The sequence below is a fragment of the Nocardia brasiliensis ATCC 700358 genome, from assembly GCF_000250675.2.
Taxonomy (GTDB): Bacteria; Actinomycetota; Actinomycetes; order Mycobacteriales; family Mycobacteriaceae; genus Nocardia; species Nocardia brasiliensis_B.
In genome coordinates this window covers 5,971,478-6,086,820 of the sequence record NC_018681.1, presented here as the reverse complement: position 1 = coordinate 6,086,820, position 115,343 = coordinate 5,971,478, and the positions used below count along the sequence as shown (strand labels likewise).

The following is a 115,343-nucleotide window of genomic DNA, read 5'->3' as shown; positions in this document are numbered from 1 at the left end:
CACCACGCTGAAACTGCCGGTCTGGCATAGCGAAGAAGACTTGCCGCTGGTCGACAGCTACATCGAAGCCATCCGCAAAGTCACCGAACACCACACCGAGTTGAAGGGATGAAGTTTGATGATCGAGTCCACACTGCTGGAGACGCTGACCAGCGAAGCCGAGCGCGACAAGGTGCAACAACTTGTCGTCGGCGCGGTCGTCGCACACGACGGCAAGATCCTGCTGCTGCAACGACCAGCCAACGACTTCATGGGCGGAATTTGGGAATTGCCCAGCGGCAAGGTCGATCCAGGTGAAGCCCTCGACGACGCCCTGATCAGGGAGGTCAAAGAGGAAACCGGCCTCGACATCACCAATATCCGAAAGTACCTGGGCACGTTCGACTATCAGTCCGGAAGCGGCAAGAAAAGCCGGCAATTCAACTTCACCGTCGACGTGATCGATCCCGAACCGGTCGAGTTGACCGAACACGACGCCTACACCTGGACGAGCCTGGCCGACGAGCCTCCAGTCACCGATGCAGTGAAAGAAGTGCTGCACAGGCATCGGACTGTTTGACGCACCGCAGGAGTAGCTGCCGGTGGCCCGCTTCGCTGTCAGCATCAACGCGGTCGAAATCTTCGTATATAACCAGGTTGTCGGGGTGGCGCGCGGCGATAGGCCGGAGGCTGGATAGGGTGCTGAGCACCGTGCTCTCGGCAAGTGCCAGCTCCTGTATCGGCTCGGCGAAGGAGGACTGAACGGTGGCAACGATGCTCTACGCGTCGCGACCGAAAATGCCGGGGCGCTTCGAGAGCGGTGGTTCAGTCGATGCGGTAGCCGGATTCCGTGGCGATGATGTCGGTGACTTCGCCGCGGGGACGGCCGCAGCGGCGTTCGCAGCCGGACCAGTGTTGGCGGCCTGCGACGGTCACGTCGGCGGCGTTCAGCGAGAGGGGTTGGTGCGCGGGAGAATCGGTTGCGGTGCCGGGCGCGGGAGCATCGGCGTGGGCAGGCGGATCGGCGTGCGCGGGCACCGCGGCGGCAGACGCGTCGGCGGCGGGCGGATCGGCGGCGGGCGAATCGGCCTGGACCGCTGGGTCGCTCGCAGGCGCTAGTACTCGGCCGGACTCGATCGCGTCGGTGACGTCGGCGCGGACGTCGGTCAGTGCTTTGGCGCAACCGGGGCGGCCGGCGCAGGCGCTGACCTGTAGCCAGGGGGAGTTGGCGTCGAAGATGAGGCCCATGGGGGCGAGTACTCGGACGACCTGTTCGGCCGCCCATTCGTCGAGGTCGGCGATGACGAGGCTGCGCCACGGGGTGAGGAAGACGGGACGTTCTATCGCGGCGATGAATTCGGCGGTGCGGGCGGGCAGCGAACCCAGCCGCACTCCGGCGCCGAGGCTGACCGATCCGTTGTCCTGATCCAGCCAGCCGATCGGAATATCTTGGGCGGCACCGAATTCCAGGCGCTCGGCGCTGCGGTCGAGGCCGAGGTGCTCGGCCACCCGCTCGGCGCCGTCGGCGATGTCGTGCAGCCGCCACTGCCCGGCCTCGTCGCCGCGCAGGTCCAGGAAGGCGTGTGCCGCGGCGAGTACGACGTCCACCGCGTCGGCCGCGGAGATCCGGATGCCGGCGTCCGCGCCGGCCAGCACCAGCGCGAATTCGTCTGTGCCCGTGGCATGTACGCCGATGTCGCCGCTCAACGCGCTGACGTCGCCGCGCCCGTCGTCGAGCGTGAACAGCACTCGCCCGGGCAGATCGGCGAGCCGGGGTGCCGCGAGCAGCCCCGCGTCGAGCACCGGCACGAACCGGTGCACGTCGGAGGTTCCGCCGATGCGACCCGACAGCGGGGAGGCGACGATATTGCGCACCCTCTCGTGCGTCCGGCTCGGCAACAGCCCGGCCGCGTCGAGCCGTTCGGTCAGCGCCGCCGCGTCCCGGACCTGCCGCAACTGCAGATTCCCGCGCGAGGTGAGTTCGAGATTCCCGTCCGCGAGGTCGCGTGCCGCTTCCGCCAGCACTTGCAATTGCGCCGGTTCGATCCGCCCGCCGGGCACCCGGATGCGGGCCAGCGGCCCGTCCGCCGCCTCGTGCAGCCGCAGCACCCCAGGGCAGGAATCCGGAACCCGTCGCGTCATAGTCTCCCCAGCCTACGAAACCGCCCGGCACAGCGCGGCGGCACCGGCCGGCGCGTACGCCGCCCGGTGCCGCCGTGGCACTATTTCAACGCCACCCGGACCCCGCCGGAGAACATCGAATCGTGGAACTCGATCGCCGCCGGAGCGGTGCCTTTCGGCACATCGAACACGATCGTGACCGCCACCTTGTTGCCGGGATTGATCTCACCGATGAGCTGTGGATTCACCGCCAGTTCCGCAGCGGTGTCGTTGGTGAACGAGCGTCCCTGGTCGTCGATCAGTTTCTGGTTGTCGGCGAAGTAGGTCTGTGGTTCGCTGCCGATATTGCTGACGTCGACACGCACCAGGATGAATTCACCCTGCGCGTCCTCTTTCAGGAATTCGTTGTCACCGACGGTGGTGACCGGCGGATCGACCCCCGTGACCAAGAACGCGAACTTGCCGTCCCGAACTTCGGTGCCTGCCGGTTCGGTGGTGGTGCGCTTGTCGTCGACCTTCGATACTTCGTTGGAAACCAGTGCGATACAGCCCACGAAAAGCGCTGCGATCAGCACGAATACACCGAGCAATACCCACGGCCAGATGCGTCGCCGCCGCGGCGGCGCATAGCCCGGCTGTCCGTACGGCGGCGGTGTAGCCGGCCCTTGCCACGGCTGGGGTGTTTGTGGAGCAGTCAAAGCGGGTCCTTCCGAAATTGCCGCAGAGATGTCCCCCTGCGACAGCTGAATCTGGCTACGGTCGACGCGTAGCTGATTCATAGCGGTTGCACATTGCTGTGTTACAGCTCACAAATCCTCCGATTCGAAATCGGGTGCTGGCGGGCGCGGCTTCGGATTGGTTCGATCGGCGCAGTGGGCGGGGCGGTGGTTAGGTGGGGGTATGTCTGAGAGTGCGACGGTGGCCGATCGGGCCGCGATCATCGATGTGGTGACGCGGATGTTCGTTTTCACGGATCAGGGGAAATGGTCGGAGCTGGTGGACCGGGTGTTCACGGCGAAGGTGGATTTCGACGGGGGATTCGGCGGCGGGGTCGCGGAGCGGGCGGCGGTCGAGATCGTCGAAGACTGGCGGGTGGGTCTCGGCGAATTGGACGCGGTGCACCATCAGTCGGGAAATCATCTGGTCGATGTGCGCGGCGACGTCGCGGACGTGCACGCGGACGCGATCGCGGTGCACGTGAAAGAGTCGGCGACACAAGGCAAGACACGCACCTTTGTCGGCAGCTACGACATCGGGACGGTGCGCACACCGGACGGCTGGCGGGTCAGCCGCTTTCATTACCGCCTCAAGGTGATCGACGGCAACGCCGACCTCGCTTAGGCCCTGCCTCGAAGTCCCATCCGGTGCCGCCACGGTCCAGCTCGGCGCCTGGCCGCGTCGCCGAGACAACCCGGTATCGGCTCCTCCTCCGCCTTGCGAGGCGACGAGCTGACCGCGGAGGCATCCGGCCGGACTGCGCGACGAGGCCAGTGACGGGAAACGCGCAGACCCCGCACGTTTCGCAGCCCCGCCGATCCCGGCGAACACGGCCAACCTCGGTGCGTTGCGCCGCGACGCGCGGGGTAGCATCCCAAGGCTCGGCGGGTGACGAGGAAACCGGTGCAAATCCGGTGCGGTCGCGCCACTGTGAAAGCCAGACCCTCTGGGCTTGCCCACTCCGCCGGCTCCGCTGGCTGCCGACCCTCGGCAGCGAGCAGCGAACACCCGATGGGCGCGTCACCCGAGGAAGGCTGCCACCTGTGATCCTGCTGCTGTCCACGTCCGATACCGATTTGCTCAGTGCTCGTGCCAGCGGCGCCGACTACCGGTGGGGTAACCCCGCCCGGCTGCTGGTGGACGATCTGCCCGCGCTGCTCGACGGCGCCGATCTGGTGATCGTGCGCATCCTCGGCGGCAAGCGCGCCTGGGAGGACGGGCTCGCGGCGCTGCGCGACAGCGGGGTGCCGATGGTCGCGCTCGGCGGCGAGATCGCGCCGGACGCGGAACTGATGGAATGTTCGACGGTGCCCGGCGGTGTCGCCGCGGACGCGCACAACTATCTCGCGGCGGGCGGCGCGGCGAATCTGCGCCAGCTGCACAACTTCCTGTCCGATACGGTGCTGCTGACCGGCCACGGCTTCGAGCCGCCGGTGCAGTTGCCGAGTTGGGGTGTGCTGGAACGGACTCCGGGGGTGGCGGTTCCGGCGGACGCTCCGACGGTCGCGGTGATCTATTACCGCGCACAGCATCTGGCCGGTAACACCGGCTACATCGACGCCCTCTGCCAGGCGATCGAGAACACCGGCGCCCGCCCGCTCCCGCTGTACTGCGCGTCGCTGCGCACCGCTGAACCGGAACTGCTCGCGACCCTGCGGCAGGCCGACGCGCTGGTGGTGACGGTGCTGGCGGCGGGCGGTACCAAGCCCGCCACCGCCTCGGCCGGCGGCGAGGACGAAGCGTGGGACGTGGGTGCGCTCGCCGACCTGGATGTGCCCATCCTGCAAGGCTTGTGCCTCACCAGCGGACGCGAGCAGTGGGCGGCCAATGACGACGGGCTGTCCCCGCTGGATGTGGCCACCCAGGTCGCGGTGCCCGAGTTCGACGGACGGATCATCACGGTTCCGTTCTCGTTCAAGGAGTTCGACGCCGACGGCCTGTCGACCTACGTCCCCGATGCCGAGCGCGCGGCGCGCGTCGCCGGTATCGCGGTGCGTTACGCGCGGTTGCGCCACATCCCGGCCGCCCGTAAGCGCATCGCCCTGATGCTGTCCGCGTACCCGACCAAACATGCCCGCATCGGCAACGCGGTCGGCCTGGACACGCCGGCCAGCGCCATCCGTCTGCTCACCGAAATGCGTGAGACCGGTTACGATCTCGGCGCGCCCGGCGAGATCCCCGGTCTCGACGAACAGGACGGCGACGCCCTGATCCACGCGTTGATCGCGGCGGGCGGCCAGGACCCGGACTGGCTGACCGCAGAACAGCTCGAGGGCAACCCGATCCGGATCGGCGCCGCCACCTACGCGGCCTGGTTCGACACCCTGCCGGACGACTTGCGCGCGGCCGTGATCGAGGCGTGGGGCCCGCCGCCCGGCGAGCTGTACGTGGACCGCTCGGCCGACCCGAACGGTGAGATCGTCATCGCCGCATTGCGCTTCGGCAACGTGGCGCTGATGGTGCAGCCGCCGCGCGGTTTCGGCGAGAACCCCGTCGCCATCTATCACGATCCCGACCTGCCGCCGAGCCACCACTATCTCGCCGCCTACCAATGGCTGCGCGCGGCGGAGGGTTTCGGCGCCGACGCGATGGTGCATCTCGGCAAGCACGGCAACCTGGAGTGGCTGCCGGGTAAGACGCTCGGCATGTCCGCGTCCTGCGGCACCGACGCCGCGCTCGGCGATCTGCCGCTGATCTACCCGTTCCTGGTGAACGATCCCGGCGAGGGCACCCAGGCCAAGCGCCGGGCGCACGCGACGTTGGTCGACCACCTGATCCCGCCGATGGCACGGGCCGAAAGCTACGGCGATATCTCGCGTTTGGAGCAACTGCTCGACGAGCACGCCAACATCTCCACCCTCGACCCGGCCAAGCTGCCCGCCATCCGGCAGCAGATCTGGACGTTGATGCGCGCGGCGAAGATGGACCACGATCTGGGCCTGGCCGAACGCCCGGACGAGGACGTCTTCGACGACATGCTGCTGCACGTCGACGGTTGGCTGTGCGAGATCAAGGACGTGCAGATCCGCGACGGCCTGCACATCCTCGGCCAGGCGCCGGCGGGGGAGAGCGAGCTGGACCTGGTGCTGGCCATGCTGCGCGCCCGCCAGCTGTGGGGTGGTGAACGCAACGTGCCCGGCCTGCGGGAGGCGTTGGGGCTGGACGAGTCCGGCACCGAGGCCCGTGGCCGGGTCGATGTGGTGGAGGAGCAGGCGCGCGGTCTGGTCGCCGCGTTGCAGGCCGCCGACTGGTCCGTGGCCGCGGTCGACCGGATCGTCGACGAGTTCGCGGCGGCGGGCGCGACCGCAGACCGCGAGCTGACGGCGGTGCGCGCGGTATTGCGTTTCGCCGCAGCCGAAGTCGTGCCGCGCCTGCGGCAGACCGGGGTCGAGGTGGAGCGCGTCCTGCACGCGTTGAACGGCGGGTTCATTCCCGCGGGTCCCAGCGGGTCGCCGCTGCGCGGCCTGATCAACGTGCTGCCCACGGGTCGCAATTTCTACTCGGTCGACCCGAAGGCCGTCCCCTCGCGGCTGGCCTGGGAAACCGGTCAGGCCATGGCGGATTCGCTGCTGGCCCGCTACCTGGCCGATCACGGCGAGTACCCGCGCTCGGTGGGCTTGTCGGTGTGGGGCACCTCGGCGATGCGCACCTCCGGCGACGATATCGCCGAAGTCCTTGCCCTGCTGGGTGTCCGGCCGGTCTGGGACGAGGCGAGCCGCCGGGTCACCACGCTCGAGGTGATCTCGCTGGACGAATTGGCCCGTCCGCGTGTCGATGTCACGGTGCGCATCAGCGGCTTCTTCCGCGACGCCTTCCCGCACGTGCTGGCGCTGCTGGACGACGCGGTCCGGCTCGTCGCCGAGCTCGACGAGCCCGCCGAGTCCAATTACGTGCGCGCCCATGCCGCCGCGGATCTGGCCGAGCACGGTGACGCCCGCCGCGCCACCACCCGCATCTTCGGTTCCAAGCCGGGCACCTACGGCGCGGGCCTGCTGCAGCTGATCGATGCCAAGAGCTGGCGCACCGACGACGATCTCGCGCAGGTCTACACCACCTGGGGCGGCTACGCCTACGGCCGCGATCTCGACGGCGCGCCCGCGGCCGACGACATGCGCACCGCGTATCGCCGAATCGCGGTGGCCGCCAAGAACACCGACACCCGCGAGCACGATATCGCCGACTCCGACGACTATTTCCAGTTCCACGGCGGCATGGTCGCCACGGTCCGTGCGCTGACCGGGAAGAACCCCGAGGCCTATATCGGCGACAGCACCCGCCCCGACGCGGTGCGCACCCGGACGCTGTCCGAGGAGACCTCACGGGTGTTCCGTGCCCGGGTGGTCAATCCGCGCTGGTTGGAGGCGATGCGCAGGCACGGCTACAAGGGCGCGTTCGAGATGGCCGCCACCGTCGACTACCTGTTCGGCTACGACGCCACCACCAATGTGGTCGCCGACTGGATGTACGAGAAGCTCGCGGAGAGTTACGTTTTCGACGACGTGAACCGCAAGTTCATGGAGCAGTCCAACCCGTGGGCCCTGCACGGCATTGCCGAACGGCTGCTGGAGGCGGCCGAGCGGGACTTGTGGGAGCGGCCGGAGCAGGCGACACTGGATCGGTTGCGGCAGGTCTATTTGGAGACCGAGGGCGAATTGGAGTAGTCCGGAAAAGCAACCCCCCAATTATCGGGGGAATTTCGAAATCACTGATCTTCCAGGGCAATTCGATCTACCGAACGCTCTCGACAACATCATTGCCGAGAGCGCATGATCGATGGTGTTTCCACGGCCGTTTGCCGAGGAAACGCCAATCGAATCGGCTAGATGATTGGAAAGCCTTATGAATATCAGGAAATTCGTCGCGACCGCCGCCCTCACCATCGCCGCGACCGGTGTCGCCGCCGCCACCGCGCACGGTGAGGTACAGGTGGCCGACGCGATCAGCGGCGTCGATCAGGGGGTGGCCTACACCGCCTCCGTCGCACCGGATCACTCGAGCGCGACCGTCACGCTCGCCTCCGGCAAGTTCGTGCTCACGCCCGATCAGGGCATCTCCGTCGTGGCGCCGGACGGTTCGCTGGTCGCCACCGTGCCGACCACGATGCAGTCGGTGTCGGGGCAGCAGGTTCGGGTGGCGCCGCAGGTCGACGCCGCCGCAACCACTTTGACGCTGCAGCCGGTCGGGGCCGCGGTCCCGGAACTGGGCGCGCCGCAATTCATCGGTGACGCCGGCACCACCGTCGCGGGCGTATTGATAGGATGCGCGATCGGCTTCCTGATCGGGCTGATCTTCGCGATTATCGGGGCCATCCCCGGCTGCATCATCGGTGGCATCATCGGCGGTATCGCGGGCGCCAACCAGCCCTAGTAGGTAATCGCCGGACTAGCGAAACCCGGTCGCGATCGGTCCAATGTGCCGATCCGGTCGGGTTTCGCTATTTCATCGAATTGTGCTGCGTCGACGTTTCACTCGGCACCGGCCGCGCGCCGGAATCGCTCGGCGGTCGCCAGCAACTGCTCGACGAGTTCCGGACCGTCGAGCACCTCGAAATCGACGTCGGCCAATCCGAGATAATGCGCGAGCATCCGCGGGTTGTCCGAACCCGCTTGCACCACACAGTGATCCGGCCCGTCCGCGGTGACCGACACCGCGGGCGGCAGCTTCGCCCGGATCTCCGGCGCGGGCGCGGCCATGCGCACCGTCGCACGATAGCGCCAGGTCGCGGCCCCGACGCCGCGCTGCACCCGGTCAGCGATCTCGGCTTCGGACATCTCGCGCGGCGCGAACCGCGGACCGTTGGGCGTCTTGGGCACGATCCGGTCCACCCGGAAGGTGCGCCAGTCGGCGCGTCCCGGATCCCAGGCGACCAGATACCACCGCCCGCGGAAATGCACCATCCGGTGCGGCTCGACCGCGCGCCGCGACGGCGTCCCGGCGTGCGTCTCGTAGTCGAACCGCAACTGCTCGCTCGCCCGGATCGCGCCCGCCACGGCGGTGAGCACCGCGGCGTCGACGGTGGTGCGCTGGAATTCCGGTGCGTGCACGGTAGCCGAGGTGAGCGTGGCGACCCGGTGCCGCAGCCGTGCGGGCAGCACCTGTTGCAACTTCACCAGCGCGCGGACGGAGGTTTCCTCGATCCCGGTGACCGCGCCGTTCGCCGCGGTGGCCAGCCCGACCGCGACCGCGACGGCCTCGTCGTCGTCGAGCAGCAGCGGCGGCAGCGCGGAGCCCGCGCCGAGCCGGTAGCCACCCGCGACACCGGGCGTCGCGTGCACCGGATAGCCCAGGGTCCGCAGTCGCTCGATATCGGTGCGGATGGTACGGGTGGACACCTCGAGTCGTGCGGCGAGCGCGGGACCGGTCCAGTCCCGATGCAGCTGTAGCAGCGACAACAGCCGGAGCAATCGTGCGGAGGTCTCCAACATCGGTCGATCATCGCAGCAATCGCGGAAAACTTCCTTCCGCGATCAACTGCCGACCACCGCGTTCATGATCGTGCCCGCGCTCGTGGCGACCACCCCGCCGATCATCGCGTCCGCGATCATCTTCGGCGACTCCAACGCGCCGCCCTGCCACTTCTCCCAGGCGAATCGTCCACCGGCGAAGGTGATTCCGCAGACCCCGGACAGCAGCACCAGCCAGGTGAGGTAGCGGACCATCTGCAGGATCTTGTCCGAAACCGGCGGCGCTTCCGGTGTCGGGTTACCGATTTGGGCGAGGAGGGCGTCGTGCACAGCGATGATGACCATGAATACGCTCGCTTAGGGTCGATGTGACACCGGATGCGATGTCACGGGCGCGTTGTCTGGGAGATAGCCATGCTTGTCCCGGACAGTATGTGCGGCCCTGACGATTTCGTGGAGCGTACGGCGGAACCTGTCGGGAATGTCCGATCAGGGCGTTATGGTGCGCGCGACCCGGAAGCCGACATCGTCGAGGCGCAAACTCGGGTGACTGCGCCGGCGCACCCCCGCCCGGCAGCTCCAGTGTTCGTCGAACCAGCCGCCGCCGCGCAGCACCCGGTAGGAGCCGTAGACCTCGGCGTCGTAGATGTCCCAGCACCAGTCCCAGGTGTTGCCCAGCATGTCGAACAGGCCGAACGCGTTGGGCCGCTTACCGCCGACCTCGTGCATCCGGTCGCCGGAATTGCCTCGGTACCAGGCGATGTCGTCGAGCGGGCCGTAGCGCGGGCCGGTGCTGCCCGCGCGGCACGCGTACTCCCATTCGGCCTCGCTCGGCAGCCGGTAGCCGTCGGCGGTGGTGTCCCACTCGATGTCCTCGTCGGCTATGCGATACACGGGACGCAAGCCCTCCTGTTCGGACAGGGCATTGCAGCAGCGCACCGCGTCCCACCAGGAGACGCCGTCGACGGGCCTGCGCTCGCCCGGCGCACTGCTCGGCCGTTCCCCGGTGACCTGGGCATAGCGTTCCTGAGTGATCGGGACCGCGCCGATCCGGAAGGTCGCGATATCGACGGTCCACTGGCGTTGGGTGCGCCGATCCGCCAGCCGCACCGTGCCCGCGGGCACAGTGATCAGCGTGTGCGGGTCCACGCGCAGGTCAGGCACGCAGCTCGGGAATCGCCCCGTCGCGTTCCAGCTCGGGCTCGACCTGATGCGGGAACACGAATTTGCGCATGGCCCACCAGCGGAACACCGTGGCGAGCAGGGTGCCGATGATCGTCGCGCTGACGAAATCGGCGATGTTCTCGGTGACCACCGACACGTGCGGCGCGCGGAGCTGGAAGATGTAGCTCGACACCGCGAGCGGCAGCTGGTTGATCACCATGCCGATGCCCGCCACCACGAAGAACAGTGCCGCCTCGTGCCGCCGCTCGTGTCCGCCGCGTGCGGTGAACGCCCACTCGCGGTTCAGGACGTAGGACACGACCGTCGCGATCAGCACGGCGACCATGTTGGCGGTGACCGGCTTACCGTGCAGGACGGTCCATTTCAGTCCGAAGAACAGCACCGAGGTGGTGACGAAGGCGATCGCTCCGACGGTCAGAAACTTCAGCAGCTCCGCGTTGCGCACGAACGCCGACAGCATTCGGCTCGGCACGCGGGCAGCGACAATCTGGGCCAAGAACATCGGGCCAGGTTAGCCGAGTGCGGGCGGACCGCTGCCACCGCCGCCGGGTTCTCGATCGTTTCGCGAGTGCGTTTGCGGGAGAACGGATCTCGTGTTTCAAAGGGCACGATATGAAAACGATCATGCCGAGCCGTTATCTTTCCGTTATATTCACTCGGATAGCTCTCATCTATTTCCCCAGGTCAGAGCCGTGTGGGCCGACTGTACAGATGCACATGCGCCGCTGGTCACAGTTGCACTCGCGCTCGGTGCGCCGAACGCCCGGAAATGTGAGAGTGTTTTGTATCGAGGCCGGGGCCCAGAGAAAAGTGGCTCGGACACCGGTCGGTACAACCACGAGGGGCCTCAGCCGTCGGCTGCGGCCCTCGTTGTGGGCCCGGTGCGTTAAGCCGTTGGGCTGCGCCAGTATTCGGGATCGCGGCCGTAGTCGGGCGTGGTGTACGCGCGATCCCACGGCGCGTCCGGCGCGAGCAGTTCCCGCCACGGCGCCACCTCGACGTACAGCACCCGCATGGCGTCCAGGGAGGCGTAGTGCAGGGCGGGGCCGTCCGTGCTGACCGCGTCGTCGGGCACCGCGACGTCGAAATTGCGTTCCAGCGCGGCCCGCACGGTGGCCTCGACGCAGACATTGGTCTGCAAGCCCGCGACGACGAGGCGGTGCGCGCCGAGAGTGCGGAGCAGCGGCTCGAGTTCGGTGTAGGCGAAGAAACTGTGCCTGGTCTTGGTGAGCACCACGTCGCCGCGGCGCGGCGCGACGTCGTCCATGATGCGGGTCTTCCACTCGCGTTGCTCGGCAGACACTTTCGGGACCAGATGGCGGCGGTGCTGCAGATGTCTGCGCGGTCGCGGGCCGGTGCCGATCAAGCCGGACTGCCCGGCGATCATGCGGGAGTAGATGAGTGGGAAATGTTGCCGCCGCGCCTGTTCGGCCAACTCGGCACATTCGCGGACGACCGCGTCGAGGCGCCAGATCGGCGGCCAGCCCAGTGCGGCACGGACGCCGTCGTCGGCGATGTAGGTGTTCTGCAAGTCGATCATGAGCACTGCGGTCTCGACCATCGGCGTCCTCCCGTGCGCGTCGAGGAACCCTTGTCTCGAGGGTAGGACGGCAGGGCCGACGGCGTCGCGAAACGGCAGGCGCGGGTGCGGATTCCGGCCCGTCAGTCCGGTGTGACGGGTCCGTTGATCTCCACGATGGCGTCGTTCAGGTCGATGACCGCAGCGACGCGCTGCCCCCAGGGGCGGGTCGTCGGGACCAAAGCGCTGCGCGCGCCGGCCTCGACCGCCCGGCGATAGGCGTCGTCCACGTCGTCGGTTTCGAGCAGCACGCGAAAACCGTCGGCGTGCCGGGGTTCGGTGTAGTCCTCGATCTTGCGCCGGTGTTCGACACTGAGATAGGGCGCGGTGGGCCCCTCCGACCAGCCGCCGCGGCCGAGCACCACGAAGGTGCCGTCGCTGTCGGCGAACACCTGTCCGAGACCGAAGGCTGCCTCGTAGAACGCCACTGTCGCATCCACGTCGTCTACCAGCAACGCCATCCCGCCGAAGTGCATACCGACTCCTTGGATCCCCGCAGCCATTTGGAAAGGTAAATTACCGTATGGCGGCAATCGGCGCTGCCTCGATCTTTGTGAGATTGGCTACCGTGCGGCGAATGGGGCGGACGCCAGGTCGAGTGCCATCTCGACCTCGATCAGGGACTCGTCCCGGGGCATCGCTCGACGCCGCCCGGTCCGCTGGAAACCGTGCCGGAGATAGAGACGCTCGGCAGGTTCGTTGCCGTCCAGCACCCAGAGCAGGGTCCGCCGATGGCCCTGGCCGCGGGCCCACTCGAGCACCGTGCGCACCAGCGCGTCGCCGACGCCCAGACCGCGCGCCTGCGGGGCGACCCACATCGAGACCAGGGTGGACGTTTCCGGGTGCTCGCCGAGTTCACCGCCCGCGAGGCCGGCCGGTTCGTCGTCGACCGTCGTGATGAACAGCGTTCGTTCGGAAAGCTTGTGCCGCCAATCGGTTTCGGTGCGCTGGGTGGCCTGCGCGTGCGTCAGGTTCGCGGAGTAGGGGGCTTCGAGCAACCCGGCCAGCTGCACGTCCCGGAAGATCTGCCAGTCGTCGCCGGCGAGGCGTCGCGTGTTGATCATCGCTGCATGGTCGATCACCCGACGGGTGCCGCGCAACGCATTTGCCCCCGATGTCAGGTCCGGGCGGGCTCAATTACGTAACATGCTCTAACGTAATTGTGCGTAGGGTGCGGCGGTGAGGGAATGCGATGAAGGTCGATCTGAGGTTGGACGCAGGATTGACGCAGGTCGCGGACCGTGCGCGGGAACTCGTAGGCCTCGGGGCGGACGGTCTGTTCACCTTCGAAGGTCCCAACGACATCTTCGTGCCGCTGACGCTGGCCGCCGCGACTGTGCGGACCGACCTGATGTCCAATGTCGCGATCGCGCTGCCGCGCAGCCCCTTACATCTCGCGCACACCGCCTACGATCTGCAAACCCTGAGCGGCGGGCGATTCCGCCTCGGTCTCGGCTCGCAGGTGCGTCCGCATATCGAGAAGCGTTACGGCGCACAGTGGTCCGAACCCGTGGCGCGGATGCGCGAGATCGTGCTCGCGATCAAAGCGATCTTCGACGCCTGGGAAGGGCGGTCGCCGTTGCGCTTTCGGGGACGGTTCAGCACGCACACACTGATGCCGCCGATGTTCGATCCCGGACCGAACCCGTACGGCCCGCCCGAAGTCTGTCTCGGTGCGCTCGGCCCGCGGATGACACGGGCCGCGGCCGAGGTCGCCGACGGTCTGCTGGTGATGCCGTTCAACAGCGCCAGGCACTTTCGGGAACGGACACTGCCCGCCGTCGCCGACGGTCTGGCCCGCGCTGGACGGACGTCCGCGGATCTGCGGATCTACCCGCAGGTCATCGTCGGCGTCGGCCGCACCGACGAGGAGTTGGCCGCCGCGGCGACGGGGGTGCGGGAACTGCTGGCGTTCTACGGTTCCACGCCCGCCTATCGGCCCGTGCTGGAGGTCGAGGGGTGGGCGGATCTGCAACCCGAGCTGAATCTTCTGTCCAAGCAAGGTGCTCGGGCCACCATGGCGAGTCTGATCGATGACACGATGCTCACCACCCTCGCCGTGCACGGCACGCCTGAGGACTGCGCCGCGTCGATCCTGGACCGATTCGAGGCGGTCGCCGAGCGGGTGTGCTGCTACTTTCCCGGTTATCCCGTCTCGAATTCGCATGTCGCGGACCTGATTCGGGCCTTACAGGGCGGTGCCGCGTGAGCGAGGTCCTGCTCCGGGTCGAAGACGGCGTCGCGATACTCACGCTGCATCGACCCGAGCGCCGCAACGCGTTCACGAAGCAGATGGGAATCGCGTTGGGGGAGTACTACCGTGCCCTCGACGCCGATGACGCGGTGCGCGCCGTCGTGCTCACCGGCACACCACCGGCCTTCTGTGCCGGCGCGGACCTGTCCGGCGGCGCGGACACGTTCGCGGCCAGTGCTGACCCGAGTTTCAGTGCGTCACCGGTGGTGCCGCCCGCGTTCGATCTCGGCAAGCCGGTGATCGCGGCGATGAACGGCCACGCCATCGGCATCGGCTGCACCCTCGCGATGCAGGCCGATATCCGCATCGCCGCCACCGACGCGACCTACGCCGTGCCGCAGGTCCGTTTCGGTCTGGTACCGGATGCCCTGGCGCACTGGACGATTCCACAAATCGCCGGCGCCGCCGTCGCCGCCGAAATCCTGCTGACCGGCCGCAAACTCGACGGTCCCGAACTGGTACGCCTCGGCCTCGCGAGCCGTTCCCTGCCCGCCGCCGAAGTCCTGCCTGCCGCCCTCACCCTGGCACACGACATCGCCACCAACGTCTCCCCGACCTCCGCGGCCCTGTGCAAGAAACTGCTCTGGGACACCGCCCGGCACGGGTTCGGTCCAGAGCAGGTGGCAGAACTGGAAACCGAACTGCACCACCGGGTGATGGGCTCACCCGACGCTGTCGAAGGGGTGCGGGCGTATCTGGAGCGGCGGGAACCTCGTTGGGCGGTGCGGTTTTCGGCGGGGGAGTAGATGTGGGGGTCCTCGCTGTGGCGCGCGATACTCGTCGTGGGTGCGTGGGTGCGTGGGTGCGTGGGTGCGTGGGTGCGTGGGTGCGTGGGCTGGCGGCTGGTCGCGTGGGCTCGCAGCTCGCAGCTCGCAGCTCGCAGCTCGTGGCTCGGTGGTTCGTGGGACTTACTCGTGGGCTGGACAGCTCGCTGGCCCGTCGGCTTGGGGCTGATGGCTCGTTTGCTAGTTGGCTGTCGGCTCGTCAGCCGGGGTCTGTGAGCTCGGCGCCTCGTCAGGTTTCGCGTTGCGCGGCAATGACGTACAACGCTGCGGCGAGCGCGTCGGCGAATCCGTCCTGTTCATCACCGCCGCGCACGAGCGCGTGGAAAGTCGTCGTGCCGGAGAGGATTTCGAACAGGACATCCGGGTCTGCCCGCTCGGTCAGTTCGCCGCTGGTGAACGCGTGCTCGAGCAGTTCAGCGAAGGCCGCGCGCACCGGCGCGCCGATCGCGAGCAACCTGCGGCGCGCCTCCTCGGTCTGCGAATCCGCCAGCAATCCGGGCACCCCGGCGCGCGCCGCCGGACTCGCCGCTCGGGCGAGAAAGATCCGCACCCAGATCCCCAGGTCCGCACGCAAATCACCGGTGGGCACCGGCAGCGGATGCCCGCCGGGTCCGTGCACCGCTTCCTCCAGCAACGCCTCCCGGCTGGGCCAGCGTCGATAAATCGCCGGCGCACTCACCCCGGCCCGCCGCGCAATCGCCACCACCGTCGTCTGCTGATACCCCACCTCCGCCAGCAACCGCCGCGCCGCCCCCAACACAGCAAGATCCTTCTCAGCATCCCGAGGCCGCCCCGGCCGAGCCCGCGCATCCGAGGTCACCTCCGAATAATAGGCCCCCACCGCGCTTTACCGGCACATCGACGCGGCGGCCGATGCCAGCGGGCGGTCGCGTCGCGCCTACGGCGAAGCCCAGGTCAACGCCGCTCTATCCGCGGCGGCCGACCCGATGAGGAACCGCAGAAGGGGCAGCGCCCCCACCCACCAGTCCTGGTGCTCGCCCCACGGCCTCGGATTCAGGCAGCGCAGCAGATATCGGCGGTCCGACCGCGAACATCGACGAGACGAATGCGGCGATGGCCGCAGTCCTTCGGCCGGCGTGACGCCGCAGATGACCGGCATTGTCGCCGGGTTGCCCACCGAGAAGGCCTGAGCAGTCCTGACCGCGAGGGAGACACCGCATGGACCCAGGACGCCACCGCCGGAGGTGCCACCGGCTAGTGCGTGAGTTCTGAGCATCGCGCTCGACCGAGGAATCTGGAAGAAGGTTTGTATTGCGGAAGCAGGTCTTCCGCAATGGGGTGGAGGCTGGTGCCCATGACGAACACAGCGATTCATCCCTTCCGTATCGAGATCTCGCAGGGCGAGTTGGATGACCTGCACGCTCGGTTGAGCAGTGCGCGGGTGCCGGTGGTGGTGCCGGGGACCGAGGGGGATTGGGGGCGGGGGATCGCGCCGAGCTATCTCGCGGAGTTGGCGGCGTACTGGCGTGACGAATTCGATTGGCGGGCGCAGGAAGCGAAGCTGAATGCGTATGACCAGTTCACTACGGAGATCGACGGGCAGACGATTCATTTCATTCATGTGCGGTCGGCGGTGGCGGGGGCGGTGCCGCTGTTGATCACGCACGGGTATCCCGGGTCGGTGGTGGAGTTCGTTGATCTGATCGGACCGTTGACCGATCCGGCGGCGTACGGCGGTGACCCGGCGGACGCGTTCCACGTGGTGATTCCGTCGCTGCCGGGGTTCGGCTTCTCCACGCCGCTGGCCTCGACCGGGTGGGAGCTGGCCCGCACGACCGACGCGTTCGCCGAGCTGATGACCCGGCTCGGGTACGAGAAGTTCGTGGCGCAGGGCGGTGACATCGGCGCGGGCGTGACCTCGCGGCTGGCCGCCGTGTATCCGGAACGGGTGATCGCGACCCATGTGAACAGCGATCAGGGCACGCTCGGGCTGGTCGGCGAGCAGCTGCCGATCCCGGAGGGGCTCAGCGCGGACGACCTCGCCGCGATCGAGGAGGCGCGGGCGAGTTGGGCCGAACAGAAGGGGTACCTGGTGCTGCAATCCACGCAGCCGAACGCGATCGCGGCAGCGCTCACCGATTCGCCGATCGCGCAGCTGGCCTGGATCGCGGAGAAGTTCCAGGCGTGGACCGATCCGGGGCAGCCTGCCGGCGAACGGATCGACCGGGATGTGCTGCTGACGAACATCAGCATCTACTGGTTCACCCGCAGCGGCGCTTCGGCTGCTCAATTCCTTTGGGAGACCGCGCATTCGGGCATAGCGTGGGCGGCGCCGTCGGGTGTCCCGCAAGGGTGGGCGATCTTCAACACCAGCCCGCTGATGCGGCGGGTGATGAACCCCGGCGGCTACCTGGAGCATTTCACCGAGTACACCTCGGGCGGGCATTTCGCGGCCTTGGAACAGCCGACGTTGTTCCTCGACGATGTCCGCGCCTTCTTTCGCAAGTATCGCGGCTGAACCGGTCGGCGGGGCGCGTGGGTGCGCCCCGCCCCGCGTACGTCGCAGCGCGTACGTGCGGGCGAGTCGCCGAGCGGATGTCCGGGTGTGCCCGGCGACCTACGGTTTCCCTATGACTTGGAATGAGCTGGGCGCGAGCAAGTTCGCGTTATTGACCACTTACAAGAAGGACGGGACGCCCGTCGGCACGCCGGTGTGGGTCGCCTCGGACGGGGATCGCATCGTGGTGTGGACGAACCCGAAAACCTGGAAGGTCAAGCGTATTCGGCGCAATCCCGCAGTGACGCTACAGGTTTCGGATGCGCGGGGACGCCCGAAAGGCGACGAGGTGTTCGCCGGCACCGCCACGATCCTCGACGCCGACGGCACGCAGCGGGTACGCGACCTCGTCGCGCGCGAGTACGGACTGATCGGCACCCTGGTCATCAAGTTGCACAAGCTGTTTCGCGGCGCGGACGGTTCCGTCGGCCTCGCCATCGCGCAGACCCCGTGATGGACGGTCACAGGTGTCCTTCCCGCGGCGCCCCGCCACCGCCGATTGGTCGCACTGTTCACTGCTGATACTCGGTCGAGCCCATCACCGATACGGTGGCGGATTCGCGGAGTGATTCGCCGCATGGCCTACGATCGTCGCCAACCCGCGTCCGGCTCATCGCTGCTCACGCCCCGGGCTGGGGCGAAATGGGCACGCCCGTTGCGGACTCAGGCCGACTCGGCGAGGCCTGCTGCCCGCCAGGTGTCCGCGAGGTCTTGCAGGGGCAGGTCTAGGACCAGGCTCAGTGCGACGACGGTGCCGAAGGCGGGGGAGGGGAGGCGGCCGGTCTCGATCTTACGCAGGGTTTCCGGTGAAATGCCTGCTGTCCGAGCGACTTCGGTGAGGTCGCGCTCGGCGCGCGCGGCGCGTAGGGCGGCGCCGAGGCGGCGGCCTGCGTCGATCTGAGCCGGAGTCAATGGGAGACGGACCATGGGAAGCAGGCTAGTGTTGGTATTTAAATACCGCAAGTCCCCGGTGATTTGGTATTAAAATACCGTTCATGTTGGGTATTTTAATACCGAAGGGAAGCTCATGGTGGAGCTGAAGACGCCGGACGAGATCGCCCGGATGCGCGTGACCGGGCAGTTCGTCGCCGAGGTGCTCGCGGAGTTGCGCGTGCTGGCCGAGGTCGGGGTGAACCTACTCGAGCTGGAGGCGCACGTGCGCGAGCGGATCCGGCGGCGCGGCGCGCAATCCTGCTACTGGGACTACGCGCCCTCGTTCGGGCGCGGCCCCTTCCGGAACACCGTCTGCCTGTCGGTGAACGACGCTGTGCTGCACGGCCTTCCGTTCGATTACCGGCTGCGTGACGGGGATGTGCTGACCATGGACCTCGCGGTCGGCATCGACGGGTGGGTGGCCGACGCGGCGAGGACGATCGTGGTCGGCACCGCCGACGAGGCGGACCTGCGGCTGATCCAGGCCACCGAGGACGCGCTCGCGGCGGCGATCGCGGTCGCGGTGCCCGGCAAGCACATCGGCGACATCTCCGCCGCCATCTCCGGGGTCGCGCGCGACTACGGCTATCCCGTGAACACGGAATTCGGTGGTCACGGGCTCGGCCGCACCATGCACGAGGATCCGCACGTGGCCAATCACGGGCGTGCGGGTCGCGGCTACCGGTTGCGGCCCGGCCTGGTCATCGCCATCGAACCCTGGTTCGCCCGCACCACCGACCGCATTTTCACCGATCCCGACGGTTGGACCCTGCGCTCGGCCGACGGTTCGCGCACCGCCCACTCCGAACACACCGTCGCGATCACCGAGTCCGGTCCACAAGTGCTCACCGCCGCCTGAGTTCGCGAAAAGGCGAGTGGCGCAGAGCCACTCGCCCGCCAGCGACTACTCTGGCGCGTCGAGCCACCCCTCGAGATCGTCGGCGATCTTCAGGTGTGTCGCGATTTCCGCGCGTTCGTCGGGGGAGAGGTCGAGTGCGGCTATCTCCTTGCGTAGTACGTCGGCGCGAGCCGGATCTTCCATGGCCACTGCCAATTCGGTGAGTTCGGCCAGCGCGTGGGCCTTGTCCAGGGTCGACGCGGTCGCGCCGAACCGGCGCAGGCCGGCCTCGAGCGTCTTGCGCGCCGCCTCGTCGTCTTCCTTGGAGAAGCGCAGGATCCGGGCGTTGTCCAGAATCCGTTGCAGCCCTTGGAGTTCGCGCGAACCGCCGTACTCGAATTCGGGCTCGTCGCGTTGCAGGTAGGTCACGCTGTTGCCGCCGGGATCGATCGTGGTGAACCGGGTTTGGCCCGGGCGGAAGCGGCTGATCCGGGGCACCCCCTGCGCGGGGACCCGTCCGTAGCGTTCGCGCAGCGCGGTGCTGAAGGATGCGTGTAGCTCGGCCACCTCGTCGACCATGACCAGGCAGCCCATCTCGGCCTCGCCGACCTCCCGCTTGTCCTTCTTGTCGCGGTAGAAGTGCAGCTCGTAGTCGTTGCGCTGGACCGAGCAGTAGACATACGGGGTGTGTTGCTCCCAGGTGACCTGGTAGCCGAGCGTCCGATAGAACTCGAGCGTCTCGGTGGAGTTGCCGCCCCACATCACTGGCACAGCCGCGTCGCCCATCAGGCCTCCAAGCTTCGGTAATCAATTTTGACTACCCCAGGTTAGGGCCGTTTCGCTGCGGAAGTCAAACTTGACTACTATGGGAAATTCCTATCTGAAGGAGGTTCGCCATGTCGGCCGTGCGCCTGTTGGTGCTGGGGGTGATGCGGTTGCGTCAGCCCACCTACGGCTACGCGGTGCGCCGCGAATTACTGTCCTGGCGCGCCGAAACGTGGACGAACGTGAAACCCGGCTCGATCTATCACGCGCTGAAACAGCTGACGCAGGAAGGCAAGCTGAGCACGTTCGGCACCGAGGGCAGCAGCGAGGGCCCGGGTCGCACGCTGTTCCAGATGACCGAGGCGGGCGAGGCCGAATTCCGCAAGCTGATGGACGAGGCGCTGGTCAGCATCGACATGGAGGAACTCGGCGCGGGCATCGCGTTCATGGACGCGCTGCCGCGGGCGCACGTGCTGGCGAAGCTGCGCGAACAGCGCCGCCGCAGCGAGGAGGTCCGCACCGGACTGCTCGCGATGATCCCCGACTTTCCCACCCGCTACGAACAGCCGCACTCGACCGACCTGCTGGAACTGTGGAGCGGCGTGTTCGGGAACCTGGCGCAGTGGACCGACGGCCTGGTGGAAAGGATCGAGGCGGGCGAGTACCGAATGCCCGATTGAACCGGATCGGATTACGCTGCCCTTCATGACGAACACGCTGGGGGCGGTCGGCAAGGCCGAATACGTACTGCTGACCACGTACCGCAAAGACGGCACGCCCGTCGGCACCGCGGTGTGGGCGGTCGCCGACGGGGACAAACTCTATGTGTGGACGGTGACCGACAGCTGGAAAGTGAAGCGGCTCCGGCGTAATCCGGCGGTCACCGTGCAGCCGTGCAACGTCGCGGGAAAGACGCGCGGTGAGATCGTCGAAGGCACCGGACGCATCCTCGACCCCGCGGGCACCGAACGCGTCCGCAAACTCCTGATGCGCAAGTACTGGTTGATGGGCCCGATCACCATCCTCGGCAGCAACCTGCGCCGCGGAAAGAAGGGCACCATCGGGATCGAGATCACGTTCCCCTGAACGATCCCGGGCGCACGGAGCGGTTCAGCCCGGTCCGCTGCGCACCAGTTCTGATCTCCCGCACCGGTTCTGTCTCCTCGCACCCGCTGTGGCAGGCCGTCGGGGGTGCGAGGAGACGAAAGGGGTGCGGCTGTTGGTAACTCGCCGACCGGCGGTGCGGTGACGGTGGCCCTGTCGGCGGCGCGGCGACGGTGGCGGCTTGCCCTCGGCTGGGACTGTCCCCCGTGGGCGCAGCCCCTACGTCGCCTGGCTCACCGAGGACATGTGGAAATCGGGGATGCGCAAGGGCGGCATGGCGGTTCGGGTGAACCAGTCTTTCCACTCGCGAGGGAGGGTGATTTCACTGGTGCCTGCTTCGGTGACGCGGCGGAGCAGGTCCAGTGGACTCTCGTTGAAGCGGAAGTTGTTGACCGCGGCGGTGACCTCGCCGTTCTCCACGAGGTAGACGCCGTCCCGGGTGAGGCCGGTGAGCAGCAGGGTCGCGGGATCGACCTCGCGGATGTACCACAGGGTGGTGAGCAGCAGCCCGCGTTCGGTGCGCGCGATCATCTCGTCGAGGGTGGTCGCGGAACCGCCGGTGAGCAACAGGTTGCCGGCGGGAACGGTTGCGGTGGTGCCGAATTCGGCGGCCGTCGCGCGCGGATAGACCAGCGACTCGATGACACCGTCACGGATCCAGTCCACGCGTTCGGCGCTCAACCCGTTGTCGAACATCGACATCGCTTGCGACGATGCGGAAGTCGCGACGAACGGCCGATACTCGAGCCCTGCCGCCTGCGGATCGGAGTACAACGTCAGCGGAATATCGGTGAGCCGCTCGCCGATTCGCGTGCCTCCGGCGCGCGAGAACGCGGTATGTCCCTCGTGTGCGCCGCGCCCCTCCATCTGCCAGTGCAGATAGATCATCATGTCGGCGACCGTGGACGGCGGCATCAGCGTTTCGTAGCGCCCCGCGGGCAGCTCGACCTTGCGTCCGGCCCAGTCCAACCGGCGCGACAATTCCGCCAGCAGGCCGGGGACGTCGACATCGGTGAAATCCGCGGTACCCACACCGGCCCAGGCGCTGGCGAGATCCGTTCCCGCACCACGCTTTCCGTTGATCTCCACCGAGCCCGTCGGCTGCGTGAACCGGCGGCGCAACCCCGTCGAGGTGCCCAACCAGGTGGTGTGCACGGTGTGGTGCGCGAAGCCGTACAGGCGATCGCTGCCGTCGAAACCGGACGAGAGACCGCGGGCCAGGTCGGTGAACACCTCGATGCCGGTGCTGCCCGCGGGATCGGCCCAGTCCGCGGCCGGCCGGTCCGAATCCAGCAGCGGCATCGCGTCTTCGGCGGGTGCGGCGGCACGGGCCGCCTCCTCGCTGCGGCGCACCACCGCTTCGATCTCTGCCGGATCGACGCTGGTCGACCCGATGGTGCCGACCCTTGCGGAGCGCGGACCGTCGCGGAAAATCGAAATCACCGCCCAGTCACGGTAATTCGACGACCCGTTGGTGGTCATCGAATTACCGGCCCAGCGCAGCGACGCGTCGTGCGCGTCGGTGACGATCACCATGGCCTCGTCGGCGCGGGACAGGGCGAGCACACGCTCGACGACCTCGCCCGCGGCGATGATGGTCTGCTGGCTCACTGCCCTGCCTCCGTCCGGGTGTTGAGAATGTTGATGCCGCGCACCAGCACGGACGGGCAGCCGTGGCTGACCGCGGCGACCTGCCCGGGTTGGGCCTTGCCGCAGTTGAACGCGCCGCCGAGCCGCCAGGTGGACGGTCCGCCGACCGCCTCCATCGCGCCCCAGAAGTCGGTGGTGGTGGCCTGGTAGGCGACGTCGCGGAGCTGGCCGTCCAGCTTGCCGTCGCGAATGCGGAAGAACCGCTGACCGGTGAACTGGAAGTTGTAGCGCTGCATGTCGATCGACCACGACTTGTCGCCGACGATGTAGATGCCGTCGCGCACCCGGGAGATGAGTTCCTCGGTGCTGGTGTCGTTTTCGGGATCGGGCTGCAGCGAGACGTTCGCCATCCGCTGGATCGGCACGTGATGCGCCGAATCCGCGTAGGAGCAGCCGTTGGACCGGTCCAGGCCGAGGCGCGGCGCGAACACGCGGTCCAGTTGGTAGCCGACGAGCACGCCGTCGCGCACCAGGTCCCAGCGCTGCCCGGCTACGCCCTCGTCGTCGTAGCCGACGCTGGCCAGGCCGTGCGGCTCGGTGCGATCACCGGTGACGTGCATGATCGGGGTGCCGTACCGCAGGCTGCCGAGCTTGTCCGGGGTGGCGAACGAGGTTCCGGCGTAAGCGGATTCGTAGCCGATGGCGCGGTCGTACTCGGTGGCGTGGCCGATGGATTCGTGGATGGTCAGCCACAGGTTGGTGGGGTCGATCACCAGGTCGGTGGGGCCGGGGGTGACGGTCGGCGCCTTCACCTTCTCGGCGAGCCAAGACGGGATCCGGGCCAGTTCGTCCGACCAGTCCCAGGTTCCGTCGGCGCCGGTGACGTACTCCCAGCCGCGTCCGACCGGCGGCGCCAGTGTGCGCATGGTCTCGAACACGCCCGCCGCCGAATCGACCGTGGTCGCTTCGAACTGCGGATGCAGCCGGACGCGTTGCTGGGTGATCCTCGAGCCCGCGGTGTCGGTGTAGAACGTCTGCTCTTTCACCTGCAACACGTACGCCGTGACGTGGTCGACGCCGTCGGCGCCGGACAGGCGTTCCGAATAGTCCTGCAGCAGTGCGACCTTGTCGGCGGTCGGCACGGTGAACGGGTCCACGTCGTAGGCGGAGACCCAGTGCACGTCGTCGTAGCTCGGTTCGTCCGCGAGTTCGACTCGTTCGCGGTTCAGCGCGCGCAGGGTCGTCGCGACCGTCACCGCGGTGCGCGCCACCTCGGCGGCGGTCGCGGGGGTCAGTGCGGCATGCGAGGCGAAACCCCACGTACCGTCGACGATCACGCGGACCGCGAAACCGAGTTCGATGTGGTCGGTGATCGCCTCGACGCGCCCGTCGCGCAGTCGGATCGTCTGCGTCACCAGCCGGTGCGCGCGCAGGTCGGCATGCTCGGCGCCGGCTGCGCGCGCTGCCCCCAGCGCGGCGTCGGCGAGCGCGCTCAACGGCAGCTCGAGAAACTCTGCGTCCACATCCTTGGAAGTCGCGATGCTCACTCGACTCAACCTAGTCCTTGCCGCCCCACCACAACCGTCGCCACTCCGCGCAAACCTGCGCTCACTGCAAACGTGCACCCCACGCACCCCTGAAACCCCCGCCGGCACAGCACGACCGGCTCCCGCTCAGCCGAACGCCCACCCCCCGGCCGTGTCACCTGCGCCGCCCAAGATCCATACCAGCAGCGCCACAAACCCGCGCTGCCCGCGGCGTTTTTGCCCGCGCTGCCATCGCAACGTGTGGTTTCGTGCGAGCCGGCACAGCGTGGAACCGGCTGTGGTGTCAGGTGAGCTGTTGGCCGACATCGTTCGTCCGAACCCTGTGCTGTCGGGAGGTGGTCGTGCCGTCCACCGCAACGCGCGGTTGCGTGCGAGCCGGCACAGCGCTGAGCCGGCCACCGCTCCTGGCCATGGACACGCCACGGGCCGACGCCCTGCGGATCGCGGCAAATCAATCGCGTCCCCGCACCAGGCGCGCCGACGGCCGTTTACGCATCCCCGAACGTAAGCCCCCAGCTCCAGCCCCGGGCGGGGCGGGGTCAAAGGTGCAGGGGCGCAATGTCAAAGGTGGGGGAGTCGGAACGGCACGCGCGAAACCCGCGCATACCACGCCTGTCTCACGAAATGCCGTACTGTGCCCGCGTGCCGCCATCCGCCCTCCGTGACCGCAAACGCGAACGTACCCGCCGTGCTCTGCTCGAGGCAGCCGTAGACCTTTTCGAGTCCAGAGGCTACGACGAGACGACGGTGGCCGATATCGCGGCGGCGGCCGAGGTGGGCACGCGCACCTTCTTCAACTACTTCGCCAGTAAGGAAGAACTGCTCTTCCCGGAGACCGACGAGCGGGTGCGGGCCGCGGTGGCCGCGATCGGCAGCCGCCGGCCAGGGGAGCGTCCGGTCGAGGTGTTACTCCGGGCGTTACGCGCGGCCGGTGACAATCCCGGCGAACATCTCGTCGACGATCTCAGTGCCCGGATCGCCGCGTTGCGCGCGCAGGTGTCGCGCACGGTGCCGTCGGTGAGCGGCCGGGCCGCGCACGCGCAGTTGGTGGCGCAGCGCGAGATCGCGCGTCAGTTGCATGCCGCGTTCCCCGCCGAATTGGACGAGGTGGGGGCCGCCGCGCTGGTCGGTGCGGTCGTCGGCGCGGTGTCCGGCGCGCTCACCGTGCTGTTCCAGCAGCCGATCAACGGCGCGGACGACGGCGAGCGACTGCACCGCCAGATCCACGAGACCACCTCGCGGGTGCTGAAGCCCTGGCTCGCCTCGCAGGTCGAGCCGATCGGCTGATCAGCCGAACTGCTGCCAGCCCAAGCGGATCACCATCGCGATCACCACCACGAGCAGCACGACGCGGACGAATTTCGCGCCGTTGCGCAAGGCCATGTGCGAGCCGACGATCGCGCCCGCCACGTTGCCGACCGCCATCGCCGCACCGAGCAGGAACAGGATGTGGCCGGTGAGTCCGAAGAAGATCAGCGCGCCCACATTGGATCCGCAGTTGATCACCTTCGCCATCGCGGCGGCCCGCACGAACTCGGTGCCGAGCAGCGTCGCGAACGTGATGATGAGGAAGGTCCCGGTGCCGGGGCCGAGCAGGCCGTCGTAGAAGCCGACGAGTCCCGCGGCGAGCGCGATGGTCAGGATCACTTTGCGCCGGGTGGGCGCGTGCGTGGCGAGCGTGACCCCGATCGAGGGTCGCAGCGTGACGAACACCGCGACGCCGACCAGCACCACCATGACGATCGGAATGAACAGGTCGCGGTCGATCAATGAGACTGCGGCAGCACCGGTTCCGGCGGTCACCGCCGCGATCCCGGCCGCGGGCACGAGCACCCGCCACTGCATCGGCACCTTCCTGGCGAAGGTCAGCACCGACGCGGCGGTGCCCGCGACGGCGGCGAGCTTGTTCGTGCCGAGCGCGGTCTGCGGCGCGATGTTCGGTGCGACGAGAAACAACGTCGGCAGGATGATCAGCCCACCGCCGCCGACCACCGCGTCCACCCAACCCGCGGCCGTCGCCGCGGTTATCAACACCGCCCAATCACCGATCTGCACGGGGCAAGCCAACCAGGTGGTCGGATGCGGGCCAGTCAGCAGTCCAGTTCGTCCCACTCGGCGCGCGGGTGCGCCCCGGCGCGCCCGCCCCGACCTAGGGTGGACGGGTGCGCCGGTTCAGCCTGTGGCTTCGCGGGAAGCCCATCGTCTCGGATTCGATACTGGCGGCTGTCCTTTTACTGCTCGAGATCCTCGGTGTCGGGAACTCGGCGCACAAGGTCGCCTTTCTCGCGGTCGGGGTCTTTCTGCCGCTACCGATCGTGCTGCGCCGGGTGTACCCGCGCGCCATGGCGGCGATCGCGCTGGTGTCGTCGCTGGTCGCGACGGCGGTCGCCTACGTGGTGGGTGACGATGCCGATCACATCACGCTGTTCAGTCTCGGGATCATGCTGTACACGCTCGTCGCCTACGTGGGCAGGCGGGAGGGGCTGTGGTTCGGGCTCGGCGTGGTGCTCGATTCCGTGCTCTCCAATCTGGCGCTGGACAAGCCCGCGGGCGGCGAGGCCGTCTTCACCGTCATGTTCTTCGCGCTGTGCTGGACGCTCGCGGAGTTCATCGGCGCGCGGCACGCCTATGACACCGAGGTCGCGGCCCGGCTCGCGGTCGCGGACTACGACAAGGAACGCCGCGCGCACGACGCGGTGTCGGCCGAACGCACCCGCATCGCCCGCGAACTGCACGACGTGGTCGCGCACGCGGTGAGCGTGATCATCGTGCAGGCCGACGGCGCGAAGTACGCCCTTCGACGCGACCCCGACGCCGCCGAGCAGGCGCTCACCACCATCGCGGGGACCGGCCGCGAGGCGCTGCGCGAACTGCGCCGGACCGTCGCGCTGCTGCGGACCGAACACGCGCCCGACCAGTTACCCCAGCACGGCACCGCCGGACTCGCCCGGGTGGTGGACATGATGCGCGGCGCCGGCCTTGCCGTGGAACTCGAACTGACCGGGGAGCTGGATGATGTCGCGCCCGAGGTCAGTCTCGGCGTGCACCGCATCGTGCAGGAGTCGCTGACGAACACGCTGCGCCACGCCGGGCCGCATCCCAAGGCGTGGGTGCGGGTGCGCCGCCGCGACACCGACGTGACGATCGACATCTCCGATACCGGCGGCGTCCCGCTGGACGAACCCGCGGTCCGGATCAAAGGCGGCGGAATGGGTTTGGTCGGAATGCGCGAACGTATCGCCGTGCTCGGCGGCACGTTGGAGACCGGGCGGGCCGCGGACGGCGCGTGGCGGGTGCAGGCCACGATCCCGCTCGCGCCCGGCTTGCCGGAATAGGTTGGCAGGCCGGCGGCGGGCCCGCGCACGTTAGATTAGGTGCGTGCCGATCACCGTTCTCGTTGTCGACGACCAGGAACTCATGCGCATGGGGTTGAAGATGGTCCTCGGCGCGCACCCCGACATCGAGGTGATCGGGGAGGCGGCCAACGGGGCGGCGGCGGTGAGCCGCGCCGCGGAGCTGGTGCCCGACGTGGTGCTGATGGACGTGCGGATGCCCGTGGTCGACGGCGTCACCGCGACCGCGCGGATCGTCGAGGCGGGACACGGCTGCCGGGTGCTCGTGATGACCACTTTCGATCTCGACGAGCACGCGCTGGGCGCGTTGCGCGCGGGCGCGAGCGGCTTCCTGCTCAAGGACACCCCGCCGGAGGACCTGATCTCCGCGATCCGCAGCGTCGCCGCCGGTGACGCGGTCGTCTCGCCGAAGGTGACCAAGCGCCTGCTCGATCGGCTCATCGCCGAGGACCCCGCGCGGATGCGCGACCCGGGCGTGCTCGAGGTGCTCACCGCCCGCGAGCGCGAGGTGCTCGAACAGATCGCGGCGGGCCGGTCCAACGCCGAGATCGCCGAACAGCTGTATCTCTCCGAGGCCACCGTGAAGACGCACGTCGGTCGCGTGCTCACCAAACTCGGCCTGCGCGACCGCGTACAAGCCGTGGTGCTCGCCTACGAGACCGGCTTGGTCCGCCCGGGCGGTTAGTACCCGTCGCTTCTGAGGTGGCGGCCGACCGGGTCGACTTCGCCGACCTCGTGGCGGCGAAAGTGACTGTGCTGGAACACTTTCCGGCCGGGAGGAATACTCGGTGCCGTTCGACCGGCCGCTGCTGATCGGCTGCGCGCTTCGGAAGCCGCGGTCGCGAGCCGGGCGCTGCTGAGCGGTCCCGAGGCGGTCGATCGAACAGTTCACCCCCGGCCGGTGACTCACAAACGGCTGCGCAGCGTCGGCAGTCCTGGCCCGGTCAGATCATCGCAGTACGCGCTCCGGCCTGCCATCGCCATGACCAGCGCGGTGGTCGTCCCGCGCACCTCGGGACCGGTGCCGATCTCGAACGGGCCGTCGGTCGCCGTCATGCGCAGTCCCGCGATCGCGCTGTGGCCGGACACCGTGAAATCCCGGCTCGCGTAGAACCGGGCCACGGCGGTCGCGGCCGCGAGCGCGGGCTCGCGCGGCAACCCGAGCGGGCGCCGGATGTCCTGCGCGTGCACCACCACCTCGCCGAGCCAGGCCGCGGTATCGCCGAAGGTCGCGGTGGTGCTGGTGCCGACCGCCCGGAACCGGTCCAGCGTTTCGGCGGGTGTCGCGCCCCGATGCGCGGCCAGCAGCCGATCGTTGTGCAGCGCGAAATCGAACCGGGCACGCAGTGCGCTGCGCACCCAGCGGATCCGGCCGACGCTCGCCGCCGCGGTCAGGTGGGCGAGCACCTCCTCGACCGTCCACTCCCCGCACAGTGACGGGCTCGCCCATTGCGTCTGGTCCAATTCGGCCAGATCCTCGGCCAGCGCCGCGCGCTCGGCATGCGTCATCGCCCAGATCTCGGCACGCGACAGTTCGTTCGCCACCCGTCCTCCTTCGTCCGGCGTTGCCCGCCGTTGGCGTTGTTCCACTGCTACGGACGGCCTGAACGCCGTGAACTCATCGGCTGCGCGGGTCTCATGGGACTCTCAGGCGGATCCGGGAGAAAAATTGCGGGCCTGGACGTTGGACCGGGTAGATCGTCCGAAAGGAACGCCATGCCCGCCCTGGTATTCGTGCTCTATGTGATCACCGAGATCGCCGCCCTGGTCGCCGTCGGCCAGTGGCTCGGCGTGATACCGGCCATTCTGCTGCTCATCGCCGGATCGGCGGCGGGCATGCTGCTGGTCGGCTCGCAGGGACGGCGGGTGTTCGAGCAGTTCCGCCGCGTCGGCCGCGGCGAGATCGCGCCGGGGACCGCGGTCGCCGACGGCGCGCTGGTCGCGGCGGGCGGGTTCCTGATGTTCGTGCCCGGCCTCGTGACTTCGCTGATCGGCCTGTTCCTGTTGCTGCCGCCGACCCGATTCCTGGTGCGGCCGATGGCTGCCGCGTTCGCCGCGCGCCGGGTCGCCAAGTTCCAAGCCGCGATGCCGTATCGGGGCGTGGTGATCGACGGTGGCGAAGTCATCGACGGCACCGTCGTGCACCAGTACTACGACGACGGACAGGGCAACGCGCGCCGCGCCATCACCAACCCCTAGCCACCCGAATTGTCAAAGGGTGGTAGCGCCATTACCAACGAGTAGTAAAGACACGCCAGCGCGCTAGGGATCCCGCTGAAAAAGGGCTACGGTGACGCGATGGCCACCGAGCAACTCACCATCACGGTGAGCGAAGAGCTGGCCGCCGCGGTGAAACGCGCGGCGGCGGCTGCGGGACAATCGATTTCCGGGTTTGCGGCCGCCGCGTTGCGGCTGGAACTGATCGCCGTCGAGGCGGGTTGCCCGCCGGGTTCGCCGTACGGTCCCGGCGACGCGCCGCCGCGCTTCGCCGACGTGATGACGGTACTGGCCCACGCCGAGGACGTGCGGCAGCCCGTACTGAACGGCTGACCCGAAAGCCCGAATCGGGCATACGGCAGACTGAGTTCTCGTGAATACCCAGTTGCTCATCGGCGGGCGTATCTACAGCTCGAGTTCTCCGGACGCGACGGCGATGGCGGTGGCCGACGGCACCGTGGTGTGGCTCGGCGCGGAACAGCCCGGGCGGGCACTGCACCCGGACGCCGAGATCATCGATCTGGACGGTGCGTTCGTCGCGCCGGCGTTCGTGGACCCGCACGTGCACGTCACCGCGCTGGGACTGAAGCTCACCGGACTCGACCTGTCGAGTGCCCGTTCGCTGGAGCACTGCCTGAGCCTGCTGCGCGATTTCGCCGCGGCCCGGCCCGAGGGCGCGATCCTCGGTGACGGCTGGGACGAGACCACCTGGCCGGAAGGTCGGCCGCCCACGGTCGAGGAGATCGACAAGGCCGTCGGCGCCCGCCACGTCTACCTGTCCCGGGTGGACGCGCACTCGGCGGTGGTGTCGTCCGCGTTGCTCGACGCGCTGCCGCAGGTGCGCGCGGCCGACGGATTCACCCGCGGCGAGCCGGTCCGGGCGGCGGCGCACCACCTGGTGCGGACCACGGTGCTCGCGGAACTCGATCGCGCGCAACGGGATCGGGCGCGGGCGGCGGCGCTGGACCACGCGGCCGCGCACGGCATCGTCGCCGTGCACGAATGCGCGGGGCCGGAGATCTCCGGCCGCACCGACGTGCGCGAACTGCTCGAATTCCGGCACGGCGTCGAGGTGCGGGCGTACTGGGGCGAGGCGGTGCGCAGTGCCGAACAGGCGCGCGCCTTGGTCGCCGAACTCGGCGTGCACGCGCTCGGCGGCGACCTCTTCGTCGACGGTTCCTTCGGTTCGCACACCGCCTGGTTGCGCGAGGACTACGCCGACCAGCCCGGCACCGGCCGGTCCTATCTCGATGCCGAAGCGATCGCCGCGCACGTCCGCGCCTGCACCGAGGCGGGCATCCAAGCGGGCTTCCACGTGATCGGCGACGCCGCCATGGACGCGGTCGTCGCCGGATTCGACCGTGTCGTAGGCGAATTCGGCGGTCCGGCGGTCGCGGCGCTCGGGCATCGGGTGGAGCACGCCGAGCTGCTGGATGCGGCGCAGATCGGCAAACTCGCCGCGTGGGGCGTGATCGCCAGCGTGCAACCGGGATTCGACGCGGCGTGGGGCGGCGAGGACGGCATGTACGCGGCGCGACTCGGCGCGACCCGGGCCGCGGCGCTGAACCCGTTCGCCGCCATGGCCGCGGCCGGGATCGCACTGGCCGTCGGTTCGGACGCGCCGGTCACCCCGCTCGATCCCTGGTCGGCCGTGCGCGCCGCCGCCCATCACCGCACCCCCGGCCACGGACTTTCCCCGCGCGCCGCGTTCGCTGCCGCGACCAGGGGCGCGTGGCGCGCGGGCGGGGTCCGAGACGGGGTCGCGGGCACCCTGGTACCCGGCGCGCCCGCCTCCTACGCGGTCTGGGAAGCCGAGGAACTGGTGGTGGCCGCGGCGGCCGACTCGGTACAGCGCTGGTCCACCGACCCGCGCTCCCGCGTCCCCGGACTGCCACCCCTGCAACCAGGTTCGGCATTGCCGAGGTGCCTGCGCACCGTGCACCGCGGCGAAACGATCTATACGGCGTGAGGTCGGTCATCGAGCGCGTGTCCGGCTTGCCTGCTGCAGCCGGGCTCGGTGTTGTCGAGGTGCCTGTGCATCGCGCATTGCGGCGCGACGATGATTGCGACGTGAACTTGGGTGCTGATCATCGAGCGCGCGCCTGGAGTGCCACCCCTGCAGGCGGGTTCAGTGCCGCCGGAGTGTGTGCGGGCGGTGGGTGGCCGAGCAACGACTTATCCGGCTTGCGGTCGGCGGCGGATCAGCGAGGGCGCGCCGGGGTGCGCGGGAAGGTTACGCGGGGTGCGTGAGCGAATGATGGGTGTGCTGAGCCGGTTTCCGGTGTTGTCGCGGTCGGTGGGCGCGATCTGCGCCGGGCTGTTGATCTTCGGGAGTTTTCCGCCGCGGCCGTGGTGGTTCCTCGCGCCGCTCGGTGTCGCGGTGCTCACGCTGGTGGTGCGCGGCAGTGGGCGACTGCGGGCGGGGTTCGGGTACGGATTCCTGGCCGGTCTGGCGTTTTTCGTGCCGCTGCTGCCGTGGACCGGGATCTACGTGGGGCCGGTGCCGTGGTTGGCGCTGTCCACGGTGTGTGCCGTCTACATCGGCCTGTTCGGCTTGCTGGCACGAATGGTGGGACTACTCCCGGGCTGGCCGCTGTGGGTGGCGCTGGCGTGGGCGAGCGCCGAGTGGGCGCGCTCCAGTTTCCCGTTCGGTGGATTCCCTTGGGGCCGTTTGGCCTTCGGGCAAGCCGACGGCTGGTTCCTGCCCCTCGCCGCGCTCGGCGGCGCGCCCTTCGTGAGCTTCGCGGTGGCGCTGACCGGCGCGGGCGCAGCCGCTTTGATCCTCCAATTGCGTGTGATCTATGCCGGTGCGAGTGTGGCTGCGGCCGACCGCGATTCCGCGGGTGGTGGTGCCGAGTTGTCGACGGGTGCCGTTGCGGCGGACCGAGCAGACGCCGCGGTGCACGCTGCCGACGAGCCGCCAGCGGGCCGGGCGCCGGAGCCGATGGCCGGGGGTCGCCGGGCCGCGTGGCTCGGATGTGTCACCGCTGCGGCAACTCTCGCGGTGCTGCCGTTGGCGGGGTTGCTGCTCGGGGCGACGCTGCCTGCGCCGGAGCAGGGGGATCGGGTGATCACGGTGGCAGCGATTCAGGGGAGTGTGCCGCGACTCGGGTTGGATTTCAATGCGCAGCGGCGGGCGGTGCTGGACAATCATGTGCGGCGCACCGAGGAGTTGGCGCAGGCGGTCGCGGCGGGTCAGGCGAAGAAGCCGGATGTGGTGATCTGGCCGGAGAATTCGTCCGATATCGACCCGCTGCGCAACGCGGACGCGGCGGCCCTGATCACCCGGGCGTCCGAGCGGATCGGCGCGCCGATCCTGGTGGGCGCGGTGCTGGTGAACGGCGATCGGACCACGACCAACTCGGTGATCGTGTGGAACGGCGCCGCGGGCCCGGGGGAGCGCCACGACAAGAAGATCATCCAGCCTTTCGGCGAGTACCTGCCGATGCGGTCGTTCTTCCGGCTGTTCTCCGAATATGCCGACCGCGCCGGATATTTCGTGCCGGGCCACGGCGACGGTGTGGTCCGCGCGGCCGGTATCGATATCGGCGTGGCGACCTGCTATGAGGTCGCCTTCGATCGCGCGTTCGAGGATGCGATGCGCGCGGGCGCGCAGCTGCTGACCGTGCCCACGAACAACGCGACGTTCGGCGACAGCGAGATGACCTATCAGCAGCTGGCCATGTCGCGCGTCCGGGCGGTCGAACACGGCCGGGCACTGGTGGTCGCGGCGACCTCCGGCGTCAGCGCGATCATCGCGGCGGATGGCACTGTGCAGCAAGAGAGTCCGCAATTCGTGCCCGCCGCGCTGGTCGCCCAGCTACCGCTGCGCAGCAGCAACACCTTCGCTACTTCCGTTGGGCCGCTGCCGGAACGGGTGTTCGTCGCGCTGACCACCGGCGCCGTCCTGGTGGTGTTGATCCGTCAACGTCGGACCCGGCGCGTGGACTCGGTCGGGAAAAACGTGCCGCAGGTCACAGTTCGCGACTGAAAGTAGTTGCGGGGGCTAACCGGACCTCCGGTATTTTCTGTGATTGCTGTAGCCGAACCGTGATGTAGCGAATTATTCGCACATACGCATTGTTGATGTTGTATTCGCTTGTCAGGACGGGTTTTTCCTGGGCTTTTGGCGAGGCGAACTGGGCGAATTGTCGTGTTAGCCAAATGTTTGCTATGCAAGATCAACGACGCTGACTAGCCTGCGATGTGAAACAAATCCGCCACGCTGGCAATCCGGCCGATCAGACGCTCCGAATCATAGGGCGTGGATCACTTTTCACGGTCGGCCTCGCGCGCCTTGCTGTGGTCTGTGTTCTGGAAGTTGCGTCGAACAGCGGCAGAACGGAGTGATTGATGAGTTCATTGGCCACGGACAGCGTCGACCAATGTTCATCGGGCGAATCCTCGGCACAGCCATTCGTCTTGTCGCCGGCTCAAACGGCGCTCTGGTACGCGCAGCGGATTCGGCCGGATGTGCCGCTGACGATCGCCCAGTATGTCGAGATCCACGGCGATCTGGACGTCGGCCGCCTGCTCTACGCGATCGAGCGATTCGGCGCGGAGTCCGAGGTCGGCAAGCTGCGCCTGGCCGAGATCGACGGAATCCCGCACCAGATAGTCGATCCCGCGCGCCGGCCGGGGTGGGCCAGGGTCGATCTGCGCGGCGAGCGGGACCCGCACGCCGCGGCGCTGCGCTGGATGCACGAGTACACCGGCTCGCCGATCGATCTGGAGCGCGACCCGCTCACCGCGAATGTGGTGCTGCGCACCGGGGATTCGGATTACATCTGGTACTCGCGTGCCCATCACATCGTGATCGACGGCTACGGCGCGATGAACGCGCTCACCCGCACCGCCGAGATCTACACCGCGCTGGAGAACCGGACCGAGCCGGTGGTGTCGCGCGCCGCGCCGCTGGCCGAGATCTACGCCGACGAGGTCCGCTACCGCGAGACCAGCAGGTTTCGCGCCGACCGCGACTACTGGCTGGAACAGCTGGCGGGGGCGGGCGAGCCGATGAGCCTCGGCGGCAGCACCGTCACCGCGGCCACCCAGGACGCGGGTCGCCGCATCGCCGCGGGCGTGCTCGACGACCGCGCGCAGGCCGCGATGGACGCGGCCGTCACCACCTTCGGCACCGCCAACTCGGCGCTGTTCGTCGCCGCGCTCGGCGCGTATGTCCGTTCGGTGACCGGAAATCCCGATGTGGTGCTGAGCCTGCCGGTCTCCGCGCGTACCACCGTCTCACTGCGCCGCTCGGCCGGCGTGGTGTCCAATGTGGTCCCGATCCGGTTGCGCTTCGGCGCGGAAACCACCCTCGCCGAGGTGGTCAAGGCGACCGAACTCCAGATCACCGGCGCGCTGCGGCATCAGCGCTACCGGCACGACGACATCCGCCGCGACTGCGGCTACTCCCGGGACGCGCGCGGCTTCTTCGGGCCGATGGTCAACATCATGCTGTTCCACGACGAGTTGACCTTCGGCAGCCTGGTCGGCTCGCTGAACGTGCTGGCCACCGGCCCGGTCGAGGACCTGTCGGTAAACCTGTACAACGGTGTCGGCGGCCGGATCCACGTCGACTTCGAGGCCAATCCGCGGCTCTACGGCGAGGCCGAGGTGTCGGTGCACCACGACCGCTTCCTCGACTTCCTCACCCGATTTCTCGGCGCCGCGCCGGACACCCACGCCGAGACGCTCACCGCGATCACCGCCGCCGAGCACGAACGCGTACTGCACGAGTGGAACGCGACCGAGGCGCCGCGGCAGCCGGGTACTCTTGCCGAGCTGTTCGCCGAGCGCGCGGCCGCCTGCCCCGACGCGATCGCACTGGAATCCGGCGACGACACCGCAGACCCGTCGCCTGTCCATCCCGTCACGACGCTCACCTATCGCGAACTCGACGAGCGCGCCAATCGCCTGGCCCGCCTGCTCATCGAGCGCGGGGCCGGACCGGAGACCGTGGTCGGCCTGTGCCTGCGCCGCAGCATCGATCTCGTGGTCGGCATGTACGCGATCGTCAAGACCGGCGCGGCCTACCTGCCGCTCGATCCGGAACATCCGGCCGATCGGCTCGATCAGATCGTGCGGCAGGCGTCGCCGGTCTGTGTGCTCACGGCCGCGCGTGACGAGCTCGCGATGCCCGAATCCGCTGCCGCACTGGCCATCGACACCGTCGAGCTGTCCGGCTACCGCGGCGCGCCGATCACCGACGCGGAGCGCACCGCCGCCCTGCGCGCGGACCACCTCGCCTACGTGATCTTCACCTCCGGCTCCACCGGCAAGCCCAAGGGTGTCGGCGTGAGCCACGCCGCGATCGTGAACCGGTTGCGCTGGATGCAGCACGAATACTCGCTCGACCGGACCGATGTGGTGCTGCAGAAGACGCCCGCCACCTTCGACGTCTCGGTGTGGGAGTTCTTCTGGCCCTTGCAGATCGGCGCGCGACTGGTCGTCGCGGCGCACGACGGGCACCGGGATCCGGCCTACCTGGCCCGGCTGATCGCCGAAAAGGGCATCACCACGGCGCATTTCGTGCCGTCCATGCTCTCGGTGTTCGTCACCGACACCGACGTGCGCGGCTGCACCGCGTTGCGTCAGGTGTTCTGCAGTGGCGAGGCGTTGCCGGCGGCCACCGTCCGGGACTTCCACGCGGCGCTGCCCCGGCCCGCGTTGCACAATCTGTACGGCCCAACCGAGGCCGCCGTCGACGTCACCTACTGGCCCTGCCCGGCCGACCCGGCGACCGTGCCGATCGGCTCGCCGGTCTGGAACACCCAGACCTACGTGCTGGATTCGCGGCTGCGGCCGGTGCCGCCCGGCGTGGTCGGCGAGTTGTACCTGGCCGGTGTGCAATTGGCGCGCGGCTACCTCGGCCAGCCGCGGCTCACCGCGGATCGCTTCGTGGCCAACCCGTTCGGCGCGGGCGTGCGCATGTACCGCACTGGCGACCTGGCCCGCTGGCAGCTCGGCACGGACCGGCCCGGCGTGCTGGAGTACATGGGCCGCAGCGACTTCCAGGTCAAGATCCGCGGCCTGCGGATCGAACTCGGCGAGATCGAGGCGGCACTGCTCGACGACGCGCGGGTCGCCAGGGCGGTCTGCGTGGCCCACCCGGGGCGCAACGGCGACGAACTCGTCGCCTACGTGGTCGCGACCCCGGCCGCGGGACGCCTCGACACCACCGCGCTGCTCACCGAACTGCGCCGCACGCTGCCCGCGTACATGGTGCCCTCGGCTCTGCTGGAACTCGACGAGCTGCCGCTCAGCGCCAACGGCAAGATCGACCGCAAGGCCCTGCCCGCCCCGGTCGGCGTCCGTGCCACCGGACGCTCCACCGCGGAACCGCGCACCGAGGTGGAGCGGGTGCTCGCCCGGGTCTTCGCCGAGATGCTCGGCACCGAGGTCGGCGTCGAGGACAGTTTCTTCGATCTGGGCGGCAACTCGCTGGTCGCCGCGCGCGCGGTGGCCCGGATCAATGCCGCCCTCGGCACCGGCCTGACCATCCGCGACCTGTTCGAGGCCTCGACGATCGCCGCGCTCACCCAGCGCTTCGCCACCCATCCGGCCGATGTGTCGTCGCCGAAACTCGTTGCGGCGCAACGCCCCGAGCGGATCCCGCTGTCGCTGGCGCAGCAGCGGTTGTGGATCCTCAACCGCTTCGCCGAACACGCGGCCGCCTACAACATGCCGCTGGCGGTCCGCATCGAAGGCGCGCTCGACGTCGAGGCGCTGCGGGCCGGTCTGGTCGACGTGATCGAACGCCACGAGAGCCTGCGCACCACGTTCCCGGAGTCGGCCGAGGGGGCCGTGCAGCTGGTCCATCCGGCCGCGGAGATCCCGCTCACCCTGGATCCGATCGATGCCGCGGGCGCCGACGTGGCGGAACTGGCCACCGAGTTCGCCGGGTACGGCTTCGATCTGCGCAGTCAGGCGCCGATCCGGGTGGCGCTCTACCGCACCGGGCCGGACCAGTGGGTGTTCCTGGTCGTGCTGCACCACATCTGCGGCGACGGCTGGTCGATCGCGCCGCTGGCCCGCGATCTGATGACCGCGGTCGCGGCGCGCGGCGCCGGCGCCGCGCCGCAGTGGGCGCCGCTGCCGGTGCAGTACGCCGACTTCGCGCTGTGGCAGCGGGAGCTGCTCGGCAACGAATCCGATCCGGCGAGCGCGCTGAGCGGCCAGCTGACACACTGGCGTTCGGCGCTGGCGGGCCTGCCCGACCAGCTCGATCTGCCGCTGGACCGCCCGCGCCCGCTGCGCAGGTCGACCACCGGCGGCCGGGTCGACTTCACGATTTCCCCCGAGATCCGCCGCGCCGCAAGCGAACTGGCTGCCGCCCGCGGCGTCAGCATGTTCATGGTGCTGCACGCCGCGCTGGCCACCCTGCTGTCGCGGCTGTGCGCGAGCACCGATATCGCGATCGGCACGCCGATCGCGGGCCGCTCCGATCCCGCGCTGGACGAGCTGGTCGGCATGTTCGTCAACACACTGGTGCTGCGCACCGAGATCGATCCGGCCGCTGGCTTCGATCGCATGCTCGACGTGGTGCGCGAGACCGATCTCAACGCCTTCGCCAACGCCGACGTGCCGTTCGAGCGACTGGTCGAGGTGGTCAACCCCGAGCGCTCGGCCGCGCGGCATCCGCTGTTCCAGGTGATGCTGTCCTACGACCGGGACCCCGATCTGCGCATCGAGCTGCCCGGCGTGCGGGCCGAGGTGCTGCCGATCGTCTCCGATATCGCGAAGTTCGATCTGCAGCTGGTGGTGCACGACGACGTCACCGACGGGCCGCTCACCGCCGAATTCGGCTACGCCACCGATATTTTCGACCGGGCCACGGTGGAATCGTTCGCCCGTCGTTTCGTCGCCGTGCTGAACGCCGTCGTGGCCGCGCCGAGCATGCCGATCGGCGACTTGAGCATTCTCGATCGGCGCGAGATCGCCAATCTGGTGCCGATCGCGGGCGCGCCCGCCGAACCGTTCACCACGCTGGCCCGGTTACTCACCGACACCGCCGAGCGGGTGCCGGACGCGGTGGCCGTGCGCTACCTCGGCGTCGACACCACCTACCGGGAACTCGACGAGTCCTCGAACCGGTTGGCGCGCGTGCTGATCGAGCACGGCGCCGGCCCGGAGGTGGTCGTCGCGATCGCGCTGCCGCGCGGTCTGGACGCGATCACCGCGGTGTGGGCGGTCGCGAAAACCGGTGCGGCGTATGTGCCGATCGATCCGAGCTATCCGGGCGAGCGGATCGCGCACATGATCGGCGATTCCGGGGCCATCCTCGGCCTGACCGACGCCGCCTGCCTGGCGGCCATGCCGGAGTGGCCCGCGCCGCGCGGCAAGCACCGCAAGAACTACGTCGACTGGCTGGTACTGGGCTCTGCCGAACTGGCCGCGGAAGCGGTGCACTGCTCGACCGCCCCGATCACCGACGCGGACCGGCATCATTCGCTGTGCACGGTGCATCCGGCCTACCTGATCTACACCTCCGGGTCGACCGGCAAGCCGAAGGCGGTGGTGGTCACCCACGCCGGCCTCGCCTCGCTCGCGAACGAGCAGACGCACCTGTTCGGCGTCACGGATTCGGCTCGGACGCTGCACTTCTCGTCGCCCAGCTTCGACGCGTCGGTGCTGGAGCTGCTGCTCGGCTTCGCCGCGGGCGCGACCATCGTGGTGGCGCCCGCCGGTATGTACGGCGGTGCCGAGCTGGCCACCCTGTTGCGCACCGAGCGGGTCACGCACGCGTTCGTCACTCCCGCCGCGCTGGCCACCGTGCCGACCGACGGGCTGGATGAGCTGGAAGCGGTCATCGTCGGCGGCGAGGCCTGCTCGGAGGAACTGGTCGAGACCTGGTCGGCCGAGCACCGCATGCACAACATGTACGGTCCGTCGGAGGCGACCGTCGCCGCCACCGCGACCGGGCCGATGGTGCCGGGCCGCCCGGTGCCGCTCGGCCAGCCGATCCGCGGTATGCGCCTGTTCGTGCTCGACGGGCGGCTGCATCCGGTGCCGCCGGGCACCCCCGGCGAGCTGTACCTCTCCGGCCCCGGTCTGGCGCGCGGCTACCACGGTCGTTACGGCCTTACCGCGCAACGGTTCCTGGCCAACCCGCACGGCCGCCGGGGCGAGCGGATGTACCGCACGGGTGATCTCGTCGTGGTCGAGACCGGTGGCCAGGTGCGCTTCCTCGGGCGTGCCGACGATCAGATCAAGATCCGCGGCTTCCGGATCGAGCTGCGCGAGATCGACCACGTGCTGCGCGCGCACCCCGGCGTGAACTTCGCGCTCACCGTGGTGCACACCGACGAACACGGCCAGCCGCGGCTGGCGTCGTATGTGACCGTGGACCACCCGGTGGCGGCCGCCGATCTCACCGAGACCGCCCGGCAGCGCCTGCCCGGCTACATGGTGCCCGCCTCGGTCACCGTGCTGGCCGAACTCCCGGTCACCCCGGCGGGCAAGCTGGACCGAAAAGCGTTGCCGGAGCCGGTCTTCGCGACCGGCGGCAGCTCGCGCGCACCGGCCACCGAACTGGAGTCGCGGGTCGCGGGCGTGTTCGGCGAGATCCTCGGCCGGCCCGTCACCGGGGCCGAGGACAGCTTCTTCGATGTCGGCGGTAACTCGCTGCTGGCCACCCGGCTCGCCGCCGCGTTGCACGCGGAGTTCGGCGTGGACCTGCCGGTGCGGGTGATCTTCGAGGCGCCCACCGTCGCGGGGGTCGCCGAGCGGCTCACGGAAGCGCCCCGGACGCAGCGGTTGGCGCTGGCTGTGCAGACCACGCGTCCGGGACGCATTCCATTGTCGCTGCCGCAGCAGCGACTGTGGTTCCTCAATCGATATTCTCCCGAATCGAGCGCATATAACATCGCTTTCGTTATCCGGATCGCGGGAGATCTCGATGTGGCGGCGCTGCGCGCGGCGCTCACCGATCTGGTGGAGCGGCACGAGGTGCTGCGCACCGTGTTCCCGGAGGACAGCGCGGGCGCCCAGCAGGTGGTGCTGCCGACCGCGCGGGCGCTGCCCGCGATCGAGGCGATCGACACCGACGAGGCAGGCGCGACGGCGGCGCTCGGCGCGCTCGCGCATCGCGGCTTCGACCTGATCCGCGACACCCCGCTGCGAATGACGCTGCTGCGCACCGGTTCCGAGCGCTACCTGCTCGGCATCGTGGTGCATCACATCGCCGCGGACGGCTGGTCGCTCGGCCCGCTGACCCGCGATCTGGCCGCCGCGTACGTGGCGCGGCACGGGGGCGCGGCCCCGGCCTGGACCCCACTTCCGGTGCAGTACGCGGACTTCGGGCTGTGGCAGCGCGCCTGCCTCGGCGACGAGGGCGAGCCCGGCAGCCTCGCGGCCGAGCAATTGGCCTACTGGCGCAGCGCTCTCGCCGATCTGCCCGCGGAATTGCCGCTGCCCTACGACCGGCCGCGGCCCGCGGAGCCGACCCAGTACGCGGGCGCCGTGCCGTTCACCGTGCCGGACCCGGTGCAGCGCGCCCTCGCCGAGCTCGCCAAGGAACAGGGCGTCAGCATGTTCATGGTGCTGCGCTCGGCACTGGCCGTGCTGCTGCGCAGCGTGACCGGCGGGCGCGACATCGTGATCGGCACCCCGGTGGCCGGCCGGACCGACACCAAGCTCGACGAGTTGGTCGGCATGTTCGTCAACACCCTGGTGCTGCGTTCCGACGTGGACCCGGACCGCCCATTCGCCGGTCTGCTGCGCGCCGACCGGGATACCGAGCTGGCCGCGATGGCGCACGCCGACATCCCGTTCGAGCGGGTGGTGGAGGAGCTGGCTTCGGGCACGACCCGGGGCAGGCACCCGCTGTTCCAGGTGGCGCTGACCGTGCAGGACGGCCCGGTGCCGACGCTGGAGCTGCCGGGCCTCGAGCTGCGGGCCGAGGAACTCGATATCGCGCTGGCCAAGTTCGACCTGGAATTGCGGGTCGCCCACATCGGGTGCGACGCCGGACCGGGCGAACCCGGACGCGCGTTCGAATTCGTCTACGCCGCCGAACTTTTCGACGAGGCGACGATCCACACCCTGGCCGACCGGTTCCTCCGGGTGCTGGCCGCGGTGACGGCCGATCCGCGAGTGCTGGTGCGCGACATCGACACCCGCACCGAGCGGGAACGCCGCCTGCTCGCCCCGGCGACCGGCGGGCCGACCACGCCGCAGTGCACGCTCGCCGCGTACTTCACCGCGACCGCGCATATGCATCCGCATCGCACCGCGGTGCGCTCGGGCGCGACCACGCTCACCTACGCCGAACTCGACAAGCGCTCGAATCGGCTGGCCCGTGCGCTGCTCGCGCGGGATATCGGTATCGGCGACCGGGTGGCCCTCGGTCTCACCCGCTCGGTCGAGTCGGTGCTCACGGTGCTCGCGGTGGTGAAGACCGGTGCCGCGTTCGTGCCGGTCGACCCGAACTATCCGGCGGACCGGGTGCGGCACATGCTCGCCGACGCGGGCTGCTGGGTCGGCGTCACCGTCGGTGCGCACGCCGAGCGGTTGCGCACGGCCGCTGCGGACGGCCCGGCGACGGACTGGTTGCTGCTCGACGACCCGGCCGTGCGCGCGGAACTGGAAACCTACGACGACGCACTGGTCGACGATCTCGACCGCATGTGCACCATCGAGGCGGCCGACCTGGCCTACCTGATCTACACCTCCGGCTCCACCGGAAAACCCAAGGGCGTCGCGGTCACCCATGCCGGGCTGTCCAATTTCGCGGACGAACTCCGCGACCGGATGCGGGTCGACCGCGAGTCGCGGACACTGCATTTCGCCTCGCCGAGTTTCGACGCGGCCGTGCTGGATCTGCTGCTCGCGGTCGGCTCCGGTGCCGCCATGGTGCTCTGCCCGCCCGACGTGTACGGCGGTGACGAGCTGGCCGCGCTGCTGGAGCGGGAGCGGATCACGCACACCTTCATGACCCCGGCCGCGCTGGCCACCATCGATCACGAGCGGTGGCCGCTGCCGCACCTGCGCGCGCTGATGGTCGGCGGCGAGGCGTGCGCGCCGGATCTGGTGGCCCGGTGGGCGCCGGGACGGACCATGCTCAACGGGTACGGACCCACCGAGACCACGATCGTCGCCACCATCGCGACGCTCACCGCGGAGCAGCCGGTCACCATCGGCACGCTGGTGCGCGGGGCGCGGGCGCTGGTGCTCGACGAGCGGCTGCGCCCGGTGCCGGCGGGCGTGCCCGGCGATCTGTACCTCGGCGGGCACGGTGTCGCGCGCGGCTACTTCGACCGATTCGGGCTCACCGCATTGCGTTTCGTGGCCGACCCGTTCGGCCCGGCCGGGGCGCGGCTGTACCGCACCGGCGACGTGGTGCGCTGGAACGATGCCGGTGAACTGTGCTACCTGGGGCGCAGCGACCATCAGGTGAAGGTGCGCGGCTTCCGGATCGAGCTCGGCGAGATCACCGCCGCGCTCGGCGAGCACCCCGCTGTGCGGTTCGCGCACACCGAGGTCAGGCAGATCGCGGGCGCCGACCGGATCGTGGCGTTCGTGCAGCCCGCCGACGAGCACACCGGGGTGGACGTGGAGGCGGTGCGCGACCGGCTGGGCGCGCAGTTGCCTGCGCATATGGTGCCCGCCAGCATCACTGTGCTGGAACGGATTCCGCTCACCCCGGTGGGCAAGCTGGACAGCGCCGCGCTGCCCGAGCCGCAACTGGCCGTCGCCGCGGCCACCCGGGAACCGTCGACCCCGTCGGAGCGCCTGGTCGCGCGGGTGATGGGGGAGCTCGTCGGCGTCGACGCGGTGCGCGCGGACGACAGCTTCTTCGATATCGGCGGAAACTCGCTGCTGGCAACGCAACTCGTCGCGCGGCTGGCCGCGGCCAGCAACACCAGGCTGGAGGTGCGTACCGTCTTCGCCGCGCCGCGGGTCGCCGAACTCGCCGCGCACCTGGATTCCGGACCGGCCGGCGCGCGTTCGCGTCCGGCGCTGGTGCGACAGGCCCGCCCGGATCGGATTCCGCTCTCGGCGGCGCAGCGCAGGCTGTGGTTCCTCAACCGATTCAACGGCATCGGCGAGGCGGCGGCCGACGGCGCCGACCTGTCCGCGGGCGCGTACAACGTGCCGGTGGTACTGCGGATGAACGGCAAGCTGAACGTCGATGCGCTGGTCGTCGCGCTGCACGCGGTGCAGGACCGGCACGAGACGTTGCGGACGGTGTTCCCCGAGGTCGGCGGCGAACCGACGCAGCGGGTGCTCGATCTGGTCACCGCGGCGATCACCCTGTTCGTCGCCACGGTGCGCCCGGACGAGGTGGACGACGCGGTACGGCGTTTCGCCGCACCGGGATTCGATCTCGCGGGCGTGGTGCCGATGCGGGCCGCGCTGATCTCGGTGTCGCCGGACGGCGACCGCGGCGTGCGCAATCCGGCCGAGGTGTCCGACGAGCACGTGCTCGTGCTGGTGGTGCACCACATCGCGATGGACGGGCAGTCGCTCGCGCCGCTGGCGCTCGACGTGGCCACCGCCTACCGGGCCGCCTGCGCGGACCGGTCGCCGGAATGGGACGAGCTCGCGGTGCAGTACGTGGATTACACGCTGTGGCAACAGGACACGCTCGGCACCGAGGACGATCCGGACTCGGTGATCCGCAGGCAGCTCGACTACTGGCGCCACCAGCTCGACGGCGTCCCCGAACTGCTCACCCTGCCCGCCGACCGGCGCCGCCCGCCGGTGCCGTCCTACCGCGGCGGGCTGGTCGAATGCGAGATCGACGCGTTCACCCATCGGGACCTGCATCGGGTCGCGACGAGCAACAACGTCAGCATGTTCATGGTGCTGCACGCCGCGCTCGCGGTCCTGCTGCACCGGATGTCGGCGACCGACGACATCACCGTCGGCACGCCGATCGCGGGGCGTGGGCATCCCGCGCTGGACCGGTTGATCGGCATGTTCGTCAACACGCTGGTGCTGCGCACCCGGATCGATCCGGACGCCCGGTTCACCGACCTGCTGCACACCGTGCGCGACGTCGACCTGGACGCGTTCGCGCACGCCGATCTGCCGTTCGAACGCCTCGTCGAGGTGCTGAATCCGGCTCGGTCCCAGGCGCATCACCCGATGTTCCAGGTGATGCTCTCGGTGCAGAACCATCCGGTGGGCGGGCTGGAGCTGCCCGGCCTGCGGATCGAGGCGGCCGATGTGGACACCGGTATCGCCAAGTTCGACCTGCAGTTCACGCTCACCGAAGCGCAGACGCCGGAACGGGATCCGGCGGGCATCACGCTGTCGGTCAACTACGCGAGCGATCTGTTCGACGAGCAGACCGCGCTGCGGTTGGGTCACCGCCTGGCACGATTGCTCGCCGCGGTCGCGGCGAATCCGACCACCGCGGTGGGCGATCTGGAGCTGCTCGATCCCGCCGAGTGGTCCGGCCTGGCCCCGGTGCGCGGCGCGGAGCCGGACCGTCCGGTCACCTTCCCCGAGGTGTTCGCGGCGGCCGCCGCGGTGGACCGGGCCGCGATCGCCCTGCGCGCCGACGGCACCCAGATCAGCTACGACGCGCTGGACCGCTGGACCAACCGGCTCGCCCGGGTGCTGATGCGCCGCGGGGTGGGCCCGGAAACGCTGGTGGCGCTGGGGATTCCGCGCTCGGTGGAGTCGGTGGCCACGGTGCTCGCGGTGGCCAAGGCCGGTGCCGCGTTCGTGCCGGTCGACCCGAACTATCCGGCGCCGCGGATCGCGCACATGCTCTCGGATTCCGGTGCGGCACTGGGTATCACGCTCAGCGCGCACCGCGACGAGTTGCCCGGTGACGTGGAGTGGATCGTGCTGGACGATCCGATCTTCCGTGGGCTGGTGCTGGATTCGCCCGACGGGCCGATCGCCGCCGCGGAGCGCACCGCGCCGCTGCGGATCGACAACCCGGCGTACGTGATCTACACCTCCGGTTCCACCGGCACGCCCAAGGGGGTCGTGGTCACCCACGGTGGGCTGTCCAACTTCGCCGCGGAGACCGCGCAGCGCTTCGATGTCCGGCCCGGTTGCCGGGTACTGCACTTCGCCACGCCGAGCTTCGACGCGGCGATGCTCGATCTGCTGCTCGCGCTCGGCGGCGCGGCCACGCTGGTGATCACGCCGCCCGGGGTGGTCGGCGGCGAGGATCTGGCGCGGGTGTTCATCGACGAGGCGATCACGCACGCGTTCATCACCACCTCGGCGCTCGGCACGGTGGACCCCACCGGCGTCACCGCGCTGCGGCACGTGCTGGTCGGCGGCGAGGCCCTGCCGCCGGATCTGGTGACCCGATGGGCGCCGAACCGCAACCTGTACAACGTGTACGGGCCCACCGAGACGACCATCGTCACGGTGATCTCGCAGCCGATGACGCCGGGCGGCCCGATCACCATCGGCGGTCCGATCCGCGGCGTCAGCGCGACCATCCTGGACGGTCGCCTGCATCCGGCCCCGGTCGGGGTCACCGGCGAATTGCACCTCGCCGGTTCGGCGCTGGCGCGCGGTTACCTCAACCGCCCCGGCCTGACGGCGCAGAAGTTCGTGGCGAACCCGTTCGGCAAGCCGGGCGAGCGGATGTACCGCACCGGCGACCTCGTGCGCTGGTGGACCGGCCAGGGTTCGCCGGCGGCGGGCCGCGACCACGGCGGCAGCCGGGAGATCGAATACGTCGGCCGCACCGACCATCAGGTCAAGATCCGCGGCTTCCGCATCGAACTCGGCGAGATCGACGCGGCGCTGGCCAAGCACGGCGGCGTGGAATTCGCCACCACCATCGGGCACCGCACTCCCGCGGGGAGCACGGCACTGGTGTCGTATGTCAAGGCGCGCAACGGTATCGGGCTCACCGCGGCGGAACTCACCGAGCATGTGGCGGGGCTGGTGCCGAATTACATGGTGCCGCAATCGATCATGCTGCTCGACCGGGTGCCGCTCAGCCCGGTCGGCAAGCTGGATCGAAAAGCCCTGCCGGAACCCGTGTTCTCGGCGGCCGACGGCTATCGCGCGCCCGCGACGCCGACCGAGGTCGCCCTGTGCGCGGCCTTCGCGGCGGTGCTCGGCGTGGAGACAGTGGGTGCCGACGACGGCTTCTTCGAGCTCGGCGGCAACTCGCTGCTCGCCACGAAGGTCGTGGCGCAGGTGCGGGCCAACGGCCTCGATCTGCCGGTGCAGGCGATGTTCGGCGAGGCGACCCCGGCCGCCATCGCCGCCCGGCTCGACGGATCGGGCGCGGGCATCGTCGCGGCGCTGGGACCGGTGCTGCCCATCCGGCCCAACGGCAAGGCGGCGCCGCTGTTCTGCGTCCACCCCGCGATCGGGTTGGCCTGGTGCTACTCGGGCCTGCTCGCGCACCTCGCGCCGGACCGTCCGGTGTACGGGTTGCAGGCCCCGCACGTCGCGGGCGAGGACGGGTTCGCCTCGATCGCCGAGGCCGCGCAACAGTATGTGGCACATATCAAGTCGATCCAGCCGACCGGGCCCTACCACCTGCTCGGCTGGTCGCTCGGCGGCCTGATCGCGCACGAGGTGGCCGTGCAATTGCAAGAAGCGGGCGACGAGGTGGCGCTGCTGTCGATGATGGACAGCTACCGGCTCTCCGACGCCTGGCTCGAGCACGCGATCCCGAGCGTGGCCGAGATCATCGAGGAGTTCGGCAGCGACCAGCTCGACGCGCCGCTGGACCCCGCGATGAACCTGCGCGACGCGGCAGAGCTGCTGCGTGCGCGTCCGGGGCCGTTCGCGGCGCTCACCGTCGAGCACCTCGAACGGCTCTACGCCGGATACACCAACGGCACCCTGCTCGCGCACGGGTTCCGGCCCCGGGTCTTCGACGGCGACCTGCTGTTCTTCACCGCCGCCGCGGACGAGATCAACCGGGCCGATCCGGAACGCACCGCGGCGGCCTGGCAGCCGTTCGTCACCGGCGCTATCCGCGATCACGAACTGCCGTGCCGGCATTCGGCGATGACCGCGCCCGAATCGCTCGCCGCGATCGGACAGGTGCTGCGCGGCGCACTGGACGGGGCCGCGGTACTGCTGCCCGCCGGCGCGCAGCCGGCGAAGAACGGAGTGCGGCGAACCAAGAGCGGCGCACGAAAGGAGAAGCAGAGGTGAACGGGCAATACCCGGCCACGCGCCAGTCGATGCGCCCGGAACGACCGGTCGTGCCCGCGCCGGGACCGGCCGCGGGCGGGGACTGCGAGGTGGACGGGCTCGACCTGTCCATGCTCCGGCCGTTTCGGGCGGTCGCCCGACCAGCGCGGCGCAAGCGGTGCGCGTCCGCCGTGGCCGGTCGATCGACTTCGACGACGGGGGAGGCGGCACAATGAGTTTGGCGGTGGAAGTACTCGGCCTGGTCAAGCACTACGGGCGGATCCGGGTGCTCGACAACATCGATCTGCAGATACCGAGCGGCACCGTGATGGGACTGCTCGGCCCCAACGGCGCGGGCAAGACCACGACGGTGCGCATCGTGACCACCCTGCTGCGCCCGGACGCCGGCGAGGTCCGGGTTGCGGGTGTCGACGTGCTGCGCAACCCCGGTGCGGCGCGACGGCGGATCGGGTTGTCCGGGCAGTACGCCGCGGTCGACGCGAACCTGTCCGGGTTCGAGAACCTGCGCATGGTGGCCCGGCTGTACGGGATGTCGCCGCGTCAGGCCAGCACGCGGGCCACCGACCTGCTGGACGCGTTCGGGCTCGAGCACGCCGCCGACCGCAGGGCGGGCACCTATTCCGGCGGTATGGCCCGCCGGCTCGACCTGGCCGGAGCGCTGGTGGCCAAGCCCGCGGTGGTGGTGCTCGACGAGCCGACCACGGGGCTCGACCCGCGCGGCAGGCTCGACATGTGGCGCGTCATCGGCGAACTCGTCGACGACGGCACCACCGTGCTGCTCACCACGCAGTACCTGGAGGAGGCCGATCTGCTCGCGGATCGGATCACCGTCATCGATCGCGGGCGGGTGATCGCGCGCGGCTCGGCCGACGAGCTGAAGACCTCCATCGGCGGCGACCGGCTCACCGTCACGCTGGCCCCCGGCCAGGACGTGCAGCCCGCGCTGACGGTGCTCGCCCAGGTGGGCATCGGCGAACCGAGCCACGAGGCGGGCACCGACGAGGCCTCGATCGTGGTCGGCGACGGCTCGCGCACCATGGTCGAGGCGCTGCGCAGGCTCGACGACGCGGGTGTCTGTGTGGTGGACGCCACCGTGCACCGGCCGAGCCTGGACGACGTATTCCTTTCTCTCACCGGCAAATCGGCCCGCCCCGCGGCCGACCGGAAGTCCGAAACCGATGACGTACAAGAGGAGATCCTGTCGTGACGGCGGTCCTGGAAAGTCCGAAAGTGCAGGCGGCGCAGGTCGATTCGGGGCCACGGCTGCGAATCTTCCGGGACAGCGCGATCGTCGCCTACCGGAACCTGCTCACCATTCTGCGGGTGCCGACCCTGCTGGTGACCGCCACCATCCAGCCGCTGATGTTCGTGTTCCTGTTCGCCTACATCTTCGGCGCCTCGCTGGGCGGCAGTCAGTATCGGGAGTTCCTGCTCGCCGGAATCTTCACCCAGACAGTCGCTTTCAACGCGGCGTTCACCACCGTCGGGCTCGCGGGCGACCTGCAGAAGGGCATCATCGACCGGATGCGCACCCTGCCCATGTCCCGGCTGGCCGTCCTGATGGGACGCACGCTGTCCGACCTGGTGGTCAATATCCTCAGCGTCGCGGTCATGGTGGGCTGCGGCTATCTGGTGGGCTGGCGGATCAACGGCGGCATCGCCGATGCCGCGCTCGCGTTCGGCATCATCCTGCTCTTCGCCTTCGCCATGTCCTGGGTCGGCGCGCTCACGGGCCTGATCTCACCCACCGTGGAGGTGGCGCAGAGCGCCGGGCTGATCTGGATGTTCCCGCTCTCGTTCATCTCCTCGGCCTTCATCTCCGCCGAGACGCTGCCTGGTCCGCTGCGGACCATCGCCGAGTGGAACCCCATCACCGCGGTCTCCGCCGCGGGACGCAAGCTCTTCGACAACGACGCGCCGCCGTCGTTCGCACCCCCCACCGGTTGGGCCGCCGATCACTGCGTCGGGTACGCCATCGCCTGCTCGCTCGCCATCCTCGCGGTGGCCATGCCGTTGGCTTTGCTGCGCTATCGCAAGGTCGCCAGCCACTAAGCGGTTCGAGATCCACCGAGGCTCCGCGTCCCAGGTTGTTCGCACACCTGGGCGGCGGGGCCTCTGGCGTTTCCGGTCGCAGGGAGTGGCGGCGGGAACGAATCCGCAGGCAGTGGACGGACTTCGTGCATCTGCACTACTGCCGAATGGAATGTTCTGGGCGTTTGCCAATAGCTGACTGTCTCACACGGATGATGTGCTCATCGTCGACGAAGCGGTCGATGATACCCGGCTGTCCCCGTCGCGTCCTTCGAATGGAACGAAAGGAGCCGGTCAGTGGCTTTGGATGCCTTAATCCGCCGGAGATACCCGGTGCGCGCAGCCTTGCGCTGGTCGGTGCTCGCGGGAGTCGTAACGGCCGCGGTGAGCCTGGTCGTGCCGGTCGGTGTCGCGACCGCGGACGACTCTGTCCCAGTCAGCAGTGCGACCGATCGTCAGGAGGAGGTCCTCGCGGTCCGCGACGGCGTGATCGTGTCGCAGGTCAGCTATTTTCTGCCGTTACCTGCGGGGACCGCCGCTCATCCCGCGGTCTGCGATCGCACCGGGTACCTGCGCTACCGGGCCGTCGGTAGCCCGGAGCGTTCCGCCGACGCCGACAAGGTGGTTATCCAGCAGCCGGGTGCGAACGGCGGTGCGGTGAACTCCGACAGCGTCGCCGCGAACACCGTCGTCGCCGCGCGGGCGAACGGCCAGAACGTCGAGTTCTGGGCCCTGGCGCGCCGCAGCCAGTGCCTCGATGAGTCGTTCGGGTTCGACTACGCGCTGCGCTCGGGCAACTATCTCGACGCGGTCGACTACTACTTCAACCACAAGCCGCTCGACGGCCAGGTGTTCCCCGGCTTCAAGGATTCGCCCCAGCTGGCGGTGCTCGACACGATGGGCATGGAACGGTTCGTCCGCGACCAGTACGAGGTGATGCTGTCGGAGATCCCGGAGCAGGCGAGTCGCCAGCAGAAGTACGTGTGCACCGGCATCTCCCTCGGCGGGCTGGTCGAAGGGTTCTTCGCGGACTGGGACTTCGACGGCAATCCGGCCACCACCAATGACGCCGGTTACCAGCAGTGCGCCGCGTTCGCCTCGCAGGACACGGCGATCACCTCCGATCCGGTCGCCATCCAGAACACGCCGTTCCTGCATGACATCACCAACGCCATCGTCGGCCCGACCAACGATGTGGTGAAGGCGGTCGCGAATGTCGGTGTGCTGCCCCGTTCGCTCGTCTCGGTGCCCGTCGTCGGGGGCCGGACGTTCATGATCCTCCGATTGGCCGGTCTCGCCGCGTACCTGGAACCGGACGCGGAGAGCCAGCTCATGGCGCATCTGCCGCACGATCTCGATATCGACCTCACGCTCGACTATCTGTACTCCGGATCGCCGGTGTCCTTCGCCACCAACGGCGCGGACGGCTCGGGCACCATCCGGGACTTCCGCTTCACCAATACCGCGTTGCTCGGCGAGTTGATCGACAACAACTCGGCCAACTTCGCACTGTGGGAGCAGGGAGTGGGCGCGATCGCGGGCGGGCCGGTGGCGGAGAAGACCTTCCCGGTGCCAGGCTCGGTCACCCAGGTGCCGCTGCTCGGCGGCTTCCTGCGGGTGATCGCCGGTCCGCAGCCGCGAGTCCGGCCCACCGATCGAAATGCGCTCTACACCTGGCGGAACTACGACGACGTGCGCGGGGTACCCTACACCTCGCCGAACCACGAAGCCTCCGATATCCGGGACGCCGCAAGGCAACTCGGCACGGGTTCGCCGTACGCGTACTGGGAGACCTATCTTCCGGCCCGGCTCTTCATCGACATCGGGGCGGGCTACGGCGGCGCCCGCAGCGGTGACATGACGAACCTGCGCTACCACAACATGGCCCGCACCAAGCCGAGCTACATCGCTTATGCCGGTGATGGTTTCGTGCAGCAGGGCTTCGGCATGGTCGTGCCGCCGGGTCCGACCGCGCAGGTGGTCACTCTGCCCGGATACAGCCACGTCGACACGATCGGCGCGGCGCGGGTGCAGAACGACGGCAAAGCCGACGCCAGCGCGCAGACCCTGGCCGATTTCATCAAAACCCTTGGCTGACAACAGTTCACCGAAAGCGGAGTCATGAAGCTCACCAGTCGTATCAGAGTATCGTTGTCCGTAGGGGTTCCGTTGGCGGTCACGGCGGTACTGCTCGTGGTAGGCCTGCCGGTGCCGTCTTCCGTTGCCGCCCCGGCGGTTTCGCGGGGCGCCGACAGCGCGGAGGTCACCCCGTTCACCGATCCCAGCTTCGGCGACGATGTCGAGGCCACCTATGTCCGGCTGCACTACCCGAGCCCGTACTCCACGATGGCCCACCCGGAGGCCTGTGACTGGATCTCGTTCGTGCGCTACCGGTCCAAGAAGGGGCCGGAGCAGTCGTCGGACGCGGACGCGCTGCTCAGCGTGCAGCCCGGCACGTTCTCCGGTGCGGCGAACAACAATCCGCAAGGCCCGCAGGTGGTGCGCAAGGCCGCGGCGAACGGCAAGTCGGTGGAATACATTTCGCTGGATCGCCGGGCCAACTGCGCCGAGGACCGCACCGGGTGGGTCGCGGCCGAGCAGGCCGGGGACTACCACGTCGCGGCCGACTACTACTTCCACGGCAAGCCGATCGACGGCAAGACCTACCGGTACCAGACGTCGCAGGATCTGAACTATCTCGGCGAATACGGACTGGCGCTGACCATGGACGACTGGCGCGCGGTCATCGAGTACCTGCTGCCCGATCCCGCGGATCGACACAAGATGGCTTGCGGCGGACACTCTTTGGGCGCCTTCCTCACCGGCCCGATGATGGCGTGGGATTTCGACCAGAATCCGGCCACCACCGAGGACGCGGGCTACAGCCTGTGCGGTCGCGGCATCGTGCCCGAAGACGGGTTCGCGATGACTGATCCGGTGGGCTTCGCCGGGGCGCCGCCTCTGGACGCGTTCTTCTCCGCGGTGGGCGGCGCCGTCAAGAACGGAGTGGACCTGCTGCTGAAGAACGGTCTGGGGACCGCGCAGTGGCCGGTCACCGCGGCCAGCGAGATCATGAACGTCTACTACCTCGCGGGCATGGCGGCCGACCAGAAACCGGACGAGGAAAGCGATCTGAAGAGTCTGGTGCCGGGCGATCTGCGCACCGAACCGTGGATGCGGCTCATGTACGGCAAGGACTATCTGGATCTGTTCACCGGCAACAACCTGCCGCGGGACTTCCGGCTCACCAACCGGGCGGCGCTGGGGATGCTGTTCGATCAGAACTCGGCGGAGTACGTCATGCAGGCGGGACTCGGGTACTACGACTGCCCGACCGTCGGCAAGACGTATCCGGTGCCCAACGGCCTCGCCTCGGTGCCGATCCTCGGGCCGAATCTGTTCGTCATTCCGCTGCGGGTCGGGTACGGGCAGAACTACACCCCGGCCGACCACAACCAGTTGTGCGGTTGGAAGAACTACGACCAGGTGCCCGAATCCACCATCGACGGCATCGATCCGGTCCGCGGCCAGCCGACCGATCGGGATCACGAGGTCACCGACATCGTGGAGTTCGCGCGGGCGATGAATCCGGGCAGGCAGCCCACGGACTTCTTCGAGGAGTACACGCCGCTGCGGATCATCACCGACACGATCTTCGCGCTCGGTCTCGGACGCGACGGCGAACTGCGCCAATTGCAGAACCGGACCGGCGGCGTCTTGAACTTCCTGCTGCACGGCGACCGTTGGCAGAGCACACCGGCGGGGCGGCGCAATCTGACGCTGCTCTCGGGTGATTCGCCGTTGCAGAACGCGGGGTGGGGCGGCATCCTGCCCGCCAACGCCAAGATCATCCCCGGCTATCGGCACTACGACGTGATGACCGCCGCGGAAAAGCAGAACAACGGGATGCCCGAGATGGCAAGCAGCCTGATCGCGAACTTCCTGACCCAGTAGCGACCCGAAAACCGCAGCGGCGCCGCATCTTTCGCCTGGCTCGGGAAAGGTGCGGCGCCGCTGCGGTGCGGTGCCGCCGCACTCACGGAGATGATTGCTGACACGATGGGGGGATGAATGAACAGGGGCGCCCGGTTCTGTACGCGATAGTGACAGGGTCGTCGGTGGCGCGGGACGTGGGGACGCTGGTGGATCTGGCGCAGGTGGACGGCTGGGAGGTCTGCGTGATCGCGTCGCCGGACGGGTTGCGGTTCATCGACGCCGACGGGCTCGCGGCGCGGACCGGGCACGTGGTGCGCAGTCAGTACAAGGAACCGGAGGCGCCGGATGCGCTGCCGCCGGCCGACGGGCTGATCGTCGCACCGATCACCGCGAACTCGCTGGCCAAGTGGTCTGCCGGGATCTCGGACACGCTGCCGCTCGGCCTATTGGTGGAGGCGGTCGGCCTGCGCCTGCCCGTGGTCGCGGTGCCCTTCGCCAACCGCGCGCTGATCAGCTTTCCGCCCATCGCGGAGGCTATCCGCAAGCTGTCGGAATGGGGTGTGACGGTGCTGGCCGAGGATCCGCCGCACGAACCGGCCACGGGCGCGCAGGCGGCCGCCGGGTTCCCGTGGGCCGGCGCTTGGCAGTCTCTGCTCCAGCACCCCTGGCGACCCCGTCCCGCGTGAGCAACGAGACATGGTGGCGGCGGCACAGGGGGTTTCGCCGCCACCATGTCTCGTTGCTCACGAACCGGTCCGGACCGGTGCCGACTGCTGCTGCGCCGACGAAGCCGAGAAGCGCTCCGCGAGAGCGCTTATCGCGGTCAAAGCGAGGGTGATCACGACACCGCCGAGGATGGCGCTGCTCGGCGCGGTGTGCGCGAGAACCAGCGCGGACACGGTGGCGGCGAGCCCGTAACCGATGCCGCCTACCGCGTACATCACCGAATAGGCCGCGGCGTGCAGGTGCGCGGGCAGCTGGGCGCGCAGCGCCAGATTGCGGGCGACGATCACCGCCGCCTGGAACAGTCCCGCCGCGGCGAGCGCGACCGCGATCCCGAGCCCCGGCGTGATCGCCACCAGCGCAACGCAACCCGCGGTGACGACGAGCAGGATCAAGGCCTGCGCCCGCACCGTCCCCGGCCATTCGCGCAGGCCGTAACAGAACGCGCCCACCGCACCGGTGACGGCGAACGCGGTGAGTATCGGCCCGGCCCAGCGCACTTCGATGCCCCGGAACTCCAGCAGCGCGGGCAACACCAGCTCGGCCGTGGCCAGCAGCGACATCGCCGCGGCACTGGTCAGGTAGATCGGCCAGCCGGAGAGTACTGCGCGCCAACCACCTTCGGTCTGCTCCGCCGTGGCCGCGGCTTGTCCGGGCAGCAGGAAGATGAGCACGGCCGCGGCCGCGGCGCCGACTGCCGCGAGCGTCAGGGGAGCCGCGGGGAACAGACCCGTGGCCAGCGACACCACCAGCACCGGCGCGGCGGCCCAGATCACCTGGGTGAGCATCGCTTCGACGCCGAGCGCGCGGGGCACGTCCGGCGACGCCACCAATCCGATCAGCATCGAACGCATCCCACCGGGCGATCCGGCCGGACCGAACCCTGCGAGGAAGGCCAGCCCGATCAATAGCGGCGCGGGAGCCGAACCGCTCGATGCCAGACCGGCGAACGCGGCGGCGCCGACGGCGAAACCCGCGGCCAGCTGCGGTCGGATCCGTTGCTGACGCAACCACATTCCCTGCACTGCCGCCCCGATGACCTCACCGAGGACGTACCCGGCGGACAGCACTGCGCCGAGCGCATATCCGCCGGGGGTCGACCTGACGAGAAACACCAGGCCCAGCGGCGCCATCGCGATCGGCAGCTTTCCGGCGAGTGACACGATCGACCACGCGAGCACCTCGCGGGTGGCGAGCCGCCGATAACCCATCCTCTCGCCTCCGCCCCCGGATCCGGCATTGATCTTCGTGTCAACCAGCCGACGGGCTCAGGTATTTCCCTGCGGAGCTACGGCTTTCGCAGCGGAGCGGACCTTTCCGCGCAACAAGGCGGCCTACTGGGGGAGGGTTGGGTCGCCCACGGACTCGGCGACCGCGAGCCGTTCGGGCACCCGGTCGGCGGCACAGAACCGTCGCGCCGCGATAGTGATTCGGGTAGCGGAATACCCCTACGGAGCACCTTGTGCGGGAAGATAACTCGAGCGAGTGGTGGGACTCCGACGGCGGTCCGTCGAGGGCGACCTCCAGCACGAGTGGCCGGTGGTCGTCGGGTGCGCGCAACAGCGCGTCCAATCGTCCGGTGCGGAAAGACAGGTGAAAGCGGCACTCCCCGTGGACGAGACGTGATCCTCGGCGGGAAAAGCCTTGACCGACAGCGCCTCCCCGTCCGCGTTGTATGCCTGCCAGGTGAACGGGCGATCGGAGCGATGCGCCGCGCGGACCCACCGCGCGAGTTCGTTCTGCACTCCGGGAGTCTGCCGGCGTGCCCGATAGGACACACCTTCGATAGGCAAGGCCGGGCCCGGAATGCGAAAAGCCGCCCGCATCGTGCGATGCGGACGGCCTCTGCGGTGTCGCTTACACCCGGCGGCGGGTCTTGAGCAGGTCGAGACGCTCCTTGAGGAGTTCCTCGAGCTCTTCCTTGCTGCGGCGTTCCAGCAGCATGTCCCAGTGGGTGCGCGGCGGCTTGACCTTCTTGGTCTCGACCGTGGTGCCTTCGATCAGGATGCCCTCCTGACCGTTGCGGCAGAGCCAGGTCGGCGGGATCTCGGCGTCGTCGGCGAAGGGGACGTCGAACTCTTCCCCGTTGTCGGTGCGGTACCGGGCGATCCGACGCGGCGCCAGGTCGTGGTCGCGGTCGGTCTCGTAGCTCACCGCTCCGAGCCGACTGCCCCGGAGTACGCGATCTGCCATGGTGTGCCTCTCCCTGTGTGCTCGAGTCTTGTTGCTGCGACCGGGTCCGGACGAACGTTCTCGTGCTCGACCTCAGGTACAACGTACGGGCCTGCGCCGATAGTTCCCGTCGCGGCCGCGGAACCGTTCCATTGTAGTCGCACCGGTGTGGGGGCCGCGCCACGCCCGTGGTCGGCGGGTTCGGTGAGGGTCGCTGACCGGTCCGTGCCCGCCGAACCGTTAAGGTTCTGCGTCATGTCGCGCCGCTTGCTGTCCTGCCTGACTTCTCGCTAGGGGGTGTGTTCAATCTCTGATCGTCGTCACTCTCGTCAACTGTCCTGCCTGTGGTGTGGGCGAGAGATCGTGGAGTCGGAGGCCGGCCGTCGTCGCCGGTACTGCCGGCAGTCGTGTCGTCAGCGGGCCTACGAGCATCGCAACAGCCTGAAGGGCACCGGGATCCCGGACGATTCCGTAGTGCTCAGCGCGCAGGAGGCCACCGACCTGGCCGATCGCTGGTTCGCCGCCCGGTGCGCGGCCGAGGACGTCGCGATCGCCATCGAAGAGGGCGCCTCGCAGGAGGAACTGGCCACCCTCGGCAAAACCCTGGTCGAACTGGCCCGCGACGCCGAACGGCTGCGCTGAGCGGGACGGCCGCCCTGGGTCGGATGGGTGCGCTGGGTTGGGCTGCGGTGCTGAGTCAGACCGCTGCGCTGACCGGGCGCTGAGCGGCTCGCCTCACGCGGTGTGCCGGCGGCGCAGATAGATTCCGCCGAGGAGTGCCCCGGTGCCCGCGACTACGCCGCCGAACGCCAGCAGCGTGGTGGCGTCCGGGTGGACCAGCGACTGGGCGCGCATCGCCTGCGCGAACACGATGGCGAGCAGCCCGGTGTAACCGAGGCCGAGCACGCCGATCACCGCGGCGCGGGTGCGTTCGGCCCGCAGCCACCGATAGCGCGGTGCCAACCAGGCCAGCACGAGCACCGCGAGCAGCAGCACCTGGATGCCGTGCAGCCCGACGAAGTGCGGGACGCGCAGGTCGCCGCCGATCGTGCTCCAATGCGTGATCGGCATGCCGGGGGCCGCGTCGCGCGGGGACAGGTCGCGCAGCGCCGGATCGATGACGGTATGGCCCGCGATCAATTCGACGACCTTGCCGTCCGCGTCGCGCACCAACTGCTTGCCGGTGAAGCCCATCAGGTATCCCATGGCCATGCCCGCTACCGCGAAGAGCAGTCCGAACCGGATCGCGCTCGCCGTCGGCCGGTCGACCAGGCGTTGCCAGCACAGGATCAGTGCGATCAGCAGGTTGGCCAGGAACAGGCCGGGCACACCGGACATGAAGATCTGCTGGCCGATCTGGTTGACCGGGTCGGTGTCGACGTTGTTGAAGTGACTGAACGTGCCGCGCGCGCCCTGTACCGCGATGAAACCCACGTCGAGCACACCGGTGATCGCGAACACCGTGCCCAGCCACCAGGTCGCGCGACTTCCCTTGTGCGGCAACGACAGCAGGAACGCAAGGGTGGCGCTGTAGAGGGTGAAGGCGAAGCCGAACTTGAACGGCTTGAGCCACACCGATTCTCCGAGCAACTGCCGGTCGTCGATCAGCATGCCGATCGCGGAGACGACGGCGAGGGCGGCCATGAAGGCGACCGACACCATGAGCGGACGATGCAGGCGGGCAGCGGTCCGGACGAGCCCGGCGGCGCTCGGGTGCGGCCGGTTCGCCGGCGTCGGTGCGCCGGGCCCGGCGGCCAGATCTGTGGTAGCCATGCACCGACGGTAAGAAGCCGAACCCGTGGAAGACGTCCCGCCGCAGCGCTATTCGCGTCTAGTACCCGGGGCGTCGCGTCTAGTACCGGGGTACTGAGCACGGAGGCGGTTCGGCCGCGATCGCGTCACCGTTGACGCGATCGCGGCCGAACCGCTCCGGGTTTCGCCAGCCCCTCATCGACTCGCGAAGGGGGTGGGACTACGGGGTGTTGCGCAGGATGTCGATGCCGCGGCCCGCGAGCCAGGGCAGCGGGTCGATCGGCTGGCCGTCCGCGGTGTGGATCTCGTAGTGCAGGTGCGGGCCGGTGGAGAAGCCGCGGTTGCCGACGGTGGCGATGATGTCGCCCGCGCGGACCTGCTGGCCGACGGTGGCCAGGACGTCGTTCACGTGGCCGTAGATGCCGATGGTGCCGTCGTCCTGCTGCACCCGCACCCACATGCCGAAGCCGCTGGCCGGTCCGGCCTCGATCACCACGCCGTCGGTGACCGCGGCGATCGGCGTGCCGATCGCGTCGGCCAGGTCGAGGCCCGCGTGCAACGCGCCCCAGCGCATGCCGAAGGTGGAGGTGAGGATGCCCGCGATGGGGCGAACGGTCTTCGGTCGCGCGGCCTCCACGGCCAGGCGATGCTGCTCCCAGACGACGCTCTCCGGGACGGTTTGCGGCATCTGGGCTTCGCGCGGGGTGAACGCGGTGAACGCGGCCTGGGGGGCCACCTCGGTGTCGGCGGCGGCGCGGGCGCCGGCGGTCAGGTGGCCGGCGCCGGTTTGGTCGGCGGCGGCGAGCACCCCGAGCGAGGCGCTGACGACGGCGGACACGGCCACCGCGCGGGTGGCGGCGCGGTGGCGCCGGGTCCGGGTCGCGCCCCGACGTGAAGATAACGGAACGGTCACGGGCATGAGACGAACGTACGGGAGGTGAACAGTGACTCCGCAATCCTGTGGCAACCGTCACAGGGGTGTGAAAGCCCAGTTCGCTGATCACGAATGGGTAACGAGGCGGCGCGCCTCGCGCGCCCACCTTGGGGAATTCCGTAATGCGCCGAGTTGACCGTGCGGTCGCCAGTTGATCACACTGTTTAAGTGGCGACTAATGGAGTTCGTGCGCTCGAAGCGCTATCCGACCCGACTCGGCGGGCCATCTTCGAGGCATTGCCGCAGGCCCCGCGCTCGGTCGGCGAACTTGCCGCACTCACCGGCGTGACCAGCTCGGCGGTCTCCCAGCACCTGCGTATCCTGCGCGCGGCCCGCCTGGTGCTGATGCGCCCCGAGGGCACCCGCCGCCTCTACTCCCTCGACCCCCGCGGCCTCAGCGACGCCCGCGACTACCTCGACCAGTTCTGGCCCAGCGCCCTCGCCGCCTACTCCGCCGCCCTCCAAACCGCCCGCACCACCTCTTGAACGCCACTTCCGTTCCGCCGCAACCCTTTTGACTCGCCGGACTCTTTCTGGTTCGCCGCACCCCTTCCGTGCAGACGCACTCCCTGTGGCGTGGCACACCGGGTGGGTGAACACAGAAGTGGTGCGGCAACGCGGGCGCACCCCTTGCGGCATAGCGCAGCGGGACGCCGGGTCGGAGGTGGGAAGGGGACGTCCGCGGGGTATTCGCGCTGGATCGTCACAGGGCGTGGTCGTCGCGCGGGTGTGGGTTGAGTCGGCGTGGTCGTCGCGCGGGTGCGGGGCTCAGCCGACGCGATCGTCGCCTGGTGTGGGGCTCAGTCCCTGCGGCGGAAGGCTTGCGGCTTAGCCGCCCGGCGGCTCAATCGGCGCGGCGGAAGGCGTGTGGTTCAGCCGACGCAGCAGGAAAGGGGTGCGGTTCAGCCGACGCGGCGGAAAGGGGTGCGGCGGGACTGTTGGGTGCCGGTGCCGGGCCAGTTGCGTTTGCTGAGTTGTTTGTCGACGGCGGCGATCACCTCGGTGACGCCGATGCGGAGCAGTCCGGCGTCGGGGGTGTCGGCGTAGGGGTCGCCGAGTTGCCCGGCCCAGAGCACGGCGTGGCGGTTGAGCAGGTGCGGCGGCGGCCCGGCCCAGCGCGGCGGCGTGGGGCCGAAAAGCAGGACGGTGCGGGTGCCGAACGCGGTGGCCAGGTGGGCGACCCCGGTGTCGCCGCAGACCACCAGGCTCGCCTCCGCGACGGTGGCGGCCAGTTCGGTCAGGTTTTGTTCCCCGGCGAGTACCCGGCCGATCGGCAGTCCGGCGCGCGCGGCGATGTTCAGCGCGATCTCCCGCTCGTATTCGTCGCCGGTGAGCACCACCTCCCGGCCCAGCACCAGCAGGTGCCGGACGACGGCGGCGAACCGGTCGGGCGGCCAGCGCCGGGCGGGCGCCCCCGCGCCGACGTGCACCACGACGCAGTCCCGGTGGCTGGTGGTGGAGACCGGCGGCACCAGGCCCAGATTGCGCCGGTCGGCGACGATCTCGTCGGATTCCAGCAGATGGCACCAGCGGTCCACGTGATGCATGTCCGGCTGCCACTCGGGGCCGGACAGTTCCGGGAACGCCGGATTGCGATAGCTCAGGATGCGCCCCGGGTCGGTCTTCTCCAGCGCCACAATGCTTTCGGTGCTCGGCCCGTGCAGGTTCACTGCCAGTTGCGGTCCGGGCGCATCCCAGCGCAGGGCGCCCGCGTCGGCGGTGGGCACCATCGCGTCGACGGAGGCGATCAGGTCGACGATGGGCTTGAGGCGGGGCGGCGCGGCGAGCACGATGCGGTCGTGTGGCCTGGCACGACGCAGCGCACGAAGCGCCGGGACCGCGGTGAGCAGATCACCGAGCCCACGTGCCTGCAGCACGAGTACAACCGCCACCCTCTTCTCCTAGCCACCCGGGACCCACGAAAACGTGACCCGCATCCGTTCCACCCCAGGGGTGCACCCGACGAGAGCCATTGAAAGATAACTACCCGACCCCCATCGGCGATAAACCCCGGCGCGCCAGGCGTTACTTATCGCACCCTGTGCTGAGGACAACTAACCTCGTGACATGACCTCCCGGCTCAACCCGTACCTCAGTTTCGGCGACACGGCCCGCGCAGCTCTGGAGTTCTACCGCGACGTGTTCGGCGGCACCCTGGCCATCAGCACCTTCGGCGAATTCAGCGATCAGGACGCGCCCGGCGCCGAGCTGGTCATGCACGGCATCCTGGAGACGCCGAGCGGGTTCACCCTGATGGCCGCCGATACCCCGCCCGGCATGGAATACAAACCGGGAAGCAGTATTTCGATCAGCCTCAGCGGTTCCGATGCCGCGGAGTTGCGCGGCTACTGGGCTCGGCTCTCGGCCGCGGGCACGGTCTCGGTGCCGCTGGAGAAGCAGATGTGGGGCGACGAGTTCGGCATGTGCCAGGACCGGTTCGGCACCGTCTGGATGGTCAATATCGTCGCCGACGCGGATGCCGCCGGTGTGCCCCCGGAAACGGCGGGCAATACGTGGTAGCGCGACGCCTCGGGTTCGGTGAGCAAATGTCCAGGGAACCCGCGTAACAGGGCCTAACATCTGATCATGACGACAAACAGCGTGCTCGAGGGTCCTCTGCAGTCTCTTGCCCGCAGTGCGTGGCAAACAATTCTGGTCACCGGCATCCTCTCGGTGATCCTCGGCGTGATCATTCTCGTGTGGCCCGGCGTCACCCTGCTTGCCGCGGGTGTGCTGTTCGGCATCTACCTGGTGGTCAGCGGCTTCCTGCAGCTGATGGCCGCCTTTGGCGCGCCGACCGGCACCGGGATGCGGGTGCTGGCCTTCATCAGCGGCGTGCTGTCCATTGCAATCGGCGTGTTCTGCTTCCGGGACGAGCTGACTTCGATTCTGCTGCTTGCCATCTGGATCGGGATCGGCTGGTTGTTCCGGGGCGTCGCGGCGGTGATGATCGCGCTGTCCGAGCCGGACGTGCCAGGCCGCTGGCTGACCGTGTTCTTCGGCGTGCTCACCGTGATCGCGGGCATCGTGCTGATCGCCTGGCCGCTGTCGTCGGTGGCCACGCTGGCCGTCGTGGTCGGCGTGTGGTTGATCGTGCTCGGCGTGATGGAAATGGTCACGGCGTTCGGAGTTCGCAAGGACGCCAAGCGGCTTCAGCACTCCGGCATCTGAACCGGTCGGTTCTTTTCTTCGTCGCGGCCGCCGTGTCCCGCTGGGCACGGCGGCCGCACCGCGTTCACCTGCACTCTTTCCGCCGGGACCGCGCTCGTGTCAGAATGCAGGCGCAATAGACACCGAGGTCGGCATCGGGGTTGGTCGACATCGAAATGAACTGGAGGCACGAATGTTTCGTACTGCTGGGTTTGTCGGTGCGGTCGCCCTCGCGGGTGCGGTCGGTTTTCTGGCACCGGGCACGGCACAGGCCGCGACCGGCACGGTGACCATCAACAACACCGCGCACGACAACCCGGTCGGCTGCATCAAGGCCGAGGACAACTTCTACACGACGCTGCAGATCTCCGTCGGCAACGCGACCGACCGGGCGATCAAGGCGTACGCGAGCGGCGACTGCTCGGGCGCGTCCTTCGGTGAGGTGCCGCCGGCGACGATCGGCTACCTGCCCAAGGGCGGCAGCGTCTTCGTCGACTGAACGGTTCGGTCCGCTGCCTGCCACGGTCGGCAGCGGACCCCCGCTTCACGATTCGAACAACGACTGCCCGATATAGCCGCCCGGCGCGGCAACCCCCGGCGGAATGACGAAGACCGCCGAACCCACCGGCGTCGTCCACACATTGAGCGCGTCGAACTCCGCGAGCCGCTGCTGCACCGGTAGGAACTGAGCGTCCACGTCGCGCTGGTACGCGGCGAACAACAGACCCGAGTTCGAGATCTGACCGGCCGCCGGCGCGTCGTCGTAGTTGTAGCCGCGGCGCAGGAAACGTTCCCCGTCATGGGTGTGATGCGCGCGGGCGATATGCGAGGACGGCGGGATCACCGGGATACCGTTCGCGTCGACCGCGGCGAAATCCGGCTCGTCGAACTCATCCGTGCCGGTGAGCGGAGCCCCGGTCGCGACGGTCCGGCCGACGGTGAGTTCCCTGCCCTCCTGGTCGATCTCATCCCAGGTGTCCAGCGTCATCGCGATCCGCCGCAGCACCAGCGAGGTGCCGCCCGCCAGCCAGGGTTGCCCGGCGCCGTCGTCCCAGACCAGCCGATCGAAATCGGGAGTATCGGGTGCGATGTTCACCGTGCCGTCCACCTGACCCATCAGGTTGCGCGGGGTCCGGCCCGGGGCAGCGTCCCGGAATCCGCGCTGCACCCAGCGCACCCGCACCAGCGACGCGACACTGCGGCACAGCACGCGCACCGCGTGCGACACGGTCGTCGACTCGTCCGCGCACACCTGCAACAGCAGGTCGCCGTCGGTCCAGGCCGGATCGAGGCGATCGATGGCGAACGGCGGCAACGGACGCAGCCAGGCCGGCCGGCGCTGCGGCACGCTCGCGAACACCGCCGGACCCAGTCCGATGGTGACGGTGAGCCGGGACGGGCGTTGCGCGAGTTCGGGTTCGGTGTCGGCCAAGGCCGGGCGGCCCTGGGTCAGCCGGGCGGCGTCCCCGGTCCAGATCTTCAGGATGCCGATGATGTCGTCGCGGGTGACGCCCGGTTTCAAATCGAAGGCGACGAACGTGGCGTGCGTCTGCGGTGCAGTCGCGATCCCGGCCTGATGCGGACCATAGAACGGTTCGATCGGGGCCGGCGGTTGCTCGTCGCGGGCCAAGGTGAGCGCACCCCAGCCGAGCCCCGCCGCGCCCGCCGCGGCGGCACCGCCGCCGAGCAGGCGACGGCGGTTCAGGCTCGGCCGCGCGCTGGTCCGCTCAGCCACCGTGCGTCGGGGCCTGCGCGTCGTCCGCGTGATCGGGGGCGTAGTTCTCCTGGTTGCCGGAGAAATCGCGCACCTGCGCGGTGAACGTGGTGCTCGATCCGTCCTCGAAAGTGAGGGTGACCGGGGTTTCGGCGCCGGTGCGCAACGGGCCGGTGAGCCCCATGAACATGATGTGGTCGCCGCCCGGCCGCAACTCGGTCTTCCCGTGCGCCGGAATCACGAAACCGCCCTGCTTCGGCCGCATGGTCTTCGTTCCGCTCGCGTCCGCCACCACCTCGTGCAGTTCGACCCGGCTCGACGCCGGACTCGACGCCGACACCACCGTGCGCGGCTGGTCGCTCCCGTTGCTGAGCTGTCCGAACGCCGCCGACATCCCGCCGTCCGCGGCCTTCACCCACTGATCGGTGATCGTCACCGCCTCCGCCGACTTCGCCTCGGCCTTCTCGTTCGACGAACAGGCGACGAGCAGCAGCGGAACGGCAGCGGCCGCCGCCGCAGCACGCAGCAGGGCAGTGGTACGGGAAACCGTTGTGGGGGTACGCATATGGAACTCCGATCGAGAAAAGGAATAGGAATCAGCCGATTTCGCCCGAAGGCAGCACGATGGACCGCGCCCCGCGAATTCGGTTGCGCCGCTGCGCCGGAACGCGCCGGCCAACGCCGACCGAGCCGCGGGAAACCAGGGCGAGGAGCACACGTCGGTCCGCAGCAGTCGCACTCAGCCGGCATCGCGACCGAGTCGGCAGAGCCGCCACCGGGCTGCCGCCGTTGACCGCGCCGTTGCTCGCTGAGCAGGTGACGTCGCCGAGCCGTTGGCGTTGGCTGTCGGCTGTGTCGTTGTCCGCTGAGCTGCCTACGTCGCCGAGCCGTTGGCGTTGGCCGCCTGTTGGCGTCGGTTGTGTCGGTAGCTAGTCGGGCTGCTGACGTCACCGAACCAGTCACGTCGCCGAGCCGGTGGCCTTGGTGGTGTCACCCGACACGACGTTGCTGCGCCGACAGCATCACGAGCCAGCGGTGTCGCCAGGCTCACCAGCACGCGGGCCTTCCGGTGTGTGCCGTAGCTCGCTGAGCCGGTGGCGCTTCCGAGCGGTCGTGCCGCTGAGCTGGTGGCGCTGCCGAGCGGTCGTGCTGCCGGGCTGGTGGCGCTGCCGAGCGATCGTGCCGCTGAGCCGGTGGCGTTGGCCGCATTGGCTGTGCCGATAGCTCGCTGAGCCGGTGGCGCGCTGCTGCGGCTTTGCCGTGCCCGTGGCCTTTCCGGGCCGGGGGTTCCCAAGTCGGCGGCGTTGCCGAGCTGGTCACGTTGCCGGATTCGGTGGCGGTGTTGCCGGATCGGTGGTGCCGATTGCTCGGTGAGTGGTCGGCGTGGCTGTGCCGGTGCGTTGCCCGATAGGGCGTCGCCTGGCCGGCGGTGTAGCCGGGCTGACAGCTTTGCCGAGCCGGTTACGTTGCCGTGGTGGCAGCGTCACCGGGGGCGGTCGGTCCGGATGGCCCGGAGGCAGTGCTGGCGTCGCTTGTCGTATGACGAGTCGTGTTGCTCGGCAACGGAACTCATTCGATTCGGGCGGCTGCGGGACTGCTGCGGTCAGCGGGTGCGCGGTGGTCCGCGGCGGCCGAAGCCGGAGCTGCGGAGTAGGCGGCGGGGTGTGGTGAGCGATCCGAGGGGGATCGAATAGGCCGGTTCGAACGGGGGAGTCGGGGCGGTGTAGAGCACCTGCACGGCTTGGTTCGCGGCGGAAACTGCTCGGGCGACGGCGAGTTCGGCGCAGCGGATGAGTGCGGCACCCACGGGGATCGCGGCGAGGTGTGCGCCGAGCATCACCGCGGACATGCCCGCGCTGTGCTGGTGCCCGGGTGCGGCGGTCAGGGCGAGATGACCCACCGCCTGCCCGATCGCCAGTAGCACCATGATCTCGGCGACGCCATAACGGTTCGGTCGCACGCCGACCAGCACACCGACCCCGGTGCACGCGGCGATCAGCAAAACGATGGGGGACCGGGTGGACGACACGGTGCCGCCGCCGACCGCATGGGCCGCGATGCTCACCGCCCCCGACGCGGAGCCGACGAACGCACCGCGCACCCGCGCCATGCTCACCACCGGATTCCGCACCGACCCATCCTACGGCCCACCCCCGCCCACCCTCCCATCCCTTCCCGGCTCGAGCGCCCGGCGGCCTGCCGCGTACGTCTCGGCGAATCCATGCGGTGGTTGTTCGCCGAACTCGAACGTGCGGCGCGGCGGGTGGGCTCAGAGGGGTCGAAATCCGGAACCTACACCGCCGGTGCGGTCTATGTCGGCGAGCACCATGCCGATCTGGGTGGCGACGGCGACGTCGTGCAGGGGGCTGGCGGCGGATTTGCACATCAGGTCGACGGCGGGGAGGGCGGTGGCGGGGATGCCGATGTGCCCGACGTTCATGCCGATGAGGCGATCGCCGAGGGTGACCGGCCCGCCGGAGTCGCCGGGCTGTGAGGAGGACTGGTTCTGGAACCACCAGCGGTGCGTATCCCAGACGACACCGCAGTTGAATCCGGTGGTCCGTCCGTGTTTGCACACCACGTCCCCGGGCCGCGGCGGTGCGCCGACGCCGCCGATCACGGTCGCGGCGACCTGTCGGCTGGGCCGCACCTTGGTGTGATCGAATTCCACTACCGCATAGTCGTTCTGGTGATCGACGGCGGCGACCGTGCCGACCACGCCCGCGTCCGGGGTCTGCTCGGCCCGCACGGACATGCCGAGTTCCGCGCAGTGCCCCGCGGTGAGCCCGACCAGCCGGTCCGCGCGGTCGTATCCGATGGTGGTCAGCGTGCAGGCGCCGCGCCCGAGCAGGATCCCCGATCCGCCGCCGAGGCTGGTGCTCGGCTCGACCGCCGCCGCGACACCGTGCGCACCGGCGGCGCAGATCAGGGTGAGCGCGCCGACCGCGAGCTGTCTGCCGAACCGTCCCAGCGCAACCATGTCGCACCTTTCGTTCGCGCACACGCGTCAGGGCCACCCGGAATTCTCCCAGACCAGCCGGTCTGTGGCGCGGTCGATGACCGTTCCGTGACCAGATCTCGGTGCAAGCGCAATCAGGCGGCGAGGAATTCGGTCAGGTGTGCGAGCAGGGCCTCCGGCCGTTCTTCGGCGAGGAAATGGCCGCATTCGGGAATGGCTGCGCCGGTGACATTTTCGGCATATTCGCGCCAGATCTCCAGGGCCGGAATCTCTTCGAGGAAGCTGGCGGCGCCCCACAGGGCGAGCACCGGCATGCGCAGGCGGTGACCCGCGTCGGCGTTGTCGTGCTCGGTGTCCAGTTCGGCCGCGCGGTAGTCGTCGAAGCCCGCGCGCAACGCGCCGGGAGTGCTGAAGGCGCGAATGTATTCGTCGATGGCCTCGCCGGGCAGTCCGTGTCGATTGACTGTCCAGGTTTCGAAGAAGTACCGCAGATACCCGGAAATATCGTGCCCGACAAGGCGTTCCGGCAGATCGGGTTGCAGGTGGAAGAACCAGTGGAAGAAGCGCCGTCCCAGTGCGGCATCCATCCGCCGCCAGGTCTCCCGGGTCGGAATAATGTCGAGCACAGCGAGTTTCGTGATCTGATCGGGCCGATCCAGGGCCCAGCGATGGGCGACCCGCGCGCCACGATCGTGGCCGACCACTGCGGTGGTGTCGAAGCCGAGGGATTCGAGCAGCGCCGCGACGTCGGCGGCCATCGTCCGTTTGTCGTAGCCGGTCGTCGGTTTGTCGGTGTGCCCGTAACCCCTTAGATCCGGGGCGATTACGGTGTGCCGCTCGGCCAGGGCGGGCAGTACACGCCGCCAGCAGTAACCGGTTTGCGGCCAGCCGTGCAACAGCACGAGCGCCGAACCCGATCCCGCGCGCCGGTAGTGCATGTGGATGCCGTTCACGGTGGCGACCCCGCGACTGATCTCGACCATAGGAGCATTCTCGGCCGGGCCGGGCCGGCCCGGCGGGGAATCGGGTCATCTGCCCGGCGAGCAGCTAGCTCACAGCGTGATGGCCGCGCGCACGAGGTTGTGATCGGACAGCCCGTCCACGTCCTCGACCGTCACCTCGTGCACCGTCGCATCACGCACCACGACGTGATCGATGTACTGCGATTTCGCGCCCGAGGAGCGGGGGCGGGTCGGCAGCGCGCCGGGGGAGAGGCCGGCGACGGTGAAGCCCGCGCCGAACTCCGCGGCGACGGTCTCGCGGTCGGTGTTGTAGTCGCCGAGCAGCACCGCCGGGTATTCCGGTGTGCTGGAAGCCAATTCGGCCAAGCGGTGAAACTGGCCCGCGCGCCGCCGGTCGCCGGTCACGTGCGTCGCGATGACGAGCACGCCCGCGGCGGTGATCACCAGCGCGCCCTTGCCCGGGTCGTCGGCGAAGGATTCGGCGGCGATCTCCCGGCTGGGCCCCGTGACGATCAGCACCAGGTGTTCGCTCGGATCACGCAGCTGGCTGGCGTGCCTGCGCGCCGTGGGCAGCCGTTGATACTGCATGGAATGCACTGTGCGGTCGGGCAATCCGGCTCGCAGGCTGATCAACTGGTCACCGCTGACCTCTTGCAGTGCGATCAGCTGTTCGGTGCGGGCCGCGATCCGCGCGGTGACCGCGTCGATGCGCGCCGCCTCGTCCGGCCATCGGCTGGAGACATCCTCGTACCAGTTCTCGGCATGAATGCGATGCAGGACATTCCAGGTGGCAACGGTGATCACATGTCGCGATGCTAGGCGACGCGCGCCCATCCCCGCCCGGCGGAGCGGCGTCCCGCGCCGCCGGACCTGTCTGGCGGCGATCTTCGTGACCCGACAGCAACCTGCCGATGCGCTGGTAAGCGCTGCTGCGCCGGTATAGAAGGGGAACGAGAGTTGGTCGGCGATTCACCACTTTGCAGTCCCCACTACGAAATGGAGACCGAATGCGCACCACCTGTCTCGGCCGGATTTTCCCGGCGGTGATTGTTCTGACGGCGACGACCGTGCTGGTCGGTCAGGCACCGAGCTCCGCGGCCGAACCCGGCAGCGGCGATGTGGTCCGGTTGTTCTTCGACGATCGATCTCCCGATGCCGAGGACGAGGACCTGCGCTGCATGAATCTCGACTCGGACGCCACCGCTTCGGTGGCCTCGTGCCAGCCCGCTGCCGCCGCGCCACGGCAGCGGTGGGAGTGGAAGATCGTCGCAGACGGCTTCGTTCAGCTGAAGAACGTCGCCACCGGGTTGTGCCTGGACAGCGGCGGGCAGAGCGGAATCGTCTACGGATTCTCCTGCAGCCCCGACAACGCGAACCAGCGGTTCCGCTACCACCTCAGGGGCACCGCCACCCGTCTGATCAGCGGGGACAGTAGGTATGCCTGCCCGGACATCGTTTTCGGCGATGACAAGGTGCGGATGACCTCCGAGAACCGGAGGTGCCGGAACGACGGCGGCCTCTGGGAAGTGGCGGCTCTCGGCTGACCGCAGGATCGGGCGCGACTCGTCGGGTGCACAGTCGCGGCCGGGGTCCGTCGACCGCCTAAAGAAATCAAGCTATGCAGATATAGCGATCTATGCATATGATGTGGATATGAGCAGCGACGGACGAGCAGCTGGGCACAACCATAAAAGCGCATGGATGGGGGAACGATCGGAGCTGATCTTCGCCATCGCCTCCGGTATCACCTACGCCGCGGGCATGACCGCGAAATACCTGGTATCCGCACCCGAGTGGGTGGCGATCGTATTGTTCGCCGCCACGTACTTCTTCGGCGGCTTCTTCACGATCCGCACCGCGATCGCGACGATACGGCGTGGCCGGTTCGAGGTCGATTTCCTCATGCTGGTCGCGGCGGTGGGCGCGGCCATGGTCGGCAAGTGGGCCGAGGGGTCGGTGCTGTTGTTCCTGTTCAGCCTCGGGCACGCGCTCGAGGAGTACGCGATGGGCCGGGCGCAGCGGTCGATCGAGGCGCTGGCCGAACTCGCGCCGGGCACCGCGCTGGTTCGCGGTCCGGACGGCGCGGTGCGGGAGGTGCCGGTCGACGAGCTGGCGATCGGCGATGTGGTTGTGGTGCTGCCGAATTCGCGACTCGCCGCGGACGGTGTCGTGGTCGCGGGTGTGAGCAGTGTCGACGAATCCTCGGTCACCGGCGAGAGCATTCCGGTGGAGAAGGCGCCGGTCGCCGCCGCGCAGGCCGCGCTGTCGAGTAGTACTCCCGTACCGGAAACGCATCGGGTATTCGCGGGCACCATGAACGGCGCGGGCGCGATGGACGTTCTGGTGACCAGCCGGTCCGCCGACAGCATGCTGGCCCGGGTCATCACGATGGTGCGCGAGGCCGACACCCAGAAATCGCCGACCCAGCGGTTCATCGACCGGTTCCAGGTGTTCTATGTGCCCGCGGTGCTGGCCGGTGTGCTCGGCGTCCTGGCGTTCGGCGTATTCGTGAACGCGGAGCCGTTTGCGGACAGTTTCTACCGGGCGATGGTGGTGCTGGTCGCGGCGAGCCCGTGTGCGCTGGCGATCGCGACTCCGAGCGCGGTGCTGGCCGGGATCGCGCGGGCCGCACAGGCGGGCGTGCTGGCCAAGGGCGGCGGCCCGCTCGAGACGCTGGGCCGGGTGCGCTCGATGGCGTTCGACAAGACCGGCACGCTCACCTGGGGCCAACCCCGGGTCACCGATATCGTGCCGGTGCGTGCCGAGGTGCGCGACGAGCTGATCACCACGCTGTTCGCCGTCGAGTCCTACAGCGACCACCCGCTGGCGGGGGCGATCACCCGCGACCTCGCGCTGCTGGTGCCCGCCGGCGCGGAACGCACGGCGTCGGAGGTGAATTCGGTGACCGGCCGGGGTGTGACCGCACTGGTGGACGGTCGCGCCACCGAGGTCGGCAATCGCACCATGTTCACCGAGCTCGATCCCGAGGGTCTGCCCCCGGCGCTCGTCGAGATCGTGGACGACCTGCACGATCAGGGCCGCACCACGATGATCGTCCGGCACGCGGGCGCCTACCTGGGTGTCGTCGGAGTGATGGACAGCCCGCGCGCGGAGGCGGCACCCGTGGTGGCCCGGCTGCGGGAGCTCGGGATCGACAACATCGTCTTGATCTCCGGGGACAACCAGCGCGTCGCCGACGCCGTGGCCGCGGACATGGGTCTGGACGCCGCGCACGGTGGGTTGCTGCCCGAGGACAAGGTCACCATGGTCACGCGGCTGGGTGGCCGCAACGGCACGGCGATGGTCGGCGACGGCGTCAACGACGCGCCCGCGATGGTGAACTCCTCGGTCGGCATCGCGATGGGGGCGAGCGGCTCGGCGGTGGCACTGGAAACCGCCGATGTGGCACTGATGGTCGACGATATCGGCAGGTTGCCGTTCGCGGTGGCGTTGAGCCGGCGGACCGCCGGGATCATCCGGCAGAACCTCGCGTTCTCCTTGCTGATCGTCGCCGCGCTGGTGCCCGCGACGCTCATCGGGCTGCCCATCGGCCCCGCGGTCTTCATCCACGAAGGCTCGACCCTGCTGGTCGTCGCGAACGCGCTGCGCCTGCTGCGCTTCCGTCGCGGCGCGGAGCACGAGGGCATCGAGCACGAGCCGCGACCGGTCGCACAGAAGTAACGCGGATTCAGTCAGCGGCCTGTTCGACGGGATCCCACCGGCGCACGAACGCGGTGAACGCGGTGCCGGTGCGGTCCCGTACCGCCGCGGCGATGATGTCCCACGGCGAGACGACCTCGAAGTCGAAATCGGCGGTGAGCATCAGCGTCGGCGGGTCCCCGGCGGCCGGTTGCACCGGCCAGCTCCAGCGCGCACCGGTGCGCCGGATGAGCAGTTCGCCCAGGTAGGTCGCGACGCCGGCGACGAACGGCCCGACCTCCGGTGCGTCCAGTGCGGCCACCTCGCCGAACCGGCGCAGCACCTCCGCCTCCAATTCGTTCAACGTCGTTCCGTCGCGGAAGTCCAGCGGGATATCGTCGGAAAGGTCGGCCCGCAACCACTCCAGGCGGCCCTCGGCCTCACCAGGCCAATCCCTGTATTGCAGGCGAGGATTCATGTCCGCAGCCTAAAACACCACCCGGCTTCGCGCGTCGTGCCGAATCCGATCCGGGCGTGGCACGCACCCGGCCGCACACGGAATCTCCACATTTGATGCGGCGGCTCTCCACAGGCGGTGGCTAGGGTTTGCGAGCATGGAGCAGAACGGACCGGGTGGGGGACAGGTGCTGCGGCGGATCCTGGTGGTCGATGACGAGGTCACCATCGCGGAGTCCGTGGCAGCCCGGTTGCGCGCCGAAGGATTCACCGTGGATCTGGCGCACGACGGCCCGGGTGCGGTCGCTGCGGCCGCGGCGCTGGCCCCCGACCTCGTCGTGCTGGACGTGATGCTGCCCGGATTCGACGGGCTCGAGGTGTGCCGCCGGATTCAGGCGGAGCGGCCGGTGCCGGTGCTGATGTTGACCGCGCGGACCGACGAGACCGACCAGCTGATCGGCCTCGGCGTCGGCGCCGACGACTATCTGACCAAACCGTTCTCGCTGCGGGTGCTCACCGCCCGGGTGCACGCGCTGCTGCGCCGGGTGGAACGGGCCGCCGATCGCGACGGCACGGTGATCGCCGTCGGTGACCTCCGTATCGATATCGACCAGCGCCGAGTCTGGCGGGCCGAAGTCGAAGCCCAGCTCACGCCACTCGAATTCGATCTGCTGGCCCGGCTGGCGCGCCGCCCGCGCGTGGTGCTGGCCCGCGAACGGCTGCTCGAGGAAGTGTGGGACTGGGCCGATGCCGCGGGAACTCGCGCGGTGGACAGTCACATCAAGGCGTTGCGGCGCAAGCTCGGCGCGGACCTCATCCGGACCGTGCACGGCGTCGGCTACGCCCTGGAGGCGCGATGAGCACGGACCCCGCCGATCCTGCGTCGGGGGGTGTGCTCGCGCGGCGACTGCGGCTCACCTCGGACTGGGTGGCGGACGTGCTGCCGCGCCCGTTGGATCCGGTGCGTTCGATCAAGCTGAAGCTGGCCATCCTCATGCTGTGCGCCGGTGGTATCGCGTTCGGGTTCTTCCGGTTCAAGATCGGCTGGCTGCCGCCGAAGACGACGGTCGCCGCGATGGTGATCGCGCTGGCCACCTCGCAGTTCCTCGCGCACGGCATCACCAGGCCGCTGCGGGAGATGACCGCGGCGGCCAAGCGGATGGCGCAGGGCGATTACACCCGCCGGGTGCGGGCGAGTTCGCGCGACGAGGTCGGGCAGCTGGCCGAGGCGTTCAATCAGATGGCCGCCGATCTCGCGGCCGCCGACCAGCAGCGGCGCGATCTCATCGCGAACGTCTCACACGAATTGCGCACGCCGATCACCGCATTGAGCGCGGTGCTGGAAAACCTCGTCGACGGTGTCTCCGAACCTGATCCGAAGACCTTGCGCACCGCGCTCGCCCAGACCGAGCGACTGAGCCGGCTGGTGTCCGAACTGCTCGACCTGTCCAGCATCGAGGCGGGCGCCTTTCCGTTGGACCGCGAAAAGCTCGATGTGGCACCGTTGTTCGCCGAAGTGGTGGCCGAGGCCGAGGTCGCGGCGGCCGCGCTGGGCCGCGGTGTGTACTTCACCAGTCACGTGCAGCCCAGTGCCGCAACGGTGTTCGCGGACCGGGCCCGGCTGCATCAGGTGTTGCTCAATCTGCTCGACAACGCCGCCCGGCACGGTCCGGCCGGCGGTGAAGTGCGCGTCACCGCGCGCCGACTGCCCGGGGAACTCGTGATCGAGGTCGCCGACGACGGTCCGGGCATACCGCGCGCCGACCGTGCGCGCGTCTTCGACCGGTTCACCCGCGGTGGTCGCACCGACGGCGGCGGCACCGGCCTCGGCCTGGCCATCTCCCGCTGGGTGGTGGACCTGCACGGCGGCACCATCGCCGTCACCGACCCCGGCTCCCGGATCCGCGTGGTCCTGCCCGACTGATTCTTCTCCCACCGCACCCCAGACCGCCATCAGGTCCCGGGGCGATCCCGCACACCCTCAGGAGGGTAGTCATGCCCGAAAATGCCACTACACCAATACCTTCGACGCTGTCCGGTACGCAGCAGGTCCACCACAAACTGCAGCGCTCCGCGACGTGGCCTGCCTCGCAGCCGATGCGCATTCCACCGAAAATCCCGCGCTGGCAACGGGTTACCCACCCACCCGGCGCACTGGCCGTCACACTGCTGATCGGCCTCGCCGGCGCCGTCCTGATCCCACTGGACCGCCCCGGCATCGGCTGGTTCCTGGCCGCCGCCATCGCGGTCGGCGCGATCTGCGCCGTCGACCGCAACGCCCGCAAAACCCTCGCCCGATCCCCCGAGCCGCCTGCCGCAGAGCAGGTCCCGGGTTCAGCGGGAGCGGCGGTGACATCGAACCGCGGAGGGGACGGTTCGACGTCGGAGCCGCAACCCGCCCCTGGGCCAACGGTCAGCAACGACGCGACAATCTGGGGAAACCCCGCGACCCGCGCTACGCCCGCTCCCGCCGCTGGGCCCCCGTCCGGCGATGTGTCCGCATCCCAAGATGCCCCCGCGCACCACGATGTGCCCGCGTCCGGCGATGTGCCCGCGTCGGGCGATCGCGCCGCGTCCCACGATGCGCCCATGCCCGGCGATCGCGCTTCGTCCCACGATGCCCCCGCGTCTGCTCGTGCCCTCGCGTCCGGCGACAACCCCGCGTCCCGCGACAGGCCCGCGCCTGGCGGCGCCCCCGCGTCCGGCGTTCGCGCCGTGACCGGCAAAGACTCCGCGATCGGCAACGATTCCGCGTCCCGCGATGTGCCCCCGCCTGAGGATCACCCTGTGAGCGGTGACGATGCCGAGATCCGTGGCGCCACTGTGTCTGGCGATCATGTCGCGGCCGCCGAAGACTCCGCGATTGGTGATGCGCTCGTGTCTGGCGATGACCGCGCGTCCGGTGATGTGCCCGCGGCTGAGGATCATCCGGTGACCGGTGAGGCTGCGGAGATCCGTGGCTGCTCGGCGATCGGCGATGGCTCCGCGTCCGGCGATGCTCTCGCGTCCGGCGACGACCCTGCGGCTGCTAGTCATCCCGCGACCACTGACGTTGCGGAGATCTGTGGCGACACTGTGACTGGCAACGATCCCGCGGAGGGCGACGTCCCTGCGGCCCGCGGTGACCGGGCGATCGGCGGTGACCGAGGGGCCGGTGGCGACCGAGGGTTCGGTGATGACCTGAGGGCCAGTGATGACCGAGGGGCCGGTGACGGGTTGGTGTCCGAGGACGTTTCGGTATCCGGGGTCCGCCCTGTGATCGGTGGCGCGGCAACGGGCGACGGATTGGTGGCGGGGGCCGAATCGACGGCCTCCGTCGGTGGCACCGGGCTCCGGTTTGGCGACAAGGCGGCGCGGATTTACTGGGTGGCAATGGTTTTGGTGTTGCCGGCGGTGGGCATATTTCGGGCGGCCGGGTGGTTGTTCGTGTGCTGTCTGGTGGGGGCGGGGGTGGCGGCGTCGCTGGCTGTGGTCGGGCGGCGGTCGGCGAACGGCGCTTGGGTCGACGTGTTCGCGGTGCCGCTCGCGGTCTTGCCGGGTGCGCAGTGGCTGTTCGCCGGGGTCGAGCGGGCGCGCTCGGGGGCGGCGCGCCGGGAGTGGGGCGTCGCGCTGTCGGCAGTGGTCACGCTCGTGTTGCTGGGGGTGTTCGTGCCGCTGCTCGGCGGGGCCGACGCGACGTTCGCGGCCCTGTTCGACGCGGTGACGCCGCGGGTCGACGGCGGTCTCGCGTTCCAGTGGATCTTCCTGTTCACCGTGCTGGGTCTCGCCGCGGCCGGTGCGCTGTATCTGCTGGCCGCGCCGCTGCTGCCGGCCTCGGAAAGCGCTGGGGGACTGCGTGTTCGGCAGCTGCGCCGGATCGAGTGGGTGTTGCCGGTGGGCGCACTGACGGCGTTGTTCACGGTGTTCGTCATCGCGCAGTTCGTGGCGCTGTTCGGCGGCGACGACTACGTCCAGCGCACCGCCGGCCTGACCTACGCGGAGTACGCGCGGACCGGATTCTGGCAGCTGTCGGTGGTCAGCATCCTGACCTTGGCGGTGCTTCTGGTGGTGCTGCGGTGGGCCGACCAGGCGACGGCGGGTGACCGGATGTGGTTGCGGGCCTTGCTCAGTGCGGTGGCCGTGCTCTCGTTGATCATCGTCGCGTCGGCGCTGGGCCGGATGTGGACCTACCAGCAGGCCTACGGGTTCACCGTGCTCCGGCTGCTGGTGGAGGTCTGCGAGCTGTGGCTGGGTCTGGTCTATCTGCTGGTGCTCGCGGCCGTGCTCAGCCTGCGCCGAATGTGGTTGGTGCGCACCGTGCTCGGTACCGCGATGGCGACCCTGCTGGCGCTGGCCGTGGTGAATCCGGAGCGGTTGATCGCCGATCAGAACATCGATCGCTGGCAGCAGGGTAAGCCGTTCGACATCGGCTATTTGACCGTGCTGTCGCCGGACAGCTTGCCCGCCATCGATCGCCTGCCGGAGCCGATGCGTACGCAGGTGCGCGAAAGTATCCACGAGCGAATGGATTCCGATCCGTGGAACGGCTGGAACCTGTCGCGGGCGAGCGCGAGCCGGTGAGTCAGTCCTCGTCCGGCAGCACCTGGCCGGACACGTGCTCCTGCGCGAGCCTGCGTAACGCGGAGAGCATCGTGTCGCCGAGAATCGTTCCGACGATGGCGGTTTCGGTCATGCGCTCGACCGTGGGCACGCCGCGGACGAGTTCGATGTCGATCGCGGCGACGGCTTCGGCGGCCGCGGCGTAGTCGTCCATTTTCGCGATCACGTCGGCGTGCCCGAGCTGGCGCAGCGCGGCGCACACGTCGGTCAGGGTGTGGCGGGCCGGGTTCTCGTCGTCGACGGACCATGCGCGGCGGGCGAGCAGGTCGGCGACGTCGGCCTCGGCGGCGGCCTGCTGGTCCGCGCCGACCGGGGAGCGCCGGGCGCCCAGCGCGTACATGGCCTCGCCGAGGGCTTGGCGGGCGGTCAGGTCGCCGGTGTCGAGGACGGAGATCAGCTCGCCCGCCGCGCTGATCGAGATGCCGCCGATGTCGACCAGCGCGCGTATCAGGCGTAGCCGGTTGACGTGCTGGTCGCCGTACTCCACCTGGTTGTGGTGGGTGCGCAGGCCGGGCGGCAGCAGGCCTTCGCGCAGGTAGTACTTGATCGTCGCGGGCGGCACGCCACTCGTGCGACTGAGTTCGGCGATCCGCATGGGCGACTCCTGCTCTCAGGTCGGGGCTATTGACAGTGGGAAGTACAGCTATCCATAATCTCTGTCGATAGTACAACTATCGATAGCAGCACTCAGCACTGTCTGCCCGTCTCGTCGAAAGCAGAACCATGACCTCCGCATCCCGGCCCCCGGCCGGACGCCTCGCCTTCCTGCGCTGGCATCGCCCGTTACTCCTGCTCGCTGCCGCGATGGCGGTCCTGACCGTCTTCGCGATCGGCGGGATGATCGTGGACGACCGCGTGCTCACCGGCCTGCCGATCTGGACCAAGGCGGTGAAATTCGCGCTCTCCACCCTGATCTACGCCGTCACCTGGGCCTGGCTGATCGACCAGCTCACCGCCTGGCGACGGGCCGCGTGGTGGGCGGGCACCGTGGCCGCGATCGGCCTCGGCATCGAACTGGTGATCATCGTGATCCAGATCGTCCGGGGCACCACCAGCCACTTCAACTTCACCACCCCGCTCGACGGCGCGCTGTGGTCGGCGATGGGCTCGACCATCATCGTGGTCTGGCTGGCCACGGTGCTGGCCGCCGCGGCGCTGTTCCGCAGCCCCGCGCGTGATCGCGCCCGAGACTTCGCGATCCGTTCCGGCGCAGTGCTTTCCGTGGTCGGCGCGGCGCTCGGCATGCTGATGACCCAGCCGACCCGGGCCCAGCTCGACAGCGGCGGCTCGATCCGCGGCGCGCATACCGTCGGTCTCGCCGACGGCGGTCCCGGCTTGCCGATCCTGGGCTGGAGCACCGTGGGCGGCGATCTGCGTATCCCGCATTTCCTGGGTATGCATGCGCTGCAAGTGATTCCGCTGGTGTTGATCGCGGTGGAACTCGCGGCCCGGCGCCTGCCCGCGCTGCGCGAGGCGGCGGCGCGACGTGGCGTGCTGGTGGTGGTCAGCGTGGCCTACGCGGCGCTGCTCGCGGTGCTCACCTGGCAGGCCCTGCGCGGTCAGTCGGTGGTGCGCCCGGACGCGCTCACCCTGCTCGCGTTCGCCGTGATCGCGCTCGCCGCAACAACTTCGGTCGTCGTGATCCTGCGCGGTGCGGCACCGCCTGAGCAGTCCGCACCGGCCTTGGTTTCGACCGGCGGCGGTGTCCGATGACCAGCTTCCTGTTCGACCTCACGTTCTACACCGCCGCCCCGTTCTGGGCGTTGATGATCCTTGCCCCGTGGTGGCGGCGCACGCCGGCCATCGTCGCCTCCCCGCTGATCTGTGTACCGCCGATGCTGATCTATGCGATCGTCGTGCTGCCGGACTTCGGGACGGTGTGGTCGGCCGTGTCCGGCGCGGACCTGGCAGGCATACAGGTCCTGCTCGGGGGCAGCGCCGGCGCCGCGGCCGCTTGGGCGCATTTCATCGCGTTCGACCTGTTCCTGGGGCGCTGGATCTTCCTGGACAGCCGAAAGCGCGGTCTGCCCGCGCTGCTGATCAGCCCGCTGCTGGCGTTCACGATCATGCTCGCCCCGCTCGGTGTGCTGCTCTACCTGGTCGTGCGGGCGTTTCGCGCGCCGAGAGCCGAGGCCGACGCAGTGCGGTGACTCCGGCGAGCCGCGAAATCAGGGACGTGATCGATCGGCGGGGCGCAGCGCCGCGAGCCGCCCGACGACGAGGTCGGCGACCGCGGCCATCCCCGCCGCGGTCGGATGGCACGGTGCGCCGTCGTAAGTCCTTCCCGGCCAAGGAAAGTAGAAGTCCACCGTCCACGGGTCGGCCGAGTCGGCGGCGTGGTCCAGGCTCGGTGTGCGCACGTCGATCAGCTCGGCGCCGAAGTGCTCGGCGGCCGCGGCGGTATGCGCGGCAAGGGATTCGGCGAACGCGCGATAGTGGCGATCGACCGTCGAATCGGTGGGCGCGCGCCGCCCGAGCACCGAAAGATAGTTGACCACCAGAATCGTGGCCTCGGGTGCGCGTTCCCGAATCGCGTGCAGCACCGCGGCGATTCGATCCTCCACCGCCGGCAATCGCCGCCGGACGGCGCGCGCGTCGCCCAGGCCGGCCAGCGGCGGGAGCAGCAGCAGCGGGCGCGGCAGGCGCCGGGCGATCAGATACGGCGTCAGACCGATGTCGTTGCCGCCGATCGTGACGGTGACCAGGTCGGTCTCGGGTGTCACCGCGGTGAGCTGCGGCGGTTGCCGGAACTGTCGCGCGTGCAGGAGATGATCGCAGTTCGCCCCGCTGCTGGTGACATCGGTGAGCGACAGCCCCGCGGTGGCGGCCACGAGGTGCGGGTAGTCGCGTTGCGACCGCCCGGCCAGCCGTGGCGTGCCCGGCACCCGCGGCGCGATACCCGGTCCCGACGCGTACGAACTGCCCAGCGCCACATATCGCTTGCCACGCCAGGCCGCCGCACCCGGCTCGGCTCCGCTGCTGTTGTCCCGCACCGCGCTCATTTCGCTCCTGCCACCGGCCGCAACCGGGCGCCGCTTCGCGTGTCGCGCCCAACTTTAAGCGGGATCGCCGGGTCACGCGCGCCCGACCGGCGAATGCCGCGGTGCGGCCGCAGCCGTGAGACGCGGGTGAAACGTCGCGGAAAGGCCGGCCCGGCAAGCTGGATCTCGCAGGCGGCGCGCGCCTGTTTTCGGGGGTGTTCCCGCCGGAGAATGCGGTGGAGGGGACCCGCGGTGCGGCGGTACGAGCACCGCGAGGCATTCTTCGGCGGGTGCGTCGATCACGCGTACCATCCGAGTACCGGCTTTTCGCTCGGCGAACGTCGAAAGGGGAAGCGCGGCAACGGTTCCGCTGGGGCCGCGGCCGGCGCGGCGCAGCGTATGGAGATCCTGGTGCTCGGCCCGGTGCTCGTCCGGGACGGCGATCGCGAGATCGTCATCGATCGGCCGCTCGAACGCGCGGCGCTGGTGCGGCTCGCGCTGGGGCGCGGAGCCGTGATCGCCGATGCCACGCTGGTGGCGGATCTGTGGGGCGAGGACGGCGGCGGCCGGCCCGTCGAAAGGTTGTGGTCGCTGATGTCGCGCTTGCGCGGCACCCTCGGCTCGCACGCCGGCCTGGTCGTGCGCTCGGCCACCGGCTACTCCACCACCGCGACCGTCACCGACCTGACCGCGGTGACGGTGGCCGCCGAGCGGATCGCCGTGGCGCAGCGGGCCGGCCGGACCGCGCAGGTGCGCGCGGCCGCCGCCGAGGCGTTGCAGTGGTGGCGCGGCGCGGCCCTGGCCGATCTGCGCGGGGTGCCGTTCGCCGATTTCGAAGCGGATCGGCTGGAGCGGCGGCGGCTCGCCCTCGTGGTCACGCGGATCGAGGCCGCGCTGGCCGCCGGCGCCGCGGCCGAGACCGTGCTCGAGCTGTCCCGGCTGACCGGCGCGCATCCGTTGCACGAGCCGCTGCATCGGCTCTCGGCGCTGGCGCTGTACCGCACCGGCCGCCAGCCGGAGGCGCTGGCGGTGCTGGATCGGCTGCGGGGCGCGCTGGCGGAGGGACTCGGCGTCGAGCCGGAACCGGCGACCATCGAGCTGCGCGATCGAATGCTGCGGCACGATCCGGCACTGCGCCTGCCCGAGGCCCAGGAGGTAGACGAAAAGCACTGGGGCAGCAGCCTTCCCGGCCCGGACACCTCGTTTCTCGGCCGCGAGGCCGAGCTGGCCGAGCTGGCCGGCCGGGTGGCGGGCGCGGGACTGGTCACGCTGGTCGGGGCGGCGGGCAGCGGGAAGTCCAGGCTCGCGGTGGAGGCCGCCCGTGTGGTGGCCCGTACCGACCGTGCGGTGGTGTTCGTCGAGCTGGCGGCGCTGCCGCAGGGCGCGGAGATCGTGCCCGCCCTCGCCGCGGCGGCGGGTGTGGACGCGGTGCCGGGTGCCGAACTCGCCGACCTGGCCCCTGGCCTGGCCGACGCGCTGGTGATCCTCGACAACGCGGAACACCTACTCGCCGAGGTCGTTTCGACCGTCGACGCGTTGCTGGCACACCGGGCGTCGGTGCTGGTCACCTCGCAGCGCGCGCTCGATCATCCGGGCGAGCAGGTCTTGCCCGTCGGCGCGCTGGACCGCCGCCCGGCCGTGGACCTGTTCGCCGAACGCGTCGACGGCCCCCTGGCCGAGCCGGACCGCGACGCGGTGCTGCGGATCTGCGCGGCCGTCGAATGGCTGCCGCTGGGCATCGAACTCGCCGCCGGTCTCACCAGAACGTTGACTGTCGCGCAACTGGCGGACCGGATCGACGACCGGGTACGCCTGCTCGTCGGCGGCCGCCCCGATGCCGCGGCGGGCCGGCACGCCAGCCTGCGCGCCGCACTCGATTGGAGCTACGAGCTGCTCGACGCGCCCGCGCGCACGGTGTTGCGCCGCAGCTCGGTCTTCGTCGGCGGATTCGCGCCCGAGGCGATCGAATCCGTTGTTCCCGCAGCCGAACTCAGCGGGGCCGCGGTCGCCGACGTGCTGGCGGAACTCGCGCAGCGCAGCCTGCTCACGGTGCTGACCGACGGTGACTACCGCCGCTATGCGCTGCTGGAGACGGTTCGCGACCATGCCGCGCACCGGCTCACCGCGGCGGGTGAGACGGCCGAACTGCAGCGGCGGCACGCGATGTGGTGCCTCGATCACGCCTGCGCGGTCGAGGGCCGGGACGGATTCAGTTCCGCCGCCAGCGTCGCCGCGATCTTCGCCGAGTGGCCCAACATCCTCGCCGCCATGACCCGTGCGCCGGGGACCGCGCACACCGAAATCGGGCTGCGCCTGGCGATCACCATGCATCAGGCGTGGAACGCGCGGGCCTGGTACAGCGAGGCCAACCGGCATTTCGAGGCGCTGATCGACACCGTCGACGCCCGGTCCGAGCATCGGGTGCGGGCGCTGACCTGCTGGTCGTTCCACGCGATCATGCTCGGCAAGCTGGACCGGGCCGCCGAGTTGCTCGCCGAGGCGGCCGAACTCGTCGATCCCGCGGCGCCCAAGCAGGTCTTGCAGATCGACTACAACCGCGGCTGTATCGACGTCGAGCGCGGACGCTATCGCAGCGCGATCGAGGCGCTGCAGGCCGCCGAGGCGCGCGCCGACGAGATGCACTATGTGCAGGGCGCGTCGGCGAGCGCGGACGCCTGCGGTTCGGCGCAGCTGTTCGCCGGGCTGGCCGAGGACGCGCTCGAAAGCTACCGGCGCGCTACCGAATACGATCGGGCGCTCGGCGACGAATTGGGCCTTGCGCGCGGCCTGGCGAACCAGGCGCGGGCGCTGTTCGATCTCGGCCGGTTCGACGAGGCGCTCGAGGTCGCCACGGAGGCCGACGATTACAGCCGCCGACTCGACGACCGGCATATGCTGGCCTTCACCGAACAGGTCAGGGGAGGGGTGGAACTCGCCGCGGGCCGCCTGGACAGCGCCGAGGCGCACTGCCGAATGGCGTTGTCGCACATGGGTATCGAGGTCAGTGTCGCCGATATCGATCTGGCCGACGTGCTCATCGCCCAGGGCGCGCTGAGCGAGGCGCGCACGCTGCTCGAGCGGGCCTACGGCGAAACCGAGCCGGGCCGCACCAGCTGGTTCGCGGCCCGCGCGATCTCGGCTGCGTTGGCGCTGGCCGAGGGAAACCGGCGCACGGCAAGGGATCTGGTGGAACGGACGCTGGCGGATTACGCGCGCGGCGGTTTCGGTTGGCGCCGTTACGTCGACCGGTTGGGGCAGGTGCACGAGCAACTGCTCGGCTAGTGCCGTCCGGCAGCAACGAACCGGTCCGCGCCGCCGCTCGTGCGCGGACCGTGCGGTCTCTCTTGGCGATTCGCCGGGCGCGGTCCGCACGGGTGTGCAATGTTGTTACTGCGCAACGGCATTGAGGGGTGCCCGGCTGCGCTGAGCAGGCACCGGTAAGGGGGTGCGGCGGTCATGTCGTCGTCGAACATGTCCGGGGGGCACATCGCCGCACGTCGCGGCAGAGGTCGCGCTGCCGTGCCGCTGTGGCCGGGGATGATTCCCCCGCCCCGGCCGCAGCGCTGGCACGCCTACCGCACGCGCCGGCCCTGGTTGGTCGGCACGGTCGCGCTGGCCGGATCGATGGCCGCGGTAGCGGTGGTGCTCGTGTACACCGCGGAGGCCGGCGCGCCGCGTCAGTCGGCCACCTACGCCGATCCGGTGCTCGGCGGCGGTCCCGGCTGCCAGCCGACCCGCGGCGACCAACTGGTGCGCGGCAACGGCAGCGGTTCGACCGCGTCGGGACCGGACGTGATCCTCGCGTTCCAGTACGCCTACTACGTGGCCCGGTCCGGGTCCGACGCGCGGGCGGTGACCACACCGGATGCCGCGGTGCCGCCGGTGTCGGTGATCGACGCGGGCATCCGGTCCGTACCGGCGGGTACACAGCATTGCGTGATGATCACGCCGATGGCCGACGGCCGCTTCGACGTGGTGATCACCGAGGTCCGGCCCGACGCCGCGGTGCGCACATATCGCCAGTTCGTCACGGTGACCGCCGGGGCGGGTGCGGTCTCGATCGCGAAGATCGCGCCACCCACCTGATGGTGTAACGCGCGCGTACCAGCGGGTAATAAGAATGAAGGGGGGTTTGGTGGTGTCTTCGCATGTTATGGTCCGAAACCTTTGCACCCCTGCGTTTCTTGCATCGACCGATCGCGCATGCGAACACACACGGCGAGCCGTGCGTACGCATCGCAGAATAAGCTGCACAGCACGGGGATCCGAGCCGCGAAGACCGTTGGCCGACCGTGCCGGCGCTACGAAGAGGAAGGGACTGTCGAGTGTTCAGGCGTATCGCAATCGTCAACCGAGGTGAGGCTGCGATGCGGCTGATCCACGCCGTGCGGGAGCTGGCCGCGGAGACCGCGACAACGATCGAAACCATCGCGCTATACACCGACGTGGATCGCAACGCCACCTTCGTGCGGGAGGCCGATACGGCCTACGACCTCGGTCCCGCGGCCGCGCGGCCGTACCTGGACCTGAAGGTGCTCGAGCGCGCGCTGGTGGCGACCGAGGCCGACGCCGCATGGGTCGGCTGGGGCTTCGTCGCCGAAGATCCGGCGTTCGCCGAGCTGTGCGAGAAGATCGGCGTCACCTTCATCGGCCCGAACGCCGACGCGATGCGCAAGCTCGGCGACAAGATCGGCGCGAAGCTGATCGCCGAGGAGGTCGGCGTGCCCGTCGCGCCGTGGAGCCGCGGCGCGGTCGAGAGCCTGGACGCCGCGCTGGCGGCGGCCGCCGAGATCGGCTACCCGCTGATGCTGAAGGCCACCGCGGGCGGCGGCGGTCGCGGTATCCGCATGGTCGGCAGTGCCGACGAACTCACCGACGCCTACGAGCGCACCAGTCAGGAGGCCGCGCGCTCGTTCGGCAGCGGCATCGTGTTCCTGGAGCGGCTGATCACCGGCGCCCGCCACGTCGAGGTGCAGGTGATCGCGGACGGTCAGGGCACCGCGTGGGCGCTCGGCGTGCGCGACTGCTCGGTGCAGCGCCGCAACCAGAAGGTCATCGAGGAATCGGCCTCGCCGTTGCTGAACGCGGAGCAGGTCGGCGAGCTGAAGGCCTCGGCCGAGCGGCTGGCCGTCAAGGTCGGTTACCGCGGCGCGGCGACCGTCGAGTTCCTCTACCACGCGGGCGAGCGGATCTTCGCCTTCCTCGAGGTGAACACCCGCCTGCAGGTCGAGCACCCGATCACCGAGTCCACCACCGGCTTCGACCTGGTCAAGGCGCAGCTGCACGTGGCATCCGGCGGCAAGCTCGAGGGGCAGCCCCCGATCGAGCGCGGTCACGCCATCGAGGCCCGGCTCAACGCCGAGGACCCCGACCGCGACTTCGCGCCCTCGCCGGGGCGCATCGCCCGCCTCGACCTGCCCGCGGGTCCGGGCATCCGGGTCGATACCGGCGTCAGCGAGGGCGACACCATCCCCGCCGACTTCGACTCGATGATCGCGAAGATCATCGCCTACGGCCGCGACCGCGACGAGGCGCTCGGCCGGCTGCGCCGCGCGATGGCCGACACCACGGTCATCATCGAGGGCGGCGCGACCAACAAGAGCTTCGTCATCGACCTGCTCGACCAGCCCGAGGTGATCGACGCCAGCGCCGACACCGGCTGGATCGACCGGGTCCGCGCTCAGGGCAGGCTCGTCTCGCACCGCCACTCCGCCGTCGCGCTGGCCGCCGCGGCCATCGGCGCGTACGAGGAGGAAGAGCACGCCGAACAGGAACGCCTGCTGTCCACCGCGGCCGGTGGCCGCCCGCAGGTGCAGCACGAGAGCGGCCGCGCGCTGGATCTCGCGCTGCGCGGCGTGAGCTACCGCGCGCGCGTGGCGCGGGTCGGCGCGAACCGGTTCCGCGTCGGCGTCGAGGCCGGCGACGATATCCGCACCGCGGATGTCGAGCTGGACCGCTTCGACGAGCACACCGGGCAGATCGTCGTCAACGGCACCCGCTATCGCCTGCTCACCGGCTCGCACGGCACCGTGCACCTGGTCGAGGTGGACGGCGTGACGCACCGGGTCAGCCGCGACGAGGGCGGCGTGGTCCGCTCGCCCGCGCCCGCGCTGGTGGTCGCCCTGCCGCTGGAGATCGGCGCCGAGGTCGAGGCGGGCGCGCCCGTCCTGGTGCTGGAGAGCATGAAGATGGAGACGGTGCTGCGCGCGCCGTTCAACGCGCGGCTCAAGCAGTGCGTGGTCTCGGTCGGCACCCAGGTGGAGACCGGCGCGCCGATGCTGTGGCTGGAGCCGCTCAGCGACGAGGAGGACGCCGCCGACGAGGGTCCGGCGGAAACGATCGAGCTGGACCTGCCCGCCGCGCCCGCCGCGCTGCCCGCGCGCGAGCGCACCCGCCGCGGTCTCGAGGATCTGCGCAGCCTGCTGCTCGGCTTCGACGTCGACCCGCACGACGAAGGCCGGGTGCTCGACGACTACCTGGCCGCGCGTCGCTCGTCGGTCGAGGACGGCCAGCGTCCGCTCACCGAGGAACTCGACCTCATCGAGGTCTTCGCCGACCTCGCCGAGCTGAGCCGCAACCGGCAGGCCGGTGACGAGATCGGCGGTCACGTGCACAGTGCGCGGGAACGCTTCCACACCTACCTGCAGAGCCTCGACGTCGAGCGGGCCGGACTCCCGGAAGCGTTCCAGGCCAAGCTGTCCCGCGCGCTCGAGCACTACGACGTGACCGAACTGGATCGCACGCCCGAGCTCGAGTCGGCGGTGTTCCGCATCTTCCTCGCCCAGCAGCGCGCGTCCGTCGCGGCCTCGATCGTCACCGCGCTGGTGCGCACCTGGCTCGGCGAGGCCCCGCCGGACGAGGCGCAGCACGAGCCCGCGGCCCGCACCCTGGAACGGCTGATCGCCGCGACCCAGGTCCGCTTCCCGGTGGTCGCCGACCTCGCGCGCGGTCTGGTGTTCTCCTGGTTCGGTCAGCCGCTGTTGCGCCGCAACCGTGCGCGGGTCTACGCCGATATCCGCAACCACCTGCGCTACCTGGACACCCACGCGGACGCGCCGGACCGCGCCGAGCGCGTCGCCGAAATGGTGCGCAGCACCGAGCCTTTGGTCCGGATCCTCGGCCAGCGACTCAACCGCGACGATCTCGACAACGCGATCATGCTCGAGGTGCTGACCCGCCGGTACTACGGCAACAAGGAACTGCTCGGGGTCCGCACGACTGTGGCCGCGGGCTGCACCTTCGTGGTCGCCGAGCGGGCGGACTCGTCGGTGGCCTCGGCCGCGGTGAGTTTCGACGCGCTGGGCGACGCGCTGCGCGGACTGGCCGAGCTGGCCGTCGAGGAAGACGCCGTCGACGCCGACATCTACCTCGCCTGGCCGCAGCAGCCGGAGGATTTCGCGGTGATGGCGCAGCTGCTCGACGAGGTCGTCAAGCAGTACCCGCTGCCCGCGCAGGTCCGCAGGCTCACCGCCACGGTCGCGGGCAGTGGCGCCAATGTCATGCACCACCACTTCACCTTCGAGCCTTCGCCGAACGGCATGGTCGAGCAGCGGCTGATCCGCGGCCTGCACCCCTACATCGCACAGCGGATGCAGATGGAGCGGCTCAGCAAGTTCGACCTGACCCGCCTGCCGTCCTCGGACGAAGAGGTCTACCTGTTCCGCTGTGTGGCGCAGGAGAATCCGTCCGACGATCGCCTCGTCGCGTTCGCCCAGGTGCGTGACCTCACCGAGCTGCGTGAGCACGAGGGCCGGTTGATCGCGCTGCCGACGGCGGAGAACACCATCGCCACCTGCCTGGACTCGATCCGGCGGGCCCAGTCGCGGCGGCCGTCGAAGAACCGCTTCAACACCAACCGGATCGTGATCTACGTGTGGCCGCCGAGCAGCCTCACCCGCACCGAGTTGCTGGTGATCGCGGACCGGGTGCTGCCCACCGCGGCCGGCGCGGGCCTGGAGGAGATGCTGTTCATCGCGCGTCAGCGCGATCCGCAGACCGGTGAGCTCAACAAGACCTCGATGCGGATCTCCTTCGACGCCACCGGCGGTCACGAGCTGATCGTGGAAGAGCCCTCGACCGCCCTGGTCGAACCGCTCGACGACTATCGGCTCAAGGTGCTGCGCGCGAGCAGCCGCAACACCGTGTACCCGTACGAATTGACCGGTCTGCTCGGCAATTTCCGCGAGTACGACCTCGACGACACGCACCGGCTGGTGCCCGTCGACCGGCCGAAGGGTCTCAACTCCGCGGCGATGGTCGCGGGTGTGGTCAGCACGCCGACCACCCGCCATCCCGAGGGCGTCAACCGGGTCATCCTGCTCGGCGACCCGACCAAGTCGCTCGGTGCGCTCTCCGAGCCGGAATGCCGGCGGGTGATCGCCGCGCTGGATCTGGCCGAGCAGATGCGGGTGCCGCTGGAGTGGTACGCGCTCTCCTCCGGTGCGCGCATCTCGATGAAGTCCGGTACCGAGAACATGGACTGGGTGGCGGCCGCGCTCAAGCGGATCGTCGAGTTCACCCAGGACGGCGGCGAGATCAATATCGTGGTCTCCGGCATCAACGTCGGCGCCCAGCCGTACTGGAACGCCGAGGCGACGATGCTCATGCACACCAAGGGCATCCTGGTCATGACGCCGGACTCGGCGATGGTGCTCACCGGTAAGCAGGCGCTGGACTTCTCCGGCGGTGTCTCGGCCGAGGACAACTTCGGCATCGGCGGCTACGACCGCGTGATGGGCCCGAACGGGCAGGCGCAGTACTGGGCGCCGAACCTGCTCGCGGCCCGCGAGGTGCTGATGTCGCACTACGACCACACCTACATCGCACCGGGCGAGCTGCACCCGCGGCGCGCGGAGACCGCCGACCCGATCGACCGCGACGTCTCGGACTTCCCGCATCTGCTCGCGGGCAGCGACTTCACCACGGTCGGCGAGATCTTCTCGGCCAAGGCGAACCCGGATCGCAAGAAGCCCTTCGATATTCGCACCGTCATGCGCGCCGTCTCCGACCAGGACCACCCGGTGCTGGAACGGTGGGCGGGCATGGCCGACGCGGAGACCGCGGTCGTGCAGGACGCGCACCTCGGCGGTATCCCGGTCTGCCTGCTCGGCATCGAATCGCAGTCGGTGCCGCGCCGCGGCTTCCCGCCCACCGACGGCCCGGACACCTACACCGCGGGCACCCTGTTCCCGCGGTCGTCGAAGAAGGCGGCGCGGGCGATCAACGCGGCCAGCGGCAACCGGCCGCTGGTGGTGCTGGCGAACCTGTCCGGCTTCGACGGCTCCCCGGAATCGATGCGCAAGCTGCAACTCGAGTACGGCGCCGAGATCGGTCGCGCGATCGTCAATTTCCGTGGGCCGATCGTGTTCTGCGTGATCTCGCGCTACCACGGCGGCGCGTTCGTCGTCTTCTCCAAGACGCTGAACCCGAACATGACCGCGCTCGCCATCGACGGCTCGTTCGCCTCCGTGCTCGGTGGTGCGCCCGCCGCCGCGGTGGTGTTCGCCGGTGACGTGAACGCCCGCACCGCCGCCGACGAGCGCGTCCGCGAGCTGGAGGCGCGGGTCGCGGCCGCCGCGGTCGCCGAGCGCGGCCCGCTCAAGGCCGAACTCGACGAGCTGCGTTCCTCGGTGCGCACCGAGAAGCTCGGCCAGGTCGCCGCGGAATTCGACCGGGTGCACAACATCCAGCGCGCCGTGGAGGTCGGCTCGGTGGATGCGGTGATCAGCGCGGCGGAACTGCGTCCGCGCATCTTCGAGGCGATCGAGGCGCACCTGAGTGCCAAGGTCGTCGAGGCACAGCCGAGCTGAGCTCGGCGGTAGCGCACAGCCCGGCGTCCGGCCCGGCGGAGTCCACTCCGCCGGGCCGGACGCGGTTGTATCGACCGAAACTCGTCCCGAACTCGACCCATCCGCCGCTGTCGGCCAGGCGAATTCCGTTCCGTCCACTCCCCAGCACGGCCGTGAGCCGTCTCGACGGAAGCGAAAGACAACGATGACAGTTATGCGACGTTCGGTCGTGGCAGCGATGGTGCTCGGCGCGGCGCTGGCCGGCGCGTCGGCCTGCTCGTCCGATAAATCCGATACGGCCGCCGAGCCCTCGTCCTCGGCGGCGAAGACGACGTCCGCGGCCGCCGCCGCGGGCGATCTGGTCGGCCCGGGCTGTGCGGCCTACGCCCAGCAGGTGCCGACCGGTGCGGGTTCGGTCAGCGGGATGGCGCAGGACCCGGTGGCGACCGCGGCCTCGCACAACCCGCTGCTGACCACGCTGGTCGCGGCGGTATCCGGCAAACTCAACCCGCAGGTGAATCTGGTCGATACGCTCAACGGCGGCCAGTTCACGGTGTTCGCCCCGGTCGACGCGGCGTTCGCGAAAATCGATCCGGCCACGGTGGATTCGCTGAAGACCGACTCGGCCACGCTCACCAAGATCCTCACGTATCACGTGGTGCCGGGCCAGGTCGGTCCGGATCGCATCGCGGGCACGCACAAGACCGTCCAGGGCGATACCGTGACGGTCGCGCGCAGCGGTGACGACATCAAAGTCGGCAACGCGTCCGTGATCTGCGGTGGCGTCAAGACCGCCAATGCCACTGTGTACATGATCGATACCGTGCTCATGCCGCCCGCTGCCTGATCTGCCCCACTGTCCGGAATGGTCCCTCCCCTCAGGAGTCGAGCTCGACGTGTTGCTGTCGCAGATCCCTACCCTGTTCGCCCTCGCCTGCGGTGGAACGGGGAGGTGACCATGCCGGAGGAACCGAAGCTCACCGCGATCCGCCTGCGCCGCACCGGCGGCGACGGCGGACCGTCCTGTCCGCCACGGGAAAACCCCGAGGAGGCGGTGCTGACCCGGCGGCTGCTCGGGCTGCTGGACACGGTGGCGTCCGGCGATCGAGACGCGTTCACCGAGTTCTATCGGGCGACCAGCCACCGGGTGTTCGGCCTGGCGCTGCGCATCCTGCGCAGTCACGCCGCGGCCGAGGAGATCACCCAGGAGGTGTATCTGCAGGTCTGGTCGCTCGCGGCGGGTTACGACCGCAAGCTGTCCAGTCCGATGGGCTGGCTGATGATGCTGACCCATCGGCGGGCGGTGGACCGGGTACGCCGGGAACAGTCCGCCGCGACCCGCGATCTCGCGTACGGCCAAGCACATCTGGGCCGCGACCACGATGTGGTCGCCGAGGAGGTCGGGCAGCGCTTCGACGAACAGTCGGTGCTGGACTGCCTGGACACGCTGACCGAGATCCAGCGCCAGGCCGTCGCGCTGGCCTACTACAGCGGCCGCACCTACAGCGAGGTGGCCGACCACCTGGCGGTGCCGCTGCCCACCATCAAGAGCCGGATCCGGGACGGATTGAAGCGGCTGGAGAATTGCCTGACAGGGAGTGATACCCGATGAACGACACCGAGCGGTCCGGCAGGGATCTGCTCGATCTGGCCTACCCGTACGCCATGGACGCGGTCGCCGAGTTCGAGCGGCGCACCATCGAGCACCGGCTGCGCGACGCCGACCCGGCCGTCGCCGCGACCTTCGCCACGATCGTGTCCGGCGTGCGGGAAACGTTGGCGGCGTTGACCGTACTCGATGCCACGGCGCCGCCGCCGACGCTGGAAGCCACACTGCTGCGGGCGCTGGACCCCGCCGCCGGCGCACCGGCCAAGCGGGGGATCGGCCGGCTGCGCTGGGTGGCGGCGGCCGCCGCCGTGGTCGTCGCGATCGGTGCGGGCGCGGTGGTATACCGCAACAGCACGCACCCGCCGTCCGGGATCACCGCGCAGGTGGTGCTCGCCCAGCCCGACGTGCTGGTCCGTGCCGCGCCGGTCGCGGGCGGTGGCCGGCTCGTCGTGCACACCTCGGCCGGGATCGGGGCCGCCACAGCGTCTTTCGAGGATGTACCCGCGCCCGCGCCGGGGCGCTCGTATCAGATGTGGCTGGTCGCCACCGACGGGGCGACGCGTTCGGTCGGTGTGATGACCGAGCTGCCCACGGGTCCGGCCGTGGTGACGCGCTTCGACGCCGTCGACGTCCTGGCCGTCACCGACGAACCGGCCGCCGGTTCGCCGAAGCCGACCGGGGACGCCATCGCGAAGGTCGGGCTGGCCTGACCCGGATCCCGGCCCGGGGTTCGTGACTGATCGGCGGCGTCGCGCCCGCGGTTTCGCGGGATTCTATTCGCCCACGCTCGACAAGGGAGCGAACCATGAAACAGAGTGTGGCACAGCCATATCCGAATGCGGTCGCCGAGCGGCCCGGGCGCGGTATCCTCGCGGCCGCGCTGGCCGGGGTGCTCGCGGCGCTGACCGTGCTCGGCGTCGGCCATCTCGTCGCCGCGGTGCTCGATCCGGCCGCCTCGCCCTTCTACGCGATGGGCGCGTCGGTGGTCGACCACACGCCGCACGCGTTGAAGGACGCCGCGATCCGCCGCTTCGGCAGCAACGACAAACTCGCCCTGTTCGTCTCGATGGCGGCCGTGATGCTGCTCTTCGCCGCCGTCGCCGGCGTACTGGAACGCAAACGCCCCTTCGGCACCGCGCTACTGGTACTACTCGGCGCGATAGTCCTCGGCGCAGCTCTCGAACGCCCCACCGCCACACCGCTGTTCGCCCTCCCGACCATAATCGGCGTCGTCGCGGGAGTCCTCGCCCTGCGCCTGCTCACGCGAGCCGCGAAAGGCTCGCACGGCGAGTCGGTCGCGAAACCTGCTGGAGCCGATCGCCTTCCGGGCCACGATGGGCCCAGCGGCACGACGGGCGTTCCAGATGCGGATGCGCCACCAGCACGCCCCTCGCGGCGGCGGTTTCTCGCGCTTGCGGTGGGGGTCGGGGCGGTTGCGGTGGGAGCGGGGGTGGTGGGGCAGTGGATCGGGGCACGGTTGCGGGATGTGGTGGCCGATCGGGCCAAGTTCGTGGTGCCGCGGGCGCAGGCGGCGGCAGCGCCGAGTCTCGAAGTGGCGCCACGGGTTCCGGGGCTCACCGAGTTCGTCACGCCCAACGATCGGTTCTATCGGGTCGATACCGCTTTGCAACTGCCTGCACTGACCAGTGATGAGTGGCGGCTGCGAGTGCACGGGTTGGTGGAGCGGCCCAGAGAGTGGGATTTCGACGCACTGCGGCGGCGAAACGCGGTGCAGCGCATGATCACCCTGACGTGCGTCTCCAACGAGGTCGGCGGCGAGCTGGCGGGCACGGCCGTCTGGACCGGATATCCGTTGGCCGAGCTGCTGGCCGAGGTGGGCGTGCGTCCCGAGGCCGATATGCTGCTGTCCCGCAGCGTCGACGGGTTCACCGCGGGCACACCGGTTTCGGCGGTCCTGGACGGCCGGGACGCCCTGCTCGCGGTGGGCATGAACGGCGCGCCGCTGCCCATCGCGCACGGCTATCCGGCCCGGCTCATCGTGCCCGGTCTCTACGGCTACGTCTCCGCCACCAAATGGGTGATCGACCTCGAACTCACCCGGTTCGACCGCGCCGAGGCGTACTGGACCGAACGGGACTGGGCCGCACAGGCGCCCATCAAGACCGCGTCCCGGATCGACGTGCCCGCCTCCTTCGCGACCGTGCCCGCCGGGGAGGTCGTGGTCGCCGGTGTCGCCTGGGCCCAGCAGCGCGGCATCGACGCGGTCGAGGTGCAGGTCGACGATCAGCCGTGGCAACCGGCCACGCTGGCCGCGGAATATTCGCTCGACACCTGGCGGCAGTGGACTTGGCGCTGGCGCGCCGAACCAGGCACGCACACCTTGCGCGTGCGCGCGACCGACCGCGCCGGCAACACCCAGACCGACCATCGCGCACCGCCGTTCCCCGACGGCTCGACCGGCTGGCACAGTCGCGTCGTCACCGTCGGGTGAATCCGCACCGGACCGTAATTCCGCGACCGGGACCTTGAATTCCACGCCGCTGCCGAAACTATTGGCACAGTGCGGGGTACGCGATCGTACCAGTATCGCGGGCTTATCCGACAAGTGTTGATATCCGGCTCATCATTCGTCCGATGATGACCCGATTCGGCGCGGTTATTCTGACACCAATTGATCATGTCCACGATAAGTGGACAGGCGGTTTCCGCGAGGCGCCGCCGCACCTCGGATGAGTTCAGCAAGGAGCGTGGCAATGTCCACTGGCGTGGCTCCGGAGGAATCCCGAGGATCGCCGCGACATATCCCGGGCGTATTTCCCGGTGCAGCCGATCGGGTCCGCGGAATACTGGCCGAACGGGTTGCCGCGCGCTCGCCGAACATGGTGCTCGCCAGCACCTATGTGCCGCCGGACGGCGTCGTCGCGGCCTATCTGTTGCATCGGTTGCTCAGCAGCGGCGACAGCACCGGCGTCGCATGGCATTCGGTATTCGTGAATTCCGGTGTCGAGGCGCTCGGTACCGTGGCGAAATACCTGCGCAACCGGCACAACCGCCGCGCCGGCGCGGGGCACTGCCGCATTCTCGTGCTGGACCCGACCGAGACCGCGTACTACGCCTTCGGGCATGCGGTGCCCGGACTGCGTGCGCTCATCGCCGACGGCATGCGGATCGTGGGCTCCGCCGAGGAGTTCTCGGGTCTGCTCGTCACCGAGTGGGATGCGTATGTGGTGGTCCTCGACGGCCTTTCGGCCGACGAGGCGGCCGCGCTGCGCGGCACACTGGCGGCGGAGCGGGCGAAAGGGTGCCCGGTCGCCTGGGGCCTGCTCGGCAGCGAAGGCGCGCTTGCGTTCTGGCGTGCCGCCGCGACCTGCGCCGATCTCGCCTTTCTCGGCGAGGTCTGTGTCGGCAACGAGATGCCCTGTGGCACGGTCTCGTTCACCAGGGACATGTTCGCGCTGTGGAACAACACCATGGACAGCATCGCGCACGTGTCGACCTTCGGCGGCAACGGGCTCGCCATGCAGATGCTGTGCGAGACCGTGATTCGCTGGCGCCCGACCGCCCGCCACGAGCGCGCGGCGATCGAGCGCATGCGGCACAGCGGCGCGATCCGCAGCGCCCGCCTGCGCATGCACGCCAACACCTGGCAGACCAGGGCGATCGATCTCGCGGCGATCAACGTCACTTTCGATCGGGCCGAAGGCGTCACCTATCGGCGCGGCACTCGCGCCTATACGGATCTGGCGTCCGGCACCGGTCCCGCGTTCCGCGGACACAACGTGCAATCGGTCGAGGTGATCCGCACGGCGGGCGCCGGTGACGAAACCTCGCGCCTGGAAAGCGAACTCGCGCGCCTGACCGGGCTGCCGTTCCTGTTGCCCGCGGTGAGCGGGCAGAGCGCCGTCGACAACGCGGTGCTCACCGCGCTGTGCTGCCGGCCCGGCCGCACGACCGTACTCACGTTGCGCGGCAACTATTCCGGAAAGGGCCCGCTCTCGCTGGCCTTGAGCCGGACCAGTTCGTTCTTCCGCGACCGCGACCACAATGCTTTCAGCCCTTACCCGGTCGACGTGCTCGAGGTGGCTCCCGAGGACACCGCCGCCCTGCGGCAGGCGCTGCGCCGCGACGATATCGCGCTGGTCTGGCTGGAACTCGTGCAGGGTTACGACTGCCTCGAGATATCGCCCGGCGTGCTCGACGAGATCGAGCGGCACCGCGCGAGCACCGGTTTCCTGGTCGGGGTCGACGAGATATTCAGCGGTTTCTGGCGCTGCGATATCGACCATTTCCTGACCTGTACCGGTCGCGGCTTCCGGCCGGATCTGGTCGCCCTGTCGAAGGCGCTGAGCGACGCGCTGATCCCCATCGGCGCGACGTTGCTGTCGGCGGCGGTGTTCGAGCAGTTGTCGCAGGCCGCGCCGGACACCGCGTGGTGGCTGCGCACGCACTACCGCAACGAGCAGGCGGCGGGCCTGGCCCGTGCGGCCATCGCGGCGGCCGAACCGGACCGGCACCGTGCGCCGCAGGTGGCCGCGGCCATGGAGGAGATGCTGCGGCGTGCCGCGCGCGCACCGCTGTTCGCGGGCTATCGCCGGGTCGGCCTGCTCGGCAGGCTGGTGCTGTCCCCGCGGGCGATCGGCGCGCAGCCCCGCCCGTCGGTCCAGAATTACGCCGAGGCGGTGATCGCGCGTTTGATCATGCGGCGGTGTGGGGCAATTACGCTGCAATTGCGGATAGCGCCGAGTACCGCCGGCGCGGACGCGGACGAGTTGATCGCCGCCATGTCGAGGGTGGGGGAGTTTCTGGAACGACTACCGCGATGGACCGTGGATCGCACCACGCTGGGCGCGGCGGCGGGCACGATCGGTCGGGAAATAGCGGCGGGTATCGCAAGGATGCGGGAAGGATACGGTGATCGAAAAGCGCGGTCCCCGGGTTGAGAGCGGATTATCGCGTCCGGTGAAACGACAACGTGCACAGATAAAATCGTTGATTTGTACATTCCATCGGCGGTGGAACAAAGCGATGGTCGAACTGTTTACGTGCTACCCTGGTGAACATTCGCTGGGAATGATGGGAGCGTGAGATGTCTTGTCACGCAATGGAACCGATCCGGCGGATCACACCACACCGCAATCGCGCGGCACACTCGCGCCGCTTGTCCCTGTTCCGGCGGTGAACGAGGGCCGCGGCACCGGCGCCGCGGCGCACCGGCAGGTGACCATCCGTGTCGTGGTCTGCGCGGACAGCGCCCTGATGCGCAGAGGGCTGTGCGCGCAGTTCGACCGTGAGCCGGATATCGATGTGGTGGACGATGTTTCGGGCGGCCACGCCCTGCTCGGGGCGGTCCGGGCGCACGCACCCGACGTCGTACTGCTCGTCGGGGCCGTCGAAGGAAAGCACCGCCTGGCCGAGCTCGTCGCGGCCGCGAAGGTGATCATGGTGATGGCGGAGGAAGACGTCGCGCGCGCGGTCAAGCTTGTGCGTGCGGGCGTGCGGGGACTGCTGTCCTCGGGCTGCTCGCCGTTCGAGCTGCTCTGCGCCATCCGGGTGGTGGCGGTCGGCAACCGCCTCGTGGTGCCGCCGCAGATCGTCGGCGGTCTCGACCACGTCGTCGCGCCCGCGGTGGCGCGCAACTCCGATATGCAGGTGGCGGGCAGTCTGACCCGGCGCGAGGCCGAGGTGCTCGGGCTGCTCGCGCACGGCCGCTCGAATGCCGAAATCGCCCGGCAGCTCTCGGTTTCGGCGACCACGGTGCGCAGCCACGTGCACCACGTGCTGCAGAAGCTGGCGGTCGGCACGCGCGGGCAGGCGGTCGCGGTGGCCTACGAGACCGGTTTGATCGCGCTGCTCGAGACCGGCGCCGCGGGTAACGGGCACACCGACGACCGTGCCGCGCTGCGGAGCGGCCGTCAGTGGCCCATGCCGAGTCCGCCGTCCACCGGAATCACCGCGCCGGTGATGTAGCCCGCGTCCGCACCGGCGAGAAACGCGACCACCCTGGCGATCTCGGCGGCCGCGGCGATCCGGCCGAGCGGAATCTTTTTGGTGACCTCGGCACGCCACTGCGGGGTGAGCGCCGCGGTCATATCGGTGTCCACGAATCCGGGTGCGACCACATTGACCGTGATGTTGCGCGCGCCCAGTTCTCGCACCAGCGATCGCGCCAGCCCGATCAGACCCGCCTTGGAGGCGGCGTAATTCGTCTGCCCCGCCGAGCCGAGCAGCGCCGTCACCGACGACACCAGGATGATCCGGCCGCGCCGCTGCCGGATCATGGTCCGCGCCGCCCGGTTGATCACCCGGAACGCGCCGACCAGGTTGGTATCCAGCACCGACGCGAACTCGTCCTCGGTCATCGCCGCCAGCAGTACGTCCCTGGTGATGCCCGCGTTGGCGACCAGCACATCGACGGGTCCGAGCTCCTGTTCGATCAGCGCGAACGCCGCGTCGACCTGCCGTTCGTCGGTGACATCGCAAGGGACGCCGAACAATCCGTCGGGCGGCGCGCCCTTGCGCATCGAGACCGCCACCGGTTTGCCGCCGCGCGCGAGCTCACGGGCGATGGCCAGCCCGATCCCGCGATTACCGCCGGTGACGAAGGCGGAATGGTTCATCAGCGCACCTCCTGGCGACTCAATCGGATCGTTCGCGCAGCACCGCGGCGAGGTCGAGGCCGCGCACGGCCCGCAGTCCGGGCAGCAGCGACACGGTCGCCACGCACAGCACGACCAGTGCCGCGCTGCCGAGCGTGCCGGGGCGGACCACCAGATCCAGCTGGAACTGGTCGTTGGCGTAGGTGGACAGGAAGCTGTGCCCGCCGAGCACCCCGAGCACCAGGCCCGGCCCGATGCCGAGCAGGGTCAGCAGCAGGTTCTCACCGGTGATCAGGCGCGCGAGCATGCCGTGCGGCATCCCTCCGGCACGCAGCACGCCGACCTCGCGCCGCCGCTCGACGATATTGATCGACATGGTGGTGAAGATGATCGCGAACGCCATCAGCCCGCCCAGGGCCAGCATCACGCCGATGAACACGAAGAAGAACCCGGCGTACCGGTCGATCAACCGGTTCACCTCGTCGAGATCCTCGTAGGCCGCGACACCGGGCCGCTCGGACAGGGCACGCCGGACCTGGTCGGGGTCGGCGTGCGGTGCGAGGCGCAGCAGGGCGGAGTTGATCGGCACCGGCGCACCGGCGAGCGCATCGAGTTGCTCGAGCGTGCAATAGGCGAAGGTGCCGATCGGTTCGTCGAGCACACCCGCGATCGGCACGCGAACCGCTTGCGCGCCGGGCACTTCGACCTCGACGAGGTCGCCGACCGAGACGCCCAGCAGCTGCCGGACTCCCTTGCCGACCAGCAGGCCGCGCTCGGGCCGGACGGCCGGGCTCCCGGCGACCGGCCGCAGTCCGTGCATCGTGGTGTCGCGCGGCAACGCGATCAGTACGGTCGGGTAGGTGGCGCGGCTCGCGACAAGGGTGATCGGCAGCTGCACCATCGGTTCGGCGGCGGCGACACCCGGGCCCCCGGTCAGTTCGGCCAGCCGGCGCTGGTCGGCCGGGGCGGTGAAATCGACTCGGGCGTCGGCGGTTTGCACCTGATGGAAGGACACGTCCAACGCCTCGGTCATGGTATCGAGCATCGTCCACGAGGTCAGCATGACCACCAGGGACAGCGCGGTGCCGAGCACAGTGCTCCAGGTGCGCCGCGGGCTACGCCCGATCGTGCGCAGCACCAGCAGCCAGCGGGCGGGTAGCCGCCGTAACATCGGAATAGCCCGCTCCAGCACGCTGATTCGACCTGGGCCCGGTGGCGGGGTGCCGCGCATCGCCGCAGCGGGCGGCGTGCGGAAGGCGAGCAGGGCCGGGGCGAGCGCGCCGACTGCACCGGCCGCGACACCGAACAGCAACGCGCCGATCAGGGTGATCGGCCGTACCTCGACGACCGCCGCGGCCGCGGGCAGGTCGATCGCCCGCAGGTAGACCCGGCTCAATGCGCCGGATCCGGCGAGCCCCACCAGGATTCCGCCGAGGGCTCCGGCCAGCCCCGCCACGATCCCGTAGTGCAGGTAGTGCCACAGCAGCGTTGCGCGCGACACACCGCCGGCCAGCAGCACGCCGATCACCGGGCGTTCGGCCCGCACCCGGCGATGCAGCAGCACATACGACACCAGACCGGCGACGCTCAGGAACAGCAGCGGAAACAGATAGGCGAGTTCACCGAAGGCATCGATGTCCATGCGCAACAACCAGTTCGACGGCTGTTCCGCCCGGGTGCGCACCTCCGTCGCGCCGTGCGCGGCGGCGAGTTCCCGAATCCGGGTGACCGCATCGGAATTCGGCGATTCGGCGAAGCGGATCACCACCTGATCGGCGGCACCGGCGGCCAGCGCGGTGGCCAGCGGCTCGGCGGCGAAGAGTACGCCGAAATTGTCGGGCAGCGGGAACATGTCGCGACGGCTGCGCGCGGGCCAGAGGTATTCGGCCGAGGAGGCCACGCCCGCGACGGCCACCTCGCGCCACCCGCCGGGTCCGAGCACGGACAGCGTTGCGCCGCTGTGCAACCCGAAGTGATCGGCCATATGGTGTTCGACCAGGACCTCGTTCGCGGCCGGGTAGTGCCCGGACAGCAGCGTCGGTGCGTTCACCGCGGGCGGCCGGTCGGCAGGCAGGCCGACGACGCGGCCGCGCAGTTTGTCCGCCCCGACCCGCAGCGGCAGATCCACCTGCGTGCGCACGACCGCATCCGCGACCTCCGGCAGGGCGTTCGCCGCGGCCGCGAGCGCGGCCGGGTCTGCGCCGCTCACCCAGACATCGGCGAAACGTTCCGTCTCGAAGGTGCCGTCGTAGGAGGCATTCAGATTCCGGTATGCCCCGTAGGACGCGGTGAACAGCGCCACGCCGAGCACGATGATCATCGTCTGCGCGGCGAACTGCGGCCACTGGGCGCGCATGTCGCGCAACAGTTTCCGGTGCAGTGTCGGATGCCGGGTCACCAGGCGACCTCATCCGCGGGCAGTGGCGCGGCCTGCTGGAGGTCGGCGACGATGCGTCCGGACCGCATACGCAGCACCCGGTCGGCGATGGCGGCGATGGCCTGGTTGTGGGTGACCAGCACGACCGCGTGGTCTTCCCGGTGGCACAGTCGTTGCAGCAGGGCCAGCACGCTGCGTCCGGTGTCCAGGTCCAGCGCACCCGTCGGTTCGTCACACAGCAGCAGCCGCGGCCGGTTCACCAGTGCCCGTGCGATGGCGACCCGCTGCTGCTGACCGCCCGAGAGCTGGGCCGGAAAACGATCCGCGCAGTCGGCCAAGCCCACCTGGGTCAACACGTCGTGTACCCGGGCGCCGACCGGTCCGCCGGTCAATTCGGCGAGTACGGCGATGTTCTCGGCGGCCGTCAGCGTCGGCACGAGGTTGAAGAACTGGTAGACGAAGCTCAGCGCGGTGCGGCGCAGCGCCGCCATGCCCTTCGCGTCCAGGTCGGTGAGGGTGTGCCCGTCGATGCTGATCACCCCGGTGGTCGGGGTCTCGATCCCGCCGAGCACATTGAGCAGGGTGGTCTTGCCCGAGCCCGAAGGGCCCAGCACGACGAGTAATTCGCCCGCCGCGATGGTCAGATCACACTCGGCCAGTGCGTGCACGGCCGTGTCCGCGCTGCCGAAGGTTTTCGAAACGCCGCGCAGCACAGCGAGTGTGGTGGCCGAGGGCATCGTGGTCGCGCGGTGATCGTGGCCGGGGGAGCGGGTCATCGACTATCCGGTCCGGCGCGTGGCGTGGACGCGGACCTGGCCGAGGCGGCCCGCCGCCCCCTGCGCGGCGAGCGTCTCGAAGAAGGCCAGTCCGTCCTCGAACAGCCTGTCGCCCAGAATCTCCCGGCCCTGCACCGCGAAGTGCCGATACGATTCGGCCCAGCGCTCGTTGATCGCGACGAACGTCTCGGTGCTGTCCTGGACGTCGATGTCGGTGAATCCGGCGTGCGCGAGCAGCCGCCGATATCCGGCCGGTGTCTGTGCGAACAGGCGACCGTAGACGGTCAAGGCGCGCAACGTCGCCGGGTCGCGCGGGATCGGGCCGGTGAGCACCTCGTCGGTGAAGGCCAGGCGGCCCCCGGGTTTCAGCACCCTGGCGCATTCGGTGAGGACACGGTGGCGGTCCGGCACGATGACCAGACTGTCCACGCTCACCACGGCGTCGAATGTCGCGGCGGCGTAGGGTAGTTCGCGGGCATCGCCGTGGTCGAACCGGATCGGGACCGCGGCGGTGGCGCGCCGGGCGATCTCGATCGCGGGCTCGGAGTAGTCGAGACCGGTGAACGTGGCGCCGGTCGTCTCGGCGAGGTAGCGCGCGATACCGCCGGTGCCGCAGCAGAGATCGAGCACCGTGCGCCCCGGCGCCAAGCCGGCCGCGCGCGCGATCTCGCGCAGCTGATCCCGGGTGGTCCAGCTCAGCTGTCCGACGTAGCCGCCGCGGTCCTGCCACAGATAGGCCATCATGGCCTGCCCGGACGGCGTGAGCGTGATCTGCCGGTGGGTCAGGTCGTAGATGTCGCGGGTTTCCTCGATCACGGTGCGCACGAGAGCGTCTCCTAGTCGTCGGTGCTCAGGATGTGAGTGAGGCGCCACCGTCGGCGACGATGGTCTGGCCCCGGATCCAGCTCGCGTCGTCGGTGCACAGGAAGGCGACGACCTTGGCCAGGTCTGCGGGCGTGCCGATCCGGCGCATCGGACCGGCCTCGGCGACCTGACGCACCCATTCGTCCGCGCCCGCGAGCGCGCGGACCGAATCGGTTTCGATGAGCCCGCCGCAGACGGTGTTGACGTTGACGCCCGGCGCGAGTTCGACAGCCAGATAACGCCCCATCGATTCGATCGCCGCCTTGCACACGCCCATTCCGCCGTAGCTGGGCAGGTAGCGACGGCTGCCCATGCTCGACAACAGCACGATGGCGCCGCGCCCCTGCGGCATGAGCGCGTACGCCGCGCGGCAACCGAACAGCGCCGCGGTGATATTGGTGTCGAGGGTGTAGCGCCAGTGCGGGGTCTCCAGCGCGAACAGCGGTTTCATGATCGCCGACGCGGCGTTGTTGATGTAGAAGTCCACCGCGCCCCACTGCTCGCCGATATCCGCGAAAAGTTGCTTCAACTGGTCTCTTTCGCCGACGTCGACGCGTAGTGCGAGGGCCCGCCTGCCCTTTCGCTCGATCTCGGTGACGACCTCGCGTGCGGCGGAGCGTTTGCGCCAGTAGGTCAGGATCACGTCCGCGCCGCGGTCGGCGAACTCCAGCGCGATCGCCCGGCCGATGCCGCGGGAACCGCCGGTGATCAAGACGGTCCGCCCTGCCAGATCCGCTGTCATACTTCGCCTTTCGTCCGTTTCGAAGGCCACCGTGCGGGGCTCACGCGCTACCGAGCACCACGGCGGCGACCTCGGGTCCGTCCACGTTGCGGCTGAGCGTGATCGCGAACCGCGCGTCGAGAGCGGTCGGCCGATGCGTGACGATTTCGACCGCGCGGGCCGCGTCGTCGGCCGCGCCGAAGTTGAGCGTCGGCGCGACGACGCCGTCCCGCACACTCAGACAGGCGAACGCCGCCTCGGCGACGTCGGTGGCCGGGCCCATGTGCCCGGTCGCGGCCTTGGTTCCGGTGAGCCGCAGCCGGTCTCGCCGCGCCAGCGCGTGCGCGATGCCGTGCAGCTCGGAGCGGTCGCCGTTACTGGTGGCGTCACCGTGGCCGTAGATGTAGCCGACCGCTCGAGGATCGATGGCGGCGTCGGCCAGTGCCCGCGTGAGCGCGTCGCGCACACCGCTGCCCTCGGGGTCGGGCGCCAGCGGCCGGCCCCGGTCGGTGGCGGCGCCGAAACCGACGATCTCGGCGAGGATGTGCGCGTCGTTGGCCCTGGCCAGGTCGAGATCGGCGAGGACGAGGGCGGCCGCGCCCTCGGCGCAGACGTAGCCGTCCCGCTGCCGGTCGTACGGCCGAACCGAGCGCGCACCGTCGGCGCAGGCCGAGGTCAGCCCGAACTCGCGCAGTGCGAGACGGGCGAATTCGTCGGCGCCCGCGTCGGTGCCACCGCAGACCGCGACGTCGGCCCGGCCCTCGCGCACCGCACGGAAGGCTCGGCCCACGGCGCACAGTCCCATGGCCGAGCCGTCGACCAAGGTGCTGTTCGCGCCGCAGATCTCGTGCCGGATGGTGATCTGGCACAGGGCGGCGTTGGGCAGGCCGGAGAGCAGGAAATCGGGTTTGGCCCGGCGCAGTGCCGCCTGGCCGAGCCGCGTGTGGTCGAGGGTGCCGTCCGTGCGTCGCGCACCGGCCAGTACCGGCGCGAAGCGCTCGAGATAGTTCTTCTCGTCCTCGTTCTCGTTGGAGCCCATATAGATTCCGCGCCGCGGCGGCGCGGCGGCCCGGAACACCGCGCCCGCGTCGGCGATCGCCAGATCGGCCGCGTACACGCCCAGCCGGGAGGCCCTGGTGAGGCGTTTGAGATGCTTGCGGTCGGCGAGCGCGGCGGGGTGCTCGGCATCGTCCACGGCGCCGAAATAGGCCAAGTCCGGCGGACTGTCGCCGTCTCGCCGCCGTAAACCGGTCTCGGCCGCCAGAATTCGCCGCCACTGCCTGCGATAGTCGGTACCGAGACAGGACAGCACGCCCGCGCCGACCACTGCCACCCGATGCCTCATTGCCCGCTCACCTTCGATCCGTTGAGCCGCAGCACTTGATAGTGGCGGCGGGTCGCCGCGGGATCCTCGAATTCGGTCAGCGCGTAGGTCCGGCAGCGGAAGGTCGCCGTCGCGATCTTGCGGCCGTGCGCCTGTGCGGCACCCCGGAAATCGAGCTCCGCGCCCGGGACCGGACCGCCACCGCCCTCGATGCGGTCCACCTCGACCGTCAGCCGATCGCCGGGCACCGCGAAGTCGATGAACTTGCTGTGCTGCACCGCGCTGAGCACCACGGTGGTGCGGAATTCGCTGTGGGTGAGCACCAGCCAACGCGCCAGCTGGGTCATCGCCTCCAGCACCAGCACGCCGGGCAGGATCGGTTGCTGCGGGAAGTGGTCGGCGAAGTAGTCCTCGCTCATCGCGGCGTTCTTCACGCCGACGGCGCGGCGGCCGCCGTCCACTTCGGTGATCGCGTCGACCATGAGAAACCGCACGGATACTCCTATCCCACTCCGCCGACCAGAATGGCCTGCCCATTGAGGTAGGCACTCTCGCGAGCGCCGAGAAAAACGGCGACGTCGGCGACGTCCTCCGGCGCGATCGGGCGCGGCATCGCCGCCCGGCGCGCGAGATACGCGGCGACTGCGCGGATATCGACCTCGAAGCCGCCGAAATACTCCCGGCTGACCCCGCTGTCGGCGAGCGTCGGGCAGATCGCGTTGACGCAGACACCGCGCCGGCCGACCTCCTGCGCCACGCTGCGGGTGAAGCCGATCACCGCCGCCTTCGCGGTCGCGTACGCGACTTCGTCCGCGCCGCCGGTCAAGCCGAGCGCGGAGGCGACGTTGATGATGCGGCCGCTGCGGCGGGGCAGCATCCGGCGCACCGCCTGTCTGCTGCAATAGAAGACGGTATCGAGATTCACCCGCAGCATCCGGCGCCAGTCGGCGTCATTGTGGAAGATCAGCGGCGAGCGCAGCGCGCCGCCCGCGTTGTTGATCAGCACGTCGAGCCGGCCCCATGTCTCGTCGGTGTGGTCGAAGAGGCGGCGCACCTCGGCGGGTTCGGTCAGGTCGGCGACGAACGCGGAAACCGGCGCGGCGGCAACGGCTTCGACCGCCTTCACCGTCGCCTGCAACCGGGTCGCGTCGACATCGGTGAGCATCAGCGTGGCGCCCTCTTCGGCGTACCGGGTCGCGATGGCCGTACCGAACACCCCTGCGGCGCCGGTCAGCAGGGCGACGGAATCGTCGAGCCGGTTCATCCGCACCCCTGCCCGGCGAGCAGCACCCAAGCGAGCGCATAGTCGCCGTCGTGACTCAACGACACTGTGGCGCCGGTGAGGCCGCGCCGTCGCGCCAGCGTCGCCATCCGGTGGTGCAGCAGCAGGTGGGGTGCGCCGGTCGTGCGGCAGACCTCGATATCGCGCAGCCGCCGGGTCGCCGGGGGCACACCGAGTCCGAGGCGCAGGGCCTTCAACGTGGCTTCCTTGGCCCCGAACCGGGCGGCGAAATGCGGTGCGGGATCTCGGAACGCGGTGCAGTAGGCGATCTCGGCCGGTCGGAACACCTGCTCGCAGAACGCATTTCCCGCCGCGAGTAAGGTGCGGATCCGATCGACCGCCGCGATATCGACCCCGGCCGACAACGCCGTCGGGCCCGAAATCGCCGGAAGCAGCACCGAATGCGGCGCGATGCGGGTCACGGCAGTCGCTCCGCGCCGACGGTTGCTCCGTAGTGCCGCTCGACGGCCCTGCGATAGGCCAGATTCAGGCCGATGACGGCCCGCTTCTTCGCCGTGGAGCGCGGGCCCGGCAGCTCGGTCTCCGCTCGATACCGGCGCAGGCGCTGCCGGGTCAACTCCCGGGAATAGGTTCGGGTGTACAGGTATTCGAGGCCGTCCTCGAGCTGCCGGACCGTCATGGACACCGGGGCCACCGAGGCCCGCAGGTGCGAGGGCCCACCGGGGCCGGGGTCGATCATGCGGCCCGCCCGCAGATGTTCCGCGTGCAGCGGTACGCCCGGACCGCTGCCGAGCGGGTTGAAATGGCAGATCTCGATCTCGTTCTCGACGACGAACTCCAAGGTCCGTTCGAACACGTCCGGTGTGTCACCGGCGAAGCCGAAGACGAACGACCCGATCACCCCGATGCCCGCGTCGTGCAGCCTGGCGATGAGCGCGCGGTAGTCGGCCGGGCGGCTCCAGCTCTTGTCCGAGGCGACCAGGTTCTGCGGGCGGACCGATTCCAGACCCAGGAAGACGAGCATGCACCCGGCCCGGCCGGCCGCCTCGGCGAGCGCCGGACGCTGGGCGATGGTGATCGTCGCCTGGCTGCCCCACAGCACCTGTCGCGGTGCGAGTTCGGCGAACAGGGTCCGGGCGTAACGTGGATTGCCCACGATGTTGATATCGGAGAACTGCACGAAATCGCCGCTGCGCGCGTCGATCTGCGCGAGCACGTGCTCGATCGGGCGGGTACGGAAGCGGTCGTGGTGATAGCGGGTCTCGATGCAGAAATTGCACGAGAAGGGGCAGCCCCGGGTCGCTTCGACCGGGAACACGTAGTCGTGCGGCGGCAGATGCTCGGGCCCATAGCGCGGCAGTGTCGCCAGATCCACCGGCCCGCCGGCGTATACGGGCCGCAGGAGGCCACGGCTCGCGTCCTCGAGTATGCGCGGCCACACCTGCTCGACCTCGCCGCGCACCACCGAGGTCGCACCGATCCGCTCGGCCTGCGGGTCGTAACTGGGGAAGTAGCCGTCGACGACGACCGGCGTGCCCAGCGCGGCGAATCCGCGCACCAGTTCGCCGGTGCGTCGCTCGCCGAAGAACTTCGAGGTGACCGCCACCAGGTCGATATCGGCGAAACGGGTGAAATCGGTGATGGGTGTGGCGTTCTCGTCGAGCACGGTGGCGCGGTGCTCGACCGCGGTCAGGGCGGCGCGATAGGCCAAATTCACCGGCACCGGGTTGAGCATGCGGTTGCCGTAGATCACGCTTTTGTCCCGGACGTCGGGATTCACGAACAGCACGTGCATCTGCGCCGCCCCCTCTCAGACTGGTGTCAGCACGTCGTCGGCGGCCCGGCGCACCACCAGGGTGCCGTTCTGGCCGCCGAGGCCGAACGAATTGGTCAGCGCCACCTGCACCGGCAGCTGCCGCGCGACACCCGGCACGTAGTCGAGATCGCATTCCGCGTCGCGATGGCGATAGTTGACGGTCGGCGGCACCGTGCCGGTGCGCACGCTCAGCACGGTGCTGATGAACTCCACCGCACCGCAGGCGGCGATGAGGTGGCCGGTCATCGACTTGTTCGCGGTGACCGCGAGATCGGCTGCCGCGCCGCCGAAGACCTGTTTGATGGCAATGGTCTCCACGCGGTCGTTGAGCAGCGTCGCGGTGCCGTGCGCATTGATCAGCTGCACCTGCTCGGGTCGCACGTCCGCGTCGGCCATTGCCGCGCGCATCGCCAGCGCGGCACCCGAGCCGGCCGGATGGGGTTCGGTGAACCGGTGTGCGTCAAGGGATCTGCCGAAGCCCGCGACCTCCGCGTACCAGGGTGCCGACCGGGCGCGGGCGTGCGCCTCGGTCTCCAGCACGACCATGCCCGCGCCCTCGCCGACTACGAATCCGGTGCGTGTGGCGTCGAAGGGCCGGCCCGTCCGGCCGGGCAGGTTGTCGGTGGAGGGTGCGCCGAGCGCGACCAACCCGGCCATACCCAGCGGGTTGATCATGGAATCCATTGCGCCGCAGAGCACGACGTCCAGACGGCCACCCCGGAGTAGCCGGAACGCGGTGCCGATCGCGTGCGCGCCGGCCGCGCAGGCGGAGGTGACCACGGTGGCCGGGCCGGTGACACCGAGGTGCGCGGCCAGCAGCCCGACCACCAGATCCTGCGGGTCGCGGATCAGCGAGACCGGATCGATCGCCGCCGCGCCGGCCAGCGGGCTGGGCAGCGCGAACCGGCCGCTGTGGTCGAGATGGTTCGCGATATCGGTCATGCGCACCAGGCCGAGCCCGGCACCGAGTACCAGGCCGACCCGGCCGGTGTCGACCGGCATCGACCGGCCCGCGCTCGTCAGGGCGCTGTCGGCCAGCGCCATGGCGCAGGCGGCGAGCGCGAAGCGCGCCTGCCGGTCCGCGTGCAGTTCCGCCGGATACGGCCCGTCCCAGTAGTCGGATACCGCGAAATCGGCCACCTCGGCGGCGATCCGGGTCGGCAGCGACGAGGCGTCGAAGAGCGTGATCGGCGCTTCGCCGGAGCGGCCCGCGACCAGGTTGGCCCAGAACTCGCGGTGGCCGAGTCCGATCGGGGTGACCGCGCCGAGCCCGGTCACGACCACCCGGTTCACGGCGTCACCGGCTTGTTCGGTGTCGATCGGATGCGCTCCACCGGCCACCCGGAGTAGTAGCGGAACCGATTCTCCTCGGCCGCGATCTCGGCCGGATCCCGAATGTCTTGCAGCACATAGTTCAGCCGTGCGATGCGGGCGACGGGCGTGGTCTCGTCGTAGGCCGCGCAACTGAGCTGGGCCCACCGCTTGCTCAGTCCGAGCAGACGCGCCTCCACCCGCATAGCCCGGCCGGGCGGCAGCTCACCGACGATCTCGGCGCGATCGATCAGGCACAGGAACGCGGAAACCGTGAAGTCGGTGCTGAAATGCACGAGCCAGCCGGCTACCTGGGCCATCGACTCGAGCAGCAGCGAACCGCTGAGCAGCCTGCGCCCCGCGTAGCCGGCGTCCAGGTGGTCCTCGGTGAGCGTGACATGTTTGACCGCGACCATGGATTCGCCCTTGGTCGCCTCGAGCACCCGGTCGTAGAGCAGGAATCGCATCACGTCCCCTTCGCCTCGAACTCGCCGAACACGACGCACTCGCTCTGTCCCTGGAACCCGGCGGCCAGGCAGGCGACGGCGGTCTCACCGCGTAGCCGCCGTGGCTTGTTCCGCACCAGGTCCACGGCCGAATTCGGCGCGGGGGAGCGGAGATTCACGATCGGGGGGATGCGGCGCTCGTTCAGGCTGAGCACGGCGAAGACGCTCTGCAACGGCAGCGCCGCCGCCAGCAGATGCCCGGTCGATCCTTTCGTCGCCGTCACCGGCACGTGTCCGCCGAGTACCGCGTCGATCGCGGCCGCCTCGGCGGCATCGCCCGCGGGCAGGCCCGGCGCGTCGGCGTACACCGCGCCGACGCGCTGCGGCGGCAGCGCGCCGTCGTCGAGCGCCGCGGCCAGTGCGCGTTCGATCGCGTGGCGCGGCGGATAAGGTTCCGTGCCGTCGGGCACGCCGAGGGCCGCGCCGTGGCCGAGCACCTCGGCGAGAATGTGTGCGCCCCTTGCCCTTGCGTGCGCGAGGGTCTCCAATACCAGCACCGCCGCGCCTTCACCGGGCACGGTGCCGGTGCGGTCGCGGTCGAACGGCCGGCACGAGGCAGCCGCCGGATCGGTGGTTCGTGCGACCACGCCGAAGTAGAGCAGGCGTTGCAGCGCAGCTAGATTCAGCCGCGGGCTGACGCCGCCGGCCAGCATGACCGCGGCGTCGCCTTCGGCGAGCATGCGCACCGCGGCCCCGATCGCCTGCCCGCCCGCCTCGCCGAACGGACTGAACGAGGCGTTCGGCCCGTGTATCCCGTATTGCATGGCGATCTGACACAGCGTGGCGTTGTTCAGCATCACGATCGACACCATGGGTGAGATCGCCCGCCAGCCGGTGCGACAGAACCGATCGATGTCGAATCCGCCGGGCTCGTGCCGGGATCGGCGCGCGGCCAGTTCCAGATCGGCGACGTCGTAGTCGATCATCGTGACGCCCAGCGTGATCCCCGTCGCGTCCCCGTCCATGTTGCCGCGATGCAGTTTGGCCGAGGTCAGCGCCTGACCGGCGGCGGCGAAGGCCATATGCGTGTGCAGCCGCATGGCCCGGGCGGCCTTGCGATCGGTGATCCAGTCCCGCGGGTCGATCCCGTGCACCCGGCCCGCCGCCAGCGGCCGGTCGACACCGGCGCGCAGCGTGAGGTGCTCGGCCAACTCGCGCAGCGGTGCCACCCCGGATTCTCCGCGCAACAAGGCCTGCCACTGGGTGCGCGGGTCGTTGCCCAGTGCCGACACCGCGCCCAGGCCGGTCACCACCACGCGTTCACCCATGACCGTCACCGTCGGCCGGGCCGGGCCACCGGCGCAGCACGATGCTCGCGTTCTGGCCGCCGAACCCGAACGAGTTGCTCATCGCGACGCGCACCTCGTGTGTCCGAGCGGTGTTCGGCACATAGTCCAGATCGCAATCCGGGTCCGGATATTCGTAGTTGATGGTGGGCGGCAGCTGACCGGTGCGCAGCACGTGCAGGCAGGTGACGCATTCGATCGCGCCCGCGGCCGCGATCGAGTGACCGATCATCGACTTCTGCGAGCTGATCGGGATTCTGGCCGCCCGATCGCCGAAAACCTTGTGCACGGCCCGGGTTTCGGCCCGGTCGTTGATCAGCGTCGAGGTGCCGTGCGCGCTGATGTAGTCGATGTCCTCGGCCCGCAGCCCGCCGTCGACGAGGGCGCCCGACATCGCCAGTACGGCCCCCTCCCCGTGCGGCGGGCTGTCGGTGATCCGGTACGCGTCGCAGGAGGTGCCGTAGCCGGCCACCTCGGCCAGCGGTACCGCGCCGCGCCGCAGCGCGTGCCCGAGTTCTTCCAGCATGACGAACGCGGCGCCCTCACCCATCACGAAACCGCAGCGCCTGCGGTCGAACGGGCGGCTGGCCGCGGCGGGCCGGTCGTTGAACCGGGTGGCCAGCGCGGTGAGCAGGTCGAACGAGGAGACGCCGAGGAAGGTGAGCAGGGAATCGCAGCCGCCCGCCAGCACCATGTCCGCATCGCCCTCGCGGATCCACAGGGCGGCCTCGCCGATGGCCTGGGTACCGGAGGCACAGGTGGCCGAGACCGTCATGGTGGGACCGGCCGCGCCGCAGACGTGCGCCAGGGCCGCCGCGGCGGCGTTCTTGCGCATGCTGTGCCGCTGCGCGGCCAGCAGGTCGACGAATTCCTTTCCAGGGCCTGCCGTTCCGGCGCGTTGCCGGGTGTGCAGCAGCCCGTCCAACGCGTCGATGTCGTACATCTGCCCGGACGATCCCACGCAGACGCCGAACCGCTCGGGCGGGGTATCGGTGTGTCCGGCACGGTGTTTCGTGGCGGTGCCCGCGGCGAGCCCCAGTTGCACGCCCCGGGGCAACGCCGCGCCGAACGCGTGGTCGGCGTCGGTGAGGTGCCCGGCGGAGGCCGCGGCGGCGAGAAAACCGTCCGCGACCTCACCCGCGACCCGGGAGCCGAGCCCGGAGGCATCGAAGCGGGAGGTCGGGCGAATCCCGGAGCGGCCGTCGACGAAGCCACGAAAGGTCGTCTCGGCGTCCCAGCCGAGCGGGGTCACCATCTCCGCCGCTGTGACGACCACCCGGCGGGTGGGTGCTTCGCCGGACACCGCTCACTCCGCGATCGCGCCGGCGGGTGCGCCCGACTGTGCGGTGGCGGCCTCGGCCGCGGCCGCCTGTGCCCGGCTCTGCTCCAGCAGCCGCGCGACCTCGTCGAGCTCGCGGATCTCCTCGAACCAGTTCTGGTTCAGCTCGTCGCCGGGGATCGCCACGAGTTCGGTTCCGCAGCTGTCGCATTCGGCGTGGAATTCACCGTCGTCGTTGCGGCGGAAGGCCCGAGCGCCGCCGCAGGCCGGGCACTGCTCGGGGATCGTGTCCAGCAGCCGCCGGCACAGACCGCTCCAGGTCTCCACCGTCCAGAGCGCGGCCACATCCTCGACCCGCATGCCGGGCTCGACCTTGCTGAGATCGACGCCGAGCAGGCGTTCGCGCACCAGGTACGCGCCGAGCGGGGTGAGCCTGCGCAAGGTGTCGACCGCGGCGCCCGCGCCGAACACATCCTCTGCCTGTTCGTTCAGATCGTCGCGCGGCACGGAGATCGGCAGGAACTGCTCGAGCCGGAACGTGATGTCCAGGAAGTCGATCGATTCCGCGCCGAGCTCCGGAATCAGCAGTTTGCCCGATGTCACGTCGTCGAGTTCGACGGCCAGTGCCAACGCGACCGCGTTGCGCACGATGTCGGACAGTTCGTCCGGACTCAGCATGGACCCCACGGCGTTCCTCCTCGGATCGGTGTACATGTGGTTGTTCGGTCTGCGGCGTGGATGTCAGCCCTTGGCGGTGAGCCGGGCGTAGCGGGCGAGCACGCCGTCGAGGCGGCGATAGAGTTCGTCGACCTCGTCGGTCGTGATGGTGAGCGGGGGGACGATGCCGATGGTGCCGCCGAGGCCCTCCGCGCCCTGGCTGCCGATGATCAGCCCGCTGAGGGCGAGCCGATCTTCGATCACCTGCCACTGCTGTTGCGGGATGGGCTCTTTGGTCGCACGATCCTTGACCAGCTCGATACCCATCAGCAGCCCGGCGCCGCGGATATCGCCGACGATGGTGTGCTCGCGCAGATTCTCGAACTTGTCGAACAGGTACTTACCGGTCTGGCGCACCTGATCGACGATGCCATCGCGCTGCATGACCTCCAGCGTCGCCAGCGCGGACGCACAGCACAGCGGATTGCCGTTCGTGGTGCTCCCGGTCGCGATGAAACCGTCTACGGCGGAGAGGAATTCACGGTAGACAACGTCGCGCACAACGACCGCGCCGAACGGCAGGTAGCCGCTGTTGATGCCCTTGGACAGCGCCATGAAGTCCGGCCGCACCCCGAAGTAGTCGGCGCCGAACCACTCACCGAGCCTGCCGAAGCCGGTGATCACCTCGTCGTAGGCGAGCAGCAGGTCGTTGCGGTCGCAGATCTCGCGCAGCCGTTCGTGGTATTCGCGGGTCGGCACGATCGCGCCGCCGACGCCCAGCGCCGGCTCGACGAGCACGCCCGCGATGGTGTGTGCGCCCAGCCGCTCGATCATCAGCTCGATCGTGTCCGCACACGCGAGCGTGCACGTTCCGGCGCAACCGGATTCGCAGCGGTAAGCGTAGGGCGAGGGCGCGTGATGGAAGCCGGGAGTCAACGGCTCGAATTGTTTGCGGAAGCGGCGGAACGCGGAGCCGGTGGCGCTCAACGCGCCGTAGGTGACGCCGTGATATGCCCGATCCAGGGCGATCACACCGAGTTTGGTGGTGTCGTCGCCGAAGCGGAGCCGCTGATACTGGCGCATCATTTTCAGCACGGTCTCGTTGGCCTCGGACCCGGTGGAGGCGTAGAAGACGGTGTTCAGTCCCTCCGGCGTCACCGCGGCCAGGCGACGAGCGTATTCGTCGGCCGCCTGATGGGTGGCGCGTTCGATCGGGAAGTAGAGCAGCTTGCCCGCCTGCTCGCGGATGGCGTCGATGATTTCCGGATGCGCGCCACCGAGACTCAGATTGCACAGACCGCCGAACGCGTTGAGATATCGCTTGCCCTCGGTGTCCACCACCCACACGCCGTCCGCGGCGGCGATGCTGATGCCGCGCCTGCGGAAGCCGCGCATATTGGTGAATCCGTGCCAGAATGTCGAATCCGGTTCCGAAGCAATCTGATTCGGCATGACACTCCTTGTGTGCTGGGTGCGATCCGTCCGAGTGCATTGACGATAGCCTTGGGTACGGCTGTGTTTCCTCGGCCGATCGATCACACCTGACTCAACGCTCGATGGAGTCCGCCGCAGTGCTCCGCAGACCATCGAGGGCCGGTGCCGGCAGTGCCCGCAAGGTCGCGAGATCCCAACCCGCGCGGCGACATTCGAGTCCGGCCGCGGCCGCCTCGGCGACGATCGTGCGCATGTCGACCGCCCACCACTGCTGCGTGCTCGCCGACTCCCGCACCGTGCGGCCGTCCTGCGTCACCCGGCAGAGCGTGGTCAGTTCGATCCGTCCCGATTCACCCGCGGGGCGCGATCCGAGCCACAGTTCGTGACGGCACCGGCCGATGCGCGCGACACCGACCCGGATCGGCCGCACCGTGCGATCGGCGGGAAACGGCGCGGCGTCCACGACCGCGCGACAGCCCGGGGCGAGTCGGTCGGCGAGCAGCCGCCACAACCGCCGCCGGTCCGCGGGCGGAAAGTAGCCGAGTACGCCGCAGGCGACCAATCCGCCGAATCGCTCTGGTAGCGAGGTGTTTTCGAGTGTGGTCGCGGCGATGGTCACCCGCCGGGCCAGTGCCGGATCCGCGAGCACGCGGCTCGCGAGCGCCGCGCGCATGGCGGGTGAGGGCTCGATCGCGAGGATCGGGACGCCGGGCACCGCAGCGCCGAGGATCTCGATGACCAGCCCGGTGCCCGCGCCGACGTCCACAATGGGCGAATCAACGTGTGCGGCAGGGGACATCGCGGCCGTCAGGGCCGCGGTGCGCGGCCTCCAGTACGGGCGACCGGCGATATCGTAGAACTCGGCCGCGGCACCGTAGATATCGGTCATCGCGCCGCACCCCGCACGGCGGAGGGCAGGCGATATTCGAGAATCTGTCGCATATTGCGCAGTTCGAGCACATCGCAGGCGTGGAACAGGGGCCACATCGACCCGGGCCAGACCCGGCCACGGCGCGGGGACAGGTGCGGATACGGATTGCGGTCGTAATACGGATGCCGCCAGATCGTCCACGACACCAGTGCGCCGCTGCGCTGCTGCACCCGGCGTGCGGACAACACGCGACCGCAGAACACCATCCACAGATCGTCGCCCTGATCGAACGCCGATTCGTAGTCGACGGTGCCGACCTCGCGGTTACCGCTGATGCGCAGGTGGATCTTCGTGCCGGGATCGGTGGCGTCCTCGCCGACATAGCGCCCGGTGCCGCCCTCGGGGCGGAAATCGCGCATGCTGTAGGTGAATTCCTCCACGCTGCGAATATCGAGGAGATAGTCGTAGAGCACTTCGGGCGGGCAATCGACGTGCTGATGCACGGTGTACACGTCCTGGTCGAGCGGACCGTTGCGCAGTCGTTTGGTCAACGCCAGCAATTCGCCGGTGGCGTCGGCGCGCGAGACCGTCTCGCATCGGAACAGCCCGGGAATGTCATCGATCGGGGTGGTCATGGTGTTCTCCCTCGGTTCCAGCGGTCGAGCTCGCGGCACAGCACGGGCGTCGGGAAATAGCGCAACCCGAGGTCCCGGAAGTGCCGCGCGATAGGGGATTCGAGCATCATGACGTCGCCGACCACCCGGGCGCGGTGCTGTTCGGCGTCTACCCGGGGCATGCGGCGGCGCGCGAATCTGGTGAGGGCGATATCGATATGCGCGGCGTCGACGCGCACCAGTTCGTCGTCGAGCACCGCCGCCGATTCCATCGCCAATGACGCCCCGATGCCGGTGGTCGGCACCAGCCC

At 69.5% G+C, this 115,343-nt stretch carries 95 protein-coding genes (2 of these 95 running past the window's edge); 46 read left to right on the top strand and 49 right to left on the bottom strand.

Going from position 1 to position 115,343, the window contains the following annotated elements; genetic code table 11:
- Positions 1-112, top strand: partial view of a DegT/DnrJ/EryC1/StrS family aminotransferase gene (locus O3I_RS26775; RefSeq protein WP_041562895.1) — the end only. It extends 1,142 nt beyond the left edge of the window; the window shows 112 of its 1,254 coding nt (coding positions 1,143-1,254); its start codon lies off the left edge, out of view; the stop codon is at positions 110-112.
- A 6-nt stretch (positions 113-118) separates the two neighbouring features.
- Entirely contained in the window at positions 119-559 is a 441-nt protein-coding gene (locus O3I_RS26770; RefSeq protein WP_014986131.1) for an NUDIX hydrolase, read from the top strand.
- 245 nt (positions 560-804) lie between these two features.
- On the opposite strand, the gene O3I_RS26765 is transcribed toward O3I_RS26770, so the two are convergent.
- Together O3I_RS26765 and O3I_RS26760 are read right to left on the bottom strand one after the other, a co-directional pair.
- Positions 805-2,121 (bottom strand): nitrite/sulfite reductase, encoded by a 1,317-nt coding sequence (locus O3I_RS26765; RefSeq protein ID WP_041562894.1) that lies wholly within the window; start codon positions 2,119-2,121, stop codon positions 805-807.
- 80 nt (positions 2,122-2,201) lie between these two features.
- Entirely contained in the window at positions 2,202-2,798 is a 597-nt protein-coding gene (locus tag O3I_RS26760) for a DUF4352 domain-containing protein (protein WP_063632279.1), read from the bottom strand.
- A gap of 202 nt (positions 2,799-3,000) precedes the next feature.
- On the opposite strand from O3I_RS26760, the gene O3I_RS26755 reads away from it, so the two are divergent.
- From O3I_RS26755 to O3I_RS26745, 3 genes are all read left to right on the top strand, one after another.
- A complete protein-coding gene (locus tag O3I_RS26755) occupies positions 3,001-3,441 on the top strand; it encodes a nuclear transport factor 2 family protein (RefSeq protein ID WP_014986128.1) in 441 nt (146 codons plus the stop codon).
- Positions 3,442-3,860: 419 nt separating this feature from the next.
- Positions 3,861-7,478 carry a cobaltochelatase subunit CobN gene (gene cobN / locus O3I_RS26750; protein WP_014986127.1) on the top strand — a complete coding sequence of 1,206 codons (3,618 nt, stop codon included), beginning with the start codon at positions 3,861-3,863 and terminating at the stop codon, positions 7,476-7,478.
- A gap of 178 nt (positions 7,479-7,656) precedes the next feature.
- Positions 7,657-8,184 (top strand): hypothetical protein, encoded by a 528-nt coding sequence (locus O3I_RS26745; protein WP_014986126.1) that lies wholly within the window; start codon positions 7,657-7,659, stop codon positions 8,182-8,184.
- Positions 8,185-8,282: 98 nt separating this feature from the next.
- Here the strand turns inward: O3I_RS26745 and O3I_RS26740 are convergent, their stop codons facing one another.
- The 7 genes from O3I_RS26740 to O3I_RS26710 all read right to left on the bottom strand — a co-directional run bounded on the left by O3I_RS26740 (position 8,283) and on the right by O3I_RS26710 (position 13,049).
- On the bottom strand, positions 8,283-9,242 hold the full coding sequence (locus O3I_RS26740) for a helix-turn-helix transcriptional regulator (RefSeq protein WP_014986125.1): 960 nt from the start codon (positions 9,240-9,242) through the stop codon (positions 8,283-8,285).
- A gap of 42 nt (positions 9,243-9,284) precedes the next feature.
- Positions 9,285-9,566 carry a hypothetical protein gene (locus O3I_RS26735; RefSeq protein ID WP_014986124.1) on the bottom strand — a complete coding sequence of 94 codons (282 nt, stop codon included), beginning with the start codon at positions 9,564-9,566 and terminating at the stop codon, positions 9,285-9,287.
- Positions 9,567-9,710: 144 nt separating this feature from the next.
- A complete protein-coding gene (locus tag O3I_RS26730) occupies positions 9,711-10,355 on the bottom strand; it encodes a formylglycine-generating enzyme family protein (RefSeq protein ID WP_141692017.1) in 645 nt (214 codons plus the stop codon).
- A gap of 22 nt (positions 10,356-10,377) precedes the next feature.
- Positions 10,378-10,908, bottom strand: coding sequence for a GtrA family protein (locus tag O3I_RS26725; RefSeq protein WP_041562893.1), 531 nt, complete (start codon positions 10,906-10,908; stop codon positions 10,378-10,380).
- A 384-nt stretch (positions 10,909-11,292) separates the two neighbouring features.
- A complete protein-coding gene (locus O3I_RS26720) occupies positions 11,293-11,967 on the bottom strand; it encodes a cysteine hydrolase family protein (RefSeq protein WP_014986121.1) in 675 nt (224 codons plus the stop codon).
- Positions 11,968-12,068: 101 nt separating this feature from the next.
- Positions 12,069-12,461 (bottom strand): VOC family protein, encoded by a 393-nt coding sequence (locus O3I_RS26715; RefSeq protein WP_014986120.1) that lies wholly within the window; start codon positions 12,459-12,461, stop codon positions 12,069-12,071.
- Between the two features lie 87 nt (positions 12,462-12,548).
- Positions 12,549-13,049, bottom strand: coding sequence for a GNAT family N-acetyltransferase (locus O3I_RS26710; RefSeq protein ID WP_041562892.1), 501 nt, complete (start codon positions 13,047-13,049; stop codon positions 12,549-12,551).
- A gap of 128 nt (positions 13,050-13,177) precedes the next feature.
- Between O3I_RS26710 and O3I_RS26705 the strand changes: the two genes are divergently transcribed.
- Positions 13,178-14,194, top strand: coding sequence for a TIGR03617 family F420-dependent LLM class oxidoreductase (locus O3I_RS26705; RefSeq protein ID WP_014986118.1), 1,017 nt, complete (start codon positions 13,178-13,180; stop codon positions 14,192-14,194).
- Positions 14,191-14,985, top strand: coding sequence for an enoyl-CoA hydratase/isomerase family protein (locus tag O3I_RS26700; protein WP_014986117.1), 795 nt, complete (start codon positions 14,191-14,193; stop codon positions 14,983-14,985). The genes O3I_RS26705 and O3I_RS26700 overlap by 4 nt, the downstream gene beginning before the upstream one ends.
- A gap of 268 nt (positions 14,986-15,253) precedes the next feature.
- Here the strand turns inward: O3I_RS26700 and O3I_RS26695 are convergent, their stop codons facing one another.
- Positions 15,254-15,784 carry a TetR/AcrR family transcriptional regulator gene (locus tag O3I_RS26695; RefSeq protein ID WP_014986116.1) on the bottom strand — a complete coding sequence of 177 codons (531 nt, stop codon included), beginning with the start codon at positions 15,782-15,784 and terminating at the stop codon, positions 15,254-15,256.
- Between the two features lie 555 nt (positions 15,785-16,339).
- Here O3I_RS26695 and O3I_RS26690 point away from each other — a divergent pair.
- On the top strand, positions 16,340-17,503 hold the full coding sequence (locus tag O3I_RS26690; protein WP_014986115.1) for an epoxide hydrolase family protein: 1,164 nt from the start codon (positions 16,340-16,342) through the stop codon (positions 17,501-17,503).
- 112 nt (positions 17,504-17,615) lie between these two features.
- Entirely contained in the window at positions 17,616-17,996 is a 381-nt protein-coding gene (locus O3I_RS26685; RefSeq protein ID WP_014986114.1) for a PPOX class F420-dependent oxidoreductase, read from the top strand.
- Between the two features lie 209 nt (positions 17,997-18,205).
- On the opposite strand, the gene O3I_RS26680 is transcribed toward O3I_RS26685, so the two are convergent.
- Entirely contained in the window at positions 18,206-18,469 is a 264-nt protein-coding gene (locus O3I_RS26680; protein ID WP_014986113.1) for a helix-turn-helix transcriptional regulator, read from the bottom strand.
- A gap of 100 nt (positions 18,470-18,569) precedes the next feature.
- On the opposite strand from O3I_RS26680, the gene map reads away from it, so the two are divergent.
- Positions 18,570-19,334, top strand: coding sequence for a type I methionyl aminopeptidase (map, locus tag O3I_RS26675; RefSeq protein WP_014986112.1), 765 nt, complete (start codon positions 18,570-18,572; stop codon positions 19,332-19,334).
- 45 nt (positions 19,335-19,379) lie between these two features.
- Here map and O3I_RS26670 read toward each other — a convergent pair whose 3' ends face one another.
- Positions 19,380-20,099 carry a hypothetical protein gene (locus tag O3I_RS26670; RefSeq protein WP_014986111.1) on the bottom strand — a complete coding sequence of 240 codons (720 nt, stop codon included), beginning with the start codon at positions 20,097-20,099 and terminating at the stop codon, positions 19,380-19,382.
- Between the two features lie 110 nt (positions 20,100-20,209).
- On the opposite strand from O3I_RS26670, the gene O3I_RS26665 reads away from it, so the two are divergent.
- Together O3I_RS26665 and O3I_RS26660 are read left to right on the top strand one after the other, a co-directional pair.
- Entirely contained in the window at positions 20,210-20,758 is a 549-nt protein-coding gene (locus O3I_RS26665) for a PadR family transcriptional regulator (RefSeq protein WP_014986110.1), read from the top strand.
- Positions 20,759-20,783: 25 nt separating this feature from the next.
- Positions 20,784-21,164 (top strand): PPOX class F420-dependent oxidoreductase, encoded by a 381-nt coding sequence (locus tag O3I_RS26660; protein WP_014986109.1) that lies wholly within the window; start codon positions 20,784-20,786, stop codon positions 21,162-21,164.
- Positions 21,165-21,401: 237 nt separating this feature from the next.
- Here the strand turns inward: O3I_RS26660 and O3I_RS26655 are convergent, their stop codons facing one another.
- The gene (locus O3I_RS26655; RefSeq protein WP_041564411.1) at positions 21,402-22,778 is read right to left on the bottom strand and encodes a metallopeptidase TldD-related protein; all 1,377 of its coding nucleotides are present in this window, start codon (positions 22,776-22,778) and stop codon (positions 21,402-21,404) included.
- A gap of 11 nt (positions 22,779-22,789) precedes the next feature.
- Complete coding sequence (locus O3I_RS26650) at positions 22,790-24,319, bottom strand: TldD/PmbA family protein (protein ID WP_014986107.1); 1,530 nt, start codon at positions 24,317-24,319, stop codon at positions 22,790-22,792.
- Positions 24,320-24,961: 642 nt separating this feature from the next.
- On the opposite strand from O3I_RS26650, the gene O3I_RS26645 reads away from it, so the two are divergent.
- Positions 24,962-25,606, top strand: a complete 645-nt coding sequence (locus tag O3I_RS26645) for a TetR/AcrR family transcriptional regulator (RefSeq protein ID WP_226887289.1) — start codon at positions 24,962-24,964, stop codon at positions 25,604-25,606.
- On the opposite strand, the gene O3I_RS26640 is transcribed toward O3I_RS26645, so the two are convergent.
- Positions 25,607-26,374 carry a TSUP family transporter gene (locus O3I_RS26640; protein WP_014986105.1) on the bottom strand — a complete coding sequence of 256 codons (768 nt, stop codon included), beginning with the start codon at positions 26,372-26,374 and terminating at the stop codon, positions 25,607-25,609.
- A gap of 107 nt (positions 26,375-26,481) precedes the next feature.
- Here O3I_RS26640 and O3I_RS26635 point away from each other — a divergent pair, with 107 nt between their 5' ends.
- On the top strand, positions 26,482-27,654 hold the full coding sequence (locus tag O3I_RS26635) for a sensor histidine kinase (protein WP_014986104.1): 1,173 nt from the start codon (positions 26,482-26,484) through the stop codon (positions 27,652-27,654).
- A gap of 43 nt (positions 27,655-27,697) precedes the next feature.
- Positions 27,698-28,357, top strand: coding sequence for a response regulator (locus tag O3I_RS26630; protein WP_014986103.1), 660 nt, complete (start codon positions 27,698-27,700; stop codon positions 28,355-28,357).
- A 221-nt stretch (positions 28,358-28,578) separates the two neighbouring features.
- Here the strand turns inward: O3I_RS26630 and O3I_RS26625 are convergent, their stop codons facing one another.
- Positions 28,579-29,217, bottom strand: coding sequence for a maleylpyruvate isomerase family mycothiol-dependent enzyme (locus tag O3I_RS26625; protein ID WP_014986102.1), 639 nt, complete (start codon positions 29,215-29,217; stop codon positions 28,579-28,581).
- A gap of 171 nt (positions 29,218-29,388) precedes the next feature.
- Between O3I_RS26625 and O3I_RS26620 the strand changes: the two genes are divergently transcribed.
- The 10 genes from O3I_RS26620 (at position 29,389) to O3I_RS26575 (ending at position 54,644) form a co-directional block, all read left to right on the top strand.
- Positions 29,389-29,871, top strand: a complete 483-nt coding sequence (locus O3I_RS26620; RefSeq protein WP_014986101.1) for an FxsA family protein — start codon at positions 29,389-29,391, stop codon at positions 29,869-29,871.
- Positions 29,872-29,970: 99 nt separating this feature from the next.
- Positions 29,971-30,222, top strand: coding sequence for a ribbon-helix-helix protein, CopG family (locus tag O3I_RS26615; protein ID WP_014986100.1), 252 nt, complete (start codon positions 29,971-29,973; stop codon positions 30,220-30,222).
- Between the two features lie 40 nt (positions 30,223-30,262).
- Positions 30,263-31,858, top strand: a complete 1,596-nt coding sequence (locus O3I_RS26610) for an amidohydrolase (RefSeq protein WP_014986099.1) — start codon at positions 30,263-30,265, stop codon at positions 31,856-31,858.
- 288 nt (positions 31,859-32,146) lie between these two features.
- Positions 32,147-33,880 (top strand): apolipoprotein N-acyltransferase, encoded by a 1,734-nt coding sequence (lnt, locus tag O3I_RS26605; RefSeq protein ID WP_014986098.1) that lies wholly within the window; start codon positions 32,147-32,149, stop codon positions 33,878-33,880.
- A 362-nt stretch (positions 33,881-34,242) separates the two neighbouring features.
- Positions 34,243-47,991 carry an amino acid adenylation domain-containing protein gene (locus O3I_RS26600; protein WP_081594151.1) on the top strand — a complete coding sequence of 4,583 codons (13,749 nt, stop codon included), beginning with the start codon at positions 34,243-34,245 and terminating at the stop codon, positions 47,989-47,991.
- A 211-nt stretch (positions 47,992-48,202) separates the two neighbouring features.
- Complete coding sequence (locus tag O3I_RS26595) at positions 48,203-49,198, top strand: daunorubicin resistance protein DrrA family ABC transporter ATP-binding protein (RefSeq protein ID WP_014986096.1); 996 nt, start codon at positions 48,203-48,205, stop codon at positions 49,196-49,198.
- Between the two features lie 62 nt (positions 49,199-49,260).
- Entirely contained in the window at positions 49,261-50,043 is a 783-nt protein-coding gene (locus O3I_RS26590) for an ABC transporter permease (RefSeq protein ID WP_041564410.1), read from the top strand.
- 312 nt (positions 50,044-50,355) lie between these two features.
- Positions 50,356-52,119, top strand: coding sequence for a hypothetical protein (locus O3I_RS26585; RefSeq protein ID WP_014986094.1), 1,764 nt, complete (start codon positions 50,356-50,358; stop codon positions 52,117-52,119).
- 54 nt (positions 52,120-52,173) lie between these two features.
- Positions 52,174-53,976 carry a hypothetical protein gene (locus O3I_RS26580; RefSeq protein ID WP_141692001.1) on the top strand — a complete coding sequence of 601 codons (1,803 nt, stop codon included), beginning with the start codon at positions 52,174-52,176 and terminating at the stop codon, positions 53,974-53,976.
- Positions 53,977-54,089: 113 nt separating this feature from the next.
- A complete protein-coding gene (locus tag O3I_RS26575; RefSeq protein ID WP_041562889.1) occupies positions 54,090-54,644 on the top strand; it encodes a flavoprotein in 555 nt (184 codons plus the stop codon).
- 57 nt (positions 54,645-54,701) lie between these two features.
- On the opposite strand, the gene O3I_RS26570 is transcribed toward O3I_RS26575, so the two are convergent.
- Together O3I_RS26570 and O3I_RS26565 are read right to left on the bottom strand one after the other, a co-directional pair.
- Entirely contained in the window at positions 54,702-55,892 is a 1,191-nt protein-coding gene (locus O3I_RS26570) for an MFS transporter (RefSeq protein WP_014986091.1), read from the bottom strand.
- A 646-nt stretch (positions 55,893-56,538) separates the two neighbouring features.
- Positions 56,539-56,874, bottom strand: a complete 336-nt coding sequence (locus O3I_RS26565) for an RNA polymerase-binding protein RbpA (protein ID WP_014986090.1) — start codon at positions 56,872-56,874, stop codon at positions 56,539-56,541.
- A 285-nt stretch (positions 56,875-57,159) separates the two neighbouring features.
- Here O3I_RS26565 and O3I_RS26560 point away from each other — a divergent pair, with 285 nt between their 5' ends.
- Positions 57,160-57,495: a hypothetical protein gene (locus O3I_RS26560; protein ID WP_081594328.1), complete on the top strand. Its 336-nt coding sequence runs from the start codon at positions 57,160-57,162 to the stop codon at positions 57,493-57,495.
- Positions 57,496-57,588: 93 nt separating this feature from the next.
- Here O3I_RS26560 and O3I_RS26555 read toward each other — a convergent pair whose 3' ends face one another.
- Both O3I_RS26555 and O3I_RS26550 read right to left on the bottom strand, forming a co-directional pair.
- The gene (locus tag O3I_RS26555) at positions 57,589-58,626 is read right to left on the bottom strand and encodes a hypothetical protein (RefSeq protein ID WP_014986088.1); all 1,038 of its coding nucleotides are present in this window, start codon (positions 58,624-58,626) and stop codon (positions 57,589-57,591) included.
- Between the two features lie 199 nt (positions 58,627-58,825).
- A complete protein-coding gene (locus O3I_RS26550; protein ID WP_081594150.1) occupies positions 58,826-59,524 on the bottom strand; it encodes a M23 family metallopeptidase in 699 nt (232 codons plus the stop codon).
- Between the two features lie 183 nt (positions 59,525-59,707).
- Between O3I_RS26550 and O3I_RS26545 the strand changes: the two genes are divergently transcribed.
- The gene (locus O3I_RS26545; RefSeq protein WP_041562888.1) at positions 59,708-60,025 is read left to right on the top strand and encodes an ArsR/SmtB family transcription factor; all 318 of its coding nucleotides are present in this window, start codon (positions 59,708-59,710) and stop codon (positions 60,023-60,025) included.
- A 416-nt stretch (positions 60,026-60,441) separates the two neighbouring features.
- Here the strand turns inward: O3I_RS26545 and O3I_RS26540 are convergent, their stop codons facing one another.
- Positions 60,442-61,431 carry a glycosyltransferase family 9 protein gene (locus O3I_RS26540; protein ID WP_014986085.1) on the bottom strand — a complete coding sequence of 330 codons (990 nt, stop codon included), beginning with the start codon at positions 61,429-61,431 and terminating at the stop codon, positions 60,442-60,444.
- Positions 61,432-61,606: 175 nt separating this feature from the next.
- Between O3I_RS26540 and O3I_RS26535 the strand changes: the two genes are divergently transcribed.
- The 3 genes from O3I_RS26535 (at position 61,607) to O3I_RS26525 (ending at position 63,188) form a co-directional block, all read left to right on the top strand.
- Positions 61,607-62,059 carry a VOC family protein gene (locus O3I_RS26535; RefSeq protein ID WP_014986084.1) on the top strand — a complete coding sequence of 151 codons (453 nt, stop codon included), beginning with the start codon at positions 61,607-61,609 and terminating at the stop codon, positions 62,057-62,059.
- Positions 62,060-62,125: 66 nt separating this feature from the next.
- The gene (locus O3I_RS26530) at positions 62,126-62,710 is read left to right on the top strand and encodes an HdeD family acid-resistance protein (RefSeq protein ID WP_041562887.1); all 585 of its coding nucleotides are present in this window, start codon (positions 62,126-62,128) and stop codon (positions 62,708-62,710) included.
- A 172-nt stretch (positions 62,711-62,882) separates the two neighbouring features.
- Positions 62,883-63,188, top strand: a complete 306-nt coding sequence (locus O3I_RS26525; protein WP_014986082.1) for a hypothetical protein — start codon at positions 62,883-62,885, stop codon at positions 63,186-63,188.
- Between the two features lie 45 nt (positions 63,189-63,233).
- Here O3I_RS26525 and O3I_RS26520 read toward each other — a convergent pair whose 3' ends face one another.
- The 6 genes from O3I_RS26520 to O3I_RS26495 form a co-directional block, all read right to left on the bottom strand.
- A complete protein-coding gene (locus tag O3I_RS26520; protein ID WP_014986081.1) occupies positions 63,234-64,424 on the bottom strand; it encodes a Dyp-type peroxidase in 1,191 nt (396 codons plus the stop codon).
- The gene (locus O3I_RS26515; RefSeq protein WP_014986080.1) at positions 64,417-64,968 is read right to left on the bottom strand and encodes a copper chaperone PCu(A)C; all 552 of its coding nucleotides are present in this window, start codon (positions 64,966-64,968) and stop codon (positions 64,417-64,419) included. Before O3I_RS26515 ends, O3I_RS26520 begins: the two co-directional genes overlap by 8 nt.
- 1,038 nt (positions 64,969-66,006) lie before the next feature.
- On the bottom strand, positions 66,007-66,534 hold the full coding sequence (locus O3I_RS26510) for a hypothetical protein (RefSeq protein WP_014986079.1): 528 nt from the start codon (positions 66,532-66,534) through the stop codon (positions 66,007-66,009).
- Between the two features lie 138 nt (positions 66,535-66,672).
- The gene (locus tag O3I_RS26505; protein WP_014986078.1) at positions 66,673-67,383 is read right to left on the bottom strand and encodes a trypsin-like peptidase domain-containing protein; all 711 of its coding nucleotides are present in this window, start codon (positions 67,381-67,383) and stop codon (positions 66,673-66,675) included.
- A gap of 113 nt (positions 67,384-67,496) precedes the next feature.
- On the bottom strand, positions 67,497-68,345 hold the full coding sequence (locus O3I_RS26500) for an alpha/beta fold hydrolase (protein WP_014986077.1): 849 nt from the start codon (positions 68,343-68,345) through the stop codon (positions 67,497-67,499).
- A gap of 69 nt (positions 68,346-68,414) precedes the next feature.
- On the bottom strand, positions 68,415-69,128 hold the full coding sequence (locus O3I_RS26495; protein ID WP_014986076.1) for an endonuclease/exonuclease/phosphatase family protein: 714 nt from the start codon (positions 69,126-69,128) through the stop codon (positions 68,415-68,417).
- Positions 69,129-69,331: 203 nt separating this feature from the next.
- Between O3I_RS26495 and O3I_RS26490 the strand changes: the two genes are divergently transcribed.
- The gene (locus O3I_RS26490; protein ID WP_014986075.1) at positions 69,332-69,868 is read left to right on the top strand and encodes an RICIN domain-containing protein; all 537 of its coding nucleotides are present in this window, start codon (positions 69,332-69,334) and stop codon (positions 69,866-69,868) included.
- 157 nt (positions 69,869-70,025) lie between these two features.
- Entirely contained in the window at positions 70,026-72,005 is a 1,980-nt protein-coding gene (locus O3I_RS26485) for a heavy metal translocating P-type ATPase (protein ID WP_014986074.1), read from the top strand.
- A 7-nt stretch (positions 72,006-72,012) separates the two neighbouring features.
- Here O3I_RS26485 and O3I_RS26480 read toward each other — a convergent pair whose 3' ends face one another.
- Positions 72,013-72,441 carry a hypothetical protein gene (locus O3I_RS26480; RefSeq protein ID WP_014986073.1) on the bottom strand — a complete coding sequence of 143 codons (429 nt, stop codon included), beginning with the start codon at positions 72,439-72,441 and terminating at the stop codon, positions 72,013-72,015.
- Between the two features lie 136 nt (positions 72,442-72,577).
- On the opposite strand from O3I_RS26480, the gene O3I_RS26475 reads away from it, so the two are divergent.
- From O3I_RS26475 to O3I_RS26465, 3 genes are all read left to right on the top strand, one after another.
- Positions 72,578-73,279, top strand: a complete 702-nt coding sequence (locus O3I_RS26475) for a response regulator transcription factor (protein ID WP_014986072.1) — start codon at positions 72,578-72,580, stop codon at positions 73,277-73,279.
- A gap of 134 nt (positions 73,280-73,413) precedes the next feature.
- Complete coding sequence (locus O3I_RS26470) at positions 73,414-74,343, top strand: HAMP domain-containing sensor histidine kinase (protein WP_424769589.1); 930 nt, start codon at positions 73,414-73,416, stop codon at positions 74,341-74,343.
- 1,448 nt (positions 74,344-75,791) lie between these two features.
- Complete coding sequence (locus O3I_RS26465) at positions 75,792-76,979, top strand: DUF4153 domain-containing protein (RefSeq protein WP_041564405.1); 1,188 nt, start codon at positions 75,792-75,794, stop codon at positions 76,977-76,979.
- Between the two features lies 1 nt (position 76,980).
- Here O3I_RS26465 and O3I_RS26460 read toward each other — a convergent pair whose 3' ends face one another.
- Positions 76,981-77,613: a MerR family transcriptional regulator gene (locus tag O3I_RS26460; protein ID WP_014986069.1), complete on the bottom strand. Its 633-nt coding sequence runs from the start codon at positions 77,611-77,613 to the stop codon at positions 76,981-76,983.
- 128 nt (positions 77,614-77,741) lie between these two features.
- On the opposite strand from O3I_RS26460, the gene O3I_RS26455 reads away from it, so the two are divergent.
- Together O3I_RS26455 and O3I_RS26450 are read left to right on the top strand one after the other, a co-directional pair.
- Positions 77,742-78,731 (top strand): hypothetical protein, encoded by a 990-nt coding sequence (locus O3I_RS26455; protein WP_014986068.1) that lies wholly within the window; start codon positions 77,742-77,744, stop codon positions 78,729-78,731.
- A complete protein-coding gene (locus O3I_RS26450) occupies positions 78,728-79,168 on the top strand; it encodes an ABA4-like family protein (protein ID WP_014986067.1) in 441 nt (146 codons plus the stop codon). Before O3I_RS26455 ends, O3I_RS26450 begins: the two co-directional genes overlap by 4 nt.
- A gap of 18 nt (positions 79,169-79,186) precedes the next feature.
- On the opposite strand, the gene O3I_RS26445 is transcribed toward O3I_RS26450, so the two are convergent.
- The gene (locus O3I_RS26445; RefSeq protein ID WP_014986066.1) at positions 79,187-80,020 is read right to left on the bottom strand and encodes an SGNH/GDSL hydrolase family protein; all 834 of its coding nucleotides are present in this window, start codon (positions 80,018-80,020) and stop codon (positions 79,187-79,189) included.
- 231 nt (positions 80,021-80,251) lie between these two features.
- Between O3I_RS26445 and O3I_RS26440 the strand changes: the two genes are divergently transcribed.
- The 9 genes from O3I_RS26440 (at position 80,252) to O3I_RS26400 (ending at position 97,324) form a co-directional block, all read left to right on the top strand.
- Entirely contained in the window at positions 80,252-83,281 is a 3,030-nt protein-coding gene (locus tag O3I_RS26440; protein WP_014986065.1) for an ATP-binding protein, read from the top strand.
- A 237-nt stretch (positions 83,282-83,518) separates the two neighbouring features.
- Positions 83,519-84,085 carry a hypothetical protein gene (locus O3I_RS26435; protein WP_014986064.1) on the top strand — a complete coding sequence of 189 codons (567 nt, stop codon included), beginning with the start codon at positions 83,519-83,521 and terminating at the stop codon, positions 84,083-84,085.
- A gap of 239 nt (positions 84,086-84,324) precedes the next feature.
- Positions 84,325-89,808: a carboxyl transferase domain-containing protein gene (locus O3I_RS26430; protein WP_041562884.1), complete on the top strand. Its 5,484-nt coding sequence runs from the start codon at positions 84,325-84,327 to the stop codon at positions 89,806-89,808.
- 184 nt (positions 89,809-89,992) lie between these two features.
- On the top strand, positions 89,993-90,634 hold the full coding sequence (locus tag O3I_RS26425) for a fasciclin domain-containing protein (RefSeq protein ID WP_202804881.1): 642 nt from the start codon (positions 89,993-89,995) through the stop codon (positions 90,632-90,634).
- Between the two features lie 111 nt (positions 90,635-90,745).
- A complete protein-coding gene (sigK, locus tag O3I_RS26420) occupies positions 90,746-91,399 on the top strand; it encodes an ECF RNA polymerase sigma factor SigK (protein ID WP_014986061.1) in 654 nt (217 codons plus the stop codon).
- Positions 91,396-92,106 carry an anti-sigma factor gene (locus O3I_RS26415; protein ID WP_014986060.1) on the top strand — a complete coding sequence of 237 codons (711 nt, stop codon included), beginning with the start codon at positions 91,396-91,398 and terminating at the stop codon, positions 92,104-92,106. The genes sigK and O3I_RS26415 overlap by 4 nt, the downstream gene beginning before the upstream one ends.
- A 95-nt stretch (positions 92,107-92,201) precedes the next feature.
- Positions 92,202-93,848 carry a molybdopterin-dependent oxidoreductase gene (locus O3I_RS26410; RefSeq protein WP_014986059.1) on the top strand — a complete coding sequence of 549 codons (1,647 nt, stop codon included), beginning with the start codon at positions 92,202-92,204 and terminating at the stop codon, positions 93,846-93,848.
- Positions 93,849-94,110: 262 nt separating this feature from the next.
- Positions 94,111-96,297, top strand: coding sequence for an aminotransferase class III-fold pyridoxal phosphate-dependent enzyme (locus tag O3I_RS26405; protein ID WP_141692004.1), 2,187 nt, complete (start codon positions 94,111-94,113; stop codon positions 96,295-96,297).
- A gap of 151 nt (positions 96,298-96,448) precedes the next feature.
- The gene (locus O3I_RS26400) at positions 96,449-97,324 is read left to right on the top strand and encodes a response regulator transcription factor (protein ID WP_051066765.1); all 876 of its coding nucleotides are present in this window, start codon (positions 96,449-96,451) and stop codon (positions 97,322-97,324) included.
- Here O3I_RS26400 and fabG read toward each other — a convergent pair.
- The 19 genes from fabG to O3I_RS26305 form a co-directional block, all read right to left on the bottom strand.
- Complete coding sequence (gene fabG, locus O3I_RS26395; RefSeq protein WP_014986056.1) at positions 97,270-97,974, bottom strand: 3-oxoacyl-ACP reductase FabG; 705 nt, start codon at positions 97,972-97,974, stop codon at positions 97,270-97,272. The two genes, O3I_RS26400 and fabG, sit on opposite strands and share 55 nt — an antisense overlap.
- A 19-nt stretch (positions 97,975-97,993) precedes the next feature.
- Positions 97,994-100,351 (bottom strand): FtsX-like permease family protein, encoded by a 2,358-nt coding sequence (locus tag O3I_RS26390; protein ID WP_014986055.1) that lies wholly within the window; start codon positions 100,349-100,351, stop codon positions 97,994-97,996.
- Positions 100,348-101,106 (bottom strand): ABC transporter ATP-binding protein, encoded by a 759-nt coding sequence (locus O3I_RS26385; RefSeq protein WP_014986054.1) that lies wholly within the window; start codon positions 101,104-101,106, stop codon positions 100,348-100,350. Before O3I_RS26385 ends, O3I_RS26390 begins: the two co-directional genes overlap by 4 nt.
- A gap of 3 nt (positions 101,107-101,109) precedes the next feature.
- On the bottom strand, positions 101,110-101,931 hold the full coding sequence (locus O3I_RS43025; protein ID WP_014986053.1) for a class I SAM-dependent methyltransferase: 822 nt from the start codon (positions 101,929-101,931) through the stop codon (positions 101,110-101,112).
- A gap of 25 nt (positions 101,932-101,956) precedes the next feature.
- The gene (locus tag O3I_RS26375; RefSeq protein ID WP_014986052.1) at positions 101,957-102,712 is read right to left on the bottom strand and encodes an SDR family oxidoreductase; all 756 of its coding nucleotides are present in this window, start codon (positions 102,710-102,712) and stop codon (positions 101,957-101,959) included.
- 40 nt (positions 102,713-102,752) lie between these two features.
- Positions 102,753-104,036: a beta-ketoacyl-[acyl-carrier-protein] synthase family protein gene (locus O3I_RS26370; RefSeq protein ID WP_014986051.1), complete on the bottom strand. Its 1,284-nt coding sequence runs from the start codon at positions 104,034-104,036 to the stop codon at positions 102,753-102,755.
- Positions 104,033-104,509: a 3-hydroxyacyl-ACP dehydratase FabZ family protein gene (locus O3I_RS43020; protein ID WP_141692005.1), complete on the bottom strand. Its 477-nt coding sequence runs from the start codon at positions 104,507-104,509 to the stop codon at positions 104,033-104,035. The genes O3I_RS26370 and O3I_RS43020 overlap by 4 nt, the downstream gene beginning before the upstream one ends.
- A gap of 8 nt (positions 104,510-104,517) precedes the next feature.
- Complete coding sequence (locus tag O3I_RS26360; protein WP_014986049.1) at positions 104,518-105,279, bottom strand: SDR family NAD(P)-dependent oxidoreductase; 762 nt, start codon at positions 105,277-105,279, stop codon at positions 104,518-104,520.
- Entirely contained in the window at positions 105,276-105,719 is a 444-nt protein-coding gene (locus O3I_RS45670; RefSeq protein ID WP_014986048.1) for a holo-ACP synthase, read from the bottom strand. Before O3I_RS45670 ends, O3I_RS26360 begins: the two co-directional genes overlap by 4 nt.
- Positions 105,716-107,053, bottom strand: a complete 1,338-nt coding sequence (locus O3I_RS26350; RefSeq protein ID WP_014986047.1) for a B12-binding domain-containing radical SAM protein — start codon at positions 107,051-107,053, stop codon at positions 105,716-105,718. Before O3I_RS26350 ends, O3I_RS45670 begins: the two co-directional genes overlap by 4 nt.
- A gap of 15 nt (positions 107,054-107,068) precedes the next feature.
- The gene (locus tag O3I_RS26345; RefSeq protein WP_202804880.1) at positions 107,069-108,415 is read right to left on the bottom strand and encodes a beta-ketoacyl-[acyl-carrier-protein] synthase family protein; all 1,347 of its coding nucleotides are present in this window, start codon (positions 108,413-108,415) and stop codon (positions 107,069-107,071) included.
- Positions 108,364-108,852, bottom strand: coding sequence for a 3-hydroxyacyl-ACP dehydratase (locus O3I_RS43015; RefSeq protein ID WP_014986045.1), 489 nt, complete (start codon positions 108,850-108,852; stop codon positions 108,364-108,366). The genes O3I_RS26345 and O3I_RS43015 overlap by 52 nt, the downstream gene beginning before the upstream one ends.
- Positions 108,852-110,159 (bottom strand): beta-ketoacyl-[acyl-carrier-protein] synthase family protein, encoded by a 1,308-nt coding sequence (locus O3I_RS26335; RefSeq protein WP_014986044.1) that lies wholly within the window; start codon positions 110,157-110,159, stop codon positions 108,852-108,854. The genes O3I_RS43015 and O3I_RS26335 overlap by 1 nt, the downstream gene beginning before the upstream one ends.
- Complete coding sequence (locus tag O3I_RS26330; RefSeq protein WP_014986043.1) at positions 110,152-111,480, bottom strand: beta-ketoacyl-[acyl-carrier-protein] synthase family protein; 1,329 nt, start codon at positions 111,478-111,480, stop codon at positions 110,152-110,154. Before O3I_RS26330 ends, O3I_RS26335 begins: the two co-directional genes overlap by 8 nt.
- A 3-nt stretch (positions 111,481-111,483) precedes the next feature.
- Positions 111,484-112,143 (bottom strand): phosphopantetheine-binding protein, encoded by a 660-nt coding sequence (locus tag O3I_RS43010; RefSeq protein ID WP_141692006.1) that lies wholly within the window; start codon positions 112,141-112,143, stop codon positions 111,484-111,486.
- A gap of 54 nt (positions 112,144-112,197) precedes the next feature.
- Entirely contained in the window at positions 112,198-113,565 is a 1,368-nt protein-coding gene (locus tag O3I_RS26320) for an aspartate aminotransferase family protein (RefSeq protein WP_014986041.1), read from the bottom strand.
- A 94-nt stretch (positions 113,566-113,659) separates the two neighbouring features.
- Complete coding sequence (locus O3I_RS26315; RefSeq protein WP_014986040.1) at positions 113,660-114,436, bottom strand: class I SAM-dependent methyltransferase; 777 nt, start codon at positions 114,434-114,436, stop codon at positions 113,660-113,662.
- Positions 114,433-115,053: a hypothetical protein gene (locus O3I_RS26310; protein ID WP_014986039.1), complete on the bottom strand. Its 621-nt coding sequence runs from the start codon at positions 115,051-115,053 to the stop codon at positions 114,433-114,435. The genes O3I_RS26315 and O3I_RS26310 overlap by 4 nt, the downstream gene beginning before the upstream one ends.
- Positions 115,050-115,343: the 3' end of an FAD-dependent oxidoreductase gene (locus O3I_RS26305; RefSeq protein WP_014986038.1), read on the bottom strand. Its footprint extends 828 nt past the window's final position; the window shows 294 of its 1,122 coding nt (coding positions 829-1,122); its start codon lies beyond the right edge, outside the window — the gene reads right to left on this strand; its stop codon occupies positions 115,050-115,052. Before O3I_RS26305 ends, O3I_RS26310 begins: the two co-directional genes overlap by 4 nt.

Excerpts from the sequence above, each read along its gene's own strand:
- O3I_RS26770 (WP_014986131.1), top strand. The coding sequence starts at position 119 with ATGATCGAGTCCACACTGCTGGAGACGCTGACCAGCGAAGCCGAGCGC.
- O3I_RS26765 (WP_041562894.1), bottom strand. The coding sequence starts at position 2,121 with ATGACGCGACGGGTTCCGGATTCCTGCCCTGGGGTGCTGCGGCTGCAC.
- O3I_RS26755 (WP_014986128.1), top strand. The coding sequence starts at position 3,001 with ATGTCTGAGAGTGCGACGGTGGCCGATCGGGCCGCGATCATCGATGTG.
- O3I_RS26745 (WP_014986126.1), top strand. The coding sequence starts at position 7,657 with ATGAATATCAGGAAATTCGTCGCGACCGCCGCCCTCACCATCGCCGCG.
- O3I_RS26740 (WP_014986125.1), bottom strand. The coding sequence starts at position 9,242 with ATGTTGGAGACCTCCGCACGATTGCTCCGGCTGTTGTCGCTGCTACAG.
- O3I_RS26735 (WP_014986124.1), bottom strand. The coding sequence starts at position 9,566 with ATGGTCATCATCGCTGTGCACGACGCCCTCCTCGCCCAAATCGGTAAC.
- O3I_RS26725 (WP_041562893.1), bottom strand. The coding sequence starts at position 10,908 with ATGTTCTTGGCCCAGATTGTCGCTGCCCGCGTGCCGAGCCGAATGCTG.
- O3I_RS26720 (WP_014986121.1), bottom strand. The coding sequence starts at position 11,967 with ATGGTCGAGACCGCAGTGCTCATGATCGACTTGCAGAACACCTACATC.
- O3I_RS26715 (WP_014986120.1), bottom strand. The coding sequence starts at position 12,461 with ATGCACTTCGGCGGGATGGCGTTGCTGGTAGACGACGTGGATGCGACA.
- O3I_RS26710 (WP_041562892.1), bottom strand. The coding sequence starts at position 13,049 with ATGATCAACACGCGACGCCTCGCCGGCGACGACTGGCAGATCTTCCGG.
- O3I_RS26705 (WP_014986118.1), top strand. The coding sequence starts at position 13,178 with ATGAAGGTCGATCTGAGGTTGGACGCAGGATTGACGCAGGTCGCGGAC.
- O3I_RS26690 (WP_014986115.1), top strand. The coding sequence starts at position 16,340 with ATGACGAACACAGCGATTCATCCCTTCCGTATCGAGATCTCGCAGGGC.
- O3I_RS26685 (WP_014986114.1), top strand. The coding sequence starts at position 17,616 with ATGACTTGGAATGAGCTGGGCGCGAGCAAGTTCGCGTTATTGACCACT.
- O3I_RS26680 (WP_014986113.1), bottom strand. The coding sequence starts at position 18,469 with ATGGTCCGTCTCCCATTGACTCCGGCTCAGATCGACGCAGGCCGCCGC.
- map (WP_014986112.1), top strand. The coding sequence starts at position 18,570 with ATGGTGGAGCTGAAGACGCCGGACGAGATCGCCCGGATGCGCGTGACC.
- O3I_RS26670 (WP_014986111.1), bottom strand. The coding sequence starts at position 20,099 with ATGGGCGACGCGGCTGTGCCAGTGATGTGGGGCGGCAACTCCACCGAG.
- O3I_RS26665 (WP_014986110.1), top strand. The coding sequence starts at position 20,210 with ATGTCGGCCGTGCGCCTGTTGGTGCTGGGGGTGATGCGGTTGCGTCAG.
- O3I_RS26660 (WP_014986109.1), top strand. The coding sequence starts at position 20,784 with ATGACGAACACGCTGGGGGCGGTCGGCAAGGCCGAATACGTACTGCTG.
- O3I_RS26620 (WP_014986101.1), top strand. The coding sequence starts at position 29,389 with ATGCCCGCCCTGGTATTCGTGCTCTATGTGATCACCGAGATCGCCGCC.
- O3I_RS26615 (WP_014986100.1), top strand. The coding sequence starts at position 29,971 with ATGGCCACCGAGCAACTCACCATCACGGTGAGCGAAGAGCTGGCCGCC.
- lnt (WP_014986098.1), top strand. The coding sequence starts at position 32,147 with ATGGGTGTGCTGAGCCGGTTTCCGGTGTTGTCGCGGTCGGTGGGCGCG.
- O3I_RS26600 (WP_081594151.1), top strand. The coding sequence starts at position 34,243 with ATGAGTTCATTGGCCACGGACAGCGTCGACCAATGTTCATCGGGCGAA.
- O3I_RS26595 (WP_014986096.1), top strand. The coding sequence starts at position 48,203 with ATGAGTTTGGCGGTGGAAGTACTCGGCCTGGTCAAGCACTACGGGCGG.
- O3I_RS26575 (WP_041562889.1), top strand. The coding sequence starts at position 54,090 with ATGAATGAACAGGGGCGCCCGGTTCTGTACGCGATAGTGACAGGGTCG.
- O3I_RS26570 (WP_014986091.1), bottom strand. The coding sequence starts at position 55,892 with ATGGGTTATCGGCGGCTCGCCACCCGCGAGGTGCTCGCGTGGTCGATC.
- O3I_RS26565 (WP_014986090.1), bottom strand. The coding sequence starts at position 56,874 with ATGGCAGATCGCGTACTCCGGGGCAGTCGGCTCGGAGCGGTGAGCTAC.
- O3I_RS26555 (WP_014986088.1), bottom strand. The coding sequence starts at position 58,626 with ATGGCTACCACAGATCTGGCCGCCGGGCCCGGCGCACCGACGCCGGCG.
- O3I_RS26550 (WP_081594150.1), bottom strand. The coding sequence starts at position 59,524 with ATGCCCGTGACCGTTCCGTTATCTTCACGTCGGGGCGCGACCCGGACC.
- O3I_RS26535 (WP_014986084.1), top strand. The coding sequence starts at position 61,607 with ATGACCTCCCGGCTCAACCCGTACCTCAGTTTCGGCGACACGGCCCGC.
- O3I_RS26530 (WP_041562887.1), top strand. The coding sequence starts at position 62,126 with ATGACGACAAACAGCGTGCTCGAGGGTCCTCTGCAGTCTCTTGCCCGC.
- O3I_RS26525 (WP_014986082.1), top strand. The coding sequence starts at position 62,883 with ATGTTTCGTACTGCTGGGTTTGTCGGTGCGGTCGCCCTCGCGGGTGCG.
- O3I_RS26515 (WP_014986080.1), bottom strand. The coding sequence starts at position 64,968 with ATGCGTACCCCCACAACGGTTTCCCGTACCACTGCCCTGCTGCGTGCT.
- O3I_RS26505 (WP_014986078.1), bottom strand. The coding sequence starts at position 67,383 with ATGGTTGCGCTGGGACGGTTCGGCAGACAGCTCGCGGTCGGCGCGCTC.
- O3I_RS26500 (WP_014986077.1), bottom strand. The coding sequence starts at position 68,345 with ATGGTCGAGATCAGTCGCGGGGTCGCCACCGTGAACGGCATCCACATG.
- O3I_RS26490 (WP_014986075.1), top strand. The coding sequence starts at position 69,332 with ATGCGCACCACCTGTCTCGGCCGGATTTTCCCGGCGGTGATTGTTCTG.
- O3I_RS26485 (WP_014986074.1), top strand. The coding sequence starts at position 70,026 with ATGGGGGAACGATCGGAGCTGATCTTCGCCATCGCCTCCGGTATCACC.
- O3I_RS26480 (WP_014986073.1), bottom strand. The coding sequence starts at position 72,441 with ATGAATCCTCGCCTGCAATACAGGGATTGGCCTGGTGAGGCCGAGGGC.
- O3I_RS26475 (WP_014986072.1), top strand. The coding sequence starts at position 72,578 with ATGGAGCAGAACGGACCGGGTGGGGGACAGGTGCTGCGGCGGATCCTG.
- O3I_RS26470 (WP_424769589.1), top strand. The coding sequence starts at position 73,414 with ATGCTGTGCGCCGGTGGTATCGCGTTCGGGTTCTTCCGGTTCAAGATC.
- O3I_RS26465 (WP_041564405.1), top strand. The coding sequence starts at position 75,792 with ATGGTTTTGGTGTTGCCGGCGGTGGGCATATTTCGGGCGGCCGGGTGG.
- O3I_RS26460 (WP_014986069.1), bottom strand. The coding sequence starts at position 77,613 with ATGCGGATCGCCGAACTCAGTCGCACGAGTGGCGTGCCGCCCGCGACG.
- O3I_RS26455 (WP_014986068.1), top strand. The coding sequence starts at position 77,742 with ATGACCTCCGCATCCCGGCCCCCGGCCGGACGCCTCGCCTTCCTGCGC.
- O3I_RS26450 (WP_014986067.1), top strand. The coding sequence starts at position 78,728 with ATGACCAGCTTCCTGTTCGACCTCACGTTCTACACCGCCGCCCCGTTC.
- O3I_RS26445 (WP_014986066.1), bottom strand. The coding sequence starts at position 80,020 with ATGAGCGCGGTGCGGGACAACAGCAGCGGAGCCGAGCCGGGTGCGGCG.
- O3I_RS26425 (WP_202804881.1), top strand. The coding sequence starts at position 89,993 with ATGACAGTTATGCGACGTTCGGTCGTGGCAGCGATGGTGCTCGGCGCG.
- sigK (WP_014986061.1), top strand. The coding sequence starts at position 90,746 with ATGCCGGAGGAACCGAAGCTCACCGCGATCCGCCTGCGCCGCACCGGC.
- O3I_RS26415 (WP_014986060.1), top strand. The coding sequence starts at position 91,396 with ATGAACGACACCGAGCGGTCCGGCAGGGATCTGCTCGATCTGGCCTAC.
- O3I_RS26410 (WP_014986059.1), top strand. The coding sequence starts at position 92,202 with ATGAAACAGAGTGTGGCACAGCCATATCCGAATGCGGTCGCCGAGCGG.
- O3I_RS26405 (WP_141692004.1), top strand. The coding sequence starts at position 94,111 with ATGTCCACTGGCGTGGCTCCGGAGGAATCCCGAGGATCGCCGCGACAT.
- fabG (WP_014986056.1), bottom strand. The coding sequence starts at position 97,974 with ATGAACCATTCCGCCTTCGTCACCGGCGGTAATCGCGGGATCGGGCTG.
- O3I_RS26385 (WP_014986054.1), bottom strand. The coding sequence starts at position 101,106 with ATGACCCGCTCCCCCGGCCACGATCACCGCGCGACCACGATGCCCTCG.
- O3I_RS26375 (WP_014986052.1), bottom strand. The coding sequence starts at position 102,712 with ATGACAGCGGATCTGGCAGGGCGGACCGTCTTGATCACCGGCGGTTCC.
- O3I_RS26370 (WP_014986051.1), bottom strand. The coding sequence starts at position 104,036 with ATGAGGCATCGGGTGGCAGTGGTCGGCGCGGGCGTGCTGTCCTGTCTC.
- O3I_RS26360 (WP_014986049.1), bottom strand. The coding sequence starts at position 105,279 with ATGAACCGGCTCGACGATTCCGTCGCCCTGCTGACCGGCGCCGCAGGG.
- O3I_RS26350 (WP_014986047.1), bottom strand. The coding sequence starts at position 107,053 with ATGCACGTGCTGTTCGTGAATCCCGACGTCCGGGACAAAAGCGTGATC.
- O3I_RS43015 (WP_014986045.1), bottom strand. The coding sequence starts at position 108,852 with ATGCGATTCCTGCTCTACGACCGGGTGCTCGAGGCGACCAAGGGCGAA.
- O3I_RS26335 (WP_014986044.1), bottom strand. The coding sequence starts at position 110,159 with ATGGGTGAACGCGTGGTGGTGACCGGCCTGGGCGCGGTGTCGGCACTG.
- O3I_RS26320 (WP_014986041.1), bottom strand. The coding sequence starts at position 113,565 with ATGCCGAATCAGATTGCTTCGGAACCGGATTCGACATTCTGGCACGGA.
- O3I_RS26315 (WP_014986040.1), bottom strand. The coding sequence starts at position 114,436 with ATGACCGATATCTACGGTGCCGCGGCCGAGTTCTACGATATCGCCGGT.
- O3I_RS26310 (WP_014986039.1), bottom strand. The coding sequence starts at position 115,053 with ATGACCACCCCGATCGATGACATTCCCGGGCTGTTCCGATGCGAGACG.